107 protein-coding genes, 1 tRNA gene and 4 pseudogenes (2 of these 112 only partly in view) are annotated in these 114,680 nt (G+C 63.0%); 60 read left to right on the top strand and 52 right to left on the bottom strand.

Going from position 1 to position 114,680, the window contains the following annotated elements; genetic code table 11:
* The 4 genes from AN936_RS14845 to AN936_RS14830 form a co-directional block, all read left to right on the top strand.
* Nucleotides 1-9, top strand: partial view of a GNAT family N-acetyltransferase gene (locus tag AN936_RS14845; RefSeq protein WP_054588776.1) — the end only. 522 nt of this gene lie to the left of the window's left edge; only the last 9 of its 531 coding nucleotides appear in the window; its start codon lies beyond the left edge, outside the window; it ends in the stop codon at nt 7-9.
* Nucleotides 10-13: 4 nt separating this feature from the next.
* On the top strand, nt 14-1,090 hold the full coding sequence (gene aroC, locus AN936_RS14840; protein WP_054590320.1) for a chorismate synthase: 1,077 nt from the start codon (nt 14-16) through the stop codon (nt 1,088-1,090).
* A gap of 4 nt (nt 1,091-1,094) precedes the next feature.
* Complete coding sequence (locus tag AN936_RS14835; protein ID WP_420496845.1) at nt 1,095-2,876, top strand: SLC13 family permease; 1,782 nt, start codon at nt 1,095-1,097, stop codon at nt 2,874-2,876.
* A 94-nt stretch (nt 2,877-2,970) separates the two neighbouring features.
* Complete coding sequence (locus tag AN936_RS14830; protein WP_054588774.1) at nt 2,971-4,311, top strand: dicarboxylate/amino acid:cation symporter; 1,341 nt, start codon at nt 2,971-2,973, stop codon at nt 4,309-4,311.
* Nucleotides 4,312-4,333: 22 nt separating this feature from the next.
* Here AN936_RS14830 and AN936_RS14825 read toward each other — a convergent pair whose 3' ends face one another.
* Entirely contained in the window at nt 4,334-5,203 is an 870-nt protein-coding gene (locus AN936_RS14825; RefSeq protein ID WP_234715585.1) for a hypothetical protein, read from the bottom strand.
* Between the two features lie 169 nt (nt 5,204-5,372).
* Between AN936_RS14825 and AN936_RS14820 the strand changes: the two genes are divergently transcribed.
* Both AN936_RS14820 and AN936_RS14815 read left to right on the top strand, forming a co-directional pair.
* Complete coding sequence (locus AN936_RS14820; protein ID WP_054588772.1) at nt 5,373-6,764, top strand: cytochrome P450; 1,392 nt, start codon at nt 5,373-5,375, stop codon at nt 6,762-6,764.
* A 37-nt stretch (nt 6,765-6,801) separates the two neighbouring features.
* The gene (locus AN936_RS14815; RefSeq protein WP_234715584.1) at nt 6,802-7,518 is read left to right on the top strand and encodes an extensin family protein; all 717 of its coding nucleotides are present in this window, start codon (nt 6,802-6,804) and stop codon (nt 7,516-7,518) included.
* 7 nt (nt 7,519-7,525) lie between these two features.
* Here AN936_RS14815 and AN936_RS14810 read toward each other — a convergent pair whose 3' ends face one another.
* From AN936_RS14810 to AN936_RS14765, 10 genes are all read right to left on the bottom strand, one after another.
* On the bottom strand, nt 7,526-7,882 hold the full coding sequence (locus AN936_RS14810; RefSeq protein WP_173585663.1) for a HesB/IscA family protein: 357 nt from the start codon (nt 7,880-7,882) through the stop codon (nt 7,526-7,528).
* A complete protein-coding gene (locus AN936_RS14805; protein WP_054588769.1) occupies nt 7,882-8,352 on the bottom strand; it encodes an SUF system Fe-S cluster assembly protein in 471 nt (156 codons plus the stop codon). Before AN936_RS14805 ends, AN936_RS14810 begins: the two co-directional genes overlap by 1 nt.
* A complete protein-coding gene (locus AN936_RS14800; protein ID WP_335337279.1) occupies nt 8,349-9,494 on the bottom strand; it encodes a cysteine desulfurase in 1,146 nt (381 codons plus the stop codon). The genes AN936_RS14805 and AN936_RS14800 overlap by 4 nt, the downstream gene beginning before the upstream one ends.
* Nucleotides 9,495-9,607: 113 nt before the next feature.
* Nucleotides 9,608-10,333: a SufD family Fe-S cluster assembly protein gene (locus AN936_RS14795; RefSeq protein ID WP_054588768.1), complete on the bottom strand. Its 726-nt coding sequence runs from the start codon at nt 10,331-10,333 to the stop codon at nt 9,608-9,610.
* 205 nt (nt 10,334-10,538) lie between these two features.
* Nucleotides 10,539-11,282 (bottom strand): Fe-S cluster assembly ATPase SufC, encoded by a 744-nt coding sequence (gene sufC, locus AN936_RS14790; protein WP_054588767.1) that lies wholly within the window; start codon nt 11,280-11,282, stop codon nt 10,539-10,541.
* 5 nt (nt 11,283-11,287) lie between these two features.
* Nucleotides 11,288-11,848 (bottom strand): hypothetical protein, encoded by a 561-nt coding sequence (locus AN936_RS24745; RefSeq protein WP_149037679.1) that lies wholly within the window; start codon nt 11,846-11,848, stop codon nt 11,288-11,290.
* Complete coding sequence (gene sufB / locus AN936_RS14780) at nt 11,845-13,332, bottom strand: Fe-S cluster assembly protein SufB (protein ID WP_054588765.1); 1,488 nt, start codon at nt 13,330-13,332, stop codon at nt 11,845-11,847. The genes AN936_RS24745 and sufB overlap by 4 nt, the downstream gene beginning before the upstream one ends.
* A complete protein-coding gene (locus tag AN936_RS14775) occupies nt 13,329-13,838 on the bottom strand; it encodes an SUF system Fe-S cluster assembly regulator (protein WP_054588764.1) in 510 nt (169 codons plus the stop codon). The genes sufB and AN936_RS14775 overlap by 4 nt, the downstream gene beginning before the upstream one ends.
* A 283-nt stretch (nt 13,839-14,121) precedes the next feature.
* Nucleotides 14,122-15,009 carry an AraC family transcriptional regulator gene (locus AN936_RS14770; RefSeq protein WP_054588763.1) on the bottom strand — a complete coding sequence of 296 codons (888 nt, stop codon included), beginning with the start codon at nt 15,007-15,009 and terminating at the stop codon, nt 14,122-14,124.
* A gap of 100 nt (nt 15,010-15,109) precedes the next feature.
* Nucleotides 15,110-16,930 carry a DUF885 domain-containing protein gene (locus AN936_RS14765; RefSeq protein ID WP_054588762.1) on the bottom strand — a complete coding sequence of 607 codons (1,821 nt, stop codon included), beginning with the start codon at nt 16,928-16,930 and terminating at the stop codon, nt 15,110-15,112.
* Between the two features lie 80 nt (nt 16,931-17,010).
* Between AN936_RS14765 and AN936_RS14760 the strand changes: the two genes are divergently transcribed.
* The 3 genes from AN936_RS14760 (at nt 17,011) to AN936_RS14750 (ending at nt 21,947) form a co-directional block, all read left to right on the top strand.
* Nucleotides 17,011-18,081: a quinone-dependent dihydroorotate dehydrogenase gene (locus tag AN936_RS14760; protein ID WP_054588761.1), complete on the top strand. Its 1,071-nt coding sequence runs from the start codon at nt 17,011-17,013 to the stop codon at nt 18,079-18,081.
* A 176-nt stretch (nt 18,082-18,257) separates the two neighbouring features.
* A complete protein-coding gene (gene ggt / locus AN936_RS14755) occupies nt 18,258-19,949 on the top strand; it encodes a gamma-glutamyltransferase (RefSeq protein ID WP_054588760.1) in 1,692 nt (563 codons plus the stop codon).
* 168 nt (nt 19,950-20,117) lie between these two features.
* The gene (locus AN936_RS14750; RefSeq protein WP_054588759.1) at nt 20,118-21,947 is read left to right on the top strand and encodes an AMP-dependent synthetase/ligase; all 1,830 of its coding nucleotides are present in this window, start codon (nt 20,118-20,120) and stop codon (nt 21,945-21,947) included.
* 180 nt (nt 21,948-22,127) lie between these two features.
* Here AN936_RS14750 and AN936_RS14745 read toward each other — a convergent pair whose 3' ends face one another.
* The 8 genes from AN936_RS14745 to AN936_RS14710 all read right to left on the bottom strand — a co-directional run bounded on the left by AN936_RS14745 (nt 22,128) and on the right by AN936_RS14710 (nt 26,811).
* Complete coding sequence (locus AN936_RS14745; RefSeq protein ID WP_149037678.1) at nt 22,128-22,577, bottom strand: hypothetical protein; 450 nt, start codon at nt 22,575-22,577, stop codon at nt 22,128-22,130.
* Nucleotides 22,578-22,643: 66 nt separating this feature from the next.
* Nucleotides 22,644-23,372 (bottom strand): hydroxyacylglutathione hydrolase, encoded by a 729-nt coding sequence (gene gloB, locus AN936_RS14740; RefSeq protein ID WP_054588757.1) that lies wholly within the window; start codon nt 23,370-23,372, stop codon nt 22,644-22,646.
* Nucleotides 23,373-23,455: 83 nt separating this feature from the next.
* Nucleotides 23,456-23,863 (bottom strand): VOC family protein, encoded by a 408-nt coding sequence (locus AN936_RS14735; protein ID WP_054588756.1) that lies wholly within the window; start codon nt 23,861-23,863, stop codon nt 23,456-23,458.
* A gap of 6 nt (nt 23,864-23,869) precedes the next feature.
* The gene (locus tag AN936_RS14730) at nt 23,870-24,307 is read right to left on the bottom strand and encodes a VOC family protein (RefSeq protein WP_054588755.1); all 438 of its coding nucleotides are present in this window, start codon (nt 24,305-24,307) and stop codon (nt 23,870-23,872) included.
* A gap of 9 nt (nt 24,308-24,316) precedes the next feature.
* On the bottom strand, nt 24,317-24,754 hold the full coding sequence (locus AN936_RS14725) for an acyl-CoA thioesterase (RefSeq protein ID WP_054588754.1): 438 nt from the start codon (nt 24,752-24,754) through the stop codon (nt 24,317-24,319).
* Between the two features lie 67 nt (nt 24,755-24,821).
* A complete protein-coding gene (locus AN936_RS14720) occupies nt 24,822-25,577 on the bottom strand; it encodes an alpha/beta fold hydrolase (RefSeq protein ID WP_054588753.1) in 756 nt (251 codons plus the stop codon).
* 4 nt (nt 25,578-25,581) lie between these two features.
* Nucleotides 25,582-25,836: a DUF6356 family protein gene (locus AN936_RS14715; RefSeq protein ID WP_054588752.1), complete on the bottom strand. Its 255-nt coding sequence runs from the start codon at nt 25,834-25,836 to the stop codon at nt 25,582-25,584.
* Between the two features lie 39 nt (nt 25,837-25,875).
* A complete protein-coding gene (locus tag AN936_RS14710) occupies nt 25,876-26,811 on the bottom strand; it encodes a complex I NDUFA9 subunit family protein (protein WP_054590318.1) in 936 nt (311 codons plus the stop codon).
* A gap of 200 nt (nt 26,812-27,011) precedes the next feature.
* On the opposite strand from AN936_RS14710, the gene AN936_RS14705 reads away from it, so the two are divergent.
* Both AN936_RS14705 and AN936_RS14700 read left to right on the top strand, forming a co-directional pair.
* Nucleotides 27,012-27,098, top strand: a tRNA-Leu gene (locus tag AN936_RS14705).
* A gap of 173 nt (nt 27,099-27,271) precedes the next feature.
* Complete coding sequence (locus AN936_RS14700; RefSeq protein WP_054588751.1) at nt 27,272-28,507, top strand: tyrosine-type recombinase/integrase; 1,236 nt, start codon at nt 27,272-27,274, stop codon at nt 28,505-28,507.
* On the opposite strand, the gene AN936_RS14695 is transcribed toward AN936_RS14700, so the two are convergent.
* Complete coding sequence (locus AN936_RS14695; RefSeq protein ID WP_054588750.1) at nt 28,504-28,704, bottom strand: helix-turn-helix domain-containing protein; 201 nt, start codon at nt 28,702-28,704, stop codon at nt 28,504-28,506. The genes AN936_RS14700 and AN936_RS14695 overlap by 4 nt on opposite strands.
* A 223-nt stretch (nt 28,705-28,927) precedes the next feature.
* Between AN936_RS14695 and AN936_RS14690 the strand changes: the two genes are divergently transcribed.
* The 15 genes from AN936_RS14690 (at nt 28,928) to AN936_RS25535 (ending at nt 46,025) form a co-directional block, all read left to right on the top strand.
* Entirely contained in the window at nt 28,928-29,845 is a 918-nt protein-coding gene (locus tag AN936_RS14690) for a DUF7146 domain-containing protein (protein WP_054588749.1), read from the top strand.
* A 31-nt stretch (nt 29,846-29,876) separates the two neighbouring features.
* Nucleotides 29,877-31,898 (top strand): ParB/RepB/Spo0J family partition protein, encoded by a 2,022-nt coding sequence (locus AN936_RS14685; RefSeq protein ID WP_054588748.1) that lies wholly within the window; start codon nt 29,877-29,879, stop codon nt 31,896-31,898.
* 139 nt (nt 31,899-32,037) lie between these two features.
* On the top strand, nt 32,038-34,305 hold the full coding sequence (locus AN936_RS14680; protein ID WP_054588747.1) for a strawberry notch-like NTP hydrolase domain-containing protein: 2,268 nt from the start codon (nt 32,038-32,040) through the stop codon (nt 34,303-34,305).
* Nucleotides 34,306-34,395: 90 nt separating this feature from the next.
* Nucleotides 34,396-35,628 (top strand): site-specific integrase, encoded by a 1,233-nt coding sequence (locus AN936_RS14675; RefSeq protein ID WP_015449381.1) that lies wholly within the window; start codon nt 34,396-34,398, stop codon nt 35,626-35,628.
* Entirely contained in the window at nt 35,625-36,980 is a 1,356-nt protein-coding gene (locus tag AN936_RS14670; protein ID WP_009823940.1) for a tyrosine-type recombinase/integrase, read from the top strand. The genes AN936_RS14675 and AN936_RS14670 overlap by 4 nt, the downstream gene beginning before the upstream one ends.
* Nucleotides 36,977-37,981 carry a site-specific integrase gene (locus tag AN936_RS14665; RefSeq protein WP_009823939.1) on the top strand — a complete coding sequence of 335 codons (1,005 nt, stop codon included), beginning with the start codon at nt 36,977-36,979 and terminating at the stop codon, nt 37,979-37,981. Before AN936_RS14670 ends, AN936_RS14665 begins: the two co-directional genes overlap by 4 nt.
* A 156-nt stretch (nt 37,982-38,137) precedes the next feature.
* On the top strand, nt 38,138-40,165 hold the full coding sequence (locus AN936_RS14660) for a strawberry notch C-terminal domain-containing protein (RefSeq protein WP_335337314.1): 2,028 nt from the start codon (nt 38,138-38,140) through the stop codon (nt 40,163-40,165).
* Between the two features lie 313 nt (nt 40,166-40,478).
* Entirely contained in the window at nt 40,479-40,961 is a 483-nt protein-coding gene (locus AN936_RS14655) for a hypothetical protein (protein WP_054588746.1), read from the top strand.
* Nucleotides 40,954-41,997 carry a hypothetical protein gene (locus AN936_RS14650; RefSeq protein ID WP_054588745.1) on the top strand — a complete coding sequence of 348 codons (1,044 nt, stop codon included), beginning with the start codon at nt 40,954-40,956 and terminating at the stop codon, nt 41,995-41,997. The genes AN936_RS14655 and AN936_RS14650 overlap by 8 nt, the downstream gene beginning before the upstream one ends.
* A gap of 50 nt (nt 41,998-42,047) precedes the next feature.
* Nucleotides 42,048-42,272: a zinc finger domain-containing protein gene (locus AN936_RS25920; protein WP_420496811.1), complete on the top strand. Its 225-nt coding sequence runs from the start codon at nt 42,048-42,050 to the stop codon at nt 42,270-42,272.
* Nucleotides 42,273-42,305: 33 nt separating this feature from the next.
* Nucleotides 42,306-42,941 carry a hypothetical protein gene (locus AN936_RS14645; RefSeq protein ID WP_054588744.1) on the top strand — a complete coding sequence of 212 codons (636 nt, stop codon included), beginning with the start codon at nt 42,306-42,308 and terminating at the stop codon, nt 42,939-42,941.
* Nucleotides 42,942-43,157: 216 nt separating this feature from the next.
* The gene (locus tag AN936_RS14640) at nt 43,158-44,351 is read left to right on the top strand and encodes a hypothetical protein (RefSeq protein ID WP_054588743.1); all 1,194 of its coding nucleotides are present in this window, start codon (nt 43,158-43,160) and stop codon (nt 44,349-44,351) included.
* Between the two features lie 56 nt (nt 44,352-44,407).
* The gene (locus tag AN936_RS25540) at nt 44,408-44,797 is read left to right on the top strand and encodes a hypothetical protein (protein WP_234715582.1); all 390 of its coding nucleotides are present in this window, start codon (nt 44,408-44,410) and stop codon (nt 44,795-44,797) included.
* 187 nt (nt 44,798-44,984) lie between these two features.
* On the top strand, nt 44,985-45,248 hold the full coding sequence (locus AN936_RS14630) for a hypothetical protein (RefSeq protein ID WP_058804208.1): 264 nt from the start codon (nt 44,985-44,987) through the stop codon (nt 45,246-45,248).
* Nucleotides 45,249-45,323: 75 nt separating this feature from the next.
* Nucleotides 45,324-46,025 (top strand): hypothetical protein, encoded by a 702-nt coding sequence (locus AN936_RS25535; protein WP_234715581.1) that lies wholly within the window; start codon nt 45,324-45,326, stop codon nt 46,023-46,025.
* A 33-nt stretch (nt 46,026-46,058) separates the two neighbouring features.
* Here AN936_RS25535 and AN936_RS14620 read toward each other — a convergent pair whose 3' ends face one another.
* Nucleotides 46,059-46,250, bottom strand: a complete 192-nt coding sequence (locus AN936_RS14620) for a hypothetical protein (protein WP_054588741.1) — start codon at nt 46,248-46,250, stop codon at nt 46,059-46,061.
* Between the two features lie 292 nt (nt 46,251-46,542).
* Here AN936_RS14620 and AN936_RS14615 point away from each other — a divergent pair, with 292 nt between their 5' ends.
* The 5 genes from AN936_RS14615 to AN936_RS24240 all read left to right on the top strand — a co-directional run bounded on the left by AN936_RS14615 (nt 46,543) and on the right by AN936_RS24240 (nt 50,265).
* Nucleotides 46,543-47,187: a hypothetical protein gene (locus AN936_RS14615; RefSeq protein ID WP_054588740.1), complete on the top strand. Its 645-nt coding sequence runs from the start codon at nt 46,543-46,545 to the stop codon at nt 47,185-47,187.
* Nucleotides 47,188-47,198: 11 nt separating this feature from the next.
* Complete coding sequence (locus AN936_RS14610) at nt 47,199-47,660, top strand: hypothetical protein (protein WP_054588739.1); 462 nt, start codon at nt 47,199-47,201, stop codon at nt 47,658-47,660.
* 74 nt (nt 47,661-47,734) lie between these two features.
* Nucleotides 47,735-48,211, top strand: a complete 477-nt coding sequence (locus AN936_RS14605) for a hypothetical protein (RefSeq protein ID WP_054588738.1) — start codon at nt 47,735-47,737, stop codon at nt 48,209-48,211.
* Between the two features lie 110 nt (nt 48,212-48,321).
* Complete coding sequence (locus AN936_RS14600) at nt 48,322-50,007, top strand: sensor histidine kinase (protein WP_054588737.1); 1,686 nt, start codon at nt 48,322-48,324, stop codon at nt 50,005-50,007.
* A 69-nt stretch (nt 50,008-50,076) separates the two neighbouring features.
* Complete coding sequence (locus AN936_RS24240; protein WP_082665232.1) at nt 50,077-50,265, top strand: hypothetical protein; 189 nt, start codon at nt 50,077-50,079, stop codon at nt 50,263-50,265.
* Between the two features lie 460 nt (nt 50,266-50,725).
* On the opposite strand, the gene AN936_RS14595 is transcribed toward AN936_RS24240, so the two are convergent.
* Entirely contained in the window at nt 50,726-51,763 is a 1,038-nt protein-coding gene (locus AN936_RS14595; protein WP_234715580.1) for a LacI family DNA-binding transcriptional regulator, read from the bottom strand.
* Nucleotides 51,764-51,902: 139 nt separating this feature from the next.
* On the opposite strand from AN936_RS14595, the gene AN936_RS14590 reads away from it, so the two are divergent.
* From AN936_RS14590 to AN936_RS14535, 12 genes are all read left to right on the top strand, one after another.
* On the top strand, nt 51,903-54,392 hold the full coding sequence (locus AN936_RS14590; protein WP_082665233.1) for a TonB-dependent receptor: 2,490 nt from the start codon (nt 51,903-51,905) through the stop codon (nt 54,390-54,392).
* Between the two features lie 10 nt (nt 54,393-54,402).
* The gene (locus AN936_RS14585) at nt 54,403-55,770 is read left to right on the top strand and encodes an alpha/beta fold hydrolase (protein ID WP_149037677.1); all 1,368 of its coding nucleotides are present in this window, start codon (nt 54,403-54,405) and stop codon (nt 55,768-55,770) included.
* The gene (locus AN936_RS14580) at nt 55,767-57,095 is read left to right on the top strand and encodes a glycoside hydrolase family 1 protein (RefSeq protein ID WP_234715579.1); all 1,329 of its coding nucleotides are present in this window, start codon (nt 55,767-55,769) and stop codon (nt 57,093-57,095) included. The genes AN936_RS14585 and AN936_RS14580 overlap by 4 nt, the downstream gene beginning before the upstream one ends.
* Nucleotides 57,092-58,309, top strand: a complete 1,218-nt coding sequence (locus tag AN936_RS14575; protein WP_201022964.1) for a glycoside hydrolase family 1 protein — start codon at nt 57,092-57,094, stop codon at nt 58,307-58,309. Before AN936_RS14580 ends, AN936_RS14575 begins: the two co-directional genes overlap by 4 nt.
* The gene (locus AN936_RS14570; protein WP_054588735.1) at nt 58,306-59,274 is read left to right on the top strand and encodes an alpha/beta hydrolase; all 969 of its coding nucleotides are present in this window, start codon (nt 58,306-58,308) and stop codon (nt 59,272-59,274) included. Before AN936_RS14575 ends, AN936_RS14570 begins: the two co-directional genes overlap by 4 nt.
* A complete protein-coding gene (locus AN936_RS14565) occupies nt 59,271-60,302 on the top strand; it encodes an alpha/beta hydrolase (RefSeq protein ID WP_054588734.1) in 1,032 nt (343 codons plus the stop codon). The genes AN936_RS14570 and AN936_RS14565 overlap by 4 nt, the downstream gene beginning before the upstream one ends.
* Nucleotides 60,302-61,519, top strand: a complete 1,218-nt coding sequence (locus tag AN936_RS14560) for an MFS transporter (RefSeq protein ID WP_234715578.1) — start codon at nt 60,302-60,304, stop codon at nt 61,517-61,519. Before AN936_RS14565 ends, AN936_RS14560 begins: the two co-directional genes overlap by 1 nt.
* Nucleotides 61,516-63,054, top strand: a complete 1,539-nt coding sequence (treA, locus tag AN936_RS14555; RefSeq protein ID WP_054588732.1) for an alpha,alpha-trehalase TreA — start codon at nt 61,516-61,518, stop codon at nt 63,052-63,054. The genes AN936_RS14560 and treA overlap by 4 nt, the downstream gene beginning before the upstream one ends.
* Complete coding sequence (locus AN936_RS14550) at nt 63,047-64,417, top strand: hypothetical protein (protein WP_054588731.1); 1,371 nt, start codon at nt 63,047-63,049, stop codon at nt 64,415-64,417. Before treA ends, AN936_RS14550 begins: the two co-directional genes overlap by 8 nt.
* 14 nt (nt 64,418-64,431) lie before the next feature.
* A complete protein-coding gene (locus tag AN936_RS14545; RefSeq protein ID WP_054588730.1) occupies nt 64,432-66,657 on the top strand; it encodes a glycoside hydrolase family 3 N-terminal domain-containing protein in 2,226 nt (741 codons plus the stop codon).
* Between the two features lie 53 nt (nt 66,658-66,710).
* Nucleotides 66,711-68,780 carry a beta-galactosidase gene (locus AN936_RS14540; RefSeq protein ID WP_158500100.1) on the top strand — a complete coding sequence of 690 codons (2,070 nt, stop codon included), beginning with the start codon at nt 66,711-66,713 and terminating at the stop codon, nt 68,778-68,780.
* A 425-nt stretch (nt 68,781-69,205) separates the two neighbouring features.
* Nucleotides 69,206-70,192, top strand: a complete 987-nt coding sequence (locus AN936_RS14535; protein WP_054590310.1) for an MDR family oxidoreductase — start codon at nt 69,206-69,208, stop codon at nt 70,190-70,192.
* A 64-nt stretch (nt 70,193-70,256) separates the two neighbouring features.
* On the opposite strand, the gene AN936_RS14530 is transcribed toward AN936_RS14535, so the two are convergent.
* A complete protein-coding gene (locus AN936_RS14530; RefSeq protein WP_054588729.1) occupies nt 70,257-70,832 on the bottom strand; it encodes an SDR family NAD(P)-dependent oxidoreductase in 576 nt (191 codons plus the stop codon).
* On the opposite strand from AN936_RS14530, the gene AN936_RS25100 reads away from it, so the two are divergent.
* Entirely contained in the window at nt 70,831-70,992 is a 162-nt protein-coding gene (locus AN936_RS25100; protein ID WP_158500099.1) for a hypothetical protein, read from the top strand. The genes AN936_RS14530 and AN936_RS25100 overlap by 2 nt on opposite strands.
* 828 nt (nt 70,993-71,820) lie before the next feature.
* On the opposite strand, the gene AN936_RS14525 is transcribed toward AN936_RS25100, so the two are convergent.
* Complete coding sequence (locus AN936_RS14525) at nt 71,821-72,936, bottom strand: Fic family protein (RefSeq protein ID WP_054588728.1); 1,116 nt, start codon at nt 72,934-72,936, stop codon at nt 71,821-71,823.
* Nucleotides 72,937-73,102: 166 nt separating this feature from the next.
* Between AN936_RS14525 and AN936_RS14520 the strand changes: the two genes are divergently transcribed.
* Entirely contained in the window at nt 73,103-75,136 is a 2,034-nt protein-coding gene (locus tag AN936_RS14520; protein WP_201782919.1) for a hypothetical protein, read from the top strand.
* Here AN936_RS14520 and AN936_RS14515 read toward each other — a convergent pair.
* Nucleotides 75,103-76,317 carry an IS256-like element ISSpma2 family transposase gene (locus tag AN936_RS14515; protein WP_006954973.1) on the bottom strand — a complete coding sequence of 405 codons (1,215 nt, stop codon included), beginning with the start codon at nt 76,315-76,317 and terminating at the stop codon, nt 75,103-75,105. The genes AN936_RS14520 and AN936_RS14515 overlap by 34 nt on opposite strands.
* 473 nt (nt 76,318-76,790) lie before the next feature.
* Here AN936_RS14515 and AN936_RS14510 point away from each other — a divergent pair, with 473 nt between their 5' ends.
* Complete coding sequence (locus AN936_RS14510; RefSeq protein ID WP_054588727.1) at nt 76,791-79,835, top strand: HsdM family class I SAM-dependent methyltransferase; 3,045 nt, start codon at nt 76,791-76,793, stop codon at nt 79,833-79,835.
* A gap of 1 nt (nt 79,836) precedes the next feature.
* Nucleotides 79,837-80,538, top strand: coding sequence for a hypothetical protein (locus tag AN936_RS14505; protein WP_054588726.1), 702 nt, complete (start codon nt 79,837-79,839; stop codon nt 80,536-80,538).
* A gap of 86 nt (nt 80,539-80,624) precedes the next feature.
* On the opposite strand, the gene AN936_RS14500 is transcribed toward AN936_RS14505, so the two are convergent.
* The 5 genes from AN936_RS14500 to AN936_RS24735 all read right to left on the bottom strand — a co-directional run bounded on the left by AN936_RS14500 (nt 80,625) and on the right by AN936_RS24735 (nt 85,496).
* Nucleotides 80,625-81,653 carry a dCTP deaminase domain-containing protein gene (locus tag AN936_RS14500; protein ID WP_149037675.1) on the bottom strand — a complete coding sequence of 343 codons (1,029 nt, stop codon included), beginning with the start codon at nt 81,651-81,653 and terminating at the stop codon, nt 80,625-80,627.
* Nucleotides 81,583-82,635, bottom strand: a complete 1,053-nt coding sequence (locus AN936_RS14495; protein ID WP_054588724.1) for an adenylosuccinate synthetase — start codon at nt 82,633-82,635, stop codon at nt 81,583-81,585. The genes AN936_RS14500 and AN936_RS14495 overlap by 71 nt, the downstream gene beginning before the upstream one ends.
* 3 nt (nt 82,636-82,638) lie before the next feature.
* Complete coding sequence (locus tag AN936_RS14490) at nt 82,639-83,172, bottom strand: hypothetical protein (RefSeq protein ID WP_054588723.1); 534 nt, start codon at nt 83,170-83,172, stop codon at nt 82,639-82,641.
* Nucleotides 83,169-84,641 carry a ribonuclease H-like domain-containing protein gene (locus AN936_RS24235; protein ID WP_082665054.1) on the bottom strand — a complete coding sequence of 491 codons (1,473 nt, stop codon included), beginning with the start codon at nt 84,639-84,641 and terminating at the stop codon, nt 83,169-83,171. The genes AN936_RS14490 and AN936_RS24235 overlap by 4 nt, the downstream gene beginning before the upstream one ends.
* Nucleotides 84,642-84,767: 126 nt before the next feature.
* Nucleotides 84,768-85,496 carry a hypothetical protein gene (locus AN936_RS24735; protein WP_149037674.1) on the bottom strand — a complete coding sequence of 243 codons (729 nt, stop codon included), beginning with the start codon at nt 85,494-85,496 and terminating at the stop codon, nt 84,768-84,770.
* A 277-nt stretch (nt 85,497-85,773) separates the two neighbouring features.
* Between AN936_RS24735 and AN936_RS14470 the strand changes: the two genes are divergently transcribed.
* From AN936_RS14470 to istB, 4 genes are all read left to right on the top strand, one after another.
* Nucleotides 85,774-86,004 (top strand): hypothetical protein, encoded by a 231-nt coding sequence (locus AN936_RS14470; RefSeq protein WP_054588719.1) that lies wholly within the window; start codon nt 85,774-85,776, stop codon nt 86,002-86,004.
* Nucleotides 86,005-86,013: 9 nt separating this feature from the next.
* A complete protein-coding gene (locus AN936_RS14465; RefSeq protein ID WP_054588718.1) occupies nt 86,014-87,132 on the top strand; it encodes an ATP-binding protein in 1,119 nt (372 codons plus the stop codon).
* Between the two features lie 112 nt (nt 87,133-87,244).
* Nucleotides 87,245-88,759, top strand: coding sequence for an IS21 family transposase (istA, locus tag AN936_RS14460; RefSeq protein WP_021238707.1), 1,515 nt, complete (start codon nt 87,245-87,247; stop codon nt 88,757-88,759).
* Nucleotides 88,746-89,474, top strand: a complete 729-nt coding sequence (gene istB / locus AN936_RS14455) for an IS21-like element helper ATPase IstB (RefSeq protein WP_031304487.1) — start codon at nt 88,746-88,748, stop codon at nt 89,472-89,474. Before istA ends, istB begins: the two co-directional genes overlap by 14 nt.
* Before the next feature lie 96 nt (nt 89,475-89,570).
* On the opposite strand, the gene AN936_RS14450 is transcribed toward istB, so the two are convergent.
* The 3 genes from AN936_RS14450 to AN936_RS14440 form a co-directional block, all read right to left on the bottom strand.
* On the bottom strand, nt 89,571-90,011 hold the full coding sequence (locus tag AN936_RS14450; protein WP_054588717.1) for a nucleotidyl transferase AbiEii/AbiGii toxin family protein: 441 nt from the start codon (nt 90,009-90,011) through the stop codon (nt 89,571-89,573).
* 4 nt (nt 90,012-90,015) lie between these two features.
* On the bottom strand, nt 90,016-90,291 hold the full coding sequence (locus tag AN936_RS14445; protein ID WP_223181289.1) for a hypothetical protein: 276 nt from the start codon (nt 90,289-90,291) through the stop codon (nt 90,016-90,018).
* A 192-nt stretch (nt 90,292-90,483) separates the two neighbouring features.
* Nucleotides 90,484-91,014, bottom strand: coding sequence for a hypothetical protein (locus AN936_RS14440; RefSeq protein ID WP_052208289.1), 531 nt, complete (start codon nt 91,012-91,014; stop codon nt 90,484-90,486).
* Between the two features lie 94 nt (nt 91,015-91,108).
* Here AN936_RS14440 and AN936_RS14435 point away from each other — a divergent pair, with 94 nt between their 5' ends.
* Nucleotides 91,109-91,360 carry an AbrB/MazE/SpoVT family DNA-binding domain-containing protein gene (locus tag AN936_RS14435; RefSeq protein WP_039575504.1) on the top strand — a complete coding sequence of 84 codons (252 nt, stop codon included), beginning with the start codon at nt 91,109-91,111 and terminating at the stop codon, nt 91,358-91,360.
* Nucleotides 91,357-91,767 carry a type II toxin-antitoxin system VapC family toxin gene (locus AN936_RS14430; protein ID WP_054588716.1) on the top strand — a complete coding sequence of 137 codons (411 nt, stop codon included), beginning with the start codon at nt 91,357-91,359 and terminating at the stop codon, nt 91,765-91,767. Before AN936_RS14435 ends, AN936_RS14430 begins: the two co-directional genes overlap by 4 nt.
* A 35-nt stretch (nt 91,768-91,802) precedes the next feature.
* On the opposite strand, the gene AN936_RS14425 is transcribed toward AN936_RS14430, so the two are convergent.
* The 17 genes from AN936_RS14425 to AN936_RS14350 form a co-directional block, all read right to left on the bottom strand.
* The gene (locus tag AN936_RS14425; protein WP_082665250.1) at nt 91,803-92,681 is read right to left on the bottom strand and encodes a conjugal transfer protein TraF; all 879 of its coding nucleotides are present in this window, start codon (nt 92,679-92,681) and stop codon (nt 91,803-91,805) included.
* Nucleotides 92,678-93,277 carry a S26 family signal peptidase gene (locus AN936_RS14420; RefSeq protein ID WP_054588715.1) on the bottom strand — a complete coding sequence of 200 codons (600 nt, stop codon included), beginning with the start codon at nt 93,275-93,277 and terminating at the stop codon, nt 92,678-92,680. Before AN936_RS14420 ends, AN936_RS14425 begins: the two co-directional genes overlap by 4 nt.
* A complete protein-coding gene (locus AN936_RS14415; protein ID WP_054588714.1) occupies nt 93,249-94,142 on the bottom strand; it encodes a type-F conjugative transfer system pilin assembly protein TrbC in 894 nt (297 codons plus the stop codon). Before AN936_RS14415 ends, AN936_RS14420 begins: the two co-directional genes overlap by 29 nt.
* Nucleotides 94,114-95,223 (bottom strand): conjugal transfer protein TraN, encoded by a 1,110-nt coding sequence (gene traN, locus AN936_RS14410; protein WP_039575491.1) that lies wholly within the window; start codon nt 95,221-95,223, stop codon nt 94,114-94,116. The genes AN936_RS14415 and traN overlap by 29 nt, the downstream gene beginning before the upstream one ends.
* Complete coding sequence (locus tag AN936_RS14405; RefSeq protein ID WP_321164285.1) at nt 95,220-97,166, bottom strand: hypothetical protein; 1,947 nt, start codon at nt 97,164-97,166, stop codon at nt 95,220-95,222. Before AN936_RS14405 ends, traN begins: the two co-directional genes overlap by 4 nt.
* 327 nt (nt 97,167-97,493) lie before the next feature.
* Complete coding sequence (locus AN936_RS14400) at nt 97,494-98,447, bottom strand: TraU family protein (protein ID WP_039581037.1); 954 nt, start codon at nt 98,445-98,447, stop codon at nt 97,494-97,496.
* 660 nt (nt 98,448-99,107) lie between these two features.
* Nucleotides 99,108-99,734, bottom strand: coding sequence for a hypothetical protein (locus tag AN936_RS14395; RefSeq protein WP_054590308.1), 627 nt, complete (start codon nt 99,732-99,734; stop codon nt 99,108-99,110).
* A 46-nt stretch (nt 99,735-99,780) separates the two neighbouring features.
* A complete protein-coding gene (locus AN936_RS24730; RefSeq protein WP_054724994.1) occupies nt 99,781-100,023 on the bottom strand; it encodes a hypothetical protein in 243 nt (80 codons plus the stop codon).
* Nucleotides 100,020-100,352, bottom strand: coding sequence for a hypothetical protein (locus AN936_RS14390; protein ID WP_054588712.1), 333 nt, complete (start codon nt 100,350-100,352; stop codon nt 100,020-100,022). The genes AN936_RS24730 and AN936_RS14390 overlap by 4 nt, the downstream gene beginning before the upstream one ends.
* Nucleotides 100,349-102,877 (bottom strand): TraC family protein, encoded by a 2,529-nt coding sequence (locus AN936_RS14385; protein ID WP_054588711.1) that lies wholly within the window; start codon nt 102,875-102,877, stop codon nt 100,349-100,351. The genes AN936_RS14390 and AN936_RS14385 overlap by 4 nt, the downstream gene beginning before the upstream one ends.
* Nucleotides 102,874-103,482: a TraV family lipoprotein gene (locus AN936_RS14380; protein ID WP_054588710.1), complete on the bottom strand. Its 609-nt coding sequence runs from the start codon at nt 103,480-103,482 to the stop codon at nt 102,874-102,876. The genes AN936_RS14385 and AN936_RS14380 overlap by 4 nt, the downstream gene beginning before the upstream one ends.
* A 29-nt stretch (nt 103,483-103,511) precedes the next feature.
* Nucleotides 103,512-104,804: a TraB/VirB10 family protein gene (locus AN936_RS14375; protein ID WP_054588709.1), complete on the bottom strand. Its 1,293-nt coding sequence runs from the start codon at nt 104,802-104,804 to the stop codon at nt 103,512-103,514.
* A complete protein-coding gene (locus tag AN936_RS14370; protein ID WP_054588708.1) occupies nt 104,801-105,565 on the bottom strand; it encodes a type-F conjugative transfer system secretin TraK in 765 nt (254 codons plus the stop codon). Before AN936_RS14370 ends, AN936_RS14375 begins: the two co-directional genes overlap by 4 nt.
* Entirely contained in the window at nt 105,549-106,190 is a 642-nt protein-coding gene (locus tag AN936_RS14365) for a TraE/TraK family type IV conjugative transfer system protein (protein WP_054588707.1), read from the bottom strand. Before AN936_RS14365 ends, AN936_RS14370 begins: the two co-directional genes overlap by 17 nt.
* An 8-nt stretch (nt 106,191-106,198) precedes the next feature.
* Entirely contained in the window at nt 106,199-106,465 is a 267-nt protein-coding gene (locus AN936_RS14360; protein ID WP_054588706.1) for a type IV conjugative transfer system protein TraL, read from the bottom strand.
* A gap of 137 nt (nt 106,466-106,602) precedes the next feature.
* Nucleotides 106,603-106,917 (bottom strand): hypothetical protein, encoded by a 315-nt coding sequence (locus AN936_RS14355; RefSeq protein ID WP_054588705.1) that lies wholly within the window; start codon nt 106,915-106,917, stop codon nt 106,603-106,605.
* A gap of 184 nt (nt 106,918-107,101) precedes the next feature.
* Nucleotides 107,102-107,938, bottom strand: coding sequence for a DsbC family protein (locus AN936_RS14350; RefSeq protein WP_082665251.1), 837 nt, complete (start codon nt 107,936-107,938; stop codon nt 107,102-107,104).
* 364 nt (nt 107,939-108,302) lie between these two features.
* Here AN936_RS14350 and AN936_RS24230 point away from each other — a divergent pair, with 364 nt between their 5' ends.
* Nucleotides 108,303-108,779, top strand: coding sequence for a helix-turn-helix domain-containing protein (locus AN936_RS24230; RefSeq protein WP_081997358.1), 477 nt, complete (start codon nt 108,303-108,305; stop codon nt 108,777-108,779).
* Between the two features lie 197 nt (nt 108,780-108,976).
* Here the strand turns inward: AN936_RS24230 and AN936_RS14345 are convergent.
* A pseudogene (locus tag AN936_RS14345) lies at nt 108,977-109,325 on the bottom strand (integrase core domain-containing protein); the annotation flags it as partial.
* 6 nt (nt 109,326-109,331) lie between these two features.
* Between AN936_RS14345 and AN936_RS14340 the strand changes: the two are divergent.
* The 6 genes and pseudogenes from AN936_RS14340 to AN936_RS14310 all read left to right on the top strand — a co-directional run.
* Nucleotides 109,332-109,682 (top strand): annotated as a pseudogene (locus AN936_RS14340) (IS481 family transposase); the annotation flags it as partial.
* Between the two features lie 51 nt (nt 109,683-109,733).
* A protein-coding gene (locus AN936_RS14330) for an IS3 family transposase (RefSeq protein ID WP_095385752.1) occupies nt 109,734-110,881 on the top strand; the annotation gives its coding sequence in 2 pieces (ribosomal slippage) (nt 109,734-109,992 and nt 109,992-110,881; 1,149 coding nt in all).
* 188 nt (nt 110,882-111,069) lie between these two features.
* On the top strand, nt 111,070-111,411 hold the full coding sequence (gene tnpA, locus AN936_RS14325; protein WP_039581028.1) for an IS66-like element accessory protein TnpA: 342 nt from the start codon (nt 111,070-111,072) through the stop codon (nt 111,409-111,411).
* Nucleotides 111,408-111,761, top strand: coding sequence for an IS66 family insertion sequence element accessory protein TnpB (gene tnpB / locus AN936_RS14320; RefSeq protein WP_054588704.1), 354 nt, complete (start codon nt 111,408-111,410; stop codon nt 111,759-111,761). Before tnpA ends, tnpB begins: the two co-directional genes overlap by 4 nt.
* A 70-nt stretch (nt 111,762-111,831) precedes the next feature.
* A pseudogene (tnpC, locus tag AN936_RS14315) lies at nt 111,832-113,414 on the top strand (IS66 family transposase).
* 99 nt (nt 113,415-113,513) lie between these two features.
* A pseudogene (locus AN936_RS14310) lies at nt 113,514-113,906 on the top strand (integrase core domain-containing protein); the annotation flags it as partial.
* 246 nt (nt 113,907-114,152) lie between these two features.
* On the opposite strand, the gene AN936_RS14305 reads toward AN936_RS14310, so the two are convergent.
* Nucleotides 114,153-114,680: the 3' portion of a TonB-dependent receptor gene (locus tag AN936_RS14305; RefSeq protein WP_054588702.1), read on the bottom strand. Its footprint extends 2,409 nt past the window's final position; 528 of the gene's 2,937 nt are visible here — the last part of the coding sequence; the start codon falls outside the window, past its right edge; its stop codon occupies nt 114,153-114,155.

The following is a 114,680-nucleotide window of genomic DNA, read 5'->3' as shown; positions in this document are numbered from 1 at the left end:
ATGGGGTAAGGCGATGAGTTTCAACAGCTTCGGACGCGTTCTTCGCTTCACGACTTGGGGGGAAAGCCACGGCCCCGCGCTCGGCGCCGTTGTCGATGGCTGTCCGCCGCGCCTGTCGCTGTCCGAAGCCGACATCCAGCCTTTTCTCGACAAGCGCCGTCCCGGCCAGTCGCGCCACACGACGCAGCGACAGGAACCCGATCAGGTGCGCATCCTGTCGGGGGTGTTCGAGGGCAAGACGACGGGCACGCCGATCAGCCTGATGATCGAGAATGTCGACCAGCGGTCGAAGGATTATGGCGAGATCGCGCAGGCCTATCGCCCCGGCCACGCCGACTACGCCTATGACGCCAAATACGGTATCCGCGACTATCGCGGCGGCGGCCGGTCGAGCGCGCGCGAAACCGCGGCGCGCGTTGCCGCAGGCGGCGTCGCGCGGCTGGTGATCCCCGAGGTCCAGATCCACGCGTGGGTCGCCGAAATCGGCGGCGACGCAATCGACCCCACGAACTTCGACCTCGAAGAGATTGACCGCAATCCCTTTTTCTGCCCCGACCCCGCTGCGGCGCAGCGCTGGGAAGGGCTGATGGATGCCGCGCGCAAGTCGGGCAGTTCGCTGGGCGCGGTGATCGAATGCGCGGCGAGCGGCGTCCCCGCCGGGTGGGGCGCGCCTATCTATGCCAAGCTCGACAGCGACCTTGCCGCCGCGATGATAGGAATCAATGCCGTCAAAGGCGTCGAGATCGGCGCGGGTTTCACGGCCGCCCGGCTGCGCGGCGAGGAAAATGCCGACCCGATGCGCCCCGCGACCGACGGCAGCAACCGTCCCGATTTCCTGTCGAACAATGCCGGCGGCATTGCGGGCGGCATCTCGACCGGCCAGCCCGTCGTCGTCCGCGTCGCGTTCAAGCCGACGAGTTCGATCCTGACCCCCGTGCCGACGATCAACAAGGCGGGCGAGGCGACCGACATCGTCACCAAGGGACGTCACGATCCATGCGTCGGCATCCGCGGCGCGCCGGTCGTCGAAGCCATGATGGCGCTGGTCCTCGCCGATCACAAATTGCTGCACCGGGCGCAGAACGGCTGACATGATCGAGGCGATCCGGACGTTTGTCGAGACCAATCAGGCCGTCCTGTCGCTGATCATTCTTGCGGGCATGTTCGTCGGCTTTCTGCTCGAGCGGCTGCCGGCGACGGTGATCGCGATCCTCGGTGCCTGCACCTATCTCGCGCTCGGCATCCTTGATGCCGATGCCATGTATTCGGTCTTCTCCAATTCGGCGCCGATCGTTATCGGCGCGATGTTCGTGCTGTCGGGAGCGCTGATCCGCACCGGGGTGATCCAGCGCGTCGCCGACGCGATCATGGCGCGCGCCGAAAAACACCCGCGCTTGGCCATCATCGAGGTGCTCGTCGGTGCGCTCATCGCCTCGGCGTTCCTCAACAACACCCCGGTCGTCGTTGTGTTGGTCCCGATCATGATGAAGCTCGCAGAAGTGACCGGAGTCAGCGCGAAAAAGTTGCTGATGCCGCTGTCGATCGCCGCGGTGCTCGGCGGCACGCTGACCTTGATCGGTACGTCGACCAATCTTGTCGTCGACGGGATCGTCCGCGATGCCGGGATGGAGCGTTTCGGGATTTTTGAGATTACGCCCATCGGCCTCGTCACCGCCGCATCGGGGATGATCGGCCTCGCGCTGATGTGGTGGTTGCTCCCGTCCGACAAGCCCGTGAAAGGGCCGGCCGGATCTAGCGAGGCGCATCAATATCTGACCGAACTGGTGCTGGGTGAAGACGATGATCTGGTGGGGATGACGGTCGATGCATTTCGTGAACTACCGCGGTCGGGCCGCATTGTCGGCGTCCGGCGTGGCTCGACCGCCGTGCACGGCGCCGAACTCGAGCATTGGAGGCTTGCCGCAGGTGATCGCCTGATTCTCCGCGTCGATGGCGCGACCCTGATGACCTGGCGCGAGCAACGACGCTTCGACCTCGGCATCGGGAGCGGCGAACCCGGCGAGGGCGATATGGTCGTCGAAACGATGGTTGCGTCGAACCATCCCTCGATCGGACAGCGGCTGATCGACATCCCATTCCTGCAGAAAATCCGTGCGCGAATCATCGGGCTCGACCGGCCGGCACATGAACCTGGCCCCGACTTGGCCAGTGTGCGTATCCGCCCTGCCGACCGGCTGCTTGTTGCAGGAGGACCGAGCGAGGTCGAGGCATTGCGCGACAACCCGAACCTGATCGGTGCTGATCTTGCCAAAGTCCGGGCCTTTCGCCGTAGCAAGGCGTGGATCGCGATCCTGTGCATGATTTCGGTGGTGGCGTTGGCCGCGCTCGACATACTGCCGATTGGCGTGGCGGCGATCATCGCGATCGGCGTGATCCTTGTGACCCGCTGCATCGACAGCGATGAAGCATGGGGCACGATCGATGGCGACGTGCTGATTCTGATCTTCGCGATGCTCGCGGTGGGGCTGGCGCTCGAAAACAGTGGCGCGGTCGCGATGATGGTGGGCTGGGTCGAACCGATGCTGGCGGGGCAGCCGGGCTGGGTTCTGGTCTTCGGCATCTATTTCTTTGCGCTGATCCTCTCCGAATTGCTCAGCAACAATGCCGTTGCGGCGCTGATGACTCCCGTAACACTGGCGATCGCGGCCGAACTCGGCGTCGATCCGCGCCCGCTCGTCATAGCGCTCATGATCGGCGCGTCGGCCTGTTTCGCGACCCCCATCGGCTATCAGACCAACACCATCGTCTATGCGGCCGGCGACTATCGCTTCGTCGATTTCGTCAAGATCGGGGTGCCGCTCAACATCATCACCGGCGTTTCGACCTGCCTCGCGATCAGCTTCTTCCTGATGTGACGCCTCGCCGCCGGTACGCTGCATTGCCCCGCGGCCATCGCCCTGTTACCCCCACCGCATAGATCCGGCCAGGCCGGAACAGGGAGCATTTTTCATGGCAAAACGCCTGACCTTATTCATCCTCGTCGGCATGGTGCTCGGCATTATCGCCGGCGCGATCGGGCATGCCCAGATCGGCGCCGACAAGGAAGCGGCGACGCAGATCGCCGGCTATTTCAAGATATTGCCCGACGTGTTTCTCCATCTGATCAAGATGATCATTGCGCCGCTGGTGCTGGCGACGATTGTCGCCGGCATCGCGAACATGGGCGATAGCGCGGCGCTCGGCCGCATCGGGCTCAAGTCGCTGCTCTGGTTCATCGGCGCCAGCTTCATGTCGATCACCCTCGGGCTGCTGCTCGTCAATCTGCTCCAGCCCGGCGTCGGGCTCGACCTGACGCCGACCGCGGAGATCGGCGAGGTGAAGACGTCGGCGCTCAACCTGCGCGATTTCATCCTCCACATCTTTCCCGAATCGATCTTCGGGGCGATGGCTTCGAACAATATCCTGCAGATCCTCGTCTTTTCGATCTTTGCCGGGGTGGGCCTGTCGGCGCTCGGGGATCGCGGCGCGCCGCTGCTCCGGGGTGTCGACGTGCTCGCCGAACTGATGCTGCAGGTCACCAACTATGTGATGCTGTTCGCGCCCTTCGCGGTGTTCGGCGCGCTTGCCGGCGTGATCACCGTCAACGGGCTCGGCATCCTGCTCGACTTCCTGCGGCTCATCCTCGAATTCTACCTCGGCCTGACCTTGCTCTGGATGATCCTGTTCGGGGTCGGAGCGCTTTTCCTTGGCAGGCGCATTCTGACGCTGGCGCGCTATATCGTCGAACCGCTGTTGCTCGCCTTCTCGACCGCGTCGTCGGAAGCGGCTCTGCCCAAGCTGTTCGAGCAGCTCGACCGTTTCGGCATTCCGCGCCGCGTTTCGGGTTTCGTGCTGCCGCTCGGCTACAGCTTCAACCTCGACGGCTCGATGATGTATATGAGCTTTGCGACGCTGTTCATCGCGCAGGCCTATGGCATCGACCTGTCGATCGGCACGCAGATCCTGATCCTGCTGACGCTCATGATCACGTCAAAGGGGATTGCGGGTGTCCCGCGCGCCAGCCTTGTCGTCATCACCGCGACGCTGACCCAGTTCGGCCTGCCGGTCGAAGGCGTCGCGCTGATCCTCGGCATCGACCAGTTCCTCGACATGGGCCGCTCGGCGACCAATGTCGTCGGCAATGCCGTGGCAACGTCGGTCATCGCCAAGTGGGAAGGGATGCTCGAAGTCCCGGAGCCGGCCGACAAGGAATATCCGCACGCGCCAGCCCACACGTCGCATCACGGCGCGCGCGGGCTGACGCTTCAGGAGGATATGGTGAGCGACAGCAGCAAGCCTCCGGCCGGCTGACTGTCGCTGACCCTAGCTGCCGTTATTGCGGACGGGTGCGGTTGACCCGGTCGCCCGGGCCGCGCGCGGGCGGGTCGGCGCGCGGTTGCGGCGCGGGGCGTGCGGCCGGGGCCGGACGCTGCGCCGGTGCGGGTCTTGCCTGCGCGGGCGGACGCGGTGCCGTCGCCGCACCGCCGGGCTGGCCGCCCGGACGTCCCGGCCGGACGCCATCGCCATTGCCGCGGCCCGGCCACGACGGGCGCACGCCATCGGGTCGGCCGGGCCTGCCCGGACGCCCGGGAGTCGCATCGACCGAACCCGGCGGACGAGGCCTCACGCCGTCGGGACGTCCCGGCCGTACCGGATTGGTCGTCGTCGGCGGACCGCCGGGGTTGCCCGCGCCAGGACGGCCGGGCCGCGTGCCGTGATGGCCATCGTTGTCGCGATCGCCCGGCGTCCAGCCGCCGGGGCGTCCCGGCCGGCCCGGACGGCCATCGCCATGGCCGGGGCGGCCCGGTCCATTCCAGTGGCCGTTGCCGGGACGGCCGCCATGATGGCGCCACCAGGCGCGGCGGCCGCCCCAATAGTTGAGGTACTGGCCGCGCAGCGGATAACGGTGGCGGTAGCTATCGTACATCCACGTGCCGTATCCGGGATAATAATAATCGTCGTACCAGCCGCCGCCGAAGCCGATGTTGACGAAGCCGCTGCCATAGTCCGAGCTGTCGTAGCAGTCGTAGCCATAGCCGTCGTCATAGGCATAGGGGTCGTAGTCGTAATAGCTGTCCGCACAGAGGTTTCCGGCGGAAGCATAGCTCGTCCCGACGTCGCCATAATAGCAGCCGCCAAGCGTGGTGGTCGCGAGCGCGCCGAGCACGATGGAGAGGGGACGCCTCAGGCTCTTGATCATCATCTTGTCCTTCAAGGGCCCAACGAACGGGCCCGCGATATTGGACACCCGATTGCACGAGTCGAGTTGAATTTGCGGTGAATGGAGTCGTATCGCCGATCAAGCGTTACTTGCATAGATGTAAGTAGTCCGATAGGCTCGCCCGGATAGACGGATACGAGGATATGACGCGATGAACGCTCCGGCGAAGATCAACTGGCCCGAGGCGCGTTTCGGCCCCGAAACGCAGCACTGGCTGCCGCGCAATCCCGATGCCGCGCTCGATCATATCCCGGGCGAGGACGGGATGCCGGTCATCGGCAACACGCTCGACCAGCTTCGCGACTATCCTGCTTTCACCCGCCGCATGGTCGCCACCTATGGCCGGGTCTATCGCAACAACAGCTTCGGCGGGCGCAGCGTTGCGCTGCACGGCCCCGAGGCGAACGAACTCGTCATGTTCGACCGCGACAAGATTTTCTCGTCCGAACAGGGATGGGGGCCGGTGCTCAACCTGCTTTTCCCGCGCGGACTGATGCTGATGGATTTCGAAAAGCACCGCGCCGACCGCAAGCTGCTGTCGGTCGCCTTCAAGCCCGAACCGATGCGCCATTATGCCGACTCGCTGAACGAAGGCATCGCCCGGCGAGTCGCGAGCTGGAGCGGCAAGAGCTTCAAATTCTATCCGGCAATCAAGGAGTTGACGCTCGACCTCGCCGCGACCAGCTTCCTCGGCATCCCCTGGGGCCCTGAGGCGGACAAGGTCAACAAGGCGTTCGTCGACATGGTGCAGGCATCGATCGGCATCGTCCGCGTGCCCTTGCCCTTCACCGCCATGGGACGCGGCGCAAAGGGGCGGGCCTATCTCGTCGATTATTTCGGCCGCATGGTGCCCGAACGGCGCGAAGGCAGCGGCGAGGACATGTTCAGCCAGATATGCCGCACGAAGGACGACAATGGCGACTATATGAGCGTCGAGGCGATCGTCGATCATATGAACTTCCTGATGATGGCGGCGCACGACACGATCACCAGCTCGGTCACCTCGCTCGTCTACATGCTCGGCAAACATCCCGAATGGCAGGACCGGCTCCGCGAGGAGATGCTCGCGGTGGCGCCGGCGGGCGAGGGCGTCGGACACAACAGCCTCGGCGAGCTCGAAATGACCGAATGGGCGTTCAAGGAAGCGCTGCGGCTCGTGCCCCCGGTGCCCAGCTTCCCGCGTCGCGCGCTCAAGGATTTCGAATATGGCGGCTATCGCATCCCCGCCGGAACCTCGGTCGGGGTCAGCCCGGCTTTCACCCATATGATGGAAGAGCATTGGCCCGAGCCCGAAAAGTTCGATCCGATGCGCTTTTCGCCCGAGGTCGCGCGCGAGCGGCATAAATATGCGTGGGTGCCGTTCGGCGGCGGCGCGCATATGTGCCTCGGGCTGCACTTTGCCTATATGCAGGCGAAAATCTTCTTCCACCATGTCGTCACGACGCATCGCATCGTGCTTCCGGACGGTTATGCCCCCGAATGGCAGGTGCTGCCGATCCCGCGGCCCAAAGATGGTCTGACGGTCACCTTCACACCGCTCTGAGCTTGCCCGGCCGGTCTTCAGGCGCCATCTGAGGCGCGTGACGAGTCTCCGCCCCTATCTCATCTGGTTCGCCGTCGCGGTGCTGCTGGCGCTCGGGGCGATCCGCGCGATGCAGTGGGTGCGCGACCATCCCGAACATGTTCCGACCGCGCGTTTCGAGCTGTCGCATCCGCAGGGCTGGGCGACGCACGCCAAGCTTGTCGGCCTGACGGGCGACGACAGTGCCTGCTTTGCCGCTTTCGACCGCGCGAAGGCCGGGTACCTGCGGCGTCCGGAGGTCGGTGGCGGCGTGTGCCGGGCGAGCCAGCGGATGATCCTGACCGGAAACCGCTTTGCGCCGACGATGCGCCCGGCGGGCGCCGCGCCCGGCTGCGCCGTGACCGCCGCGATGATCCTGTGGGACCGCGACGTCGTTCAGCCGCTGGCGCGGAAATATTTCGGGCAAAAGGTCGCCGAGCTCGAAAATCTCGGCAGCTACAATTGCCGGAAGATCGCCGGGCGGCAGGCGCAGAGCGAGCATTCGACCGCTAATGCGATCGATATTTCGGCCTTCATCCTCGCCGACGGCACGCGCATTTCGCTGATCAACGATTGGGACGAAGGCGACAAGCGCGGCGAGTTCCTGCACGCGGTGCGCGACGGATCGTGCGGCCTGTTCAGCACCGTCCTGTCGCCCGACCATAATGCCGCACACGCCAATCACTTCCACTTCGACATGGCAAAGCGGACGGCAGGCTGGACGATCTGCCGCTAGGGCCGCTTCAAACGGTAAAGCTCTCGCCGCAGCCGCACGCACCCTTGGCGTTCGGATTCTCGAACACGAAACCGGCGGCGAAATCGTCCTCGACCCAGTCCATCGTGCTACCGATGAGGTAGAGCACCGACGCGCCGTCGATGTAAAATACCCCGCCGGGGGTTTCGATCTTCTCGTCGAACTTCTGTTCCTCGGTGACATAGTCGACCGAATAGGCGAGCCCCGAACAGCCGCGGCGCGGCGTCGACAGGCGGACGCCGATCGCGCCTTCGGGCGCCGACGCCATCAGCTTGGCGATGCGTTCTTCGGCGTTCGCGGTCAGCGTGACCGCTGCCGGGCGGGCGCGGGTTTTTACGTCGGTCATCACAGCATCCCCAGTTCGAGGCGCGCTTCGTCGCTCATATTCTCGGGGCTCCACGGCGGATCCCAGACGAGATTGACCTCGGCATCGCCGACACCGGGCACCGCACCGACACGCAGTTCGACTTCGGCGGGCATCGATTCCGCGACGGGGCAATGCGGCGTGGTCAGTGTCATGGTGACCATGACATGGCCTTCATCGATCTCGACATTATAGATGAGGCCGAGGTCATAAATGTTCACCGGGATTTCCGGGTCGTAAATATCCTTCAGCGCATTGACCACGGCCTCATACAGGTCACCGCCGACCGCGCCGGGCGCAACCTCTGCGGGTTTCGCCGCGAGAAAGCCTTCCAGATAGTCGCGCTTGCGTTCCAGCTTTTCGGGCGCCGTCTCGACGTCCTCGACGCGCGCCTTGGGCGGCGCTTCGACGCTCGCGACTTCTTCTACCTTGATCATGCGATCCTCGCTCATCCGAAAATCCTCTCGACGCGGGCGAGGCCGTCGATCAGCGCCGCCACATCGTCGTCATTGTTGTACACACCGAAGCTCGCGCGCGCGGTCGCGGGTACCCCCAGATGCTCCATCAGCGGCTGCGCGCAATGGTGCCCGGCGCGGATCGCGACCCCGCTTTCGTCCAAGATAGTGCCGATGTCGTGCGGATGAACCCCCGCCATCGAAAAGCTGACGATTCCGGCACTGTCTTCAGGGCCATAGAGCGTGATGCTGTTCTTGCGGGCAAGGGCTTCGCGTAACCTGTTGACCAGAGCGACCTCGTGCGCGTGGATCGTGTCGATACCGATCGCTTCGACATAATCGACCGCCGCCGCCAGCCCGATCGCTTCGATAATCGCGGGCGTACCGGCCTCGAAACGCGTCGGGGCGGGGGCGTAGGTTGTCTTGGCGAAGGTCACGCGGTCGATCATCGACCCGCCGCCCTGCCAGGGCGGGAGCATTTCGAGCTTGTCGCTCCACAGCACGCCGATGCCGGTCGGGCCGTAGAGCTTGTGGCCCGAGAAGGCGTAATAGTCGCAGCCCAATGCCGCGACGTCGACGGACAGGCGCGGCACGGCCTGGCAGCCGTCGATCAGCAGCTCGGCGCCGACGCGGTGCGCCAGCTCGGCGGCGCGCGCGACGTCGAGCGGGCTGCCGAGCACGTTCGAGACGTGGGCGAAAGCGACCATCGTGTGTTCGGGGGTCAGCAGCTTTTCGGCGGCGGCCAAGTCGATGCAGCCGTCGGCGGTCAGCGGGCAGACGTCGACCTGCCAGCCTGCAAGCTGCCACGGCACGATGTTGCTGTGATGTTCGAGCATCGACAGCAGCACGCGGCCTTTGCGCGGGTGCGAATAAGCGACAAGGTTGATCGCCTCGGTCGCGCCGCGCACGAAGGCGATCTGCTCTTCCTTCGCGCCGATGAAGCCCGCGATCCGCCGCCGCGCCGCCTCATAGGCGAGCGTCATGTCGGCCGAGCGCGCATAGACGCCGCGGTGGACGGTCGCATAGTCGCGGCCCATCGCGTTCACCGTTGCGTCGATCACCGCCTGCGGCTTCTGCGCCGTCGCGGCGGTGTCGAGATAGTGCCAGCCTGGCGTGAGGCCGGGGAAGTCCTCTCTCAAGCCCCTCCCCTTCAGGGGAGGGGTTGGGGTGGGGTGTTGCGAGGTGGCGTAAGGCCGCAAGACCCCACCCCCGTCCCCTCCCCTGAAGGGGAGGGGTGATGAAGTATTGATACTCACACCAGTTCTCCCAACTTCGCGAGTGCGAGCGCCTGCAAATGCTCCTCATCCTCGGCGCCGTCGAAGACGCCCGCGACGAAGGCTTGCAGCAATATCTTCTTCGCCTCGGCCGGCGGCAGGCCGCGCGACTGGAGATAATAGAGGCTCATCGCGTCGAGTTCGCCGATCGCGCAGCCGTGCGCGCATTTGACGTCGTCGGCGAAGATTTCGAGCTCGGGCTTGGCGTTGGCGGTCGCGCTGCGACCCAGCAGCATTGCCTTCACATCCTGCTCGCTGTCGGTCTGCTGCGCATCGCGTGCGACCGCGACCTTGCCGAGATAGGTGCCGGTGGCGGTGCCGCCGAGCACCGAGCGTATCATCTGCCGCGACGTCGCGCCGGGTTCGGCGTGGGTCACGGTGGTGACGATCTCGAGATTCTGCTCGCCGCCGCCGATCTGCGCCGCGCCGAGGGTGAAGTCGGCGCCTTCGTGGAGCGTCACCGCGAGTTCGATGCGGCCATAGGCACCGCCGATGTTGAGGATGTGCAGCGACGCGGTCGCGCCCTTACCAAGGGTGAGCGCGATCTGGCGAATGTCGCCTTCGTCCTGAACGATCGCACGCGCGAAACTGCCGCCGGCGGGCACCATGATGTTCTCCGGCGCGGGCAGCGGCCATGCCGCGGCCACCGCGTCGATGTCGCTATAGCGCCACGCTTCGTCACGCCGGGTGGGGAGAGCGATCATGACCCCTCTCCCCTTGGGGGAGAGGGTTGCGCAGACTTGCGAGCTTGCTCGCTAGTCGAAGCTGGGTGAGGGGTATGCGATCGCCATGCGATCGCGCGAGCCAAAGGCTCGCCCACCCTCATCCAACTGCGCCTAGACGCCTTCGGCGCCAAGGCTGCGTATCCTTCTCCCCTCAAGGGAGAAGGGATCAAGGCGTGCCCGCTCATCACGCCGCGATCTCCGCATAGCCTTCGCGTTCGAGTTCGAGCGCCAGCTCGGGGCCGCCCGATTTGACGATGCGGCCGGCGGCGAGGACGTGGACGAAATCGGGCTGCACATAGTCGAGCAGGCGCTGGTAATGGGTGATCAGCAGTACCGCCTTGTCGGGGCGGCGCATGATCGCGTTGATCCCGTCGCCGACGACGCGCAACGCGTCGATGTCGAGGCCGCTATCGGTCTCGTCGAGGATCGCGAGCTTGGGATCGAGGATGCCCATCTGGACCATCTCGTTGCGCTTCTTCTCGCCGCCCGAAAAGCCGACGTTCACCGGGCGTTTGAGCATGTCCATGTCGAGCTTGAGCAGCCCCGCCTTCTCGCGCGCGAGCTTCAGGAAGTCGCCGCCCGACAGCGGCTCTTCGCCGCGCGCCTTGCGCTGGGCGTTGAGGCTCTCGCGCAGGAACTGGACGTTCGACACGCCGGGGATTTCGACCGGATATTGGAAGCCGAGGAACAGGCCCGCCGCGGCGCGCTCGTGCGGGTCCATGTCGAGCAGGTCCGCCCCGTCGAAGGTCGCCGAACCGTCGGTGACCTCATAGCCGGGGCGCCCGCCGAGGACGTAGGAGAGCGTCGACTTGCCCGCGCCATTGGGGCCCATGATCGCATGGATTTCGCCCGCATTGATGGCGAGCGACAGGCCCTTCAGGATCGGCTTGTCGGCGACAGTGGCGTGGAGGCTAGTGATGTTGAGCAACGACTTTAGTCCTTTTTGCCAAAAAACGCGGAGAAGAATCCACGCGACTTTTCCGGCTGTACGATTGCAGAGATGGATTCAGGCGGTCTCGGTTCTTCGCGCTCAAACGCCGGCGCGTCAGACGCTTCTGCCAAAAGTTGATCGGCGAAACCTAGGCTTCCATGTGTCTCGAATTGGTTTTCGAAGCCGTAGCCTCCAAAAGATTTTATCATCGCGGCGGCAAGGTAAAGGCCCGCCCGAATCTGGTCGGCGTCAGCCCGGAAAGTAAGGGTCAAAAATCGATCGCCATTTACAATAGAAAAGTTTGGCGCAGCGCATTCAGCAATGTAGCCGAACAGGGATTCTGAATCGTCAGCATCTTGAGCTTCTTCGGTATCGGCTTCCAGAATAACTTTGCGGCCCTCAAATATGACTGGCAGGCCGTCGCGAAAATTCTCAACGGCAAATGGCGTAGATGGTGCATCAACTAGCCTCAGCGGATAGCCCAATTTTCCCAACGCCGTTTGAACCGCTTCACCTGTCGGCCAGCTATTTCGTTGAACCGCAATGAAATAGTCGAAGCTCACCCCACGCTCCCCTCAAGGCTGATCCCCAGAAGCTTCTGCGCCTCGACCGCAAATTCCATCGGCAGTTGCTGCAGCACTTCCTTGGCGAAGCCGTTGACGATCAGCGCCACCGCTTCTTCCTGTCCCAGCCCGCGCTGCATCGCGTAAAAGAGCTGGTCGTCGCTGATCTTGCTCGTCGTCGCTTCATGCTCGACGGTCGCGGTCGGGTTGCGGACCTCGATGTAGGGCACGGTGTGGGCACCGCACTGGTCCCCGAGAAGCAGGCTGTCGCACTGGGTGAAGTTGCGCACGCCCTCGGCATTCGGCGCGACGCGGACGATGCCGCGATAGGTGTTGTTCGACTTGCCCGCGCTGATCCCCTTCGAAACGATGGTCGAGCGCGTGCGCTTGCCATTGTGGATCATCTTGGTGCCGGTGTCGGCCTGCTGGAAATTGTTCGTCACCGCGACCGAATAAAATTCGCCGACGCTGTCGTCGCCGTTGAGCACGCAGCTCGGATATTTCCACGTGATCGCCGAGCCGGTTTCGACCTGCGTCCACGACACTTTGCTGCGCTTGCCCTGGCAGAGCGCGCGCTTGGTCACGAAATTATAGATGCCGCCGAGGCCCTCGGCATTGCCGGGGTACCAGTTCTGGACGGTCGAATATTTGATCTCGGCATCGTCCAATGCGACCAGTTCGACCACCGCGGCGTGGAGCTGGTTCTCGTCGCGCATCGGCGCGGTGCAGCCTTCGAGGTAGGAGACGTACGCGCCCTTGTCGGCGACGATCAAAGTCCGCTCGAACTGCCCCGTATTCTCGGCATTGATGCGGAAATAGGTGCTGAGCTCCATCGGGCAGCGCACGCCCTCGGGCACGTAAACAAACGTCCCGTCGGAGAAGACCGCGCAATTGAGCGTCGCGAAATAATTGTCGTGCATCGGCACGACCTTGCCGAGCCACTTCTTCACCAGCTCGGGATATTCGCGGATCGCTTCGGAGATCGACAGGAAGATCACGCCCGCGCGCTTCAGTTCCTCGCGGAAGGTCGTCGCGACGCTGACGCTGTCGAACACCGCGTCGACCGCGACCTTGCGCGCGCCCTCGACGCCCGCGAGCACCTTCTGCTCCTCGATCGGGATGCCGAGCTTTTTATAGACCTCGAGGATTTCGGGGTCGACCTCGTCGAGCGACGACAGCTTAGGCTTCGCCTTCGGCGCCGCATAATAATAGGCGTCCTGATAGTCGATCGGCGGGACGTTGAGCTTCGCCCAGTCGGGCGTCTCCATCGTCTGCCAGTGGCGGAACGCCTTCAGCCGCCAGTCGAGCATCCATTCCGGCTCGTTCTTCTTCGCCGAAATAAAGCGGACCGTATCCTCGGTCAGCCCCTTGGGCGCAAAGTCGGTCTCGATGGCCGAGGACCAGCCATGCTCATAATCGGCGACTTTGGCGGCGGCGTCGTGCGCGGCCTGATCCTTGAGGGGGGTATCGGTGCTGTCGGTCATAGAAGAATTCCGTTCGCCTCGAGCGAAGTCGAGAGGCCCGTCGTGGGTGCGCTGCCGAGGAGTGTCTCGACTTCGCTCGACACGAACGGGTTTGATTTGCGGGGTGTTACGCTCAGGCTTGCGAGGCTGATCTGCGCCAGTGCGCCGCGGACGGCGCCGTTCACGACGCCCCAGTGCGGCTGCACCTTGCAACTGCCCTCGAGCGAGCAGTCGTGCCGCCCTTCGGACACGCAGGACGTGAGCGCGATCGGTCCCTCGACCGCTTCGATGATATCGGCGACGCTGATCGCCGCCGCGGGCCGCGCGAGGCGCACCCCGCCGCCGCTGCCGCGCGAGGCCACGAGCAGCCCGGCGCGGGCCAGCCCGCTCACCAGCTTCTGCGCCGTGGGTCCGGGAATCCCCGTCTGCTCGGCGAGCATGCCGGCGTGAATCGGCACCGACCCGCACTGGCGGGCGGCGGCGCTCATCAGCACCACGGCATAATCGGCAAGGTTCGACAGGCGCATTTTTGCGAACGATTCTTAACTGGAGTAAATTACTCCACTTATATAGGCCAGCCTTTTGTGCGGCGCAACCAAGGGGCGCTATATGCCGCCCAAGAAAAAAGGCACCCACCCGGCCGGGAGCCGAATGAGTGCCAAGATGAAGGTCTCGTCCTCGCGAGGAGGATGAGCTCTTCTGGGTCGCAAGGCTGAATTATGCCCGCGGGCCGATTCGCGATTGTACGAAAACGCCAAAACGACGGCGGGCGCGATTTTCGTGGTTAACGGCGCGGTGCGGGGTGCGGCGTCAGGTTTCGGAGACCAGCGGGCTGACCTTGCCGGCCAGTTCCTTGCGGCCGCGCGTCGTCGCTTCGGTATAGCGCGAGGGCTTGCCGAGCTGGCCCGGGGTGGCGCCGGCAAAGCGCTTGATCTCGCGGATCAGGTGCGACTGGTCGTAAAAGGCGTCGCCGAGCGCCGCGGCGTCGAGCCCTTCGCCGCGCGCCAGCGCCGACGCCGCGCGGACGGCGCGATATTTGCGCGCCAGCATGCGCGGCGACAGGCCGTAATAATGTTTGGTCATCCGCTCGACCGAGCGGATCGACATGCCGGTCGCATCGACCAGCTCGGGCACCTGCGGCGACGCGCTCTCGGTCAGCCAGCGGTCGACGGTGCGGATGAACCACATCGGCGCGGGCTCGTTGCGTTTCAGGATTTCGCGGACGAAATTATTGCCGATCACCAGTTGCTCGGCAGTGTCGGCGGCATTTTCGAGTGCGGCGGCGACCTCGCCGATCCAGTCGCCGAACAGGTCGGCGGCGTCAATCGCGCGGTCGGTCAGCTTTTCGGCGTCGTCGCCCATCAGCGCGGCCCAGCCGGCGGGGAGCATGCCGAAGCCGAACATGCGCGTCGGGCAATTGCTGATCGCGCGCACCCGGCCGCTCGTCGGGCCGACGATATTGGCATTGCAGACCTGCGCCCGGTGGCCGTCGGCGAAGACATATTCGCCGTCGGCGGCGGTCACGAACCGGAATTGCGGGCGGTCGGCGCGCTCATATTCGTCGAAGCGCGGCATGTTGACGCGCGCGGCGTAAAAGCTCGACACCATATCCGCCAGATCGGGATCGGGCGGGAAATAATGCAGTTCGAACGGCGCTTCGCCGTCCACGCCGCCTGGCGAGGAAATATCATCCGACATGACGAGACCGACCCCATCGGCGACTTTTTGCCGCCTGTTTATGCCGGATATAATTTTCCTTTCGCTGCGGCGCGTCAAGCCGCAATTTATTTAAAGTCGGCTAGCCCTTCTGCGTCGCAATCCATGCGTCGACGCGGCGCTCCAATATGTCGAGCGGCACCGGGCCCGATTCGAGCACGACGTCGTGAAAGGCGCGGATGTCGAAGCGGCCGCCGAGCGCCGCCTGCGCACGGCCGCGGAGTTCCATGATCTTGAGCTTGCCGATCAGATAGGCGGTCGCCTGTCCCGGATAGACGATATAGCGTTCGATCGCCTTTTCGATGTCGCCTTGCGGGTTCGGCGTATTGTCCTTGAGATACTGGATCGCCTGCTCGCGGCTCCAGCGCTTGTCGTGGATGCCGGTGTCGACGACGAGCCGGCACGCGCGCCACAGCTCCATCCCCAGCCGGCCGAAATCGCTGTAGGGATCGGTATAGAAGCCCATGTCCTTGGCAAGCTCTTCCGAATAGAGGCCCCAGCCCTCGGTATAGGCGGTGAAGCCGCCGAAGCGGCGGAAGGGCGGCAGGCCGGTGAGTTCGGTCTGCACCGCGCGCTGGAGGTGATGGCCGGGCACCCCCTCATGATAGGCGAGCGCCTCGAGCTCGGTCTTCGACATGTCGCGCAGGTCATAGAGATTCACATAATAGGTGCCCGGGCGCGACCCGTCGGGCGAGGGCGACTGGTAGAAAGCCTTGCCGGCCGATTTTTCGCGGAACGCCTCGACCGCCTTCACCTGCAACGGCGCCTTGGGCAGCATGTTGAAGAAGGCCGGCAGCCGCGCCTCCATCGCCTTCACCTTCGCATCGACCTCGGCCAGATAGGCTTCGCGGGTGGTGTAATAATATTGCGGGCTGTCGCGCAGATGTGCGAAAAATTGTGGCAAGCTGCCCTTGAAGCCCACTTGCGCCATGATTTTCTTCATTTCGCCGTGGATGCGCGCGACTTCGGACAGGCCGAGGTCGTGGATTTGCGCGGCGGTCATGTCGGTCGTCGTGTAGTTCGCCAGCAGCGCGGCATAATAGGCGCCGCCGTCCGGCATCCGCCATACGCCGTCCTCGGTCGGCGCGCTTGCCTGCTGGCGCTGCATTTCGGCGCGCAGCCGTTCATAGGCGGGGCCAGCGCTTTCGCGCCACGCCGCCCCGGCTGCGGCGACGAGGCGTGTCTTTTCCGCCGCGGCAATGTCCAGCTTGCCGACCTTGGCGGCGAGGTCCTCGACCACCGCATTGTCGGGTTTGAGCAGATTGCCGATGTCCGAAATCACATAGGCGTAGACCCATTTGGGTGGCTGCAGACCCTTGGCGGCGCGCTCCGCAGACTGCGCGGTCAGCGAATCGAGCACCGGGCCGAGGCCGCGGATCCGTTCGACATAGGCCTCGGCCTCGGCGACGTTCGACACGCGGTGGATGTTGATCAGAAAGGCGGGCAGGCGGCTCTGCGCGCCGTTCATCTGGTCGAAGAGATAGCCATGGTCGCGAAAGGCGAACAGGCGGTCGGCACGTTCGGCCTGCGCATTGAACAGTTCGAACGACAGCGCGTCGTCGGCCGAGAGCCGGGCCGGGTCGAAACTGCCGCGCATCGCCTCCGCCGTTGCCTGCTGCAGCTTGTGCGTCGCGACCTCGCTTTCGTCGCTCGGGTCGTCCCATTTGCCATAGTCGGCGTCGCGGATGCCGCGATAGGCCTTGCTCTGGGGCGACAGCGACAGCTGCGCCGCGTCATATTTGTCAAAGAATCCGGCAAGCCCCGCGCCGGCGGGTGGACCCGCGGGAACGGGCGCGGTGGGCGTGGCTGCGACCGGATCGGCGGTGACCGATGCGCACCCCGCGAGCGCGAGGACGAGCAAGCCGCTGGACAGCCTGGCGGCAAGGCGAAGGTGCGACACCATTTTTCTCCCCGGTTTCCGGTACTTCATTCTGACCCGCCGAAGGGCTTGCCATAGCGACCGACCGGGCGCAATGGCGGGCCATGTCGCTCTTCGCTTCCGCCGCCGATACCGCCTATGCGCTCGTCCGTCCGCTGGTGCACGCCACCGATGGCGAGGCGGCGCATAATCTGACCCTGAACGCGCTCCAGCCGCTGCCGCGTGCGCGCCATGCGCTGACCAGTGCGGCGCTGGCGACCGAGCTCGCCGGTTTGCACTTCCCGAACCCGGTCGGTCTTGCGCCGGGGTTCGACAAGGATGCGCGCGTTGCGCACGCGATGCCGCATTTCGGTTTCGGCTTCGTCGAGGTCGGCACGCTGACCCCGCTGCCGCAGGAGGGCAACCCGCGCCCGCGCCTGTTCCGCCTCGTCGAGGACGGCGCGGTGATCAACCGCATGGGCTTCAACAATGGCGGTCAGGAAAAGGCGGCCGAACGGATCGCCTGCCTGCGCCGGTTCGGGTTGCCGGTGCCGCTCGGCATCAACATTGGCGCCAACAAGGACAGCGTGGACCGCATCGCCGACTATGCGAAGGGCACGGCGGCGATGGCGCCGCTGGCCGACTATCTGACGGTCAATATCAGCTCGCCGAACACGCCGGGCCTCCGCGCCTTGCAGGATCGCGGCGCGCTCGAGGCTTTGCTCGACGGCGTCGCCGCGGCGCAGCCGGCGGATGGCGCGAAGCCCGTGTTTCTCAAGGTCGCGCCCGATCTTGAACCCGCCGACATCGACGACATCGTCGCCGTCGCCTTCGACAAGGGGCTGGCCGCGGTGATCGTGTCGAACACGACGATCGAGCGGCCGGCGCTCGCCTCGCGCCATGCGGGCGAGGCGGGCGGGCTGTCGGGGGCGCCGCTGGCAGGCCTTGCGCTCCAGCGGGTCCGCGATTTCCGGAGCGCCAGCGGCGGCAAGTTGCCGCTCGTCGCGGCGGGCGGCATTGCTTCGGCCGAACAGGCGTGGGAACGGATTCGTGCGGGGGCCAGCCTGATCCAGATCTATTCGGCGATGGTCTATGAAGGACCGGGGCTCGCGGGGCGCATCGCGCGCGGGCTCGAAACGCTGGCGGCGCGCGATGGCTTTACGCGGGTCGCCGATGCGGTGGGGGTAGGAGAATAGATCCTCCCTGTCGCGTAGCGATGGGGAGGGGGACCGCCCGATGGGTGGTGGAGGGGCTCCGACGTTGCGCCATTGCCCCTCCGTCAGCGCTTTGCGCTGCCACCTCCCCATGGCTTAGCCACAGGGAGGATCGGTTGGGGTTGCGCTGTCTGCACCCCCGCGCCAATGTCGCGCGCATGATCAAACGACTCCTTGCCGTCATCAGCCTTTTTATCGTTTCGCTTCCCTCGCTCGCCGCGGCGCAGGGCGTTACCTCGTCCGCCGATCCGCGCGCGACCGAGGCCGGACGGGCGATCCTGCAGCAGGGCGGCACGGCGGCCGATGCGGCGGTCGCGATGGTCGCGGTGCTGACGCTCGTCGAACCGCAGTCGAGCGGCATCGGCGGCGGCGGCTTCCTCGTCTATCACGATGCCAAATCGGACGGCATCGCCACGATCGACGGACGCGAGACTGCGCCGGCGTCGGCGAAGCCGGGACGTTTTCTCGGCCCCGACGGCAAGCCGCGCGGTTACGCAGACGTTATCCCCGGCGGCCTTTCGGTCGGGGTTCCCGGCAATATCCGCCTGATGGAAATGGCGCATAAAAAATGGGGCAAGCTCGAATGGAAGGCGCTGTTCCAGCCCGCGATCAAGCTGGCCGAGGACGGCTATGAAGTTACCCCGGCGCTCTACAACTGGCTCGACCGCTATCAGGCGCTGTGGAAGAATTTTCCTGCCGCGCGCGCGATCTATTATGTCGATGGCAAGCCGGTGCCGGTCGGGACGCGGCTGAAGAACCCGGCCTATGCGGCGCTGCTGCGCGATATCGCGGCGCGCGGTCCCGATGCCTTCTACACCGGCGCCAACGCGCGCGCGATCAGCGATACGGTCGCGAAATCGGTGCGCAATCCGGCGGTGCTGACTGCGCACGATCTCGCCGCCTATCGGGCGAAGGAGCGTCCCGCCGTCTGCACCACCTATCGCGTCTACAAGGTCTGCGGCATGGGCCCGCCGTCTTCGGGCGCGACGACCGTCTTCGGCATCCTCGGCATGATCGAGGGCTGGGACATGAAGGCGATGGGCAAGGACAATCCGATGAGCTGGCACCTCATCGCCGAAGCGATGCAGCTCGCCTATGCCGACCGCGCCAAATATCTCGGAGACGGCGATTTCGTCGACGTCCCGGTCAAGGGACTGCTCGACAAGGCCTATCTCACCGAGCGCCGCCAGCTCATCTCGCCCTATGGCGCGGCCGGCCATTATGAGGCGGGGACGCCGCCGGGCGCGCCGCCACGCACGCCGTCGGGTCCGGTCGCCGAGAACGGCACGACGCATTTCGTCGCGGTCGACCGCGCGGGCAATGTCGCATCGATGACCTCGACCGTCGAAAGCATCTTTGGCAGCCATCTCAATGTGAACGGCTATTTCCTCAACAACGAGCTGACCGACTTCGATCACAGCCCGGTGCAGGACGGCGCCCCGGCCGCCAACCGCGTCGAGGCGGGCAAACGTCCGCTGTCGTCGATGTCGCCGACGATCGTCTATGGCCCCGACGGCAAGGTGATCCTTGCGGTTGGCTCGGCGGGCGGCAAGCGGATCATCATGCATGTCACCAAGACGCTGATCGGCGTTCTCGACTGGGGGCTTTCGGCCGAGGAAGCGATCGCACTGCCGAACCTGTTCTTCGGTGAAAAGGGCGTGCTGATCGAGGACGATGCGGCAGGGCAGGCGATCGCGGCGAAGATGCAGCCCTTCGGCTACAGCTTCACCCCGACCGACCTTGGATCGAAGCTAAATGCCGCCCAGCGCGTTGGGGAAGTGTGGCACGGCGCCGCCGACCCGCGCGGTCCCGGCACCTCGTCGGTCGATGGCGCGCCGCCGCAGGGATGACATCCTTACCTGTCGTCATCCCGGCGAAGGCCGGGATCTCACCATCGCGTTACTTCCCCAGGGCGAGATCCCGGCCTTCGCCGGGATGACGAACTGGGCTTCAATCGCCGCACGATTGACCCTAAGATCGAGAAAAATAAAACGAACTGCCGTGGGAGAATATCGGGCATGAAGCTGGAAAACCCCCATCTCGACCATTTTCCGAGTCTGGTCGCGATGTTCTTCGACCGCGCCGAAAAGGGCGGCGACGATCCGTTCCTGTGGCACAAGGCCGATCGCGCCTGGCAGCCGCTGAGCTGGCGGCAGGTCGCATGCCAAGTGGCGGCGCTCGCGCATAATCTGCGCGAACTCGGCCTCAAGGAAGGCGACCGGGTGGTGCTGGTGAGCGAGAATCGGCCCGAATGGTGCGTCGCCGACCTTGGCATCATGGCCGCAGGCTGCATCACCGTTCCGACCTATACGACCAACACCGAACGCGACCATCAGCATATCCTCGACAACAGCGGCGCTAAGGCGGTGATCGTGTCGACCGCGAAGCTGGCGCGCGTGTTGATGCCCGCGGTGATGCGGTCCGAAGCGCATATCGTGATCAGCATGGAAAGCCTGCGCGTCGGCCAGCAGGGCGAGGTTTCGGTCCACGACTGGGCGCCGCTGGTCGAGGGCGGCGAGACTTATGTCGAGGAGACCAAGGCGCGCGGGCTCGGCGTCAAGCGCGAGGATATAGCGTGTATCATCTATACCAGCGGCACCGGCGGTGCGCCGCGCGGGGTGATGCAGCATCATGGCGCGATCCTGCACAATGCCGCGGGTGCGGCGGAGGTGCTCGTCAATGATTTCGGGATCGGCGACGAGGAGGTCTTCCTGTCCTTCCTGCCGCTCAGCCACGCCTACGAACATTCGGGCGGCCAATTTCTGCCGATCATGGTCGGGGCGCAAATCTATTATAGCGAGGGGCTCGAAAAGCTCGTCTCGAACATCGAGGAAACGCGCCCGACGATCATGGTCGTGGTGCCGCGGCTGTTCGAGGTGATCCGCGCGCGGATGATCAAGGCGGTCGAAAAACAGGGCAAGCTGGCGAACTGGATGCTGAACCAGGCGCTGCGCGTCGGCGAGAAAGATTATGAGCGGCGCATGGGCCTGCTCGACCGGCCGGTCGACCTGCTGCTCGACCGGCTGTTCCGGCCCAAGATCGGCAAGCGCTTCGGCGGCCGGATGAAGGCGCTGGTGTCGGGCGGTGCGCCGCTCAACCCCGAAATCGGGGTCTTCTTCCACTCGATCGGGCTGACCTTGCTGCAAGGCTATGGGCAGACCGAGGCGGGGCCGGTGATCAGCTGCAACCGCCCGAGCGCGGGGATCAAGATGGACACCGTCGGCCCGCCGCTAATGAACACCGAGGTAAAGATCGCCGACGACGGCGAGATCCTCGTCCGCGGCGAACTCGTCATGAAGGGCTATTGGCGCAATCCGGCGGAGACCGAGCGCGTGCTCGTCCCAGATCCGGCGGAGCTGGACAAAGGCGCCTGGCTGCACACCGGCGATATCGGCCATATCGACGACAAGGGCCGCATCGTCATCACCGACCGCAAGAAGGACCTGATCGTCAACGACAAGGGCGACAATGTCTCGCCGCAGCGGGTCGAGGGCATGCTGACGCTCCAGCCCGAAATCCTGCAGGCGATGGTCTATGGCGACAAGCGCCCGCACCTTGTCGGCATTCTCGTTCCCGATCCCGAATGGGCGGCCGAATGGGCCGAGGCCGAGGGGCTGCCCAAGGATCTGAAGCTGCTCCGCGAGCATGAGAAGTTCCGCGCCGTGATCCGCGCCGCGGTCGACCGCGTCAACGGCCAGCTCTCGGTGATCGAGAAAGTGCGCAAGTTCGACTTTGCCGACGAGGCCTTCACGATCGAGAATGAGCAGATGACGCCGTCGATGAAGATCCGGCGCCATGTGCTGAAGCAGGTCTACGAAGACAAGATCGCGGCCTTGTACAAGGCATAGCCCTTATCCGTTCGTGTCGAGCGAAGTCGAGACACCCATCGGTCTTGCGCCTAGCCCGAAGGGCATCTCGACTTCGCTCGATGCGAGCGGGATATGGTACGCAATCTTCAAATAGCAGGCGGGGGTGCGACCCGAAGAGCTCGGCGCAAACCGGGCCCCGCCTGCGACCGAACCGTCGGTTCAGCCTTCGTCCCCCGCCGGTTTGCGATAGGGGACAAATTCTCCAAGCACGCAGGTCGGACCGCGAATGCCGCTCGATCGGTCGACCAGGTGAAAGAAATCGCCGCTGCAGGTCGATGATCCGAACTGGCGAATGACCATGATATCGCTGTCGCGCGCGAGCCCGGGGCAACTGCCCTTCAGGTCGTTGCGATAGACGAGGTTGCCGTTCGCCCGGTACAACAGGATATTGTCGGACACCCGGATCGTGTCGGTGGTGCGAAAGCTCGGCAGGCATTTTTCGGGTTTGCCCGGAACCTTGCCGGCAAGCTGCTTGTCCAGCGTTTCGGCCTGTTTCGGCGTCAGCGCCGCGGCACCGGGCTCGGCGCCGCCCGCAGGCGCGCAGCCCGCGATCAGCGGTGCGGCCAATATCGCCAGTGCGATGCCGTGAACCGGATTGAGCTTCGCCATCATGTTGCTCCTGCCTTCGCTATGACGCCCCGAAAGTGAACGCTCCCTGAAGCTCCGCGCGCCGTCCTAGGCGGCGTCCTTCAACGCCCGGATGCGGCCGAGTTCCTGCGCGCTGGCGGCACGGAGGAACGGATTGGTCGCGCGTTCCTCGCCGATGCTCGTCGGCACCGTCGCCTCGCCGGCACCGCGCGCCGCCTCGACCGCCGCGAGCCGCGCCGCGAGTTCCGCATTGTCGGGCTCGACGGTGACCGCGAAGCGCGCGTTCGACAGCGTATATTCGTGCGCGCAATAGACGCGCGTCGCGTCGTCGAGCGCGCCGAGCCGCTGCATATTGCCGAACATCTGCTTGGCCGTCCCCTCGAAGAGCCGGCCACAACCCATGGCGAACATCGTGTCGCCGACGAAGATCGCGCGATCGTCCGCGAAATGATAGGCGATGTGCCCCGCCGTATGCGCGGGGACGTCCCATACCTCGGCGCTGTGGTTGCCGAGCCGGACCGTGTCGCCGCCCTTCACCTGCACGTCGAGCGTCGGGATGCGTTCATATTCGGCGGCCGGGCCGGTGATCGTGCAACCGGTGGCTTCCTTGATCGCGGCATTGCCGCCGGTGTGATCGGGATGCCAGTGGGTGTTCCAGATGTCGGTGATCGTCCAGCCGCGCTCGGCCGCCGCAGCCAGCACCGGATCGGCGACCGCGGGGTCGACGACCATCGTCGCGCCGCTGCCGGGCTCGTGGACCAGCCAGACATAATTGTCGCTGAGGACCAGAATGCGGACGATGTCGAGTGCAGTCATGATCGTCTCCTTTCGCTTACGGCCTCGTTCGCTTCCAAGACGGAGCAGAAGGCCGTCAGCCTTGATAGGTGCAGGTTGCCGCCTCAGGTGGCGATGGCGTCATATCCCGCGGCATTGAATTCGATCAGGCAAAATCCGTGCCCGAACGGATCGGCGAACGTCGCCTGCCGGCCATAGGGCAGGTCGATCGTCTCGCCTTCCTGCGTCGCGCCGGCGTCAAGCGCCCGGGCGATGGCGCTATCGAGGTTATCGACCGTGAAATCTAGATGCACGGGCGACCAGTGCCGGTGATAACGCCGGAAATCGCCGCCGGCGGGGCCGATTGCGGTCCCGGCGGGCTTGGCGATCAGATAGATTGGCGCGTCGCACCCGGTCAGTTCGACGATATCGCTGCCGAGGCGGCGGCCGACCGTCAGGCCGAGTGCGGCGGTATAAAATCGCTCGCCGGCGATCACGTCGGGCACGTCGATGTTGATCAACAGGCCCGGCATGGCGGCTTACCAGCTCCCCGTGTTGGGCATCGATGCCCAGGGCTCCTGCGGCGGCAGATGGCCATCCTGCAGCAGTTCGACCGAAATGCCGTCGGGCGAGCGGACAAACGCCATATGCCCGTCGCGCGGCGGGCGGTTGATCGTCACGCCGGCGTCCATCAGCCGCTGGCAGGTGTCGTAGATATTGTCGACGCGATAGGCGAGATGCCCGAAATTGCGCCCGCCCGTATATTCCTCGGCCGCGCTGCCGTCGGCGGGCGGCCAGTTATAGGTCAACTCGACCTCGGCAACGCCCGCCTGACCCGGCGGCGCGAGGAAGATCAGCGTGAAGCGGCCCTGTTCGCTGTCGAAACGGCGCACTTCCTCTAGCCCGACGAGGTTGAAGAAGGCGATGGTGGCATCGGGATCCGACACGCGGATCATCGTATGGAGATATTTCGTCATGCGCCTAACTTAGGCGCGAAGGCTGCGTCCTTCAAACGCTTCGAACAAGTTTACGAATGCATCGGGCACGGGCGCGGTCGCGCCGCGCGCCTCCTCGACATGGACGCTGACCTCGAGCCCCGACGCACGCAGGTCGTCGCGGCCCGCACCGTGCAGTTCGAAGAGAAAGGTCATCGAGCTGCGGCCGACGCGCGAGCAGCGGACGCAAATGTCGATCTCCTCGTCGAGCAGGATCGGCGCCTTGTAATCGACCTCGGCGCGCGCAACGTGGAATTCGGGGCTTTCGAGCGCGCTCCAGCGCTCGTAGACGCCGGCCGCGCGCCAATATTCGGTGATCCCGATATCGAAATATTCGAGGTAACGGCTGTTGAACACGACCGCCTGCGCGTCGATCTCGGCATAGCGGACGCGCTTGGTGACGCTGAATTTAAAGTCGCTGCGGGCCATCGTAATCCTCTAGTTGGTCGCGAGCCGCGCGACGGTGTCTAATTTGTCGCGATACGCGCGAAGGTGCCTAATTTGTCGCGATACGCGCGACGGTGTCGATCAGCAGCGCGATATCGGTATCGCGCGATAGCCGGTGGTCGCCGCCCTTGACGAGCGTCACCTGCACATCCTCGCTGGCGAGCGCGGCGGACAGCCGGACACTGATATCCGGCGGAACGTCGCCGTCCTCCTCGCCGTGAAGCAGGCGCACGGGGCAGGCGAGGGGAATGTCGCCGTCGAGGAGGTGGTTCGCCTCGCCCGACTGCCAGAAGGCACGCGTCGTCACATAGGGCTGGTCGCTGTACGGCGTCTCCTCGCGCAGTTCGCCCTCGGCAAGAATGATCGCTTTCTCTTCGGGGGTGAAGCCCCAATCGGTGAAATCGGGCGCTGCGGCGATGCCGACCAGTCCCGCGACCCGCGCCGGCCCGTCGCGCTGCACCAGCGCGAGCGCGGTGAGCAGCATCAGCCACCCGCCCATCGACGATCCGACGAGGACCACCGCTCCCTCGGCCTTCGCGTCGATCAGGTCGAGTACATCGCCGCGCCAGTCGAGCAGTGTCTGTTCGCCGAACAGCCCGTCCGACAGCCCGCAGCCGGCGTAATCGAGAAGCAGGCAGGCCTGCCCTTCGGCCGCTGCCCAATCGAACAGCGCGGTCGCCTTGCCTCCCGCCATGTCGGACATATAGCCGGGCAGGAACACGATCGTCGGACCGGTACCCGCCACAAAGCGATAGGCGAGCCGCGGCCGCGCCGCGCGGTCGAGATAATCGGGGGCGTCGGACACGCGGTCAGATGACCCAATCGACCGTGTTCATCTGCATCGCGGCCTGCCCCTTGGCGGCGCGCTGTTCGACCATGATCTTGTTGAGACGGCGGATCGTGTCGCTGCCGGTGGTGATGCACCAGCCGGGAACCACGGCGTGGACCAGCGCGCAGGCGCCGCCCCAGATCATTGTCAGGCCAAAGCGCGATGCGACGCCGAAATGTTCGGCATAGCTTTCATCGACGGCCTTGGGGTGATCGACGAACAGGCGCTTGAACATGAAGGGCTCCCTTTCGGCGTCCGGACGACCGGCGGCGTTTTACGACGCCGCCTGCGCGAAGCGGCCATGGCGGCGATACTGGACCAACCAGCCCTCGGTCACATCGGCGAGCGCGGTCGGGGTGACGCCAAGCTGCGCCAGGCCGCTCGCACCCGCTGCGACGATATTGTCGGTCTGGAGCATCAGCCACTGATCCTTGGTGATCGGCGCGCCGGGCGCCCAGCCCAGCCCGCTGGCAAGCGCCGATGCAACCGCGTCGGGGATGTCGACGAACAGCGGCTTGCGTCCCGTCGCGTCGGCGACCCGCCGTTGCAATGCGGCCATCGTAAGCACCTCGGGCCCGCCGAGTTCGAAGGTCTTGCCCGCCGCGCCCGGGGCGAGCGCCGCGACGACGGCATCGGCGGCGTCGCCGACATAGACCGGCTGGAATTTCGCCTTCGGCGCGATCACCGGAATGACCGGCGACAGGCGCATCATCATCGCGAACCGGTTGATGAAGTGGTCTTCGCGGCCGAAGAGAATGGACGGGCGCAGGATGGCCGCTTGGGGAAAGGCGGCGCGGACTGCGGCCTCGCCGTCGCCCTTGCTGCGGCCATAGGCGGAGGCGCTACCGCTGTCGGCGCCGATCGCCGAGATATGGACCAGCGTCGGAACCCCGGCCGCCTTCGCCGCCGTCGCAACATGGCCGGCGCCATCCGCCTGCACCGCCGCCATATCGTCGAAGCTGCCGGCGAGGTTGATCACCGCATCGCTTCCGGCAACGGCGCGCGCGACGCTGGCGGCATCGCGGACGTCGGCGGCAACGAACTGCGTCTGGCCGAGACCGCCGAGCGGCTTCAGGAAGACCGCCTTGCGCGGTTCGCGTTCGGCGATGCGCACGCGCGCGCCGCGCGACAGCAGGCGTTGCACGACATAGCGGCCGAGGAAGCCGCCGCCGCCCAGCACCGTGATCAATTGCCCGTCGAGCTTTTGCATCATGTCCGCCTGTATCCGATTCTGTGGTGGCGCACGGGGGCGCCCGATGGCTCCCCATGCCGCGAAGCGTCTGCCGGGGCAAGGGGCGAGGCGGCCGATGGCAACGCGAAACCGCGCCCTTGCGATAAAATATGCGGCTCCGGCCGCAGCGCGGTTGACAAGCCGACCGCCCCCCCGCTAAGCGCCCGCTCCTACCCCGTGCCCAGATGGCGGAATTGGTAGACGCACCAGCTTCAGGTGCTGGCGATCGCAAGGTCGTGGAGGTTCGAGTCCTCTTCTGGGCACCATCTGTTCTCCTCGGAATGTCCGAGGACGTCCAGTAAGCGGCTGGTTTCTCACCGCTTTTTCGATGAGACTCGCTGAGTGGAATCCAGGCTGATCCAGCCGGAACCATCAGCGTACCATCAGCTTTGATGGTGTTTTTGATGGTTTCGGTCAGCCTATCGAAGGTGAAACCATCATGTCGCTTACCCACATCCAGATTTCGAACGCTAAGCCCAAGGAAAAAGCCTATAAAATGGCTGACGCCGACGCCCTGTACCTCGTGGTCAGGCCGAGCGGCGCAAAAGTCTGGCGAATGAACTATCGCTATCTCGAACGGCAAAAGACGCTGTATTTCGGGTCGTGGCCCGATGTCGGCATCGCGTCCGCTCGGGAACTTCGCGACGAGGCGCGCAAGAAGCTTGTCGCCGGGCTTGATCCCGCAGCGGAGAAGAAGGTCGCGCGGATCACCCAGAAGATCGCGCAGGACAATACGTTCAAGGCGATCGCCGAGGAATGGCTGGTGAAAATCGAACGAGAAGAGCGCGCGCCAGTCACGCTTCGGAAGGTGCGATGGCTCCTCGACATCGCCGAACCGATGATCGGCAGTCGCCCGATATCGAAACTCACCGCGCAGGAAATCCTGGCCGTTCTCCGTAAAGTCGAGGCGAACGGCCGATATGAAAGCGCGCGGCGCATGCGGAGCGTGATTAGCCGAGTGTTCCGCTACGCCATTGCGACCGCAAGGGCCGACCGCGATCTGGCGGCCGATCTCCGTGGTGCGCTGATCACTCCGAAGGTGAAGCACCACGCCGCCATCACGGCCCCGAAGGAAGTCGGCGCGCTGCTCCGCGCGATCGATGGCTACGCTGGTCACGAGCTCACCGCGGTCGCGCTTCGATTGACGCCGCATCTTTTCGTCAGACCGGGCGAACTGCGCCAGGCAGAATGGGCGGAGATTGATTCCCATGATGCCGTCTGGTCGATCCCGGCAGAGAAGATGAAAATGCGCCGCTCGCTTTGCGTCCCCCTGTCACGGCAAGTTCTTGCGATGCTCGAAGAGCTCCACGCCCTTACCGGCCATGGGAGATACCTCTTTCCGTCCTTTCGGACGCCCCGCCGTTGCATGTCGGAGAATACTGTCAGCGCCGCGCTTCGGCGGCTGGGCTACAGCCGTGAGGAGATGACGGCTCATGGATTCCGCGCGACGGCCGCCACTCTCCTCAATCAGATGGGAATGTGGCACCCGGATGCGATCGAAAGGCAACTGGCACATCTCGATGCCAATGCGACGCGCCGGGTCTACACCCGCGGCGAATATTGGGACGAACGTGTTCGCATGATGCAGCATTGGTCCGATTATCTCGACGAGCTGCGCGATGGGGCGCAAATTCTGCGCCCCGCCTTCGGCAAGAGTGCGACCTCGACCGCCTAGCGGCCGATCAGGGCCTTGAGGCTCGTATAGAGGACCAGCGTGGACCGGCCGACTTTGACGACCTCAAGGTCGCCGGACACGATCAACTCGTAGATTCTTGACCGACTGAGCCCTGTCAGTTCGACTGCGGTCGGAATCCGCACGGTCAATGGCTCCATGAAGACGATTTCGGACCGTGACAAATCGAGATCCTGCATTTTCCTTGTCCTCGGGATGGATCAATGTCGCGAGCGCGGTTCCAACGCAGCATTCGCCATCGCAAGCGTGCCGGTTGCTACGCCACCTCACAATAATCAGGGCAGGATCGTGCCGTTGAGCGGTGTCGCCGCGCCGCGTGACTTCGTCACCAGGTGGCCGCGAAAAGCACGGCAGGAGAGAGGGGGAGCTTGAGCGAAGTCTGATCTGATTGCGAGAATTCCAATGTCTGTTGCCCTTTCGACTCTCCATGATTCCGAATTGGAGGCTGCCGGGGCCGCACTGGTCAGGGGCCTTGGCGGTTTCTGGCAGGGGTCGACTGGAATGTGTCGCTGCCCAGCCCACGATGACCGAACGCCGAGCCTATCGGTTCGCGTTGGCGACACCCGACTCTTGTTCAAATGCTTTGCCGGCTGCGACACGCGCGACGTGCTGCGCGCCATTCGGCGGCTCGATCCGAATGCCTTGGGCGCAAAGGGCAATGGAATCGCCAAGCAGTTCAAGCTCGACCGATGGCTGCAAAAGCGCGCCTTCGATCTTTGGAGGGTCGGACGGCCGATAAATTGGACTATCGCCGAGACCTACCTACGCAATCGGTCGATTCACATCGCGCTCGACTCTTTGCGCTTCTGCGACCGAACTCCGCTCGGCAAGGGCAAGGCGGCACGGTTTCGCCCGGCGATGCTCGCCGCCGTTACCGACGATTCCGGTCTGCTCGCCGTCCAGAGGACCTTTCTCGATGCCCGCGGGCGGCGTGCACGCGACCTTCGCCATCCTCGACGCCTGCTAGGCAACCCCTGCGCCGGTGCTGTTCGGCTCGCTTCCGCCACCGAGACGCTTGGGATTGCCGAAGGTGTCGAGACAGCGGTTTCGGCGATGATTCTGCTCGGCATCCCGGTCTGGGCGACGCTCGGCAATGAACGCCTCCCCCATGTTGCCATCCCGAAATCCGTGAACCGCCTCATCCTGCTCCCCGACAATGACAATGCGGGACGCTTGGCCGTGCCGCTTGCAACCGAGGCCTATACGGCACCCGGGCGGCAGATCGGCACGATCTGGCCGTGGCACGGGCGGAACGACTGGAACGATGTCCTACGGGAAGGAGGGAAGGGGGTGGGGGACTGGCGGCGCCGAGTGGCCTGATGGTCGGGCCTCCGCCGCCAGGAGACGGACTATGACATATCCGATCGTATACGCGCTTGCGCGTAACTGCGTCGCTTCCCCGCTGAATGTCCGAACGGAAAGCGACTCCGACGCCGACGCCGAACTGGAAGCGATGATCGGCCAAGCCGGCTTCGTGCTCCAGAACCTGATTGGCACCGCAATAAAACGCAAGAAGGACAGCTACAGCATTTTCGGCGGCGGCCGGCGTCTCGCGCGGGTTCATGCCCTGATCGAAAAGGGCCAGCTTCCCGAAGACTTCTGCGTGCCGGTTATGGTGATGCCGGACGCGAAAAACGCCATCGAGCTCAGCCTCGCTGAAAACCAGAAGCTGCCGATGACCGCCGCCGATGAATGCACGGCCTTCAAGAATATGATCGAGAAGGAAGGCAAAACCCCCGCGCAGGTTGCCGCGCGGTTCGGCAAGACCGAGCGTTTCGTGCTCGGGCGCGTTCGTCTCGCCGATCTTCACGAGACGATCTTCGAGGCGCTCCGCAAGGGCGACATCACGCTCGAGGTCGCCAAGGCCTATGGCAGCACGTCCGACACCGTTCGTCAGGCCCGTGTGTTCGAGCAGTATCAGGACAGCTATTACGGGGACGACGTCTACACCATCCGGCGCGAGCTCGCCTCCGGCAGCTATCGCGGCGGTGACCCCAAGGCGCTGCTTGTCGGCCGCGAAGCTTATCTCGAAGCGGGCGGACGGATCGACTCCGACCTCTTCTCCGACAGCGCGTCCGAAAACTGGATCGACGGTGACATACTCGACCGGCTGACGGATGAAAAACTCGCGGTCGAAGCCGAGGCTATCCGCGAACGTGAGGGTTTTGGCGAAATCCGTGCGCTGCCGACGACGCGCGTCTCCTACATCGAGCTTGACGGTCTGAGCCCGGTTCGCGGAGAGATTCCGCCACCCACGGCAGAGGATGAAGCGCGCTGCGCCGAGATCGAGGCCGAAATGACCATCATCGGCGAAGCCGCGAACGAAAGCGACGACGGCATCACCGATGATGACGAACAGCGTTATCGCGATCTGGAATCCGAACTCCGTGAAATCCAGAATCGTCCGCCGGTGTTGTCCGATGACCAGAAGGCCTCGGCGCTCGCCTTCGTCGTCCTCGGTGAGGATGGCCAGCCCCGGGTTCATCATCAGGTCTACCGAACCCCCGAAGCGATGAGCGAAACCGATGACTCGGACGATGACCGCGACGATGCGGCTCCTGGCGGAGCATCAGGCAAACCCGCGATCAGCCAGCGGCTTGCTGACGAACTCGCAACGATGAAGGCGGAACTGCTCCGCGTCCATGTCGCCAGCGACCCGCGGTTCGCGCTCGATCTCGGGACGTTCGTGATGGTCGATGCCGCGCAGCGGCGTTACGGGGCGAGCGATCTCGCGAGCGAACTGAGGGCCGATGCGGCGCCGTCGCGCGTCATCGGGTTCGAGAGCGGCACGACGGCGGCCGAGGAATGGGCTAAGCTCGAAGCCGGACTCGATCGGAGCTGGATCGACCCCGATGCCGGTGTCACTGGCCGCTACGATGCCTTCTGTGCGCTTGGTGAGGAAGCACGCGCGGCATGGCTGGGTTGGGCGATCGCCCGTACGATCCACGCCGTGCCCGCCAAGACGACCGGCAGCGATTTCGTCGACCATCTCGGCTGCAAGCTCGGGATCGATGTCGCCGCCTGGTGGCGACCGACCGCGAAGAATTACTTCAAGCGGCTCACCAAGACGACGATCCTCGACCTGTTCGCGGAAATTGGCGGCAGCGAACTCGGCCAACGCTATGGCGCGTCAAAGAAGGATCTCCTTGCATCCTCGGCCGAACAGCTCTTCGCGGGCAACATCATCGTGGAAGCCGACGTCAAGGAAAAGGCGCTCGCCTGGCTTCCCGACGCGATGCGCTTCGAGCATCCCGTCGCTGCGCTGGCGAACGACGATGCCGACCTGGAGCCTGCTGATGCCGCCGAAATAACGTTCGACGACGAAGCGGTCGGTGATGGCGACGAGGACGAACCGATCGCCGACGCGGCCTGACCCGGCAAAGCCGACCTCGATTGGGGCCGTGACCACGCGTCGCGGCCCCTTTTTCATGCCGCCTTCCACCCTGGAGGAGAGGGGGGAGGGCTGTGTGCGGCGGGGGCAGGTGCCCCGGAGCCCGTTCAGGAGATCTTCCATGACCCTTCCGCTTCTCAATCTCGCCGAGACCCCTGATTCCAGCGCCCGGGAAAAGGCCGAGCGTCTTCACGGCGTAGCGCGGGCTCTGCAATCCCGGCTCGCCGACCCGCATTCGGTCACCCGTTCGCTGCTCAAAGGGCTCATGTCGGAGGCGTTCGGCGGATCCGATGCCGACGGACACTGGTCGATGCGCGACGCCTATGATGCGCTCGAAGCGGCGCAGGCTTCGAACATGTTGTCGCTCGGTGAAGACCAGAACCCGGACTGCCCGCCCGAAGATGCCTTCGCAGCCATTCTTGCATTCGAGAAGGCGCTACCAACGCAGACCTATCGCAGCGAGCATCAAGTCGAGATGCAACAGTTCAGCACGCCAGACGCGCTGGGCTGGCTAGCGACACGTGCAGCGGCGATTACGGCCGACGACCATGTGCTCGAACCGTCGGCGGGCATCGGCATGCTCGCCGCCCGCGCGATCGCCACGGGCGCCTCCGTAACGCTCAACGAACGCGATGCCTGCCGCGCCGCACTGCTCGCTCTCGTGACGAACAGCGACGTCACCACACACGATGCCGAATTCATTCACGACCGGCTGCCGCCGGATGTCCGTCCGACCGTCGTCCTGATCAATCCGCCCTTCAGCCGTAGCGAAGGCCGCGGCGAGGATCGCCATGCCGGCGCTCGCCACCTTCGCTCCGCGCTCCTCCGTCTTGCCGACGGCGGACGCTGCGTTGCGATTATGTCGCCGGGATTCGCGCACGACGGCAGCGGTGCCCGCGGCTATGTCTCGGTCGCCGAGATCGGACGTCCGCGCGTTGAGATCACCATTCTCGGCCGCCCGTACGTCAAGCATGGCACCGGCATCGCCGTTCGGCTGATCGTCTTCGACAAGGGCTGGATCGGCGAGACCGAACGCCACACCGTCGACTCGATCGAGGCGGCGCTGCCCATCGTGCTCGCGCTCCCGCCGCGATTGGGATCGTCCGATGAGCCGCCCCCGGCCACCCCGGCGGTGATCCCGTTCCGTCCGGCGCTCAAATCCGGATCGGCATCGCTCTTTTCCGGGCTCGCGAGCCCCAAGGTCATCGCGCCGTCGCGGATCGCCGCGAAGGACGATCGCGCCGAGCCGCTTGCTTACTCGGTTCGCGACGCGCCGCTTCCGGTCGGCGATCCGGTCGGCATCTACGCTCCCTGGCGGCTTGCGCGCATCGATATACCGGGCGCGACGCCGCATCCGGACAATCTCGTGGAATCGCTTGCCATGGCGTCGGTGCTGCCGCCGATCCCGCGATATCGGCCGCTCTTCCAGAAGCGGGCAAGCAGCGCGCTGTCCGACGCCCAACTCGAAGCGATCATCTATGCTGGCGATGCCTTCTCGCGCGACCTGCCGGGCCGATTCGTGCCCAACGAGGCGGGCGACCAACTCCGCGAGGATGCCGACGGGCACGCCTATCGCATGGGTTTCTTCATCGGCGACGGCACCGGCGTCGGCAAGGGCCGCGAGGGCGCCGCTATCATCCGCGACCAGTGGAACTGCGGCAACCGCCGCGCCGTCTGGATATCGAAGGGCGCGACGCTCCTTGAAGACGCGCGCCGCGACTGGACCGCGCTCGGCGGCCTTCCGATCGACATCCAGCCGCTCGATGCCTTTCCGCTTGGGCAGTCGATCGGCATGGCGAGCGGCATCCTCTTCCTCACCTATGCGACGCTCCGCTCGCAGCGTCACGATCAATGCTCACGTCTCCAGCAGATCCTCCAATGGGCGGAAGGCACTTTCGAGGGCGTGATCCTGTTCGACGAATCCCATTCGATGGGCAATGCGGCGGGCACCAAAGACGAATATCGCCAGGCCAAGGGGTCTGAACAGGGATTGGCCGGAGTGCGCCTGCAGAACGCACTGCCGCGCGCCCGGGTGGTCTATGAATCGGCCACCGGCGCCACCAAGCCCGAGAATCTGAGTTATGCCTCGCGGCTCGGGCTTTGGGGGCCCGACACGGCCTTCGTGAACCGCGACGCTTTTCTCGCTGCGATGACCGACGGCGGTATCGCGGCGATGGAAATCGTCGCCCGCGACCTCAAGTCCATGGGTCTCTACACGGCGCGTGCGCTCAGTTTCGCCGGCGTAGAATATGACCCGCTCGAGCATCGGCTGACGCCCGACCAGATAGAGATCTACGATGCCTATGCCGACGCCTGGGCCGTCTTATGGCGAGCTGCGCATAAGATGGCTTATCGCGAGGAAGCGGTAATGCGGAGGAGCGCGGCGTAACCGGCGAATTCCCATGATAGTGTGCGCAGTTGCTGCGCATTATATTGGTTGCGAACCTCGGCGGTCCCTGGACCAGCTGAGGAGGCAATCATGTTGAAGTTGCATGACGAGTTGATCACCGAACTCTCGAATTCGCTCACCACACAGAATTACAATCCCGTGGTCGTGGCGAACCACCGTCTCTACGCCCGCGCGTTTCTCGATTATCTGGCCGAGTGCGATATACAGGTCGAGACTGTGACGCCGCAGCAGGTCGATCAGTATTTTGGCTATGCGGTTCAGGATTTTGAGATCCAGTACGGTCGGCCTCCCAGTGCGCGTTGGCACATGTTGCCCCGCACCGCGATCGCCAAGCTCCTCCGGCTTGCTCAAGGCAATTGGCCCCCGGACGCAGAAATGATCGGTCCCGATGACGAGCATCGACATGAAATTTGCCGCGAATACGAGGCATGGCTGCGCGAGGAGCGCGGTTTGGCAAGCGCGTCCATTGCGGCGCTGATGTGGGAGGCGCGAAACTTCCTGCGATGGCAGTTCGACCGGGCCGGTGCCGCCAGCCTCGAAACGTTGAGCATCGTGGACATCGATCTCTACATGGACATGCGCGCGCCTGGTTTACGGCGCAAATCATTGGCCGATGTCGCTGAGCGTCTCCGTTCGGTGGTTCGCCATCTGCATCGGACGGGTTGCATCCCGACCGATCTGACGCCACACATCATCGGCCCCATGCTCTATGCCTACGAAGATGTGCCGTCGACGCTGGAAAGGAGCCAAATCGCCGCGGTTCTGGCGACAACGCAGGAGGACAGATCGCCACGCGGACTACGCGATTATGCGATACTTCAGCTGCTTGCCACGTATGGGCTGCGCGAAGGTGAGATATGCCGCCTTCGGCTCGATGACGTGGACTGGCGCGCAGAATCCCTCCGGATCTGCCACACCAAGACCAACGCGTACTCGTACATGCCGCTAATGGTGACTGTTGGTGAAGCGCTGCTGGATTATCTGCGCCTTGGGCGGCCCCAGGTTGAAGTGCGGGAAATCTTCGTCCGATCCTGCGCACCCTATATCGCAATGACGAACCTGTACGGCATGATCCGCGGTCGGTTGGCCGCCGCAGGCGTAGTGCCAGCAGGAAAGCGGGGGCCGCATGTCTTCCGCCACGCACGTGCGGTCGAAATGCTGCGGGCATCGGTCCCGCAAAAGATCATCGGCGACGTGCTCGGGCATCGATCCACCGAATCCACCAATACTTATCTCAAACTGGCAACAGATGATCTCCGAGCCGTGGCACTCGAGGTGCCTGGAATGGAGGTGCTGTCATGAGCGCCTGGCACGATCCCGATCGCACCGTCGTCGACGCCTTCCTGGTAAAATCGCAGTTCCGGCCGGGAAGCGTACCGACATATCGCTGGTTCCTTTGCACCTTCGAAGATGTTGCCCGCCGGCATCCGGCGGTGGACCGGCAGATGCTCGACGCCTGGCTGAAGGAGATGCAAAAACGTTGGCGATTGTCGACGCTGCTCAATCAGGTCTGCATTGTCGACCGCTTCCTCGACCACCTCGTCGAAATCGGGCTGATCGCCGACAACCCTGTTGCTGCACTTCGCCGTCGGTACAACGTCAAGCAAAGCAAGCCGATCTGGCGGGCCTTGGCTTCCCCGAATCCCGACGAATCCTTGGCCGCGTTACGACGGCCTGCGCCCTTCGGCAGCGTGCTGGGTGACTTCATGCAAGACCATGTCATGCTGATGCGCAGCCGGGGATATCAATATGAAGCGCAGGCTCACTGGCTGCTGCGGTTCGATCGGTTCCTTCAGGCCCGTCCCGACCTCGCGGAGCAACCACTTGAGGCAATGATTGCGAGCTGGGCGGCTGCCAAGCCGACCCGCAACCACGCGGCTGAATGCCAGAAGCTGGCGCGCATCCTGACCAAGGCGCGGTTCCGCCTCGATCCGACTATCCCGCCAAAGCGCTTCAATCCCCGGCCAGAGCGGGAAGTAGCGCGGGAGCATCGGCAACCGCATATCTTCAGCCCGGCTGACGTTCGGCGTATGCTCGATACCGCACGGACTTATCCGTCGCCGGACGCTCCGCTGCGGCCGTTGACCCTCTACACCATGATCATGCTGGCCTATTGTGCCGGGCTACGGCGAAGCGAGCTGGCATGGCTCGATCTTGGTGACGTGGACCTGCAATCAAGCACGATCACGATCCGGGAAACGAAGTTCTACAAGACCAGGATCTTGCCTCTATCCGACAGTGTCGCGGTCGAACTGCGCGCGTACATCGATGCGAGGCGGCGCGCTGGCGGCCCACAGAACCCGAAATCAGGGCTGTTCTGGCATGCCCACTTAAATGACCGCTACAGGCCCGAGGCGGTTACGACAATGATTACCAACGTCATGCGCCGTGCTGGGCTCAAGCCCGCTTCGGGCCGGACCGGGCCGCGGGTCCATGACCTTCGTCACTCGATGGTGGTGAACCGCATCCTCCAGTGGTACCGGTCCGGCATTAACCCTCAGGAAAAACTGCACTTCCTCTCGACCTACATGGGGCACCGGGATCTCCACTCCACGCTGGTCTACATCACCGTCACGCAGGATCTGTTGCAGGAAGCCAGTGAACGGTTCCGCGCGCTCGGCGCCCCGTGCCTTGTCACGGAGGCGCGGCCATGAGGAAAGGCAATCCATTGCCCGCGTTGTTGCGGGCGTTCTTCCAGGAGTGGCTGGCCGAGCAGCGCAGCGCGTCAATCCACACGATCCGCTCTTATCGCGACACCTGGCGGCTGCTGCTTCGGTTCGTCGCGGAGCGAAAAGGCTGCGGGGTCGCGCGGCTGACGCTCACCGACGTCTCGGCCGGCGAGGTGCGCGCGTTCCTTCATCATACCGAGCATGGCCGCAAGACCACGATCGGCACGCGGAACTGCCGACTGGCCGCCATCCGCAGCTTCTTCAGCTTCGTGGCGGACAAGAATCCGGAATACATCGCGCAGTGCTCAGAGGTCCTGGCTGTTCCGTTGAAGCGGGAGCCCACCTCCGCGCCGTGCTACCTCGAGCCCGAGGAGGTCGAGGCCATCCTCGCCCAGCCCAACCGATCGACACTCGAAGGGCTGCGCGACCATGTACTGCTCTCGTTCCTCTATAACAGTGGCGCGCGAATCCAAGAGGCGCTTGACCTCTGTCCCGAAGCAATCCGGTTCGATGCACCGAACTTCGTGCGTCTTTACGGCAAGGGGCGCAAGGAACGCATCTGCCCGCTCTGGCCAGAAACCGTGGCATTGCTCAGGAAGCTACTGGAGCGACAGCCGCGTGCGCCCGATGAGCGGATCTTCGTCAATCGATACGGTGAACCGCTAGGGGCGTCAGGGGTGCGGTTCAAGCTCAACGCCTACGTGGAACAAGCCGCGAAATCGACGCTGACCCTCCAGTCAAAACACGTTACGCCTCACAGCTTCCGGCACGCGACCGCCGTCCACCTCGTTGCCGCCGGAGTCGATATCACCGTCATCCGCAGTTGGCTCGGGCACGTCAGTCTCGATACGACCAATCACTATGCTCAGGCCAATCTGGAGACCAAACGAAAGGCGCTGGAACAGGTTGGCGCCCCGGCGGCGAGCAACGTGCCACCTTCGTGGAAGCGAGATGCCAATCTGATGGGATGGCTCGACACCCTATAGAATAATGTGAAGGACGTGGCGAAATGTTCCGCAGCTTTGCAGGACTACGCCGCGTTCCTCCGCATTACCGCTTCCTCGCGATAAGCGATCGTTCACCAGAACCTCGACGAGGTGCTGAAGGCGTCGAACATTGTCGACCGCATGTCGGGCGAGACGATGAATGCCATGGCCAAGGGATCGGCGCTCAGCCGGTTCGAGAGCGCCAAGCAGCGCTTCTTCTCCCAAGTGCTGATCGCGATGAAAATGCCGACCGTCGTTCGTTCGATCGAGGAGGAGCTGGCAGCAGGCCATGTCGCCGTCGTGCAATTGACCAGCACGGCCGAGGCGATCCTCGAGCGCCGCCTTGCGGGCCTTTCGCCGGACGAACGCGCCAACCTCGCGATCGACGTCTCGCCGCTCGATACGCTGATCGATTATCTGAAGACAGCCTTCCCGACGCGTCAGATGCGCGCCTTTCGCTCATCCGACGGAGCATTGCGCTCCGAGCCGATGCACGATGGCGACGGCAATGCTGTCCTCTGCCAGGAAGCGGTCGAGGCGCGCGATAATCTGGTCGAAAGCCTCTGTTCGATGCCGCCGGTCCCGGCCGCGCTCGACTTCCTTATCGCGCATTTCGGAACCGACGCGGTCGCAGAAGTCACTGGCCGCAGCCGTCGCGTTGTCATTGACGGGCAAGGCCGACAGAAGCTCGAGCGCCGCAGCGCCAGTTCCAATATCGCCGAGACCGACGCCTTCATGTCAGGACGCAAGCCGATCCTCGTCTTCTCGGAAGCGGGCGGCACCGGGCGCTCCTATCACGCCGACCTGGATTGTCCGACCGCGAACAAGCGGCGCATCCATTTCCTGCTCGAACCGGGCTGGCGCGCCGACATCGCGATCCAGGGTCTCGGCCGCACGCATCGGACGTACCAGTGGAAGCCGCCGGTGTTCCGGCCGGTCACGACTACCTGCAAGGGCGAACGCCGCTTCATCAGCACCATCGCGCGCCGTCTCGATACCCTCGGCGCGCTCGCGCGCGGCCAGCGTCAGACCGGCGGCCAGAATCTATTCGACCCCGCGGATAATCTCGAAAGCAGCTATGCTCGCGAAGCGCTGACCCAATGGTATCATCTGCTCCATGCCGGCAAGCTCGCGAGCATCGGTCTCGAGAAGTTCCAGATTATCACGGGCCTGAAGCTCGTCGACGAGAATGGAACCCTGCTCGACAAGCTGCCGCCGATCCAGCGCTGGCTGAACCGCATCCTCGCGCTACGCATCGCGACCCAGGATGCCATTTTCGAGGAATATATGGGGCTCATCCAGGCCCGCGTCGACGCCGCTCGCGAGGCCGGCACGCTTGATCTTGGCGTCGAGGCGATCCGCGCCGAGCGTATCGTCGAGCTCTCGCAGCAGGTGCTGAGGGAGGATCCGGTATCCGGCGCCGAGACCCGGCTGCTCCGCCTCGAGCTTCACCTCAAACCGCGCGTCACGGGGTGGGCGCGCCTTGACAAGATCTGGGGCGGTTCCGCGGATGGCCGGTCTCTGCGGAACAGCCGTTCCGGGCGCGTCGCCCTTTGCGTTCCGTCCTGGTCGATCACCGACGACGACGGGAGGCCCGTCAAGATGATGGAGCTTGTCCGCCCGACAGGTTCGAACCGCATCCAGCTTGCCGGGCTCGCGCACACGCACTGGGAGGAGATCGACCGCAAGAGCTTCCAGAGCTTCTGGGAAGCCGAAGTGACCGAGGCGCTCGACAAGGTCGATATCGAGACGATCAGTGTCGCAACGGGTCTCCTGCTCCCCGTCTGGAACAAACTGCCGCAGGACGACGTTCGTGTCTGGCGGATCGACGACGCGGCGGGGACGTCGATCCTCGGCCGCATCGTCATGCCCGGGGCGATCGAGAAGCTGCAATCGGCTTTCGGCCTCACTTCCTCGATCATGCTCACGCCTGGCGAACTGATCGAGGCTGCCCGGCATGGCGACGGCGCCTTGATCCCTGGGCTGCACGGCGCACGTCTCGTGTCGGCGATGGTGAACGACAGCCGCCGGATCGAGATCCGGGACTTCCGGCCTCAGGACCGCGAATGGCTGAAAGCGCGCGGCGCGTTCAGCGAGGTGATTGCATACAAGACCCGGCTCTTCCTCCCGGCGGGAAAGGCCGATGAAATCCTGAGCACCATCATCGCCGAGCCGCCACAGTGAAATCGAACCTCTCATAGGGAGAGGGTCATGTCGCGGGCCTATGGGCAGGTCGACCGGCAGTTCGTCGACGGTTTCGACACCGCGATGCCCGTGCTGGAAGCCGGGCGAGCATGCCGCCCGCGACCTTGCCGACCGATTGCACCATATTCGAGCTTCTCGACGAGGGGGGACTTGCTGAACTTGGCTCGTCAAACGCGGAACCTACGCGCCTCCATGCTCGCCCCGCGAAAGCAATTCTCCGGAGGAGGGAAGGGGGTGGAGCGGGGAGTGGCGGCGGAATTGTCTGCCGACCACCAAGAAGATGGAGGTTCCCATGGCAGACCGGGCATCCGCCATGATCCGGATCGGCGGCACGATTTCTCGCAATCTGATACCCGCGCTTCTCGAAGCTATCGAATGCGATGGCGGGAAAGCCGATTGGGAAGGGAATTCGATCGAGTTTTCCCATATTGCCGACGGGCATATCCTGGAGGTTTGTGCCTATGAACTGATCGGCGGTCAGTTCGAATGTGTCGAAGCCTTCTGCTGCAATCACGGCATCGCCTTCGTTCGGCGCTCGGACGCGTGTTCCGGCGCATTCGGACCCGAGCGCGCGGTTCATACGGGCGATCGGGCGCCCCGACACTACGAGGTAAATGACGCTGACCAGATCGTCCTCAATCAACGAGAGCTGAACGACCTTGGTTCGATCGCTGCGGCGAACGCCTGGTTTCAAGCGGGCGATTTCGCTCTGCCGCCCTTGTCCATCGGAACCCGCGAAAGCCCGTCCTTGTGCCGGGAGAATGGCGATGGCTGAACATTATCTCGAGGCAAGCTTCAGCTTCGCCTGCACAGATGCCGAGCTGGCGCTGCTCAAGGAGATATTCGGGGCGGCCAGCGACATGATGAGCGGTATCGTCGCACCGGCGCCAAGCCCGAAAATCCTCGAACTCTTTCCTCCTGAAGACGAAGATGATCTGTGGAGCGGCCTTGGCACGATATTCTGCGATGCGTATTTTCCCGATTTCGGTGCCCGTTTCGAGGCGGGAACTGCGTCGATCGACGGGGTCGGTCAGATCGCGCATATCTATGGCACGCCAACCTTCCAGCCCGACCCGGTCGCAACGGTCATCCATCGGTGCTGCGCCGAATCCCTTCTTCGCGCCGCTATCGGTTTCGAATGGTCGGAAAGCTGCTCCAAACCTCGCGAGGGCGAGTTTGGCGGCGGCTGGTGCGCCATCTTCGCGGATCGCATCGAGATGCATTCGACAAGCGAGGCCTTGTCGGCGGCGCTCGGGCAGTCCGCGCCGAGCGACCCGCCTCACCTGGAACGTGATGCCTGGACCGAGTATCCAGCCCACCCGCTCGCGGATTGGAAATACCAGATCGCGAACGACGACACACGCCTTGGCTATCGGGACTGGATTGCGGCGCGCGTGCTTGGCGAGCCGCACGATACTGCCGGGGACACCGACGCGACCTCGCCTGTCCCGGAGGCGCCCGGACTCTACCTGCATCTCTATCACGGCCGCAAGGATCCCGACGAAAATCTTGAAGACTGGGGGAGCGAAGGACCGGTGATCGGCCCGCTCGCCTATGTGCACACGACCTATATGTGCGACGTCAAGTTCGCGGCGGCTCCCGATGTCATGGACCGATTCTTCCCGGCGGTCATGGCCGAATGGTGCGCACGCGGATTGTCCAACGTCGCGGGTCCGCTCTGTGATTGGCGCCTGACCATCTTCGACGACTATGTCGAATATGACGGCATCTACTATGGCGACTGGACCGTGTTCGCCGCCACGCCCAGTGAGGTCGATGAGCGGTTCGCCAAGGTGGCGAAGGCGGCGTGATGGCGCACATCGTCAAAGGCTAGGCCCTCTGCCAGAAACCGGGCTGCACAATGTCCCGGCACCGCGATCCCATTCTCGAGGTTGTCTGCCCCAACTGCCACGCCGCGGTAGGTGTCGGCTGCCGCCGGCCGAGTGGGCATAGCGGGCCATTCGTCGAATTTCACACCTCGCGCGACATCCTCGCTGACCGCGAGGGCAAGTATGGACCGTGCCCGCTCGGGCTCTGCGGTCTCGGCTGCGTTTCGCCTCAACTGGGCCTGCCGCTGTTCGATTGAACCGCGGCGCCGCCAATCGGAGAGGTTTCCGCAATGCCCGAAATCATCCCCATCACCGTCTATCAGTTCGACGAACTGGACGAGCGCGCTAAGGACAAGGCGCGCGACTGGTATCGTCAGGGCGCCTTCGACCATGACTGGTACGACTTCGTCTTCAGCGACTTCGAGGCGATCTGCGACATCCTCGGTATCACGCTTCGCACCAACCCGGTTTCCCATGTCGGAGGCACAAAGCGCGAAGAGCCGCAGATATTCTTCACGGGCTTTGCCAGCCAGGGAGACGGCGCCAGCTTTGCCGGCAGCTACGCCTATCGGCCCAGATCATCGAAAGCCATCCGGGTCTACGCGCCGCAGGATGCCAGGCTTCACCAGATCGCCGATGCGCTTCGCTACATCCAGCGCCAGCATTTCTACCGGCTCAGCGCCGATATTCGCCACCGCGGTCGCTATTACCATGAATATTGCATGGACATCGCGGTCGAGCGCGAAGGGATCGCCTTCGGTTCCCCCGCGGAAGAAACCATCATCGAAGCACTGCGCGACCTTGCCCGCTGGCTCTATCGGCGCCTCGAAAGCGAATTCGAGTATCTGACGTCCGAGCAGGCCGTAGATGAGGCGATAACCGCCAACGGATACACCTTCGTGGAGAATGGCAAGCCGTTCGGCTGACCACGTCTTTCCTTGCCTCGCTGATGGGCGTCGATGGCAAGACGGTCACGTTCTGCACCGCCTGAGGGCTGCTCAAGGCGAACCGGCGCGGTACCGACCAAACGAGCGCGCACCACGCCATCTGACTGCCGGTCGGGAGGGAAGGGGGTGGGAACGGGGCGAGCCGGTCAGTGATTTCGGTCCGGCTCGACGTTCCACTCTTGCCGGAGATTTCCCATGACCAATCTTGTCCCCGCTGCCGACCGTCCGGTCGGCGGCGCCTATCGCGTCGATATCTCCCGCGGCCGCAACATCGGCCGCGTTTCGTCCGAATGGTTCTCGCGTCCCGACGACGAGCGCTTCCTCTCGCTGACCGATCTCTATGATGTCGTTCGCGCCCGCGCCGACCGGGCAACCACGCGCGTCGTCGACAGCAAGGCGATCCGTGTCGAGGCGCGGAGCGATAGCCCCGAGCGACTCTCGCTGATGGTCCCCGACGAAGAGCGGCCCGTTGCGCCGACGAACTGGGCATTCGGACAGCTTTGCAGCCTCGTCGGCGCGCCCGCGTCCTATCTTCGCGAGCTTCCGGCTGCGCTTGCCGGCATCAATCTTCAGCACGGCCTCGTCGCGCACCGCGGCGAGCAGGTGAAACTGCTGCAGACCGACGACGGGCGGACCGAACTTCGCGCCGCGACCGGGCCCGAATATGGCCGTATCTGGGATTATGAGCTCGTGGAAGCGGTGATGAAGATCGCCGGCGACGGCATCGGGCAAACGCGGTGGAAGGTCCCCGGCGTGCTCGACTGGTCGAGCATGCACTATAATCCTTATGTCGACGTCACACGCGACACGACGACGCTTTATGCCTCCGACCGCGACGTCTTCATCTTCCTGGTCGATGACACGCACCCGATCGAGGCGGGCAAGCTACCCAATGGCGATCCCGATCTCTATTTCCGCGGCTTCTACTGCTGGAACTCCGAGGTCGGCGCGAAGACGCTCGGCATGGCGACCTTCTATCTGCGCGCCGTGTGCATGAACCGCAACCTCTGGGGCGTCGAGAATTTCGAGGAGGTGAAGATCCGCCACTCGAAATTCGCAGCCAACCGCTTCGCCCATGAAGCAGCGCCCGCGCTCGAGCATTTCGCGGACTCTTCGCCGATGCCATTCCTGAGCGGCATCAAGACCGCGCGCGAGCGCATCGTCGCCCGCAAGGATGAGGACCGCGAGACGTTCCTGCGCAAACGCGGCTTCTCGAAGGCCGAAACCGCAAAGATCGTCGCGACGGTGCTCAATGAAGAGGGCCGCCCGCCTGAGACGATCTATGATTTCGTGCAGGGCATCACGGCCTTTGCGCGCACCAGGACCAACCAGGACAGCCGGCTCGAAGTCGAGGGCAAGGCCCGCAAGCTTCTCGAAACCGCCCACTGACGTCCGAAGCCGCCGGTTCGTTCGATCCGGCGGCTTCCTTCCCATGGAGACCCGCCATGACCGATGCGCGCTACCGCTTGCTCGATACGATGCAGGACCTCATGTCCAACTATCTCCTCGACGAATGCCCCAACGATGTGACGTGGGAAGATTTTGACCCTGACATCGATGGGCTGCGTTCGAGCGTCGCGGACCTCATCGACAGGCATTGCCGAGGCGCGGTCTCAACCGCCGTCGTCGCTACCTACCTTGTCGATGTCGCATTTTTCAGCGGCGACGATTGCTTTGCGAGCGCAGTCTATACGATCGATGCTTCGACACCCGAGGGGGCGGAGCACCACGCGCTGTCGATGTCGCTCGACTGCATTTACAACGACCCGCGCATTCCGGACCTCTCGCGCGCCGCGACCGCGAGGCCGATGGACGATCCCGACGCGCCGATATGATTGTCGATCGGTCCCCACGATGGCGCGAACGGCGCTGTCGCTGGCTACCGAATGCGACGAATATCGGCCCAGGCTCCCTTTCCGTGGACGTCATCGACACGCGCCGACAGGCCTCATCCTTCGTGAAGGTCATCACTTCGCGAGATCAATGCCGGACGCCCGGCATGTCCCTTCTTGCTTTGGGAGCATGACCATTGCCGAAACGGTTCCGACGATGTTGAATCCATTCCAGCGAATTTGCGCCGTCGCATACGGTGAAGGCGACTTTGCCCACATCGAAAGCATCGAGGAGACCCACGATTTGGGCGATCCGCTCTTTGCCTTTCTCATGGCTGAGCTAGCATCGAGCGAGGGCTGTGATTGCCGGAAAGAAGCGCTGCGCCGCCTAGAAATGGCTGCAGCTGATATTCGCTGCGTTATCGACGCGATCGATCAAACGATTGTCATTTGATCGATCCAGCATGCCCAAGCGCCGTAGTTCGCCGAGTGCCGGCGCAGGCTCACATCAGCCGAACAGGATTATATCATGTCTGACATTGGCATCCGCGCCTTGGCGCAACTGCTCGCTCGTGCCCGTGCCGCCATCGAAACGCCGGCCGACCTCGATGACGCTGCCCGCGCCGCGGTGATCGAGGATATCGCTGCGTTCGAGGATTGCCTTGCGCGGGGATTGATTCCGTGGGGCTTCGACATCCACATCGGTTCAATCGATCATAAGCATGGCACCAACCATTATGCCGCGCTGACTCAGAAAGCCTTGATGGCGGAAGTCGCCGAATATTGCCGCGAGTGGTGGTCCGATATCGAAGATGGGCGCGATCCGGCGACGCTCGACGATCAAACGATCGCGGACATCTATTTCGATGATCATCCGAGCGAGAATCTCAAGACTGACCGCGTCCATATCGATCCGCTACTCGCCGACATGCAGACACTGGGCCCCGAAACCGGGCACTATTGCGTCATTGCCACGGCGCATCTGTCGACTGCGACGGCAGCCATGCTTGATGAATGGTGCGCGGCGGCAACCTCCGACCGGCCGATCAATGTTGCGAGTACCATATACGGATGGTTCGTTCCGGCGCGCGAGGTGGATGAGCCGGCGCAGGCCAAGCTACCGGCCGATCTTCTTGCCGCGATGAGATTTGCTCGTGCACATGGCTTCGACCATATCCTGTTCGACTGCGACGCTGGCAGCGTCGAGGCATTGCCGAAGCATGACTGGTGAAGCCGGTCCTTGGTATGTTTGGCGTAATTCCCATTAAGCCTGCGACCGCGCATCGAGCATTTCCAGCCGATCGGCGGCAAGCTCCGCGACATTGGCCTGGATCACATGGCCGCGATTGCGCAGGATTTCGCCGAGATCCCTGACCATCGTGATCAGATCGCCGGTCGCAAGCGGGCCATCGAGCGCGCGCAATAGATGGCGTTCTTCCTCGTCCAGTTCGCGCATCGTCATTCTCCGCGGGACGCAATTTTGGGCAGGCACGTAATCTAGCACATTCGGACGATCGTCGGCTGCGCAAATTCTCCTCTCGGCGATGAATTGCAGCGCCACGACGTGCACTGCACGAACCCGAGCCCGAGGGGCGCCCGCTCGCTTGCCTCCCGCTCGCCATCGATCGACAGATGTGGAACATCGCGGCTGCGGGCACTTGGGGTGCCTTCAATATCCCTGCGAAATGGGAGGAGAGAGGGAAGGACAGGGGCGGGCGCAATAGGCGTCCGGAGAAGGAACCTGTCCCATGTCATACGATATCGCGTTCCGCTTCCAGCAGGCGCTCGATCCTTCGGCACTCTCGACGCTGCCGGCCTGTCTCCACGCGCTGATCGCGGCGATCAAGGATTGCCGAAATGCCGGCAATCCCGACGAAACCGATCCCGCAGTACTGTTGCTCGCGCGGCATCTCGGTGCCGTTGCGGGCGCCACGGGCGGCGGCGACACCGCGCTTCGGCGCGCCTGCTTGGACCGCATCGCCGACATGCGCGGCAAATCCGCACTCGTGGTGCTGGCGCATAGGGGTGTCAGCTACGACGAGCAGGCAAAGAAGCTCTTCCATAGCGACGGCCGAAAGGCCCTGAAGCGGCTTGCCGAGGCCCTTTGCATGGAGGACGGCACCTATGATCTTCGATCGATCAAGGGCGGTATTGCCGTCAGCGGCGAGATCATCCTTCATACCGAGGAAATCTATGTCCAGCTCCGGCTTGGCATCGGATCCGGCCGTGAAGTGATGTTCCGCCGCGTCGCCGGGCGGAAGGATTATTGCGGCGACCGCAACCACTGGGCCGCGGTCGGCGAACTGCTCGAGCCTGACCGCCTCGCCGCGCGCATCCGGCGCGAACTGCACCTCGCCGAACCCGGAACGCCGCCGATGCGGCTGGTCGCTTGAGGAGAACGTCGATGAAAGTCATTGTCTCGCGTTCCCGCATCGCGGGGGCGCTGCCCCATTATGTCTATCGCGCGCTGGTTCCGGCCGAGGGTGTTGCGGTGGAGCGTATCGCGAGCGCCGGCACCGTTCACGCGCCCGGGGTCGCCGGTCGTATTGCTTGCATTCGGATCGCTCCGCTCATTGCGCCCGAGCGCTACCTCGCGATGCGCCCTGTCGAGCGGACGGCGCTTGCCTCGCGCGTCGGGGCAGTCGGACGCCGGATCGAGTGGCTGATCATTCGCACCTTCTTCCGGGAGATGACCGCGGACTCGTTACCGATCGTCTTCCAGCTCGATCCTGATCCGGGCGACGCCTGCGTCTGGGCCGACCTCGACGACCTAACCGGCATCTTTGATGCCGTCGAACCTGGGTTCGCAAGCCTCTCAGCTATCGACCTCGGTCTGCGTCAGCGCGACAGCCTCCGGGCTGCCTGATTGCCGTCATCGACGAGCCGCCCAAGGCGCCTGCCCTGGGCATAGTTACTTCACCCCAGCAGAAAGGGCCTGCGATGACGGTCATCGGACATAATGACATCCGGAAAGTCGAGAACTTCGACAGATATGAGATTCTCGCGCACCCGCTTCCCCATCGTGATAACCGCATTTTCTATCCGGCGGAACCCGATGGTTTTGGCGCCGTCACCTATGCCTCGCACGATGTGATGATTGCGAGGCCGACCGGGATCGGTAGCAAGGGCCGGCTCGCCATACTGATGCACCATGGCGGCGGTCGCCACGCTCTCGAATTCTACGAAAGCACCTTGCCCATCGCCTCGGCGCTGCTCGCGCTTCCGGAACGCGAGCAATATGCGCTCGCCTATACGATCTTCGAGCAAGCGGACGAATGCTCCGCCGGAGCGCGTGCCGCCGAGGCGCAACGATGGGCTGAGGCCTATGCTGAGGGCCGCATCCGGAAACGGCGTCGCGGGCGCGCGCGGCAAATCTATGTCGAAACCGCGGCCGAGAAGGCACTTCGCTCCGCCTGAAGCCTGAGCCGCCCGCACTCAATCGCTCGCGACCGATCGTCATCGGCCGGGAGGAAAGGAGGCGGGGACGTGCGGCGGCAATGAGGCTGCCGCGCAACCGGAGTATTCCCATGACGCTTCCCGCTCAAATCCGCCCTTCCGTCGGCGAGCAGCTTATCACTAAGGTGTCGCGCCTCTTCAACGGGACGATCACCGACGTTCTCAACGAGCTGTTCCAGAATGCCCGCCGTGCCGGTGCGCAGCGAATCGCCGTCGATCTCGGCGAGCATGAAGGCAATCCAGCCCTCTTTATTGCAGACGACGGCACCGGCATCGATGATCCCGCCGCCTTCGTGACGCTGGGCCGCTCTGACTGGAGCGACCAGATCGCACGGCGGGAAGACCCTGCCGGAATGGGTGTGTTCAGCCTCGCCGGCAAGCGCGTTACTGTGCGATCCTTCTCGAGAGCCGCCAATGCCGGATGGACGGTCACGTTTCCCAAGGACGGTTGGCAGGGCGAAAATCCCCTAACGGTCGAAGCCTACGAGGTCCGCAAAGGCACACAGCTCGTCATTGCCATGCCCGCCGAATGGTTGCCCAATCTCCAATCGCGGGTCGAAGCAGCGGCGAAGCATTTCCCGTTGCCCGTCGAATTTCAGGGCGCAGTCTTGCCGCGCGAGGATTTCCTCAAGGGCGCCTGCCGGATCGAAGAGTGGCATGGCTGCCGGATCGGAATCTTCAGCGATTCCTATGACATCGCGAGCGATCCGCGCATCAATTTTCATGGCATCAAGGTTCCCTGCCGCATGCCCGCCATCGGGGAAATCGACGCACGGCGGAAATGGACGGTCCGGATCGACATCGTCGACGCGCCCTCGCTCCAGCTCGTTTTGCCCGCGCGCAAGGAGATGGTCGAGAATGCCGCACTCGCCGATCTGCGGGTTGAAGTGCAGGCGGCCATTTTCCGGACCATCGCGCTCAAAGGCCAACATCGCCTGTCGTTCAAGGACTGGAAGCGCGCTACCGAGCTCGGCGTTGGCCTTCCCGAAGCCAGCCCGTGGCTCTGTGCATGGCGCCCGCGAACCGCGGACGGCAATGCCTACGTCGAGGACGAGCGCGTCGAAGCTGTCCCAATGATCCTGATCCCCAGGCACGAGGCCGATATCGAACAATGCGCGGCGAAGGTGTTGACCGAGGAGAAGCTCGGCTTCCGACCTGTCTTCGCTGAAGACAAATTTGCCGGCTATCGATGGTATGATGTGCTTCCGCGCGTCCCCCGCCTGTCCTTTGCGGTCGAACGGGAGGGCGAACTGTTCCACTATGCCGACGACGACCAGATGCTCGATCATGTTGAATCGGGCTGGGTGACTGCGATCACCCTTAATGTTCCGATAGTTCGCTGCGCCGGGCTCGATGAACCCGCCGCCACGCTTCGCCTTCCCGTCGATATGCTCGTCTGCGCGAACGCGAGCAGCCATATCGGCGAAGCACATGTTTTTGTCCGGGAGGGCGCAATCGTCACGCCGCAGGCGCTCGCGCAGCTGATCGAGGATGCGGTCTTCACTTATGACGAGGATTGCGATAGCGACAGCTGGGGCAGGCAGCATGACGATTTCATCCGCGATGCGCGTAACCTGGCGAACAAGCTCCTCCTCGGAAAGGACGAGGCGCTTCTGGAACAGATCCGATCGGCCTTCCGCGACGATGTCCAATGGCTGATCCCCGAGGGTCGAACACTCACCCTCAAGGCCGATGTCGCCAAGGTTCTAATCGATCTGGCAGTCGCTGATCCTGAAACCGAGCCCACCGCTGCATAGCATTCGGACCATGACAGGCTGGCGACCTTGCGTCCGCTTCTACCCTTACCCCCACAGCCGGAGTGATCCATGACCGCCCTGTCACCCCTTCGGACGCGGCTCGCCTCGTTCGACCACGCCTATGCCGTTGCGATTCAGCTCCGCGGCGCGACCGGTCGTGGTCAATTCATCGTGTGCACCGGCAAGCCGATTCAGCCATTTCGTGTCTCTCCGACATTGCCGCCGCTAGGTGAACATCTGCTGGTCTGGGTAGCCTGAAGCCGACATTCCCTGGGCACACATTTGGTGTAGGTGCCATTTATGTCGGGTCAACGACGTCACAAGAGGCATGTCGGTCCGTCAGATTCCTAAGCCAAGCGTCGAGACGTCGAGCTTCGATGGAATTTGGTCGGGAATGCGCCTTATTCTGTTGAAAAACTATCCACACGGCTTTGGGCGCCTCGACACAAGTAAAAATATTAGCACATTTCTAATTGCTACATAACTTTGGATCGCCAATTGGGTTCTTATTATATGTTTATTACGGAAGAGGCATGGATGAGGTGCGTCGTCCGAGTTTTTCAACAGAATACGCCTAATCGCGGTCATTCGAGAAATCAGCGGGCCTGCCCATAAGCTGTCGTTCGTTTACCCCCGCGAGGATGGCAGCTACGCGCCTGATGCCGGTCGTTTATCCGATTTGGACCATCGCTTTAAAGCTGCCATGACGACCGGCCAGCTAGGTCTGCCGAGTGACAAGTTGAGTTGGTAGCATTGCGGATCGGGGCCTGCTACCGTCCAGCGCTTGCATCAGTTTCTCCACCAGTAACGCGCCTGCGACTCCGGTCTGCTGGGCGATGGTCGTGATCGACGGAGTAAAATGCGCCGCGGGCGGAATGTCGTTGTAGCCGACGAGCGAATAGTCGCGCGGGGTCAAATGCCCCTCTTTGCTGAAAGCGCCGATAACCGCCATCGCTGCGGTATCGGAAAAGGCGAAGACTGCGTCGGGGCGGACGGTACAGGTTTTCAGATAGGCGTTGGCCTGGTCGTGAATCGCGGAAAAAGCCATGGACTCGATCGACAGAACATCGATCTCGACATCCGAATTTTCGCGGGCTGCTTCCTGCAGCCCTTCAAAGCGCAGGCGGATTTCCTCGTGCTGGCGGCTTCCGACGAACAGCCAGCGGCGGCGATCATGCAAAAGGAAGCGTTCACCGGCCAGGCGTCCTCCAAGGCTGTTATCGCTTCCGACCGCGCAGTAGGCGCTCGCTTCATTGACCGCTCCCCAGACCACCATGGGAATATCCTTGCGGGCGACCTTTTGCAGCAGCGCGTCGCGCGCGCCTTGGCCGAGCACGATGAAGCCGTCGGCACCGCGCGACTGGTAAAGATCGACAAAGCCGTCGATCGTGTCCAGCCCCGACGGCGATAGCAGCAGGTCGAGATCGCGGACCGACAGGGCCTCGGAAATCCCGGCGAGCAACTCGAAAATGAAAGGGTCGCCGATCGCGCCTTGCCGATGCGATCCGAAGTCGAGCACGACCGCGATCGCATTGGCGCGTTCGCGCCGCAATTTCTGGGCATGACGGTTGAGCGCATATCCTTGCTCGCGTGCGACCGCCAGCACACGCTCGCGTGTATCCGCGCTGACCAGCGGGCTTCCGCTCAACACCCGTGACACCGTCGGCTTTGAAACTTTTGCAATGCGCGCGACGTCGTCCATCGTCGGCCGGGTTGTGCGCGGCATCGTGGTCGTATCGCTGCTTTTTTGCGCCATTCTGCGTTCATATGGCAGCTGCAGGCCCTGCGCAATCGCCAATAGTCGCCATTATGAAACTTTGTATTGAAATGCATTTCATAAAAACCTATCAAATTGCGCGAACGGGCGATATGGTCCGTCATGGGGAGGATGATCGATGGCAATCTCGCGCAAATTTTTGACGTCGCTTTGCTGGGGCGTGGCACCGTTGGCACTCGCTGCCAATCCGTCGTCGGCCGCAGCGCAGGATGCGCCGCAAGCTGACTCGGCGGGCGGCGGGCTTGAAGAGATCATTGTTACCGCTCGCCGCTTCGAGGAGCGCGCGCAGCAGGTGCCGATCGCGATCACCGCGTTCAGTCAGGACGGCTTGCGCGAGAAGGGGGTCAACACCGGCACCGACCTTCAGAACTATACGCCGTCACTGTCGGTGCTCGGTGATGTCGCTCGCAACCAGGAAACCTATTCGATCCGCGGCATGGGGGGCAATGGGGGACCGGGGACCGGGAGCGGCCCGGGTGTCGTCGGCTATTTCGCCGAAGTGCCGACGAGCGTCAGCGGACCGGGCAGCTTCTACGATCTTGCTTCGCTGCAGGTGCTGAAGGGACCGCAGGGGACGTTGTTCGGCCGCAACACGACGGGCGGCGCGGTGCTGCTCGAACCAGCGCGCCCGAAGATGGGCGTGGTCGAAGGCTATGCTGATTTGACGCTTGGCAATTATAATCGCCGCAGCGGGCAGGGCGCGCTCAACATTCCGCTGGTCGATGACGTGCTGGCGATTCGCGTCGCCGGGCAGTTCGACAAGCGCGATGGCTATGTCCGCGATGCCGTCACGGGTTTCGACTATCTCAACCGCAACAACTACAGCCTGCGCTTCGGGCTGCAGTTCAACCCGACCGACACGATCCGCAGCTATACTGCGGTCAGCTATGTCGATGTGAAGGAGCATGGCGGCGGCAGCATCCTGCTCGCGGTCAATCCGGCACGTCCCTACGCGGCCCTGCTGCAGCCCTACCTGCTGGCGCAGCAGGCGCGAGGTGTGCGCGAGACGGCGCTCAGCGTCCCGACCCGCGAAGTCGCGAAGGCTTTTCTTGCGCTCAACAATACGGAGTTCGATCTTTCGGACACGCTCACACTGAAGAATATCTTCAGCTATGCCCGCACCCGCTCGACGAGCGCGACCGATCGCGATTCGACGCCGTTGCCGATCGCCGATCTGCTCGGCGCCTACCCCGGCAGCTATAACAACAATCTCCGCACGATTACCGAAGAGCTCCAACTGCGTTACGACGATGGCACCTTGCGCATCCAGGCCGGCGGCTTTTTCCTCGACCAGAAGACACCGTCGCCGCTGACCTTCCAGACCGTCAACCCGATGCAGCAACTCGGCCTGCTCGGCGGCGGACCGCTGATCCTGCCGCCCGCGCTGCAGGCCGCGCTCGGCTTGCCGACGCCGCTCGCGCCGGCGCTCAGCCTGCAACCCACCGCGCATGTCGACGGGCGGAGCAAGGCGGTCTATGCGCAGATGCAATATAAGCTGACCCCCGATCTTACCGCCACGGCCGGCTTTCGCTGGACTTGGGATCGTTTCGGCGGCGACATCCAAGCCTATCAGGATCCGCAAAGCTATCAGATATTCAACCAGCTTGCCACGCTCGGGGTGATCACTCCGGCGCAAGCGGCGCAGGTGGTCGGCCTGAATGCCAATCTTTGCGTATACGACGCGTTCAAGGCGGTGGCGGCGGGCGGCTTCCCGACGCTCTATTATCCGAACTGCACAACACCGACGTTCAAGGGCAAGAGCGACGGGCCGACCTGGCAGCTCGGTCTCGACTGGCAGGCAAACCCCGATACATTGCTTTATGCCGTGTCGCGGCGCGGCTACAAGTCGGGTGCCAGCAACCCGATCGTATCGCTGTTCCTCGGCGAGGAGCATCCGCTGTTCGCGGTCCGCCCCGAGCAGGTGACCGATCTCGAACTCGGCGTGAAGAAGGATTGGAACCTCGGCGGCGACGCGCGGGCGCGCACGAACATATCCGCCTTCTATACCTGGTACAACGACATCCAGGTGATCCAGCGCGCATCGATCGCGGGCTCCGACATATTGACCAACGCCAAGAAGGCGCGGGTCATGGGGCTCGAGTTCGAAGGACAGCTCGTGCCGGTGCGCGGTCTGACATTCAGCGCGGTCTATTCCTACAATTCGGCAAAATATCTCGAATATGACTCGATCGCGATCCCGGCGATCCCACAGGCGTTGACCGCGGCGCAGCCGAGCCGCGACCTGTCGGGTACCCCCTTCTCCTTCGTGCCGAAGCACAAGTTCAGTCTCAACGGACGGATCGACCTGCCGTCGGTCGAGGGCGTGGGCGAAATGGCGTTCAACGCCAACTGGACCTACCAGTCGAGCCAGCGGGTGACCCCGGAGGCACAGCCTTTCGACACGATCGCGGGCTATGGCCTCGTCAACCTGCGCTTCGAGTGGAACAACATGTTCGGTGCGCCCATCGACGCCGCGATCTATGGCACCAACATCTTCGACAAGGAATATCGCGTCACCGCGAACCCGGGCTATAATAATTCGGGTTTCATCAACTCGATCTACGGAGAGCCGGCGCAATATGGCGTGCAGCTTCGCTATCGTTTCTGAGCGCACGGCGATGACGCGATCTGCTTTCCCCTTCTTCCTAGCGCTGGCGATCGGCCTTTCGGGGCCGGCGCAGGCTGGGCAGGCAGTCGCCTCCGCCTCTGCGCCGGGCGTCTTCGTTCCCGACGCCGCGCAGGCGGCGCTTGTCGCCAAGGCGCGCCGCGCGGGGGCGACCGACATCACGACGCGTCCGGCTCCGGACGGCGGGATGATTGTGAACGGCAAGCTCGACGGGCGTATCTTCGTGCTCGCCATTCCGGCGAACTGGAACCGCGAGGTCGTGCTGATCGGGCAGGGGTATGCGACACCCGATTCGACCCCGAAGGTGCCCGAAGATCCGACCGCGCCGTCCGAAAGCGGCGGCGTCCTGCGGCATATTTATGGCGAGGGCCTCGCGGTCGGCGTCGCGGCGTTCGACAAATCGGGAATTGCGACCGAAAGCGGCGCCAAGAACGCGATGCGGTTACACGCGCTGACAACGCGGCTCGGTGCGAAGCGGCATTATGCCGTCGGCGGATCGATGGGCGGCAGCATCGTTCTGGCGCTGATAGAGCTCTATCCGAAGGCGTTCGCGGGCGCGGTATCGATGTGCGGCGTGACCGAGGGCTGGCGGCCGCTCGTCCAGCAACTCGCCGACACGCGCGGCGCTTATGATCTTCTGACCGAAGGAACGCCCTATGCGCTTCCCGGTGCGCATGATCTGACGCGTTCGGGATTGCCGACTGAGCCGCCTGCGGGCGACCCGAACTCCGGGGATGCCTTTCGCGCGCAGCAGAAGATGCGCATCCTGATGCCGATCTTCGCGCTGTTCCAGGCGGCCAAGGCGAGGCCTGACGGGCGCGAGGCGCGGATCATTCGGCAGGTCGCGGCAGTGGGCGGCTTCGCGCCCGACCCGGCGGCGATCGGCGCGCCCGTTTATGCGGCGGTTCTCGGTATGGACGATATCGTCGCGACGATGGGCGGTTTGCCGATCGGCAACGGCTCAAAGACCTATGCGCCCCCGGAAATGAGCGCGGAGGAGACAGCCGATTTCAATCGGCGCATGCAGCGTTACAACGCCGCTCCGCACGCCATTGCCTATGCGCGGCAATGGCACGAACCAACCGGAAAATTTCGCGTTCCGCTGGTCACCGTGCACCAGACGATCGACTCGCTGGTACCCTTTTCCCAGTCGGAAGGATTGGGGCGGATCGTCGCTGCGGCAGGTAATGGCGCACGAATAGCGCAATATGCCGTGCCGCCTACGAAGATGCCGCTGCCCGGGGGCTTCGACGGCTATACCCACTGTGGCTTTTCACCCAAGCAGAACGCCGATGCCTTCGATGCGATGCGCGCATGGGTACGCACCGGCCGCCGTCCGGGACCGGAGGCGGTAAAGTGACCGAAGACCGGCTCGCACTCGATCGTCGGCACATGCTTGGCCTGGGCGCTGCTGCTATCGCGACGGTGGCGAGCGGCCGAGTGAGCGCGGCGTCGAAACCCGCGAAGCCATTCCTGTGGGGAGCTGCGACTGCCGGACATCAGGTTGAGGGCAACAATGTCAATGCCGACATCTGGCTGCTCGAACAAGTCGATCCGACGGTGTTTGCCGAACCGTCGGGCGACGCGTGCGACAGCCTGCACCGTTGGCGCGAGGACGTCGCGATCGTGAAGGCGCTGGGGCTCAACGCATATCGCTTCTCCGTCGAATGGTCGCGGATCGAGCCCGCACCGGGACAGTTCAGCCAGGCCTATCTCGATCATTACGCGCGCATCGTCGATCGTTGCCGCGAACAGGGCCTCGCGCCGGTCGTCACCTTCAACCATTTCACCACGCCACGCTGGTTCGCGGCGGCGGGAGGGTGGGAGAATAGCGATGCACCCGATTTGTTCGCTCGCTATTGCGACAAGGTCGCGCGTGCGATGGCGGCGGGGATGAGCCACGCATTGACCTTCAACGAACCCAATCTGGCGCTGGGCGGGCGCTGGTCGGCGAGCCCGCCGCCGCCTGCCTTCATGGATCGCATCGCCGCCTGCGTCGCGGCGGCGGCGAAGGCGAGCGGTTCCGACCGTTTCTCGTTACTCAACACGGGCGATCCGGCGCCGATGATCCCGGGCGTCACTGCCGCGCATGTCAAGGGCCGCGAAGCGATCCGCGCGGCGCGCGGCGACCTTCCGATCGGATTGAGCCTTGCCATTCCCGACAATGTCGCGGTCGTGGAAAACAGTGCGATCGAGCGCAAGCGCGCAGACGTCTACGGTCCCTTCTTCGCGGTGATGGACAAGGATGACTTCGTCGGCGTGCAGACTTATGGCCGTGCCTATGTCGGGGCCGAACGCGACGTCGAAATCCCCGCCGACGTACCGCGCCGGCCGGGCGGCGGCGAATGGTATCCTGCAGCGGTCGGCAATGTCGTGCGCTACGCGCATGAGGCGACCGGCTTGCCGGTAATGGTGACCGAAAACGGCATCGACGCCGCCGACGACGCGGAGCGCGAGCGCTTCATCCCGGAAGCGATCGCCTCGGTCGAGGCGGCGCGCAAGGATGGGGTGCCGGTGCTTGGCTATATTCACTGGTCGCTACTCGACAATTTCGAGTGGTTCTCGGGATACGGCCCGAAATTCGGTCTCGTGGCCGTCGATCGTCAGACCTTCAAACGCACGGTCAAGCCCAGTGCGAAGCGGCTCGGCGCGATCGCGCGCGCTGGCGGAACCGGCGCCCGTTGAGAGCCGCTGCGTCTTTTCTGTGGGGCACCGCGACGGCAGGGCATCAGGTCGAGGGCAGCAATGTCGCCGCTGACATTTGGCTGCTCGAGCAAGTGCGCGAAACCCGCTTCGCCGTGCCGTCGGGGGATGCGTGCGACAGCTTGAACCGCTGGCAGGAGGACATTGCGATCGTGAAGGCGCTGGGGCTCAACGCCTATCGCTTTTCGGTCGAATGGTCGCGGATCGAGCCCGCGCGTGGTCAGTTCAGCCGCGCCTGGCTCGACCATTATGCGCGCGTCGCCGCGGCTTGCTGCGATGCCGGACTTGCCCCCGTCGTGACGCTCAGCCATTTCACGTCGCCGCGCTGGTTCGCGGCGGCGGGGGGCTGGAGCGACGCGGAGGCGCCTTCACGGTTCGCACATTTCGCCGACATGGTCGGGCGCCGGCTCGCGGGACTGGCTCGGCACGTGGTGACGTTCAACGAACCCAATCTGCCGTTGATGGGGCGCTGGGCGCCGACGCCGCTTGCCGATCCGGTGCGCGAAGGACTGGACGCTATGCTCGCGGCGGCGGCGCGCACGACCGGGTCGGAACGGTTCGACGTCTGGGTCTACTCGCGCGGCGACGACGCCGACCTCGAACGGCTGCTTGCCGGACACCGTAACGCCCGCGCGGCATGGAAAGCGAACGATCCCGCCGCGCTTGTCGGATTGAGCCTCGCGCTGCCCGACGCGCAGGGTGACGATAACGCGATTGCTGCCTATCGCCGCCATGCCGAGGACCCTTTCCTCGCTGCGGCGCGCGAGGATGATTTCATCGGCGTCCAGACCTATGGGCGGCTGCGCTTCGGACGCGATGCGGTCCTGTCGCCGCCCGCCGGTGCAGAGCTTACCCAGAGCGGAGACGAATTTTATCCGCAGGCCCTCGGTGCCAGCGTCCGTCATGCGCACGCCCGGACCGGGCGGCCCGTGTTCGTGACCGAAAACGGGATCGCCGCCGCCGATGACGCGCAGCGCTGCCGCTATCTGCCCGCTGCCATCGACGCGCTCGATGCGGCGCGAAAGGAAGGCGTGCCCGTGCTCGGCTATATCCACTGGTCGCTGCTTGACAATTTCGAATGGCGGCGCGGGTACGCCCAGCATTTCGGGCTGGTCGCCGTCGATCGCGGAAATTTTCGCCGCACGCCGAAACCGAGCGCGCGTCTCTATGCCGATCTGGTGAGGGCAAGATCATGATACGACCCTGGCTGACGCTTCTTCTGGGTCTGGCGCTGGCGCCCGCCGCGTCGGCGCAACTCGTCAAGGCGCCGTGGCCATCCTTCCTGTCCGCCGAGGCGCGCGCGGGGCTGGAGGCGAACGACGCACGACCGCCAGAACCCGCGACGATCGAGGGGCGCCGCGCCCGCGCCGATGCGATCCAGCAGGAGATCGGCGCGCCGCGGCTCGCGCGCTACGGCGTGACCATGAAGGACGACGTGATCGCGGGTGTCCCCGTGCGTTTTTTCACGCCGGCGAAGGGCGCTGCCAAGGATCCGGTTCTCCTCAACTTGCACGGCGGCGGATTCCTCGTCGATGCGGGGTCCATCAGCGAGAATGCAGCGGTGGCGGCGCTCACCGGCTATCGCGTGGTCGCGGTGCGCTATCGTCTCGCGCCCGAAAACGGCTTTCCCGCCGGGGTCGAGGATGCGGTCGCCGTTTATCGCGCGTTATTGAAGGAGCATGATCCGAAAGCGATAGGCGTTTACGGCACATCGGCGGGCGCGATCCTGTCGGCCGAACTCGTCGCGCGATTGCGCGCCGACAAGCTGCCGCAGCCCGCCGCGCTCGGCTTTTTCTCGGGCGCTGCCGATCTGTCGGCGGTCGGCGACAGCGCGGGGCTATTCGCCGACGCGTCCGGCGTCGATGCGCTCGCGCGCCTCTATGCAGGAGAGCGGACGACGCATGATCCGCTCGTCTCGCCGCAACGCGGGGACCTCGCCGGCTGGCCGGCGACGCTCTGCCTCGCGAGCACGCGCGATTTCCTCCTCAGCGGCACCGCCGACTTCTGCCGCGCGCTCGACGGGGCGGGCTCGCCCGCGAAGCTCATCGTGTTCGACGGACTACCGCACGCCTTCTGGGCTTATATCGACGCGCCCGAAACCGATGCGGCCTTCGCCGTGATGGCGCGGTTTTTCATCGCAAGTCTGGGAGCGGAAAAATGAGAAAGATACTGATCCTCGCCGCGCTTCTGGCGGCTTCACCCGCTGCGTCGCAGACTTCGGTTCCGGCGTTCAATCTCCCGGCGTCGAACCAGCTCAGCGAGGAGGCGCGGCAGGTCCTCGAACGCATGAAGCAGGCTACGGCGCCCGCCGAGATCGTCGGCGACGTCGCTCGGCAGCGCGCCTTCTATGGTCGCTACAATGATGACAGGCTCGCCGAGATGCGTCGCCATTTCCGTACCCGCGAATGGCGTACGACAATGAACGGCGTCACAGTCGATGTCGTCGAGCCGGCGAGCGGCGTGGCGGGGAGCCAAAAAGGCCGCGTTCTCATCAATGTTCACGGCGGAGCGTTCATGTGGGGATCGGGCAGCGGGGCGCTGGTCGAGGCGATCCCGATCGCCGCGACGATGGGGATCAGGGTGGTGACGGTTGATTATCGTCTGTCGCCCGAACATCGTTACCCCGCCGCTTCCGAAGACGTGACCGCCGTCTACAAGGCGTTGCTGGGGCAATATCCGGCCGCCAACATCGGCATCTACGGCTGTTCGGCGGGCGGGGTCATCACGGCGCAGGCGACGGCGTGGATTCGCCGTGAAAAACTGTCGCGCCCGGGGGCCATAGGCACCTTCTGCGGGACCGGCGCGCCCTATTCGGGCGACAGTCCTTACCTGGCGGGTCCGATCACCGGCGGCGCGGTGCTCGCGGCGCCGGCGCTCCCCGACGTCCTGCCGCTCCCCTATATGCAGGACGCGGCGCCCGGCGATGCCACCGCCTATCCGCTGGTGTCCGACGCGGAGGTGAAGGCGATGCCGCCGACGCTGCTGCTCGCGGGCGGTCGCGATTTCGCCGCGAGCGCGCTGACGCTCGCGCATCGTCGTCTTGCGGCGGCGGGCGTGGAAAGCGAGCTCCATCTGTTCGACGGGCTACCGCACGCCTTCTTCGTCTGGCCGGATATGCCTGAGTCCACCGAGGCCTACGGGCTCATCGCCTCCTTCTTCGATCGGCATCTGGGACGGCGCGCGCGCTGATGCGAACACGCACAATCATAACCCTCGCTCTGACCTATGCGCTGCTCGGCTTGATGATGAACAGCGTCGGCATCGTCATTCTCCAGTCGATCGCCCATTTCGGCGCGACCAAGCTGATGGGGTCGACGCTCGAGGCGTGCAAGGACCTGTCAGTCGTCGCCGCCTCTCTCCTTCTTGTCGCTGCGGTGCCGGCATTCGGTTATCGCTGGTCGCTGGTCGCTGTGCTCGTGCTGATGGCGACCGCCTGCCTGCTGGCGTCGTTCGCGACGAATTTCATTGCGATGCAGGCGCTATTCGTGCTCACTGGCCTGTCGTTCGGAATTACCAAGATTGCAACCTATTCAACCATCGGGCTGATAGCGCGCAATCCCGCCGACCATGCAAGCATCACCGGACTCGTCGAAGGGGTGTTCATGGGTGGCGTCCTCGCTGGCGCGTGGATTTTCGGCTGGTTCATCGACGCGGGCGATTGGCTGCGCGTCTATTGGCTGCTTGCCGCGCTGTGCGTCGTGACGTCGTGCGCCTGGCTCGGCATCCGGCTCGATGAAGCTCCTGTGCCGGTCGCGAAGCGGAGTGCCTCTGTTGCAGCGGGATGGAAAGACATGCTTGCCCTCGCGGTCTTGCCCGCCACCGTCGCCGTGCTCGCTACGCTGTTTCTTTATGTCCTGATCGAACAGGGTGTGGGAACCTGGCTTCCAACCTTCAACCGCGAAATCCTTCATCTGCCCGCGACGACCAGCGTCCAGATGTCGAGCATCTTCGTCGCAGCGCTCGCGCTCGGGCGCTTGCTTTCGGGGCTCGTACTGCGCCGCGTCGCATGGCTGCCGGTGCTTCTCGCCTGCCTCGCCGCGCTCGCGCTGCTGGTCGTCGCTGCGCTGCCATTGGCTGAAGGCGTGCGACCGCGCGCCGATACGGGATGGGCGAATGCACCATTCGCCGCCTATCTTTTCCCGCTGATCGGCCTGTTTCTCGCGCCTATCTATCCGACGGTCTGTTCGGTCGCGCTCAGTGCGCTGCCGCAACACAGGCACGCCGCAATGATCGGGCTGATTGTCATCTTCTCGGCCCTCGGCGGCACGATTGGCTCGTTCGTCGTCGGATTGCTGTTCCAGTCGCTCCCGGGTGCGGCGGCCTTCTATTTTCTGCTGGTACCCATAGCGCTCGTGGCGCTTGCGCTATCGCTTGTGCGTCGCCGGATCGCGGGGGTTACGGCATGATGGTTACAGACACACCCGCCCAATTGTTCGGTCCGCTGTTCGCTGCGGTGCAGGAGACGGGGCTTTTTCCAGATTCCAAGACATTCGCCGATGCGCGTCCGCTGCGCGCGCCCGCGGCGATCCTTGCCGACTGGCAAAGACAGCGACCGGGAACGAGCGAAGGCCTCCGGCACTTCGTGTTCGCCAACTTCGATATTCCGCAAGATTTGCCGACGCCTTCACCCGATGGTCTTGAGCTTGCAGCGCATATCTCGGCGCTTTGGCCGCTCCTGACCCGCGAGTCCGCCAATCCCGCGCCCGGATCTTCGGAACTATGGCTGCCTCACAGCTACGTCGTTCCCGGCGGCCGTTTTCGCGAGCTGTATTACTGGGACAGCTATTTCACGATGCTCGGCTTGGCACGATCGGGCCGTTACGATCTTATCGAGAATATGATCGGCGATTTCGGCAGCCTGCTCGACCGGATCGGCCATATTCCGAACGGTACGCGCAGCTATTACACGACCCGGTCGCACCCGCCCTTTTTTCACCTCATGGCTGCACTATCGCGCGATGATAGCGTCGAAGGCCGCCGTCGTCGATTGGACTGGATGCGCAAGGAACATCGCTTCTGGATGGCGGGCGCCGAGGATCTCGCGCCGGGAGGCGAAGGGCGACGTGTCGTGAGGCTGGACGACGGGGCGCTGCTCAATCGATATTGGGATGACAGCGACAGGCCACGCGACGAAAGCTGGCGCGAGGATGTTGCGCTTGCGGACGAAGCTCCTGCGCGCAATCGGGGTGAGCTTTGGCGCGACATTCGCGCCGCGGCGGAGAGTGGATGGGACTTCAGTTCGCGCTGGTTTGCCGACCCGCGCGCGCTCACGAGCATTCGCACCACCCGGCTAGTTCCAGTCGATCTCAACGCCCTGCTTTTCGGTCTTGAGCAGGCTATTTCGAAAGCCGCATCCGGTCTTGGCGAGAATGACCTGTCGTATGATTTTGCTGCGCGCGCCGAGCGTCGCGGACGGGCGGTCGCGGCGCATTTATGGAATCCACTAGGCGGTCATTATGCGGACTTCGATCTCGACAGCGGCCGCGTGTCGGATCGATTGACCGCTGCCGCCGCCTTTCCGCTCTTTGCCGGTATTGCATCCGCCGCGCAGGGACGCAGCACGGCCGTCGCGCTCGAACGATTGCTCCGCCCGGGCGGATTGATGACGACGTTAAGTGAAAACGGACAGCAATGGGATGCTCCCAATGGCTGGGCCCCGCTGCAATGGATCGCGATTATCGGTCTGCGCCGCTATGACGAAATGACGCTCGCCGACGAGATCGCAGAGCGCTGGCTCGCGATGGTCCGAGCCCATTATGAGGCGAGCGGCCAGCTTCTCGAAAAATATGACGTCGTCGCCTGCGCTGCAGGATCGGGCGGCGAATATGCGACCGAGACGGGTTTTGGATGGACCAACGGCGTGACGATCGAACTGCTTGCAACGCGCCGAGGTGGCGCATCCGATATAGAGGCGATAACGACAGGAGGCGTGAATGGATAGCAAGAGTAGAGGCGGATATTTTGCCCGGCTGATTCCGGTGCTTCTCGTGCTGGCCACTCCGGCCGCGCTATCCGCCGAGGAGCTTCAGCCCGCGGCTCTCACCACCGCGCAATCGGTCCTGGCGGCGGACGCTCGCAAGCTTGGCGCAACGGATATCGCTACCTTTGCTGCACCCGATGGCGGCTTCATCCTTGCGGGCAAGCTGGCGGGCGACCAGTTCTCGGTGGCTATTCCCGCGAAGTGGAATCGCGAGGCGCTTCTCTATGTCCACGGCTATTCCACTCCGGGAACGCCCGTCGCGGTCGCGGTCGACCCGCTCGCCAAGGGAACGGGCGCGAGCGGCGTGCTGCTCGAAGCCTATCGCGACGGATATGCTGCCGGCCACAGCGCCTATGACAAGCCCGGAATGGGGGTTCAGACCGCCACCGAAAACACGCTGCGCCTGCGGGACTTTCTCGCGAAACTCGGCGCGAAACGATTTCTGGTCGCGGGCACGTCGATGGGCGGCAACATCACCCTGTCGCTGATCGAACAATATCCGAAAGCCTTTGCCGGTGCACTGTCGTCCTGCGGGGTCACCGACGGATGGGAAAGCCTGTTCGGCCAGCTCATCGACATGCGCGCCGCCTATAATCTGCTCACCGAAGGCACGCCCTATGCGCTGCCCGGTGAGCAGGACCTGACCCGTTCGGCCTTGCCGATGGACCCGCCTGCGGGTGAGGCGGCAACCAGCGAGGCGTTTCGCTGGGGCCGGATCGGCCAGATCGCGATGCCCGTGCTGGCGCTCGCGCAGGCAGCGCAGGCCAATCCGGCGGGGCGCGAGGCGCGCATCATGAAGCAGGTGGCCTCGATCGGCGGGTTCGAGCCTGAACCGGCGTCGATCGCCTTTCCGCTGGTCACCGCGACGCTCGGCATGGATGACCTCAACCAGACGCTCGGCGGCAATATCTATGGCAATATGGGCAAGGTCTATGCGAGCCCCGAAATGACGCCGGAGGAAGCCTCGGCCTTCAACGCAAAGGTCCAGCGCATTGTCGCGGACCCGCGCGCGGTCGCCAATGCGCGCCACTGGCATCAGGCAACAGGGCGCTTTCGCGTCCCGTTGGTGACGATCCACAATCGCATCGACTCGCTCGTCCCTTATGCACAATCGGAAGCACTGGGCCGTATCGTCAAGGCCGCGGGCAATGAAAAGCGGCTCGTCCAATATACGGTGCCGGGCACGAAGGCGCCGCTGCCGGTCGGCGGAGTCGAAGGCTACACACATTGCGGCTTCAGTCCCGAGCAGTCGGCCGCGGCTTGGGAAGCGCTGCGAGGCTGGGTCGAGACCGGCACGCGTCCTGCCGTAGATGCCGTAAAATAGCTCGGGGGCGTAATATGCAGGGCTGCGTCAGCCGCCGCGATTTCCTGCAGGCGAGCGCGATCGCGGGAGCCATCCTGTCGAGCGCCGGTGCGCGCGCCGCACCGCGCATCGCAGCGGCCGACGTGGACGCGCTGCTGGCCCGCATGACCCTCGACGAAAAGCTTGGCCAGCTCGCTCAGGCGCGCGGCGAGCGGAACGACACGGGCCCCTTCGTGCCAGCTGGAAGCGAAGCCGATGTCCGTGCCGGCCGGGTCGGCTCGTTTCTGAGCGTCTATGGCGCCGAAACGACCCGGCGCCTCCAGCGGATCGCGGTCGAAGAAACCCGTCTCGGCATTCCGCTGCTCTTTGCCGACGATGTGATCCACGGATTCCGCACCATCTTTCCAGTGCCGATCGGCGAAGCGGCGAGCTTCGACCTGGCGGCGGCCGAAGCGGCGGCGCGGATCGCGGCGATCGAGGCGACCGCCAACGGCCTCCACTGGACCTATGCTCCCATGGTCGACATGGCGCGCGATCCGCGATGGGGCCGCGTCGTCGAAGGCGCGGGCGAGGATGTCGAGCTCGCTTGCCGCTTTGCCGAGGCGCGTGTGCGGGGATTCCAGGGACGGAGTCTGTCGGACCCCGATGCGATGCTGGCGACGGCCAAGCATTTCGTCGCATATGGCGATGCCGAAGGCGGGCGCGACTATGATGTCGCCGATGTATCCGACCGAAGGCTCGCCGAATATTATTATCCTCCCTTCCGGGATGCGATCGCGGCCGGCGCCGCGAGTGTCATGGTCGCGTTCAACGAGGTCAACGGCGTACCGATGCACGCCAATCGCGATCTCCTGACGGGCGTACTGCGCGGCGACTGGCATTTCGACGGCCTGATCGTCAGCGATTACACGGGCGTCCGCGAACTCGTGGCGCACGGCGTCGCAGCGAACGACGAGGCGGCCGGAATCCTCGCGCTGGAGGCGGGCATCGATGTCGACATGGTGAGCGGCATCTATGTCAATACGTTGCCGGGCGCGGCGCGGCGCGGGAAGGTCGATGTCGCACGTATCGACGCGGCGGTGCGCCGCATCCTGTCGGCCAAGGCGGTGCTGGGATTGTTCGACGACCCCTATCGCAACTGCAACCCGGCGCGGGCCAAACGCCAGACGCTTCGCCCCGCGCATCGTGCTGCCGCGCGCGATCTGGCGCGCAAGAGCATGGTGCTGTTGCAGAACGAGGGCAATATCCTGCCTCTATCGAAAGCGCTGCGGTCGGTGGCGGTCATCGGACCGCTCGCCGACGATCGTCGCTCGATGCTCGGAAGCTGGGCCCCCACGGGCGTCGCCGGCGATGCGATCACGCCGCTCGAAGGCGTGAAGGCGGCGCTCGGCCCGAGGGTGAAAATCTTCGGCGCTGCGGGCGGCGATGCGGCGCTGGACGCCGCGCGCGGCGCCGACGCCGTCGTCCTGTGCATCGGCGAGCATTGGGACGAGAGCGGCGAAGCGCGCAGCCGGGTCGCGCTCGACCTCGCGCCCGACCAACAGGCGATGGCCGACACGATCCTTGCGCTGGAAAAGCCTGTCGCGGTCGTGATCTTCGCCGGCCGACCGCTCACCATCAACACCCTCGCACACCGCGCACCCGCGATATTATGGGCCTGGTATCCGGGCGTCGAAGCGGGGCACGCGCTCGCCGACATCCTGTTCGGCGACGTCAGTCCCTCGGGTCGTCTACCGATGAGCTTCCCGCGGGCCGTGGGTCAGATCCCCATCCATTATGACCGACGCAGCACGGGGCGACCGGCTAGCGAAAGCGAACGGAACAGCGCCAAATATGTGGATGCGCCGTGGACTCCGCTTTATCCGTTCGGACATGGTCTCGGCTATTCGCCGGTGCGCTATGCGGGGTTGGAGTTGTCGAGCGAGCGGTTGGCTTCGGATGGCGTGCTGCAGGTAGGCTTTTCCGTTCATAATGCGGGCGCGCATGCGGTCGAGGAGGTCGTCCAGCTCTATCTGCGCGACGATGTCGCCAGCACGACGCGACCATTGAAGGCGCTCAAGCGTTTCGCTCGCGTCGCGCTCGCGCCCGGCGAAACAAAGCCGGTCCGTTTCACGCTCGGCGCGCGCGATTTCGCGTTGCTCGACCACGATCTCCGGCCGGTAGTCGAACCGGGAAGTTTCACGCTTTACGTCGGTGGCAGTTCGGCAACCGAACTCGAAGCACATTTTACGATCGAAGGCGAAGGGAATCGGGCAATATGAGGCTATTGTCGAAGCCATTTCCGCCGCGCGCGGGCGGATTTCTTGCGCTGGTTATGATTGTGCTTCTGACCTTTCCGGCCACGCAGCCTCTTCATGCGAAGACACTGTCCACGACGGCCCCCACGCTGGCACCCTTCGAAGCCGCGCCGCTCTCGATCGGCGTTTCCTGGTACCCCGAACAATGGCCGGAAAGCCAATGGGAAGCGGACCTCGCATTGATGCGGCGGGCGGGCGTTTCGGTCGTGCGGCTCGGCGAGTTCGCCTGGGCGCGGCTCGAACCGCGCGATGGCGAATTCGATTTCGGCTGGATCGATCGCGCGGTGGCGCTTGCCGGGCGCCATGGCATTCGCGTCGTGCTCGGCACACCGACCGCCGCGCCGCCGGTCTGGCTGACCGAGGCGCATCCCGACGTGCTTCGGGTCAACGAGGACGGTAGCGTCGAGGGGCACGGCGAACGCCGCCAGTTCTCTTTCGCCAGCGCGACCTATCGCCGTTATACGGTGCGCATAGCGGGAGAGATGGCGCGGCGTTACGGGCGCAACCCTGACGTGGTGGGTTGGCAGATCGACAATGAGATTGGCGTACCTTCGTTCGATCGCGAGGCGAAGGCACGGTGGGCGAGGTGGCTCACTGCGCGCTATGGTACGGTCGAGGAACTCAATCGGCGCTGGACGACCGATTACTGGAGCCAGCGATACCAGCGCTTCGATCAAGTGCCGCTGAAGTCGAAAGGACCGCAGAACCCGGCACTGCTGCTCGACTTCAAACGGTTCGCCAGTTTCCTCTGGGCGGAATATGTCGACGAGCAGGCGGCCGCGATCCGCACCCACGCGGACAGGCGGCAGTTCGTTACCACCAACTCGACCGCATGGAACAATAATTTCGACCAGTATCTTGTTCATCGCGGCCTCGATCTCGCCGCATGGGATGATTATGTTCCGAACGGCCGTCCTGACTGGACCGCGAATGCCCTGCATCATGACGTCGTTCGTGGGTACAGGCAGCGCAATTTCTGGATCATGGAAACCCAGCCCGGCCGCGTTGACTGGGGGGCGCTCAATCGATCGCTCGACCCCGGCCAGACGCGCGAACTGGCGTGGCAGGCGGTCGGCCGTGGCGCCGATGCGATCCTCTACTGGCAGTGGCGCAGCGCATTGAACGGGCAGGAGCAATATCATGGTACGCTTGTCGGTCCCGACGGGCAGCCGATGCCGGTCTTCGATGAAATTGCGCGGACGGCACGCGAAATGGCGGCGATGTCACGGTGGTTGAAAGATACGCAGCCCGAGAAAGCCGAGGTCGCTCTGCTCTACTCGCAGGAAAGCCGTTGGGCGATCGAGGCGGAGCGGCACAGTCGCGACTATGATCCCGTCGCAACGATCACGGACTGGTATCGCCCGTTCGCCGACGATGGCTATCGAGTGGACGTACTTCCGCCCGACGCGGATCTTGCAGGCTATCGCCTGGTCGTGGCGCCGAATCTCAATATCTTGTCGGGCGACACCGCGGAACGGCTGAAGGCTTATGTCGAGCGGGGAGGCCATCTGGTCCTCGGTCCCCGATCGGGAATGAAGGACGGCGACAACGCACTGTGGCCGATGCGCCAGCCCGGACCGCTGGGGACCTCGCTTGGCGGACGTGTCGGTTATTATTATCCGCTGGACGGCCCAGTTGCAATGTCGGCGATATTTGGCGACACCACTGCGCATATATGGGGCGAGGTGCTCGAACCCGTCGCCGACGACACTAAGGTGCTGGGGCGTTTCGGCAGCGATCAGGGTTGGCTTTCGGGGCAGCCCGCCCTCCTGCGACGAAAGGTTGGACGAGGCAGCATCGCCTACCTTGGCGCCATTCTCGATCAGCAGGGGCAGGGCCGCTTTACCCGTTGGATGATCACGGAGGCCGCCGTGCCGCGTCCCTTGATGACGCCGGTCGACGGTGTCGAGTTCATGACGCGCGCGCGCGGTGCCGAACGCTTCATCATCGCCGTCAACCACGGTGAAACGGCAAAGCGAATATCTCTGCCCGCTGGAGCTGGTTGGCTACATTCCGATGATGTGCAGGGTGATATGCTGCGGCCCCATGGTGTCGCACTGGCCCATGTTAAGCATGGCACAAGATAGGTCGTAATGGTGTCGGTGTCACGCTGTGGGGCCCATCCCCTCATTGTATGTCGCCGGCCGCTGCGTTCGCGGTTCAGATGATGGCCTAAGCGGATCTCGGAAAGCGGGCGTCGGACGGATCTGCGGCGACAAGGCGCCTGGAACTTGCTCGTAACAGGCCTTCCGAACGCGGCCCAAAAGCTGCCGGTTGGGATCTTCTCTTACTCTTCCGGTCTCACCCCGACGCGTCCGACGTTTGGCTGCGGCAAAACTGGTAGCCTGGCGCCGGCGCGAATATCGCTGCCATGGCGAAAAGGGATAAGTGTGTGGCCGGGGAGGGCATTCCATTCGTTGCTCAGATGGCGATGAACGAGCGTGCGATCGGGTTCGAACCTTGAATTCCACGGCCGGGGTGACCGGCGTCACCCTTACGAGAAGGAATGTTCGTGACCAAAGCGATATTGATCGAGCGCGAAAATGATAAGCATGTCGCCGCGTTGCGTGAGATCGACGACGGGCTTTTGTCCGTTGGCAACGTCGTCGTCGATGTGGAATATTCGACGATGAACTATAAGGACGGACTGTTGATCACCGGCGAGCGGTCGCTCGTGACCAAATTCCCGATGATCCCCGGCATCGATTTTGCGGGAGTTGTCGCTGATAGCGAGGACCCGCGATGGCAGCAGGGTGACCGGGTTGTCGCCAACGGGTTCGGTCTTGGCGAGCGCCATCTTGGCGGGCTTGCTCAGCGGGTACGGGTGGAAGGCGACTGGCTGGTTCGTCTGCCCGACAATGTTTCGCCGTTCCAAGCCGCCGCCATCGGCACAGCGGGATATACGGCAATGCTTTGCGTGCTCCGCCTGGAAAGGCTGGGGGTTCTTCCCGACGATGGCGATATTCTGGTCACCGGGGCGAGCGGCGGCGTCGGCGGCGTGGCGGTCGCGCTGCTCAGCAAGCTCGGCTATCGGGTCGTCGCCGCAACGGGCCGGATGAGCGAGGCGGATTATCTGAAATCGCTCGGCGCCGCGGAAATCCTCGACCGGGCCGAACTGGCGGCACCCGGCGAACCCATGCAGCGGCAGCGCTGGGCGGGCGCCATCGATACGGCGGGCAGTCATACGCTGGTCAATGTCATCGCAGGCATTCGTTATGGCGGCGTGGTCGCTGCCACGGGGCTTGCGCATGGGATCGACTTTCCCGCGACGATGTTTCCATTCATTCTGCGCGACATCACCTTGTCGGGCGTCGACAGCGTCATGCAGCCGATGGCGGCGCGCGAAGAGGCGTGGGCGCGCCTCGCGACCGATCTCGACGTAGCGAAGCTGGAGGCGATGGTCGAGGAGATCGGGCTGTCCGATGTGATCGAGCGCGCGCCGCGTATCCTGGCCGGGGAAATTCGCGGCCGAACTGTTGTCGACGTCAATCGCGACTGAAGACCGACTGGCTGATGATGATGGTCGACGGCCGGTCCCGCAATGCGGAGCCGGCCGCCGAATCTTATTGGGCCGTCATGCCGCCATCGACGACCATTTCCGAGCCGGTCATGAAAGCGGCGTCGTCCGAAGCGAGAAAGGCAACCGCGGCGGCGACATCGGCATCGCGTCCGAAGCGGCCGAGCGGGTGCAGTCCGCCTACCGCGACGCGGGCGTCGCTCTCGACGACACCGAGCCGATCGGAGAATCCCGCCACCAGTTCGCTGCCCATCACCGTGTCAATGACGCCGGGGTGGACCGAATTGACGCGGATGCCTTGGCTGGCGAGTTCAATGGCGACCCCCTTGGTGAACAGGCGAACGGCGCCCTTGGACGCATTGTAGCAGCTGGTGTTCGGCGAACCGATCAGCCCGGCGACCGAAGACAGGTTTATGATCGAACCACCGGCGGCCCAAAGGCTGGCCCGTTCCGCGAGAAGAGGGGCCGCATAGCGACAGCCGAGGAATACCCCTTCGACATTGACGGTATGGATGCGCCGCCAATCGTCGAGGGTGGTATCCGCGAGCGATTTCATCAGGAAGAGGCCGGCGTTGTTGACCAATATGTCCAGGCCGCCGAAGCGGTCCTGTGCAAGGGACATGGCGCTTGCCCAATCCGCTTCGCTGACCCGCTCGGGCAAGATCATGCGCCGCATCCTGCGCAAGATCGCCGAAAATGATTTCGGATCGCTCGGCGACACCTCGACCCTCGCCGACCCCAGCCTCGTTGACGGACTGATCGAGGGGCGCAAGAACCGGTAAAAATGCCGCAGCCTCCCGCCAGCATTGGACGGGCCCGATTCGGGCCGTCTCCGCAGAAGGGCTGGGCAGGCCCCCTGCGCCGCAGAGTAGCGGTGAAGATCGGGACATGAATGGAACTGCAATGGCGCGCGTGGGAACTTTCACACGCGCAGACAGTCGCAAACTCAAGAAGTCACCGAACCCGTCAGCGGCGCCGGCGATCATTTGCTCCGGTCCAGTGCCCACGTCATCAGCCAGCTCCGCCGGCATGCTCGACTATCCTGTCGATTTGTCCCTTTATTGCGGCTCGTGGATCGGCTTTCTGCTCACCCTTCGCGCTCGCTGCAAACCTCGAACTTCCGGCTCTGATGCATGAGCCATGGCCCTAAATGCGGACGGTCTATGCCGCCAATTCGGGCATCGGGTAGGGCTCGGCAGTTATAGCCGCTATTTCGAGCTTGCTTCCGAAAGTTACCGGTCCGCTATACGGCCAATGACGGACACTATAGGATGGCTGGCCCACTTCGTAGCCGGGCTCACGGTTCGATCGATGAGGGTGCCGTCGATTTCCAAAGGAAAAATGGTGGACGCACTTTTTTTAGGGCTCGAACCTAGGACCCGCTGATTAAGAGTCATTGGTTCTTCTAAAATATTGATCTTGTGTCTTTTTATTCTTTCCGTTTTCGTTGGGGCCTCCCACACGTAAACGGCAAACAGGCCAAAGGTTTTTAGGTCGTCGGCCCCGTTATTTCTCACACGGTCAGGGCCTGAAATGATAGGGATAGATTGTCCGTATGTCGCAGATTTATTGGCCACATATGGCCAAATGCCTGTGCGGTAAATCGTTCTTCAGATGACCTCAGCCAAGAACTTGAGGTGATAGCGAGCATGGCGATGCTCACCCGTTCGGTAAAGCGCTCCGAGCTCGACCAGCTTTGTTAGATCGCGCGTAGCCGTCGCAGGAGCGGCGCCGGTGATCGTTTGATAGTTGCGAGCACTCAATCCACCTGTGAAGCCATCAGGGCCTTCCGCGAATATGCGTAGGATAGCTTTCTCCTGTCGTTCGTTGATTTGCCCTTGGATGCTGTCGAACAGGCGTGTCTTTCCGATCAAAAAGCGAACCTCGAGCAGGGTGCGTTCCTGCGCTTCCAGCACGATCGCTCCGAACCAGTTCAACCAGTCGTCGATCCCGAGATCGCGGCTCCCTCTATGAAGAGCGGCGTAATAGTCTTTGCGATGCCGATGGATGGTTTTGGCCAGAGCGGTCAGTGTGGGCGCGTTCAGGGCTTGCGCGAGAGCCTTTTCCGCGATCGCTCTCCCGATACGTCCATTGCCGTCCTCAAAGGGGTGGATGCTTTCGAACCAGAGATGAGCAATGCCAGCGCGCAAGACGGGGCCGAGCGGCTTCCTCCCGTCCGGTGCGCTATCGTTGAACCAGGCAATGAAGGCTTTCATCTCCCCCGCGACCTCAGATGAGGGCGGTGCTTCGAAGTGGACGCGCGGCGCATGGAGAGGGCCCGAAACGATCTGCATCGCATCCTCATGCGTTCGATAACGCCCGACGTCGACGATATCGCGCCTGCCGTTCATCAGCATTGCGTGCCAGTTGAACAGAAGCTCGTCGTTCAAGGGCATTGCGTAGCGTTGAAACAGGTCCGCCATGAGCTCGGCGGCGCCCGCCTCGGCATTGCCGACGCGCCGTTTTTCAGCAGTCAGGCCCAAGTGGCGGGCGAGGGACGACTGCACGCTTGCGCGATCCAGAATCTCACCCTCGATCGCTGAGCTCTCGATCGTTTCCTGAGAGATGAGGTCCAGCGTTAAACCCTGCCGCGCTTCCTGATCGACGTGATGTAGTGCGCCGATGACAACGCCGGCTCCCTTTAGGAAACTGGCCTCCACATCCTGGAGGAGGGAAGGGGAATAACGGAATGACGGCCAGTCTGCTTGTTGCCAATTCCACTGCATGATCGATACCGAGCCCTTCTATCGATCACGATAGCGGTATTTTATGATCGATAGAAGCACCTTCTATCGATCATCCGCACTCGGCCCATTGAGCTTCCGAAATCATTTTGTTCCTGTAAGGAGCCCAACCCCACGCCGTAACTGATTACAGGATCGCATCCATTTCATGATTCCCAAGAGCCGTCGCAAGCGAATTTCCAAAGCACCAGTGCTCCCGGCCCAACCAAATAAGAAACGCGGTCCCAAGCCGCGCGCTATCGTGGAGTTTCCCGAGCCGAACTCGACCATGTGGGGCGATCGGGACATATTCCACGAGGCGCTGGCGCTGCATATGGAGCGGCACGGCGACACCGCGTGGCATCTGCATAAAGCGATTATTGGACCAAAGGACCGTATCGACCGGAAGACCATCGTGCATTGGGTCGCTGGCACAAAGGTACCGCGATCCGTTACAAGCCTGGAAATTCTGAGCCGCATCGAGACGCGCTATCGCCTTCCGGCCGGTTACTTCGCCGCCAAGCTTCCGCATACCGGGCGAGCGGGGAGCGGGCATACCAAACTCGGCGAGATGAGTGTGGCGGAACGCCGCCGGATGGCCTGGCATCTGCCCAATGATTTTGACAGGCGCCCCCTTCGCGAGCGCCGCGAGATTTTGGACTGGGTACGGAAGGTCATTATTTCCGGCGCCACCGACTATCGTCGCTATCAGGCCATGGCCATGCGGCAACGTTATGCGCTTCGCTTCCCGGATCTGAACAACATTCGGCCGCAGGTCCCGGTTGAGCCTGCCGAAGAGTTCGACCTCGGCGAACTGGATGACATCGAACTCGAACTCGTGTCGACATCGCGCGATGCCCCGCGAGCGTTGGCGGAGGAAGTCGCACATCTCATTCAATTCAAGACGGCGACGCTTACCGAGATCGGTTATCAGCGCAACGGCGTCTGGAATGAGCAGACCGCGCTTCAAAAAGTCGATCATCTTGGACTGCTATTCGGCGCGCTCGCCGCGTCGCCCGACGGGGCAGTCGCTGGTTTGGGCGTGCCACTCGCCAAGCTCAGCGTCGCTCTGCTGGTTTTTCCTGCCGTCTGGGACTGGTACGTAAGATGGCGAGAGCGGCGGCGCGGCTTCTTTACTATCTGGGAAGTCAACATGGTGCAGCTTGGGTTGGCGATGACCCGCGCGGACACCGGCTGGCTCCGGCAGCGACCGGATCTGGCGCATAGGCTGCGCCAGATCCCCGGGTTGGTGTCGGAAGCGGACATCCAAGCTGCGCAATCGGATTGGGACGGGGTTTGCGAGGCCTTCTACTCTCACGGCATGGTCCGAGCGAAAGAGATTCAGCGTGTCGCAAAGGTCCATCGCGATACGTTCGAACCGATTATGGTCGAGCTGGAGGCGGATAGCCCCATCGGCGAGTATCGGCGGATCGCGGAGGAGATTGTACGGTTGATGCCGTCTGCGGGGCGCTATCCTCGTCCGGCAGCCGAAGCCATGCGTTCGTTGCTCTTGATCCGGCTCGGGCTGCATTTGGGCATCCGACAACGAAACATGCGGGAACTGCTCCTTTGTCCGCGTGGCGGGACTCCGAGGTCGGAGCGCCAGCTTGAAGCGCAGAGGTGCGGCGAACTGCGCTGGAGCACCAAGGAGAAGGGGTGGGAGGTGCTCATCCCCGCTGCGGCCTTCAAGAACGCGAATTCCTCTTTCTTCGCGAAGCGGCCGTATCGGCTGCTGCTGCCGGACGTTGGAGATCTCTATCGCTTTATTGATAGATATATCCGGATACATCGCCCGGTTCTGCTCAACGGTGCTCCGGATCCCGGCAACTTCTTTGTGAAGACGGTAAAATCCACCAGCCGAGAAGCCGCATACAGCCAGTCTGCATTCTATGAAGCATGGCGGCTGACCATTCAGCGCTATGGGATTTTCAACCCCTATACCAAGCGTGGAGCGATTGAGGGATTGTTGCCGCATGGGCCTCATAATGTGCGCGATGTTCTTGCCACGCATATCCTCAAAGAAACCGGATCGTACGAGCAGGCGGGCTATGCAATTCAAGATACCGCAGATGTGGTCGCCCAGCATTACGGGCGGTTTCTGCCGGAGAACAAAATTGCGGGTCGCGTCCGTCAAGGTGGTGTAATTTCGGCTGTGGCCGTGGGCCATCGTCAGGCGGCTTTGGCGGTGATGTGTAGGGGCTGATTTTCCTCCTCGATCATGGGTTGGTTGAGTTCGGCCATGCCTTCGATCTGCATGTATCGGTGCTGGAGCTGCCACTCGTCGTTCTGCTCCATCAGCACAGCCCCGACGAGGCGGATGATGCTGTCTTCGTTCGGGAAGATTCCGACGACGTCGGCGCGGCGCTTGACCTCCTTGTTGAGCCGCTCGAGCGGATTGGTTGAGTGTAACTTCGTGCGGTGCTGGGTGGGGAAGCCGGTGTAGGCGAGCACGTCGGTTTCGGCCTCGTCCATGCAGGCGCCGAGCTTGGGCCAACGGGTGCGCAACTGGTCGGCGACCTGTCGCCAGACCTGCGTTGCGCTTTTCTGATCGGGCTGCAGGAAGACCTGGCGGATCGCGGCGGCGACGACAGTGTTCTGGCCCTTGGGCACATAGGACAGGGCATTGCGCATGAAGTGCACCCGGCAGCGCTGCCAGGTGGCGCCCATGACGCGGGTGATCGCGCCCTTGAGGCCCTCGTGAGCATCGGAGATGACCAGCTTCACGCCGGTAAGACCGCGCCGAACAAGGTCCTTCAGGAAGTCGGACCAGAAGACCTCCGCTTCCGAGGGGCCGATATGCAGGCCGACGATCTCGCGCCGGCCCTCGGTGTTGACGGCCATGGCGATTATTGCGGCAACGCTGATGATCCGCCCGCCTTCGCGTACCTTGAGATAGGTGGCATCGAGCCAGAGATACGGCCATTCGCCGGTGAGCGGGCGTTTCAGAAAGGCATGGACGCGCTCGTCAATGTCCTTGCAAAGCTTGGAGACGGTGGACTTGGAGATGCCGGTCATGCCCATGGCCTGGACGAGTTCATCGACCCGCCGGGTGCTGACCCCGCCGATCCACGCTTCCTGGATCACCGCAACCAGCGCTTTCTCGACCATCTTGCGGGGCTCAAGGAAGCCCGGAAAATAGGACCCAGCACGCAGCTTGGGGATTTTCAGGTTCAGCGTGCCTACCCGGGTATCCAGCGAACGGTCGCGATAGCCGTTGCGCCAGGTCGCGCGCTCGCTGCTGCGTTCGTGGCGACCCGCGCCGATCAGGCCATCAACGTCGGCCTCCATGATCAGCTGCAGCACGTTCTCGGCGATGGTGCGCAAAAAATCCGGTTGGCCGCCCTTTGCAGCCAGCTCTTCGATCAGTAATCTGTCCTCGGTCATCGGGAACTCCTCTTCGTCACGGTTGAAGTGTGCAAACTCCACCATAACGATGAACCCGGTGGCCACCAGCGACGCCGCATTCCGGGGTGGGGCATGCCCCACCCCGGAATACACCATCGCCTACACCGGAAATTACACCACGAGCGCGGACGCTAACAAATTGCGCTGGCAGCGAAAGTGATCAACCAAGTCTGGGCTGTGGCTTGAGAACAGCAGGGGAGGCGATGGCGGCGGCGTCCGATTTGCGCCCGAAGTCGGTCGTTCGATCATCGATTTGGATGCGCTTCAAAGCAGTCATTCTGCCGATGCGCGAGCCGGTTTTAGATCATTGCGGTTGCATGAAGAGTCCGCTCGCGATAACTGATTACGAGCGGCAGGGCGTCGCCGCAATTTTCAGGGGGCACCATGAGCGACGGTAGCGGCAAAACCGTGCTTCATTCCCGATTCCGCCCCAATCTACTGCGCTGAACCAAATGATCCCGTTCAAGGATATCATAGCGGAGCACGGGGGGGACCCAGCCTGCTTCCTCAACTTTGATGATGAGGGTGACCAAGTTCACCTCTTGCCTTACGCCACGCTGTCAGCAGCACGATCAACAGGGAAGACCGATCCAATTTCGGCACTGATGGGCGTGTACGAGTGGCAGAGCGGGCCATTGTTTATGCTTGTCGATGGCGACGCGGTGACGGGTGACCCGGAGGGATTGGCGCGTCTCCGGCGCTTGGTCGCCATGCGCGGCGACGCCCCGTACATCGCGGTGCTCCAGATGGGAAGGCTCAGCTTTCACAGCGTCGGCCTGGACAACGAATCCTTCGACGCAACGCGGGCAATTTCCGAAGAGCTGGACGACCTTGGCATGGTCATCCCATTCATCGCTAATACACGGCCGAATGCGTCGTCGCGTCAGGTCTGGATCAGCGACGTAATTTTGAACCTTTTGACGGCAGCGCTTGATGCCCTCGTGGCTCTGAAAATCGACGACGGGGACGCTATTTCGCTAGTGGGGCGAGCGCTATTTACGCGCTTCTTGGCTGATCGCGGGCTGTTGCCCGGCACTGTTAGCCAAGCTTGCGATGGCGGAATCAACCACCTTTTCGACAGCGCTGCAAGCGCGGCAAAGGTGTCGGTCTGGCTTGATGAAACGTTCAACGGGGATTTCCTGCCGCTGTCGGATGCCAGTATCCACTCCATTCCGGAAGCGGCGTTCCAGACCGTTGGAAACATCATGCGGCGGGCCCCGGACGGGCAATTGCCGATCGAATGGGCGGAGGATTGGGCAAGGCTCGACTTTGCACACATCCCCGTGGGGGTTCTGAGTCAAGCTTATGAGCGCTACTTGGGCCGGCACCAGAAGGACAAGCAGCGTAAGGAGGGCAGCTACTATACCCCAAGGCACATCGCCGATCTTATGGTTCATGCGACGTTCGCGACCTTGCGGCGCGAAGGCGTAGCGCACACGGCGAAAATATTGGACCCGGCGGCGGGGGCGGGAGTTTTTTTGATCACCGCGTTTCGGCAAATCGTAAAAGAGCGTTGGCAGCATGATGGCAAACGGCCCGATACGAAGGCTCTCCGCCAGATTCTCTACGATCAAATCCGCGGATTTGATATCAATGACTCCGCGCTGCGCTTCGCGGCACTTGGTCTTTATTTAATTTCGATCGAACTCGATGCTGCACCCAAGCCTGTCGAGAAGCTCAAGTTCAGCCGCGATCTTCGTCAGACCGTCATTTTTGAACTCGGTCAGAGCGACGAGGCAGCAGATGGCAGCCTCGGAAGTTTGGGCGACCAAGTAGGCCCCGAGCACGCTGGCCAATATGATCTGGTGATCGGGAACCCGCCCTGGTCTTCCGCAACAGGTCTCGCCGACTGGCCATCGGTCATCAAGCGAACAGCTCAGATCGCCCGCGAACGATTGAACGACCGGATCGCGGCGCCGCTTCCCAACGAAGCGCTTGATTTGCCATTTGTCTGGCGCGCCATGGAATGGGCGAAACCGGACGGACAGATCGCCTTCGCCTTGCATGGTCGCCTGCTATTCCAACGTGGCGAAGGCATGGACAAGGCGCTTGCGGCGCTCTGCCGGGCTATCGATATTACCGGTGTGGTGAACGGCGCAGAGGTTCGCCAATCGCAGGTTTGGCCCAAAGTGGCTGCGCCATTTTGTTTGTTCTTCGCTCGCAATCGGTGCTCCGCCGCGGGCGCCGCTTTTCGGTACGTCAGCCCCCATCTAGAAGGCCCACTTACTGCCAGCGGAGGGTGGAGGATCGACCCGACCAATACCGAAACCATCGCAATCGACGAGCTAAGACAAAGACCCGAGCTACTGAAAATCCTGTTTCGGGGCACGCGGCTCGACCTCGACATCTTCGAGCGATTGTCCGCGACGCAATTTTCGACATTTGGAGAATATTGGCAGGGTCTGCATGGCGGTACTGTCAACCAACCGAACTGCGCCGGAAAAGGCTTCGGAAATCTCTTTGAAGGTAGCAGGCCCAATCCCCTTGAAGACCATCTGCCCGGCTATTCCGCGGAGAAAATGCTCGACTTGCCTTTACTGGATCACGAGGCGTTTCGCGGCGTGCTCTTGGACACGTCGAGCTTCCGACTGTTTCGTGATCTGGGCATGCCGCGTCTCGATCAGCGGCGCTCGCTGAGCCTTTATACTGGGCCGATGCTGCTAGTGAAAAAATCCCCCGACGCCAGAGACGGGCGGATCAAGACAGCCGTTTCGCTAGAAGACCTGACATTCAACCAAAGCTATTACGGCTACACCGCGCATCGGCAGGAATCGGCCGCCGATCTGGTCAAATATCTTTGCCTGATCATCAGTAGTAAAATCGCGCTCTGGCACGCCTTGATCACAAGCGGGGGCTTCGGTGTTGAACGCGACCCGGTCGAGAAATTTGTTATCCAAGAAGCTCCGTTGCTGCCTTTCGAGACGCTAACGGCAGAGAATCGCGCATGCGCTACCGCGCTTTTTGCTGAGCTCGCAGACGCCGAAACACCCGAGGTTTGGCAGAAAGTCGACGAGTGGGTGGGGTCACTGTTCAATCTCACACCCGATGACATTCAGGTGATCTCCGATACACTCGCCTTTGCGCTCCCCTTCGGCAAAAACCGAATCGCAGCTCGGGCGCCCGTTGGCGCACTTGCTCGAGCAGCTTTCTCCGAGCGGTTGGAAGCTGAGCTAGCTCCTTGGGGTGAGAATTTCGGTCGCCAGTTTACTATCACGGCTGTGGAGGCGCCGCCTTTGTCGCCTTGGCAATTTATCGCGGTTGCAGCCGGCGCAGGGGAGAGAAAGGCGTCGGCCGATCGGCCGCTTATGGAAGCGATGCGGCATATGGCAGACACGATGTCCGCAAGCGAACTCCTGTATTGGGATGAGCAATTGGATTGCCTCTTCGTAGGCCGGCTTAATCAGGCGCGCTATTGGTCGGTTAGCCAAGCGCGTCTCGTTGCGCGGCGCATTATTTGGGATAATGTCGATTTTCTGTCGGGCAGGCGCACTACATAATATGGCGGTCAAGCAGGCGCGCCCCAACCATATAGCGGAGCTAACCAGCGGTGTGCGTTTGCCTCTGGTTCAGATCGACGATCGTCATTTGAAGATCATCCTCGAGACGATCTCGCTGGCATGGCATGAGCTTCTCGCCAATGGAGCTCCGGCTTTGCTTAGCGGAGACGAGGCTGAGGTCAACGCCCTCCTCGAGCCACGACTCAATCATTTCTGCCAAACACAGAAGCTTTGGAAGGATCTGGTCCACTCAGTGCACCGGGGCCGGGAGTCGATGAGCTATAACGGCGCCAAAATCGAAGGGCGACCCGATCTGTCGCTCGTATTCACCGTCGGCAACCGCAATTTCCCATTCTTAGTCGAGTGCAAGATCATCGACCATCCGAACGCAAAGCGTGTTAGCCTATACTGCAAAGAGGGCATCGCGCGCTTTGTTGCCGGGGAATATGCTTGGGCGCACCGATCGGCGATCATGCTAGCCTATGTCCGCGATGGCTCGAGCGTGACGAGTAGGCTCGCACCCCATCTCATCAAATGCGCGCGCGCGCGTTCAGACACAATGCAGACGCTTTCCCACCCCGTAGCAAGGCCCGATCTCCACCCGACTGCCCAGCAGTCGTCGCATCGACGGGATTTCAGATATGTGGGGGATAGTTATAGCTGCGAGCCAGGGCCGATAAGTCTGTTTCATCTCTGGCTATAGACGATCGGCGTTTGCTCGCCGCGCCAATGGGCGCCAAGCGCAAACTCCGAACATCAATTCAATCGACGCCCGCTAGAACTCAGCGATCAGCAGTCGGGTGTGGGCGGTTTGTTCGTAACCTTCGCGGTCTTTAAGCATCGTTCAAGACGTTGTAGCCGGGCCTCTAGCTCCTTGCGCTGAGCAACGTCTGTGTTCACAGCGGTCCATGCATTGTTGAGGACGGTCAAGCTTGCGTAGAGACCGCCAAACACGGTCAGCGCAATGCTTATGAAGCCCGTAATTCCGAGCGTATTCACCCATCTGGTGTTTCTCTTTAATTGTTTGTTAGTTTTGGAAATAAATCCAGAAATCGAGCTCATGATAGGATTGCCCGAGTTGGCTTTTTGTAGGTAGGCCTCCGCCTCGATCCATCTTTTGTTCTTCGGAAAGACTTTGAAGTTCGGGAGCTCTTTGCGATAGCCCTCGCGATCCGATGACTGGCCAAACGAGGTTTTGGTGAATTCAATCCAGACGATTTTCTCGCCCTGTTTGATGGTAAGCGGCTGACTCGTCAGATTGTGCAGGGGGATAAGCAGGCGTCCCCGAAAACCCGGGTCGACGATCGGGCCTGTGCCGAGCAGGAGACCGCGATGAACCAGCTTGATATGAAGGTTAAAGCGCATCGCGATATATTGCGGTAGGCGAAACTCCACGTCGGTCTCGACAAACGTGATCGAGTTCGCCTCGAGAACGATTCCGCTCTCGCCGACATTTGCCACCGGTAAGACCTTCTTCTTTTTCTTGTCATCCCAAGAATATACATTGCCCCCTACGCCGATCTCGTAGGTGGCTCCCTTCAACAGCTTCTCATCAAAAGGCCGAATAAGACCGGTAACACGCGCATAATTGTTGATCTGTTCTGCCGTCAGTAGCGCCGGGTCCAAGTCATCAAAAGGATCCGTGAATTCCCACCAATCCGCTCGATCATCGAAGTCTTTCTTCGTCGTTGCCGGGTCCAAAGAGCGGGCATCGGCTGGCTGGGCTTTCGGCACGGCGGGAACAGGCTTAGGCCCGAAGAGCAGATAGCAGGCCCAGCTTGACAAAGCTGTCCACACCCGTGCCAACCCAATCGACATGTCGGTTCAGCCCCCGCTCGACAAAGTGAATGAATTCCTGCGCTGCACCTGTAAGCGCGCCGTCGTGGCAGCGCCAATCGACATGATCGAGGTGATTGAGGACGATCCTCGTCGGCATGTTCACCGCGATCGCTTGCTTCGCGATATCGAATTCAAAGCGGCCGACTCTTCGTAATTTCTTGGTAACACTCGTAAATTCGCTGAGATCGATGTGCGCTCCGCTTTCACGCGTTACCGTCTCCCAATCGGTCTCGGTTTCCAACGGCCCCGAGTTTCCCGATACCCGAATGGGCCAGCATCGCAGCACAAGTGTTACATCGTCGACATCAGTGGGCGCCAGGCCGGCTTCCGATAGGAAGCCCGCTGCACTGGTGTCGCGGCTCGTCACATTGGGCCAATGCGGGGAATGGAGCGGAGAGAGCCCAAAGCCCTGCGTTCCTTCGATGATGACCCGGCGACCTTCGTCCAGAGCTTGGCGCAAGAGGTCAATCGTGGATTTGACATAGGGTTTAAGTCGATCGTCATTCTTAGCGAAGGCAGCGGCCGGGCCCGCATCTGGCGCGCCCCGCTGAATGGCCGCGACGACCGCAGCACCGGTACCAGTCGCGGTTGAGCCGATGGACTGGTTGATTTTGGAGTTCACCTCATGGTCGATATGTCCAGATGTAATGACGCGCGCTTGCGGACTAATGGCAACATCCTCCGGGGCAAGGCCCAGCGATGCGATTTCTTCAAGTAGCAGGTCGGGATCAAGATAAGATCCCGCGGGGAGCACGATCAGGCGAACTCCGTCGACCGCTGCAACGGGGAGCTGTCGCAATACCCAGCGCCGCCCGCTTCGGTCATAACCGGTATGACCGGAATTGGGGCCGCCGACCCTCACCACCACAGCTTCGCCGCGTTCCTGCCGCGCTAGCGCTAGCGCTACCTTGCCTTTGCCTTCGGATCCATATTGGCCACCGACGACGATGCTAACGGGCATGATTCAAACCTTTTTCATGACGAAATTGATAAACTCTTCCAGCTTGGAGAGATCGTTCGTACTATTATCGAAGACCATGTCGGCATTCAGGTTCAGCTCTTTGACCTCAAGCTCGACCTCGTCTGCATCAGCCTCTTCGAAAGAGACATCCTTTTCGCGCGCGTCGAAGCGCATTTTGCGCACGTCGGCGGATGCGACTAGGTGGATATGTAGCATATCCGATCCAAATTGCGTCCTGAAAAAAGATATGTCCTCATGCCATCGGGCGCCGTCGATCACGAAATCCACCGAGGGGTCGGGTATGAGATCGAGGGTCTCTTGGCACAGCGCCCACTGCCCGATTTCGCGATGCAGCTGCATCCCCATGTCTTGGTACCAGCTTCGGGGCGGCTTTTCCCCAAATGAGCCGTCCCAGCGCGTCCGAATTGCCTGACTTATGCGTGCATATTGGAACCCTTGGCTGCGAAGCAATTTCGCCGCGGTTGTCTTCCCTGCGGCCACTTCACCGCTAATCACGATCACGCGGGCTTGGCTCATATCTTTGGTACTAGCATCGGTTCTTCGCCTTCTCCGCCGAGCGCTTCGGTGCGGCCAGCCAGATGGAAAAACCCTACAAGAGAACAGGTAATCGCATCAAGTTCGTCATGCGTGAGCTTGTCGTTTTTGAACCGTCCGGTGACGCCAAATTCCGACAGTCCTAGCTTCAACCATTCCTCACCCGCACCCTTGCGTGGGATCCCCATGATATCTTGGGCAGCACCAGGATAGCATTCGATCACCTGCAAGCCCTGATTGCGCAGGGCGGCCGCCAGCCTGATTCCGCGCTCGGTAAGCTTTTGCATACTCGGCAACAGGCAGGGATAGACGTTGATGCCCCTCCGTTTGAGTATCCGCTCGCTGACTCGCAAAATTCCAGCCTCATTTCGGGCGGGGTCGTCGTCTGTCACCTTAGTCCTGCCCACCGGCAAGCAGAGCGGTGAGTCGATCGAAACCAGATCCGGTTCAGACGCCAAGACGGCATCGATAATCGCAGAGTCGTCGCCTAATGTAGTTGTCTCGGCTTCGCATCCGCGCATGCGGCAAAAGCCGGAAAGCCGTTCTGCCGACCCGGTGAGATCGAGGCCGACCACGGTTGCGGTCTCAGCAGGCGTGCCTCCGAACAAGTCCATAAAGTGAACGACGCTGCGAAGATCTGTTGGAGGCGGGGGCAGGACTGCATCGGCATTTGCGAAACCTGATCGTTTCAATCGCGCGAGGCATAAGCCTCGCAACTGATCTGGCCGTAAGAATAGGTCGCTAGTCGTCCGCGCTCGAACTACGTGATCGAGAATTAGCTGCATCGCTTGGATGTCCGCACGATTATATTCGATAAGTTGCCGCAAAGCGATCCGATCGCCGCGCATGTAGCGGTGCCAGAGAATAACCGCGCCTGCCCCGTCGACGTCCTCAACACCGGCGCGGCAATCGATACCCAGAATCCGTTCTATCTCTTTCTGGCCTCCCGATAGCCCCATAGACCGGCAACTATATCGAAGATCGACATGATGCGCGGGCCACCGGATCTCTCCGATCAGATCTTCCAAAAATGCGAGGTCGAATCCCGAGCCGTTGAATGTGACCAAACTGTGAGCGTTTGCGAGCGCATTAAGAAATGGCTGAGGATCCTCTCCCGCAAGAACGACCTCATATTTGCCGCCGATGGCGAAGCCGATGAGCGTTACATAGTCATAATAGCGGCTCAGCCCAGTAGTTTCGATATCGAGAAACAGCACTTCGTTAGGATGAACGAAGAGCGGCGTCAGATCGGCACTAGATTTGGGCCGTTGATGAGCAGGTTTCGCAGCCACCCTCGATTCCTGATCGGTAATGGCCAATCTGCTATTCTCCGCAGTCGGAGAGAAAAGGTCGAGCAGCATCAGCAGATTACCCTCGTCCAGATCAGTTTTGAGGTCAGGAATGGCTTGATGATCATCCTGACAAAAACCCTTGGCTCCAACGGAAGGCAAAAACTATCTCACTCAAATTTGTCCGACGCGGCTCGGCCGAGCTGCATAAGTTGAGGGAGACTCCACTATGTTACGCCACTTAGGCTCGATCGGACAGATGGGAAATCGGAGGGCGCCGAGCCAATTTTAGGACGAGGCGGACGAGCCAGCTCTTTTGTGCAGGCGAACTTTGTGATCGCGCCAGGTCGCGCAGAAGGCGCGCGCCCGTTCCACCAAAAGCTTTGTGGGATTGACGAGAAAGAACGTTCGGCAGCTGTAGGCGTTGGCACGGATGGCGAGACTGTTCTCGCCGAGCTTGCCAAGCCAATGATCGACTTCAAGATCATGGCCACCCTTGAACCGGCTATTATGATGGTAGATCAGCGCGGATCGGCCTGCCGCGAGGGTAAGCGCTTCTGTGATAGGCAGGCTCTTCCCGAAGCGAGGCTTGCTACGACGTGCTGGCTGGTCGTCGGTTAGGCCATTGTCTGGATCGGCAAAGACAAGCTCGCAGTTCTGCATTTGTTGGTTCACACGGGCGAACCAGTCTGCGCGTGCATCTGACCGGAGTCGAGAATGAAGCTTTTGGTGATCTAGCAATTCGCTAGAATACATGGCCTCCAATCCGCACCTGCGCTCGATCGCCGCAACATTTCGACCCGACTCCACGATACTGCCAAGATGATCAAACAGCGTGGGGTCGAGATGGCGCCAATGTGACGCGTTTTTCAGATACGCGATGTGCTTCCCATCATCATTGTGGCCCTCATCTGGGTACAAATACCAAGCAACGCCAAGCTTCAAGCCTGGCGACAACGCGCGAAGGAGGGCGAGCTTTACATAGTCGCCGGCGTCGCCAACATATCTGTTCTGCAATTGCTGATCTCACCGTTCTGACGCTGCACCGTTTCCATAACTATTAAAAATGCTCGGGTCATCCTCTCATTGCCGCTGTGGAGCGTTCCGCCTTGTGCCTTTCTATGGGCCATCCATTGGGGAGTGTGTCATAAGATTGCGATCCATATTGAGGAAATTTGCACCAATTTTTCCGCAAATTATGTAAGGCAGCGCATCATATTTTCCACAGTATTAGACGAATATGATATTTTCGCGTAGGCATAATGCGAATCATGCATGCTTCAGAAGGTTAAAAATGGCGGATACTGACAAGAAGAGGGGCAAGTTTCGGGAGCTGGCAGAGAATCGCACGGACAAGGCTCTCGAAGCGATCGAGCGGATCGGCAATCTCTCGAATACGCAGCTCTACGCTTGGGACGAAGCCGAGGTGAAGAGGATCCTGAAGGCATTGCGGGACGAGGTCGGGAAGGTCGAGGCGCGGTTCCAAGGACCGAATGCCCGTCGGAGAGCCCGGTTCAAACTCTAAGGAGAGAGCATGAGCGCCGATAGTCAGGTTTCAGCCATTCGCGTCGATGACCAAGACTTTCTGGTCACCAGCACGATCGAACGCTGTCCCAAGGTCATGATGGTCCGCGAGCTGTTCAAAAACGCTCTTGAAGCGGCCGCTGATGCGCCTGAGGACGGAAAGGTAGAATTCCTTGTCAGCGACGTTCAAGGCACCCCCAAGCTCACGATCTGGAACAACGGTCCTGGGATGGATGAGGAAGAGCTTGCACGGATGACCAATCTCGCGGCGTCCATCCGCAAAGAAAAGGGTCTCGACAAGAATTTCGGAATGGGCGCCAAGGTCGCGTCGCTCCCGTCCAACAAGCGGGGCCTGCGCTACCGCTCCTGCAAGGACGGCCGTGTTCACGAGACCATCCTGTGCGAACGTGAAGGCGTCTACGGTCGCCTACGCCGTTTCGACACCGACGGAAACGACATCGGCGATGTCGTCGAGGTGACGGGGCTGATCGCCAGTGAAGGCGAGCGCTCGCTCGATGCCGACTGGACCGAGGTCACGCTCCTTGGCAACCGGATGGAGCAAAACACTGTCGAGGATCCCTATGACGGCGATCCACTGCAGAAGCGCTTCTGGCTCGCGAACTATCTTTATCACCGCTTTTATACGTTGCCGGGCAACGTTGAAGTTCGGCACATGGAGGGTACACATGCGCGCAAGACTGGGTCGCGGCGGTTCCGGCCGATCTCCGAACGGCGCGAAGAAGGCACCTTCGCCCGCCACGAGACCGCCGAACTGCCGAATGGCATCAAAATCCATTATATCTACGACGAACCGTTCAACGACACCTCGCACAATCGCTCGGTCAGCGGCTCGATCACCTCCGATGTCAGCACCTGCGCGGTTGTCTTTCACGGCGAGATGTACGGGGTCCTGTCGGGTCGTTATTGGACGATCGAGGCGCCCACGTTCGGAATTCCGTTCGGAGCGAAGCACATCTCGGTTCATATCGAACTCCCCGACGATTTCGCTGTGCGTCCGGAAGGATATCGTCAGTTCCTGCGGTATATTGAGGGCGAGCAGGAGCAGGTCGAGGCCAGCGACTTTGCTGTGCAGGTATTGGAGCACCGGCCCGAATGGCTGGTTGACTGAGGATCAGCGTGCAATAGGCACCCCCTTCGTGGGGTGATCGGCGTGCAAAAAGGACCCCTTCATCCCGGGGATTTAGTCGGCCGACTGGTTTTGATCAGTTGGCGAGAACGGGATGTTGATCGTGGAGACAGTGGTTCGGATTCGGCGTGAGCATGCAGCGGGTAAGGCGATCAAGGCGATCGCTCGTGACCTTCGTTTGTCGCGGAAGGTCGTCCGCAAAGCGATCCGGTCGCCGGAGGCGGCGTTCAACTATCAGCGCAAAGTCCAGCCGCTGCCGCGGATCGGTCCTTATCAGGATCGTCTCGATGCGCTGCTTGAGGAGAACGAAGGTCGCGGCCGCCGCGATCGGCTACGGATGACGCGTATCCATGACCTGCTGGTGCGCGAGGGGTTCGATGGATCCTATGATGCGGTGCGCCGCTATGCGGCGCGCTGGCGTGCTGCGCGGCGGAAGGATGCTGGCGAAGGCGCACCGGCGTTCATCCCGATGACCTTCCAGCCGGGTGAGGCCTACCAGTTCGACTGGAGCCACGAGGATGTGGAGATCGCCGGCAAGCCGATGCGGGTGAAGGTGGCGCATATGCGTCTCTGCGACTCGCGCGCACCCTATGTCCGGGCCTATCCGCGCGAGGGCCAGGAGATGCTGTTCGATGCCCATGCCCGGGCGTTCGCGTTCTTCGGCGGTGTGCCGCGACGCGGTATCTACGATAATATGAAGACGGCGGTGACGGCCGTGTTCACCGGCAAGGAGCGTGTGTTCAACCGCCGCTTCCTGATCATGACCGATCATTACATGGTCGAGCCGACCGCCTGCTCGCCGGCGGCGGGATGGGAGAAGGGCCAGGTCGAGCAGCAGGTCCAGACGATCCGAGGCCGCTTCTTCCAGCCGCGACTCCGGTTCGCCAGCCTGGCCGAGCTCAACGGGTGGCTGGAGGCCGAGTGCCGGCGCTGGGCCGAGCATCATGCCCATCCCGAACGCGGGGATATTACCGTCGCCGAGGCGCTGGATATGGAGCGACCGGCCCTGCAGCCGATCCTGGCACCGTTCGACGGCTTCCATGAGAGCGAGCATGCCGTCACCGGCACCTGCCTCATCAGCTTCGATCGCAACCGCTACTCGGTCATGTCGACGGCCGCACGCCGGACCGTTCAGGTGCGCTCCTATGCCGATCGCATCGTCATACGCTGCGGCGATGCGATCGTCGGGGAGCATGAGCGCCACTTCGGTCGGAACCGCACGATATACGATCCCTGGCATTATCTGCCGGTCCTCGCGCACAAGCCCGGCGCGCTGCGTAACGGCGCACCGTTCCAGGACTGGGATCTGCCGCCCGCCCTGCACCGATTACGGCGAAGGCTCGGCACCGGGGACGAGGCCGATCGCAGGTTCGTGCGGGTCCTCTCGGCGGTGCTCACCGATGGCCTGGAGCCGGTAGAGGCTGCCGTGCGCGAAGCGTTGGCGAACGGAACGGCCAGCGACGAGCTGATCCTCAACATCCTCTCCCGGCGCCGCGAGCCGGCGACACCCCACAGCATCGTCACTTCGGAAGACCGGATGCTGCAGCATCCTCCGCTCGCCGACTGTGCCCGCTATGATCTGCTGCGAGGCTATGATGCAGCGGCATGATATGATCGACACGATGCGCGGCCTCGGACTCAAGGGCATGGCGGCGGCGTTCGACGAGGCGGTCACCACCGGCCTCCAGCGCAAGCGCACCACCATGGAGATACTGACCGACCTGCTCCGTGCTGAGGCGACCCACCGGGATGCAGCCTCCATCCGCTATCGGATGACGGCTGCGAGGCTGCCCGTGGTGAAGGACCTGGAGCGGTTCAGCTTCGAGGGCACACCGATCAATGAGGAGATGATCCGCTCCCTTCACGATGGCTCCTTCCTCCCGCCTCGCCGCAATATCGTGCTGGTCGGCGGCACGGGGACAGGCAAGACCCACCTCGCCATCGCGATCACCGCCAATGTCGTGCGAAGGGGCGCTCGCGCCCGCTACTTCAACACCGTCGATCTGGTGACACGCCTCGAAGAGGAGACCCGGATCGGCAAAGGCGGGACCCTGGCGGCGCAGCTGTCGCGGCTCGACCTGATCGTGCTCGACGAGCTCGGTTATCTGCCGTTCGCCCGCTCGGGAGGGCAGTTGCTGTTCCACCTCATCAGCAAGCTTTATGAGCGGACCAGCGTCATCATCACCACGAACCTCGCCTTCGGCGAATGGCCGACCGTGTTCGGCGATCCCAAGATGACCACGGCGCTGCTCGACCGCGTCACCCACCACTGCGATATCGTCGAGACGGGCAACGACAGCTGGCGCTTCAAAAACCGCAGCTGACAGCCACCTTCGGCGCCTTCAAAAATCTATCTTGCGCTGCGCGCGCCTCCGGTCGGGCTACGCCCGCCCTCCGCCGCACGCAGCGCAAGGCCATCTTCAACAAACCAGCATCATATTATCCGAAAAGGGGGTCCCTCTTCGACGCCGATCGGGGGTCCCTTTTGAACGCCGTTTGACATGACCTTGAACGTCGTGCGCTCGTGTTGGATCTGGAATGATGCTGTCGCAGCAGATGAAATCAATTTCGCCCAGATCGTGATAAGCAAGCTTCAGCATATCGGTGCCTGCCTGATAGCTGTCAGGAGCGTGATCGAGTTTGATGCCTTGCGTTTCCGGATTGAGAAATGGGAGGATTTGTGGATCGTCCAGAAACAGGTCGATGTCGTGACTTTCACGATGATCGATCTGCAGCATCAGTGCGGTTCCGCCGCCGAAGCTCCACTGAGGCGCGAAGCCGTTCGCCTTCCTGAAATGGTCAAGAATATCTACGGCGAGATTGAAAAGGACCGGCCATTCGCTCGGCCGCTTTGCAGACACGGCGTCAGGCCGCCAGCGGTAGCGTGTAGCCCGAAAGTTCGGAGATTTTATCGGCGACTTGGCTCGCTTGACTTGCGTCTACGCCCATCGCTGCCATGAACTGTTCCTGGACGTTCAGCGGCACTTCGGAGAAGAAAGCGAAAACCGGCGCGTTGCAGTCAATCGCGCTCTTCAAGTCGACGATCATGGCAGCAAGCTGATGTGCGGAAACGGCCGCCCCATAAGGGGCGTTCACCGTCGTCAGCACTTGAGTTACAGCGTTTGCCATCATTCCACTCATAACACGATCCTGTTTGGATCGTTGTTTTCATATAGTCGCGAGCGGTTATCAAAACAAGAATCTCGCTCAGGTCGCGTCCTACGCCCGACGCGAGGCAATAATGACAAGACCAGATTCAGCTTATGAAGCATGCATCATGGCTTTGATGTTTCAAGCAGATTCCGCGCCAGAGCTAAGAAAGTTCCGTCCGGCTTATCGCGACGGGCCCCCAACGATTCCAGTGAATTTCGAGAGTGCGCGGACGCCTACCGCTGGGCGAACGCCCGTCAGCATCTTCGCGGCGAGATAGAGGTTGCGCGCTAAATTGGGCGCATGATCGGTCCCGACGGCGATTGGAATGATCCGGTTCGTATCGTTCATCGGACGCACCCATGCGACCGGATGCCCGATCCAGGGCAAGCCGAGCCGGCCCGATCGCAGCATCGCTTCCTGCGCGGAAATGGCGCGGACCTGCCAGCCATATCGCCTTCCCAGACTTCCGAGCTTGGTCCAGAGATCGGCGCAGGGAACGCAGCCGGGCGCGGTGCTCATCTCGACGACGAAGGCCGAACTGCGTCCGCGCAGTTCCTCGGTAAAGTCCGGCGGGAAAGCGCGCGTCACCGGAACGCGCGAGAGCCAGTGGTTCATCGCCGCAGTTGTTCCGACCGGATGGATCGCGGCGCGCGCTGCATCCTCGCGGCTGACAGTCTGCGCCATGCCGGGCGAAATGACTAGGATGCTCATGCTCAGCGCGCTTGCACATCGCGCCAACATACTGAACTCGCCTTGCAGGTAAGGGGATTTGCTCTTACCTTGTGCTATTGAAAGGACTCGCCACATGAACGCTGTTACCATTACCGCGAAAGGGCAGGTCACGCTGCGGAAGGAATTGCTCAGGCATCTCGGCGTCCATCCAGGCGACAAGATCAGCTTTGACAAACTCCCCGGCGGTGAAATCAAGATTCGGGCCATCAGGCCTTCCGGAAAGATTGAGGATTTCTTCGGGTCACTCAAGCGGGAAGGCCAGCGGCCCATCTCGATCGAGGAGATGAATGAGGCCATTGAAAAGGGCTGGGCCGGACAGCTGTGAAAATTACTGCCGACACCAATATCCTCGTCCGATCCGCAACGCTGGACGATCCCGTTCAAAGCCCCTTGGCAAAAAAGCTCCTGAAGGAAGCAGAACTTGTTGCTGTGACGCTTCCGGCCTTGTGCGAGTTCTGCTGGGTGCTCAGAAAAGTGTATCGCTATGAGGCGGCAAGGGTCGCTGCATCGGTCAGATTGCTTATCGACGCCGGCAATGTCGCAGCGGACCGACAGGCTGTTGAAGCGGGGCTTGCAATACTGGAGCAAGGTGGAGACTTCGCTGATGGGGTCATCGCCCACGATGGCCAATGGCTGGGAGGCGAGACCTTCGTGAGCTTCGATCGAGGCGCTGTTGGCCTTCTGGCAAAGCATGGGCAATCTGCGATGAACCCCGATCAATCGAAAGCTTGATCCAACTGCGCTGCGCTGCTCGGCAATAGACGCTGTCATCGACGCGGCTCCAAGCCCGCACCGACGAGGTCGCCGCCCAACACACGGGGATCGGTCGCGGAAACCGGCCCATTGCCGAGTGCGTCGAAGAAACCATCTTCCTCGCCCGCGCCGGTCAGGAACTGTTCGGGCCGAATGTCGCCGAGCATCAGCCGCACGGCCTGGTATGTGGTCTGCGCGAGATTGGGATAGGATTCGACACCCGACGCGATCACCATCCTTGCCGAGCTGTCGCGGCGGATCACCATCGTCGTCGGTGTCACCTCGACGCCGAAGCGCTGTCCGAGCTCCGGTCGGCGCTCGAGATCCATCTGTGTGACCTGCCAGCCCGTCTCCTCGCGGAACCGTTCGAGGATCGGCCATTGCACCCGGCAATAGCCACAGGAATTCCGCGAGAACATGACGAGCGCGAACTGGCTTGCGTGGGCGCGGAGATACCGGCGGCGAACCGCTTCCTTCTCGGCACCCATCGCCGCGCGCGCGTCGCCGACGATCGGGTTGGCGGACTTGGCATTGAGTTCGGGGTTCTGAAGCAAGGCGATCTGAGTCACGCCTGCGAACGCACGTGCCTTGCGCCGCGCGAAGTCCTGCAGCCGCCAGAAGTCCGCGACCGCGTCGACGGTGAGCACGGTCGCTGCATAGTCGCGTTGCTGCTCGATCAGCTTGCGGATTTTGGGCGGCGTCCATGTCGCCAGTTCCGCCATCGGCGGTATCGCCGGCTTCATCAGCGCGTCGGGCTCGGCATCCGCATCTTCGACCGGCGGCGGTGCCTGATACCACCAATAGCCCTGCTTCGGTTCGCGGGTGGGTGAGGTCGGCTGCGCGGCGGCGGGGAAGGCCGTGATGAGCGCCGCGAGGAGGGCAGGGCGGATCACAGCAGCTTCTCCATGCGGGTGAGGCGCGCGATCGGCACCGGTCCGTAATAGCGGCTGTCGAACCCGCTCGGGTGCAGCGAGCCGACATAGATCAATCCCGGCGGGATCAGCCCGTGATCGGGCCGCCAATAGTCGAGCCGCTGGCCATTTCGCCCGTAGGGCTTGGTCACGCCGAGCAGGACGCCGTCGCAATAATACCACCCGTCCATGGCGTGGGGCTCCATCGTCGACGGTTTCTCGATCAGCGATATGCGCTCGCCGGGCATGCAAAGCGCGCGCTTGGTCACCTTGACCGGTTCGGGGCCGGCCAGCGGATGGGAGAGCATGAACAGGACGAAATCGCCCTTCTCGATCGGCCCCGGCGCCGCGCGCACCGCCCAGGCGTCGATCGACGGCGACATCACGAGAATGGCTTGCTGCATCGCCCAGCACGTCAGAAGCCCGAGTGGCACAACGATCGCCGTCGCCTTCCAGAGCCGGTCGGGGCGCGCGGGCTCGCCGAGCCCCGGACTGCCGAGCGCAACGGCTGCGCGCCGCGGCAGTCCCTTCAAACCGATCGCCAGATGCTTACCGGCCTTCCAGGCGAGACTGAGCATCGCGCACCTCCTCTTTTCCGCCGAGGCGGGCAATTTCTTCGAGCAAACCGGAAAGGGCGGCATCGCCGTAAGCGATATGGCTCCCGCGCGGACTTTCCTCCTCGCGCTCGCAATAGGGGAGCACCGGATCGCCCGGGATCATGGCGAGCGCGGGCACGCGGGTGACGCCGTGCTGGCGAAAGACCAGCGGGTCGACGATCACCTGCACGTCGCGCATCACGCATGCCGGTCCCTCGCAGCCGGGATCGAGGCGGAGAATCTCGGCGGTGAGCTTCGCCATCGGCGCGACCTTGGCCATCCCGCCCGGCATGCCGCGAAACGCGAGGACACCGCGTGCCTTCTCGAGCTGCGCTGCATAGGTGCGCAGCGTTGACGACGGCATCGACGAGGAGACGAACAGCACAGGCACCCAGCCTTTCGCCGCCGGCGCCGGACCGGCATCGGCGACGGCCTTGATCTCGGGCGCTTCGAGCCCGAGTGCCTGGCCGAGCCGCTTCGCCATCGCCTCGCGCTCTGCGGCGAAGCGGTCTTTGCCGGTCTCAAGCGCATCGCGGGCGCGGGCTTCCATCGCTGGCGACTTGGCACGGTCGCGCATCGCCTCGAAGGCGCGCCGGCGTTCGACCTCGCTCGGCTTCGGCAGGTCAGATGGGCCGTTTTGCTGTTGGGCTTTGCGGCGCGACACCGCGCCCTTCAGCCGGTCCATCGCCGCTTCGCCCTCGCGTTCTACCTTCTCGCGCGCCGACGGGTTGTCGTCGATGCCCGGCGATATTTGCGCTGCGGCAAGGCCGGCGATGCCGGCTACGTCGGCGAGCGCCACCGCGAGTACGGCGCGGCGCCTAGCGGCCGATGGCCTGCATATAGGCATCGATACGATCCTTCATGTCTGACTGGATGTCGGCCTGCGCGCGGGCCTGAACTTCCGAATAATATTCGGAGAGGTCCATTCGGCTGAAGTCGAGCGCTTGGAACTCTTCGGGCGTGAACCCGCGGCAGTTCGGCGTCTTCACCGGTCCCCAGCCATCCGCGAACGACTTCAGCTGCGGGCGGCCCTGTTCCTGGATGATGCGGCCGAGCTTGGTATTGAAGCAGCAATGGCTGCGCGACTTCTGGACGCAGATGCCGAGGATCTTCGACGAGCAATAGGAGCCGACCTCGACGCACATGCCCGAGCCGCGTAGCATGCCCGTCTCCATGTCCTGCTGGTCGCAGGAGGAGAGGAGGAACTCGATCATGACGTTGACCGCGAGGCTGATCGCGATCGAGGTCGGATCGATGCCGACAATGATCGCATTGGCGCCCGCGCTCGCCGCCTGGCTTGCCGTCGCGCCCGCCTGGAAGGCGGCATAGGCGGCTTGGGCTCCGGTGAACACGCCCTTGGCGATCGCGATCTTCGTCTGCGTCGACGCGATCGACGAGCCCATTCCGTCCTTGACGATCTTACCCTTGTCCTTGCAGCAGTTGGAAAAGGTTGTCTTGAGGCCCGCTGGGCGGCAGCGCAGCGCGCGGCCGCCGAATATCTCGATGTTCCCGAGACAATTGCCGTCGGTGTCGACTTCGCCGTCGGCGGGCGCGCCCGGATCGTCGACGACGGGTTCATCCTCGATCGGGTTTGCCGCGGTATCGATGCAGGCGTTCGGCGAGCAACTCGGCACGCCGCCGCTCGCCAGCGTCTCGCACGCATATTGCGAACCAAGCGGGCAGGACGACGCGCCGCCGGGCTCGGGCGCGCACGATGCCCGTTCGATCGGGCACTGCCAGCTACCACCTTGCATCCCGACGCAGCTAGCGGTCTCGCCCGCGTCGTCGGCGTCACCATTGCCATTGAGGTCGACCGCGCAAATCTGCTGCGCCTGCGCTGCCGACGCGTAAACGGCGAGCGCGAAGGCGACGATGCCGAACAGGATCAGCGCGAGGCGCGACGGCCAGAAGAGAAAGCGGCCCATCATCGCGCTGTCGCCGTGCAGGCGAGATCGGCGCCAGCGAGCCTGACCGTTTGCATCATGACCACCGCCTCGGGAAAGGTATCAAGGCAGCCGCAGGGCGTGACGATGGTCTCGCCGGGACCGGCGGGACAGACATTGCCCGGTGAGCAGGCGTGATAGAAGGTGTCGAAGCCGGTCGGGCTGGTCTGCTGCGCGCCGACGACGCCCGCAGGCGCCGCGTCGGTATTGGCTTTCGCAGAGCGCGTCTTGCAGACCGCCTCGCAAGCTGGAACCGAGCCGCGATCGGGAAGCGCGAAGGCGCGCGTAGACGCGGCGCTGCCGCCGTCGGCCGTCCGAACGCGGTCGGCGAGCAGCGTCTCGGTCGAACGATCGATGATATAGGCGCCGCGCGACAGGTCGGGTTCGGGCATCGCGCCGGTGTCGATCGCGCATTTATAGGTCCGCTGGCGCAGGAAAAAGTCGCGGGTAAGGGTAGCGGTGCAACTGCCCGTGCCGAACTGGCGCGACCGCGGGAGGGGGCGAAGGCCGGTGCCGACGCCGTTCAGAAACGTCTGGACGCCATCGACGCTCTCGCTGTCGAGGCGGCACTTTTGATTGGCGCCAATATCTTCGCACTGGTCGACGAGCCGGTCGCTCGGTTCGCATGCGTCCGAAACGCGAATCTCGACGTCGACCAGTCCCCATTCGGTCGTGAGAGGCGCACCGCCGCCGCCGCCGCGCACGCGTGCCGACACCGTCGTCGGCCCCGCCCGCAGGTCGGTGGTAAAATCATAGGAGGTGTAATTGCGCGCCGCGCCGCCATCGGTGCGGCAGTCGCCTGAAGGCAATCCTGTCGTCAGCCACGGACGCGGCCCCGCGGAGCCGACGACGCGGCCGTTGATGCGGCCCTGGACCCAGTCGTCGGCGCCCATCTCGACGATCCGCGCCGACAGGAGCTTCGCGGGGTCGCTGACTTCGAAGCGCGCGGTGAAGATCGGCGGCGCGCTACTGCAATTGCCATCTCCGATGATGCGAAAGCGTCGGCAGCCTTCGCCGCAGCCCTGAACCGAATAGATGACGCCCGTCGCGGAGACGATATCCTCATACGCGAGCGGCCGCAGTGTGACGTCGCGTTCGATCGTGCAGGCGCGGACCTGTTCGGCCTTGCCGATGCCGGCGGGCGATCCCTTGAGGCTCTGGAACAGCGAGCTTCCGGCTGCGGTCGCCGCGGCGTCGCCGAGGATCGAAGTCGGACGGCCGCGATAGGCTGTTTGCGGAAGGTCCGGCAAAGCCGTGCAGGCGGTTGATTGCGCTCCGACATACTGGATCAGCGGGCCGTTGATGCGCGCCTCGGCCACGCCGACGCGGGGATCGTGGCTCGTGAGTGCGCCGATCGCGCCGCCGCCGAGATCCTTGAGCACCGACGGCAGATTGTCCATCACGAGATTCGCGCCGCAGCTGTTGTTGACGCAGTAACAGCCCGCGAGTTCGGCCATTTCGGCGGCGGCGAGCCCCAGGTCGCCCGAGACATCGACGTTCCAACGATGATAGTTGCACGCGTTCCAGCTTCCGGGCTGGCAAGCGATGACGCCGTTGGCGCAGATGCCCGAGACGGGCACGGGCAAGGTGGACACGCGGTCGAAGCTGCCGTCGAGATCGGTGTCGCGGGCGATGCGGACGGTGTTGATGTCGCCCGTGCCGTCAGGCTGGATCAGGATTTCGAGGAGGCTCGATGTTTTCTGGCAGGCGAGACTCGGCGTAAAGCTCTGGCTGCGATCGACCGTCGCGATCGGCTGTCCGCTGAGGCCGGGGGTGAGGTAATTCTCCTGGATCGCCTTGCTGGTCGAGGACTTCGCGCGAGAAGCTTCCGCGGCTGCGCGCGCGCGGTCCTCGACTGACTGCGCCAGTGTGCTGGCGGAAGCCATTGCCGCCATCGGCAGCAACAGGAGAGAAACCGAGCGCTTCACGAACGATCACCGTCCACAGTGCGCGATCCATGCGCGAGCCGAAACAGGTCTCCCGCCCGGAAGTCATCGGATCCGGGCGAGAGGTGCCGATAGACGGCCTGGCCGTCGAACACCGTGAGCACCGCTTTTACCCGAGGACACGGCGGGATCAGGGCCGGTCTCGCTTGTGGCGATGGCAATTTACCCGTATCGTCTGCAGGTGGAGCGGCGCCCGAGAGGGGGCAGGGCGCCGCTCCCGCCTCGCGCGCCTGCCGGCAGCCACCGGGGCTGTGGCGGGCAGACCGGGCCGATTCCGGGCTGCGCACGAGACGATCGGGAAGTGCCGGGTCAGGGCGTCGAAATGCCGGCACAGCAGATCGCTTTCTCGAAGAGCATGAACTGGGCGTTGTCCTTGCCCGGCGCGTGTTTGCCGGAGGTCCAGAGCGCGCCGGGACGGCCGATGTTGACGCACTTGCCGCCCTTCACCGGCTCCATGAGCTGGAGTTTGTATCGGCTCTTGGTCCAGATCGGCTGCGGCTTGAACGAGCAGCCGTCCGCCGAATGGATGGTCAGCGCGCCGAGCCGGCCCATCATGAACGTGCCGCGCGCTGCCAGCCCCGCCCAGGCTTCGACGCGGTCGCCCATGTGAATGTCGCCGGCGACAGGATAGGTGCTTCCCCAACTGCCCATGCACCAGAAGAGCGGGTCGATGACCTTGCCCGCTGCCGCCGCGGCGCTGTCGGACATGCAGGCAAGGCCGGCCGCGGGATTGCCGAACAGGATGCCTTCGGGCTGGATGATCGCTCCCAGCGTCCCCGACTGCCAGGTCGGCATCACCTCGGTCATCAGCGCGACGTCGAAACCGTCATCCTCGAGGCACGGAAGATCGCTGAACATGTCGAGCATCTTCCAGACCGGCGCGACATAATAGTGCATCTGCGCGAACAACTTCGTCGTGTTCGTGCCGTCCGAAATCGACGACTGGCTGCCCTGGAGCTTGCCGCCGGTCGCCATGATGTCCGTGCCGAGCGCCATCATGCAGCCGGGTTCGGTCACCACGTCGATCATCCGGTTCGGAGTCCAGAAACTGACCTTGACACCGAACCAGAAGGTTGCACCTTTGCGGCACGCACACAGCGGTTTCGACGCCGATTGTGCGTCGAGCGCCTTGTCGAGCTTGTCGTAGCTGCCGGCGCGCACGCCGCCGATGGTGATGGGGAAGATGCAGTTCCAACGCACCTTGGTGATCGGGTTGAAGATCGTGTCGCTCGGACATTTGGATGCTTGCGCTGGAGCGGGGATGAAAGCGAGAACTGCGCCGAGCCCGACAGGTACCGCCCAGCGAAAGGACCGGCGCGTCTTCTTCGGCTCGACTTGGCGCCTGGCGCCGCTGCTCCCCGATGCGGAAGTCGCGCGCAAGTGTCGGCAAGCTGGCATGACTTCTCCGTTCCGCCAGGTAGGGCGCTGAAAAGGTTGGATGAGGCTTCGGCGCTCTGTATGGGCGATTGGCCTGCCCGAAGCGGAGATGGACCCGCCGACATGCTCGTCGCAACCAGATGGGAAAGGATATGCCGCGGATGGGCACATTGTTGCCGCTATCAGCGGTGCGGGGCCGGCTTCCGTGACGCTGAGGTTGGATTTGCCGATCAGATGTCTGCTCGCGGTCCCGTCGCGTCCTTGCGGACCAGACCATGGCGAAGGGAAGGCACCAAAGCTCGCTTCTTGCGAAGCGAGTTCCTCCAGGCATCAACGAAGTCGACGATCGGGCCAAATGGGACCCTGCGGAATCTTGCGAACTTCATCGAAGTAAAAAAAGACGCCCGTCCAGCCGGAGCCAGGCGGGCGTCAAGATGAAGAACTCTGTCTTCGTTTCCGATTAGAGCTCCCCTGGGTCGCGGCGTCCGAATAGGCGGATGACCGGATTTGCGATTGGATGAAGGCGCCAAAAAAGAGCTGGCGAAATTACGGCGTGCTCGCCGAGCGTAGGATTTGGCTCGCGGGAGCCGGGCCTTTTCGTTCAAGCGCGAACTCGCTGACCTCGAGCTTTTGTCCGACCTGCGCGACTATGACCGGCGCAACGCGAAGATCGAGCCGCTCCTTCACGCGCTCTTCGAGAATGAACAGCGGGCGCGCAACCTTCTCTCCGAGTGCGATCGGGTCGGTCACCTCCGGGCCGCCTCCGGCGAGCAATATCCAGTCGCTCGCCCGCGCGTGGCCAAGCGCCCAGTTCAGGTCGCGCGAATGAACCACGATCAGGCGCTGCGGCATCGACACATAGGTGAGGGGGTTGAAGGTGTAGCCTTTGGGATAGAGCAGTTTGCCGTCGTCCAACCGGACCTCAAAATCGAGCGTGTGGAACGGCACGACGCTTCGTTTCCTGTTCGCGCGCGCAACGCCGAGGGCGGCTGACTGCATTGCGCTCCACTTCTCACGCGGACCGAAACGACCCGCGATGCTTTTCGGCTGCTGCGCAACGCGCGCCTCGATTTCAGAAAGGGCATCGGGTTCAGCGATCGCCCAGGTGCGCCCGATCGCCGCGGTCTGTCCACGCGCCGTGGCGGCGATGACGAATGCCCCAAACACGAGCATCAACGAGGTGCCAAACTGCCAGGCGGCCACTCGAATGCTACCGCGATCATGTTCCACGACGATATCTCCTCCATCTTTCTCGCGGATCGGAGCTGCCAACACCGATGATCGCACCGACAAGTGAAACCAACGAGAGAAGGCTCAGCACGACGATGAGCGATCGCGGCGAGTTCGCGATTGGGCCGGGCGCGGCGAAGAGGATGAGGGCTTGCGCCTGGCCGAGCATCAGGCCACCGACGGCCAACCTGACCGCGATGGGCGAAGGAGCGTGGGAGAGGAGGCCGTTCATCGTGTCCGCCGATGACCGCGCCACCGGAGCATCAGACCGCTCGTCACGGACGAGAGCCAGATCAGGACCAGCCCGCTTGCGAAGCAAGCGATTCCGACCGTCACCGACGCCTGCGTAAACAGCGACGTCGGCTGGTCAACCAGCAGTCCGGCGATGAGAACGAGGCCAGCCATCATGACGGATTCGATCATGACGAGCCGGAACCGCCAACCCAGTGCCTGCCGCTCGGCCACTGCCGCAACGGCCGCGTCGAACAGCGCCCGATCGGCGGGCAACATGGCGTCGAGCTGCATCGCTAGCTCGTCGGGATGGAGCGAAGGCCGCTTCATGCCGCTGGCTCCGATGCTCGCGGCAAGTCGCGGCTATCGCCCAATATCTCGCGGGGATCGACGTCGGCGAGCTCGCACACAGCCTCGAGCGGCGATCGCCCGGCCCGGATCAGTGCTTCGAACGCCGCGACTTCGCCGGGCGCGCTGGTGTTGATCCAGTAGCTGAAGGGATCGACGACAAGCCGCGCGACCCCGAGCCCGAGCGGAGAGTCGATGAAGACCTCGCTATAGTTCGGCTTGTTGTTGCGGACCGATTTCAGGAGGTCGAGGACGAACCCGGAATAGTCAAGAATTTTGCTCTCGACAGCACGATCATAGGTGGAGCCTTGCAGGAGGAACCGCGTTGCCGCATTCTCGAGGATGACTTGGCCTGTGCCGCCGAACAGCGTGAGGTCGTTCATAGACTGGAGGACGATGCCGAAGCTGCCCTGATATTTGCGGGCACGGCGGTAGCCTTGTGCGAAGGCTTCAGCCAGCCGCGACAGATCCTGACCATCGCTTTTCGTCATGAACTGCGCTGCTTCGTCACAAAGCACGAAGCGGGGCCGGTCGCGCGCCGAGAGGTAGAGCTCCTGCGTCACCGCATTTACCACCACCATGACGATGACGTTGAACAGGTCAGGCATGGCTTTCAGCCGCTCGAGCTCGAGGACGACGAACTCGTCGGCGGAGATGTCGAAGGTCGACGGCCCGTTGAAGAAGTGCCCGTAAGCGCCATCCGAGCCGAAATCCCTGAGATTGAACGCGAGCTCGCGCGCGACCGGCTTCAGATGCTCGACACGGTCGAGATCGGCTGCGGCAAATTGCGGATAGGCACCGAGCCAGGCGCGGACCGAGTCGATGCCTTCATCGGCATAGCCCCCATCGATCGTCCACTGGACGGCCGACTTGATGAGATTCCATTCTGAGGTCGAAACGCCTTTGCGCGTCGCCGCGTTCCCCATCTCGGCAACGATCGCGACCGCCATCGCGATCGCCGAATGCTTGTCCTCGCCGTCTAGCGCGAGCCCGAGGTCGAACGGGTTCAGAACCAGCCGTTCCTCGCCGACGTCGATATAACGACCCGAGCAGAGGGTGCAGAGCTTGCGGTAGGATCCGCCAATGTCGATGATGCGGATGAGGGCGTTCTGGGCATAATATTGCCGGCAGAGATCGTTGAGGAGGAAACTCTTGCCCGCGCCGCTTTCGGCCGCGACCACAAAATTATAATTGTTGATGCGCGGATCGAAGAGGTCGAGTGTGACGAGCTGACCCTTGCGGCCCACATAGAGCAGGGCAGGGCGGCCGCCTCCGCGAAAGTCGGTCTGGATCGGCGCCATCAGCGCTGCCGCCTTCACCGGCATCCGGAAATCGCGCTCGAGCATCTTGATCGTTCGGCGCTCGGGATAAAGGCCGAACGGCAGGCTCGCGGTCAGCAAGATCGGATTGAGGTAGGATTCTTCCTGCACCATCCAGGGCAGCGGTTCACTTTCCCAGAGGCGCTTGGCGCGCGCGGCCATCTCGCGGGCGTGATGGGAATCGCGGCCGAACACCCAGACGGTCGGCATGACCGAGACGAAACGGCTGTTGCCGGCCTCGTCGAGCACCCAGCCGATTTCCTCGATCTGTTTGCCGACCTCGACCGCAAAGCTGCCCGCCGCTTTCTGCGCCGACAATATCTGGGCGCGCTTGTGAATTTCGAACTGCGAATGGTCGAAGAGGATGTTGAGGCAATAGAGGAAGGGGCCGCCAATCTGGTCGCTGTCCTCGGCGCTCCCGCGCATCCCGCCCATCAGCCGGTTCATGTGTTCCGCGGTAACCCGCCTCGCCGGCGCTTTCGGCGTCAGGCAGCGTGCGACCTGGCCCCCGAGGAACACTTCGGGTCCGTCGAAAGCGAGATCGGGGCCGGCATCGACGATCTGCTTGCGGATCGGCGGGGCGGGGTGCCCGGCTGCACCGCTGGCGAATACGCCAGGAGCGTCCTCGAAGACGCCGTTGAAGATACGGCGATAGAAGGAGATCATTTCGTGCGGCTCGACGCGGCGAATGCCGAGCTTGGCAAGCTGCTCTTCGATCTGGCGGCGCAGGTCGCTGTGCATGGGGGCGCGCGTTTTGACAGCGAGGAAGGTCCGGAAATCACGCACCGGAATGCCGTGGAGCGCGCCAAGCCCGTTCCGGCCTTCGTTTAGATAAGCGTGCGTCCGGCGCGCCGATGCCTGGATCAGCGGATCTGGCCGGGTCTTGAGGTCGAGATAGGCGTCGAGCGCTGGCGCAATCAGCGGGTCGGCGAAGCTGATAAGCTGGACGACGCTGTTCTCGGGAAACTGGACGTTGAACAGGCCGAGCAGCGCCTGGTGAACATGCGCGAACATATAGGCGGTAGGGGTCAACTCCCAAGCATAGCCCCAGCCATCATCGATGCAGAGAAAGGCTTCCTCTTCCTCGACCCAGGCGACGAGCGGGAGGAAATCCGAATAGCGGTCGCGCGCAACGGCGCGGTGCAGGTCGGAGAAGGTAAGACCACCGCCGGTTCCGGGCGCCTTCATGGCCGCGGCTCCGCGCGCGCGGGCACAACCGGCGGCGTCAGTTCGCTTCCGGGCACCTCGCGGATCTGCTCGAGCACCGGCACGCGCGCCGCGGCTGAGACCGGCGGCACGAGATAGCCGCCGACGACCCAGGAGGGGGGCTCAAGCACCGAATAGACGAAACGCGGCATATAGAGCCGGTCGGGCCGGTTCCGATCGGCATAGGGCAGGATCAGTGTTCGCACCGCCTGCGCCGGCCGCAGCATCGGCGCCTCGGGCGCCTCGATCAGCCCCTGAAGCTCCCGGTAGACGCTGTCGCGGTAATCACCATAGGCATCAGCATCGCTGCGTCCTCGGCGCGCGGTGCCGCGCTGGTTCGCCTTGAGCAATATCTTGTCGCGTGTCACCGCCGGGTCCGAACGCGAAGCCCGGCCCTCCGCCGCATCCTCATAGGCTTTCTCGGGATGGATGCACTGGCCGTGATCGTCGTTCTTGCAGCTGAACTTTTCGCTGTACGGCGACATCGCTGAGCCGAGCGTTGCGCACCCTGAGAGTGGCAAGACGCCGGCAAGCAAGAGTGCGGCTGAGCAGAGGCGCGCGCGGCGCCGGTTTGACATATCGGTCATCGATATTCCTCCGAGGATGGGCGGGGGCATCAGAACTTGCTCCCGGCGGTCGGCTTGATCTCGAGCGTGACGCCTTCCTGGATGACGACGACGACGTCCTTGGCGGCGCCCACTTCGACGATAGGTCCCGCCTGCCGCGCGAGATCGAGATAGAAGTCGGTGAGCTTGTCGGACGACTTCGAGAGGCCGCCTGCGATCCCCACCTTGGCGGCGTCGCCGACATCGAGCGTCCGCACCGAACCCAAGGCCGATGTCGACACGTCACCGACCGTGTTCTCGACCGTCTGGCTGATCCCGCTGATCGTGCCGGCGATGAAGGCGCGCGCGAGACTCGCGCCGGCGCGCGTTACCACCTTGCCCGACAGCCCCTTCTTGCCGTCGGTGTCGACGAAGAAACCCTTGATCGGCTGGTCGACCACCGAGCGTTCGTCGAAATCGACGCAGGACAGCGATACGAGCTGGACCTCGACCCGCTCCTTGGCGAGGCTGCCCGTCGCGTTGCCGATGACGAAGCAGCCCGAGAGATTGGCCTTGACGTCATTCGGCAGCACGGCGGGCGCCTGGACGCGCGCAATCAGCGGCTCGGGGTTCGAGGTAGCATCGCGGCTCGCGAGCGCGTCGATCCCGGTCAGCAGCCGCGCCTTCATGAAACCAGGTGGCAAATAGATCGTCCGGGTCTTTTTTTTAGCGCCAGACGGCGCGCCCTTGCCATCGGCCGCGGCAATCGTGCCGGGGGCGGTCACCGCGGCGCCGATCGCGCCGACGGCCTTTTCAACTGGGGGCGCAGGAGGAGCAGGGGGCGCCGCGGGTGGTGAAGGAGGTGGCGGGATCTCGCCCGTCGCGATTTCGGCATCGCCGGGCGCGGGTGGATAATCCGGTATCGCGCCCGGCAGAGCCGGGGGAAGCCCGGGGTCGCCGTCGGGAGGTGCGCCTGGCTTGCTGCCGGGCACGACCTTGCCCTCCTCGATCGCGGTGACGCGGTCGCCGAGCAAGGTCTGGCCATCGAGAATCTTCTGGAGGTCGCCCCGCAGCTTGGTCTCGAGGCTGTCGCCGCGCAGGCCGGCGCCCATGTCGAGCTTGGTCACCGCTGGCGCCTCGGGCGCCTTCTCATCTCCGCCTGTACTCGCCGCGTAGAGACCGGTACCGAGCATCGCGACGACGCCCGCGACACTCAACTGCTTGGCGCGCAGCTTCTGTTTCGAGCCCAGCGTCGCCCAGCGCTCCTTGAATGCGAGAAGAGCGGGGCCGCGAGTGGCCTCGGGCGGAAGCGGTTTGCCGACCTCGCCGAGATCGAGCGGCTCTTGTTCGGGCGTGTCGTTCATTCGCCGTCTCCCCGGCGGATAACGATCAGCCGCGCGCTTTCGCCCGCCTTGAGGCTCAGTCGGTCGAGCGTGACTGCGAAGATGTCGATGCCAAGCGCGCGGTCGAGGAACTGCTGTTCCTCGAGCACGACATCGCTGTCGCTACCGAGGCGATACTCGGAGACGGAAAGGCCGGAGCCTTCGATCGCGAGACGCCGGCGCTCGACGAGCTGCGCCGAGGGGAGGCCGGCAATCGTGATCGTTCCCGACCGCGGCGCGACCTCGGTGAAGCTTGCCGGCACGCGGTCCTGAAGCATCGCGAGCGTGATCGACACTGCCCTCTCTTCCTCGACTAGCGGCCCGAGCAGCTCCTCATTGGCCCGTGCGCGCTGCGGCCGTCCGGGAGCAAGCGTGACCGTTTGCGCGGGAATTTCCGTAGGCTCGGCATAGAGCGGATAGATGGCCCCGTTGCAGCTGATGAAGAACTCAGAGGGTGTCGTCACATAGCTGCGCGTCACCATACCCATATCGTCGACTTCCTTGACGAGAAACTTGATCCAGGCGTCGGAGCCCGCGCGCTCGACCGCGATCGCCTTCTCGGCCGAGAATTTTACATCCTCGATCTCGCCGCCGACGCAGACGATATGATTGACGTCGCGGTTTGAGAGGCGGATCGTGCTCATCTGGTCGGGAAGGACGGTGATGGCTTGCGCTGATGCGGGCGCGGGCAACAGCAGCGCGGCAACGGGCAGCGCCGCCGCGAGCCTAGCGAGGCTGGACATCGAATTTCTCCTCGGTGAGCGAAATGACCCAGAAGCGTCCGTTCTCGACGGCGTAGCGGACGCGAAGTTCGCCGCGGAACTTGCGGATGACACCGCCGATCACGCGGACCTTCTCGATCGGGACCAGGATGTCACGCTCGGTCCACTGGACCGGCTGATCGGGGCGGATGTAGGTCGCGATCGACAGCGTCGGATTGCCCGCGAGCTCGTCCAATATGCCGTTCAGGCTGTCGCGCATGCTGTCGTACGCCGATGGATGGACGATCGAGAGCAGTTCCTGGAACTGCCGGTCGGCCGAGTAGGCCGAATAGGTCCCGGCGAGCGCGACGATATTGCGCGTCATCGTGCGGATATAGGCGGCCGATGGCTTCGAGCCGGTCACATAGAGATCGCCGCCCGAACCGAACGGCACGACCACCGTGCGCTCTTTCTGGTCCGAGCTGTAAATGACCGTGCCAAGCACCGCGGTAATGCCGAACAGCCCGACGATCGCGAACTTGAGCAGCCGGTTCTCTTCGAAGAGGTTCGATGAGCCCTGAATGTACCGATGGATCCCGAAGCTGGCGGGTTTACCGAGCAGCGGGTCGACCGGCGCGCTTCGGGGTTTGCGATGACGCGAGAACATCTGCGGCCTCACTCGTAAAATCGGGTTTGGGTCGGACCCGGATAATGGCGAAAGCGAAGCATCCCCCAGCGCCATGCGAGATGGGCGAGGAAACCGCGCGGCTGCGCGCGCTTCCATGGCAGGAAAAGGAGAAGGGCCGCGATGAACGCCCAACCGACCAGTCCGCCGACGATGACGGCGACGAAGATGGTGGTGACCACCAACACGAACTCGTCCGATCCGAACCACAGGATCTGAACCGGCTTGTGCAGATATTGGGGCAAGCGTTCGTCCATCGACCCTTCTCCTCCTGCTACGGTCCTCACCAGCGAAGCAAATCGAAAGCGAAGACGAGGGTCCGGGAGCACTTCCTCCCGGTGACCGGAACGTGGGCGAGCGTGGAACCCGAATGCTTGCCCACGTTCCGATGCCGTCAGATCACCATGCCGAAGGTTTGAAGGATGCTGTCCGCCTTAATGAGGCAGACGGCAGCGACGATCGTCGGGATGCCGATCATGATATTGCTGAACAGTCGCGACACGCCGAACAGGAAGGCGGCGACGCCCCCGACGAAGCCGAGCGGGCCTTTGACACCCTGGTTCACGACAATGTCGTAGATGTCGTAGCCGAGATCCCCCGCCACGGGCGCGGTAAAGGCGTGGGCGCTTGCCGCGAGGAGCGACAGAAGCAGGACCGGTACGCCGACATCGGCGGCCGAAAGTACGGTTCTGGTAAGTTTTTTGACCATGAATGATTGCTTTCTTGGGCATTGGGCCGCCCTGAACTCTGCCTGCCGGCATCGATGGTGATCGTTGTCGGCCGACGGCGGTGCTGGACGGCCCGAAGGGGCGTCGCCGCCGGCATTCCGGTGCGTTGGGACCGAGAGCGATGATGCTCTCTGCGTCCGAGCAGCCGCCATGAAGAGATGGAATTCAGCGAGAGACACGGTTGGTCTTCGCCGAGGATAGAAAGGCCTCGATCTCGGCCTGCTGAAATCCGGAGATGAGCTTGCCGCCCGCGATCAAGGTCGGCGTCCCGCTGACACCAGCGGCGCTGACCACTTTGGCGTGAGCTTCGACCTTTCCGCGGCCTTCAGCGCAGGTTCGCAGCGCTGTCGGCGCGGCACCCGAATAGATGGCTTTAAAGGCTACCGCCTTATCGACTGAGCACAGGATGTGCTCGGACTTTGCCGCGGCTTCCGGATGAATGCCGCTCACGAAGAATATGAGACGCCGGACCGGTTTTCCCTCGGCGGCCTTCGCTGCCCAATATCGATTAAGCGCGCGACAATAGGGGCAGTCGGGATCGGTAAATTCGATCACCGTCGGCGCATCCTTGGGGCCGATTTCAAGCGCCTGTGAGGAGTCTATCGATTTCAGACGGTTGGAGATGCCGGCTTCCTGCGCGAGGGCTGTCAGATTGACGCCGTTCTTGTCGAAGATCGACGCGAACAAGAGATGCTCGCTCTCGGGCGCATAATAGACGATCCGGCCGCCAGCACTCGCTTGATAGATCGCGCCTTTCACCGGCGCCGGTTCGAAATCATCGAACTGGAGATTTGTGAAGGTTTGCTTGAGTTGCTGCTCCGCCTCCGCTGCGGCTTTTGCCAGCAACACCTTCTCCGTCTTCTCTTGTGCACAAACGACCGGCGAGGCGAGAAGTGCGGCCGCCGCCAGTAAGACGGCAGGTTTCTTGAAGGGGCCGTTCGCCGATAATGACGATAACCGGAATCGAGGCGCAGCACGATCGTTCGCGGAATCGCATGACATGAGTCCTCCCTGGCGCGACGGCGCCCGTTCGATGTGGGTTGCGTGAACGTCCGATGAGGCAGCCAGTGATAAGTCAGCCGGTCGGAACGGAGGGATAGATGGACGCGCTGTGAGCCAGCGGCAATCGTGAGGGCAGGCGCGTTCCCCAAGGCGGCACGATTGTGCCGCAGCCGAGCATCGTGATTCCAACTTTCATATTGGAATCAATGAATTGAAGGGAATTGCGTCAGGCGCGACACAGACTGAAATCCTTGAAGATGAACGAAGCTAATAGACTGAAAGCATCTCTACTTGCTGTGTCGCTCAGCGATAGCCAGCCTCGCATGGAGCGCTAGCGCACCACATACTATTCGGACGGAAGCTCATGTCGGACACCAGGACATGCGAGAAGGGCGGCGTCGCTTCGCTGGATCAGCTCAAGGAGTTCTCTGGGCGGCGCATCGAAAGCGAGCGTCTTCGCCGTCGCTTGAGTCAGGAGCATCTTGCCCGCAGAGTTGGATTGAGCGTTCGTTGGCTACGAGAGATCGAGAGCGGTAACCCGGCCGTGGCGCTCGATGACCATTTACGTTGCGCAGCGGCGCTCCGTCTCGCGCCCGCGTTCGTCCTTCTTCCCTTGTTGGACCCTGACTACAGCCAAGCTTCGTCGATCGATCCAGCGCCATTCGAATGGGCCGACATCGAATATCTGATCTGGACTCATATCGGCAGACGAGCAGGATGGGCTGCACACCGCGGCGAATTTGAACGCGCCCAGGAACCTCTGCGCGCCGAGGTTCGAGTCCCTGCTGAAAATCAGTCAAGAACAGCACAATCTTTACCTGCTACTCAGGATAGGAGCTAAAATTGCTACTTCTGAAAATTTGTCAAGTGAACCAGGGACAAGGATTTGCGTACCCGAGTTGCATTGCGATCAGAACGACGAAGTTCGGGGCAAACCGACATCCCAGGATCGTCCAGAACTTGCCAAGATACTCGATGGCTTCTGAGCTGCTACCCGTTTCTGGACCGCCCTGCTGGCAGCCTTCCAGCGTGCTGACATCAGGGCGGGCCATGTGCCGCTGATGCCAACATGAGCGATATCGGTGATTTGTTCTCGATCGCGCTGTGCGGTCGTACCTCGTTGTAGTCCCTACGCCAAGCCTCGCATTTTCGCACCGCGTCATCCAGGCTCATGAACCAGTGGGCGTTAAGGCATTCCTTGCCGTTGAAGCTCTCGATGAACGCGTTGTCGGTGGGCTTGCCAGGCCGCGAGAAGTCGAGCGTCACGCCCTTCATGTAGGCCCACAGATCGAGCTCGCGGGAGATAAAATTCGCTGCCATTGTCAGCCCTGATCGAGGCGGGATAACCCACTTGCGCGCAGCCCCGTTCCAGCACCTCGAACACATCCGGTGTCCGGTGCAGGCGCGATTGCCGCTCGACGACGTGTTCATCGCGCTGAAGGACGTGATCCCACACCTGACACGCTCGTCGCTGCACCGTTGCCTGCAACGCCACGGGATCAGTCGGTTGCCCAAAGCCGATCGGGAGAAGCCGAAGAAGTTCAAGAAATATGAGATTGGCTACTTCCACGTCGATATCGCGGAACTGCGCTATGAAGGCGGAAGAGGCTTCCTCTATGTCGAAGTGGACCGCACCTCGAAGCTGGTGTTCGCCCGCATCTATCGCCGGGCGACCAAGCTTGCCGCGGCAGCGTTCCTGCGCGTGCTTATCAAGACGGTGCCATACAGGATCCGTGGCCTGCTGCCGGTTTGGTGGACACCGAGATAGGGTGTTTCCACCTATCGGAGGTCCACAATGCAAAGAAGGAAGTTCAGCCGCGAGTTCAAGCTTGAGGCGGTGAGGATGGTCCGCGAACGCGGGGTGACGATCGCGCAGGCGTCGCGCGATCTGGATGTGCATGCGAACGTGCTGCGTAAATGGGTCCGGGAGCTTGCCGCCGATCCGGGTCATGCCTTTCCCGGTCACGGTCAGATGAAGCCGGAGCAGATGGAGATCGATCGCCTGCGGCGCGAGCTGGCCAAGTTGAAGGCGGAGCGCGACATCCTAAAAAAAGCCGCCGCCTACTTCGCGAGGGACTCGATATGAAGTTCCAGTTCATCGCGAAGCACCGAGGGATCTGGCCGGTGGCATGGATGTGCGGGGCGCTCGGTGTCTCGCGAAGCGGCTTCCATGCCTGGCTGATCCGCCCGCCGTCGCAGCGTGCCCGCGACGACGAGGTGATCGGTGCGAAGGTCCGTGCCAGCCATGTAGGAAGTTATCGCACTTATGGCGCGCGCCGTGTCTGGCACGACCTGCTGGCCGATGGGGTGTCCTGCGGCCTGCACCGGATCGAACGGCTCATGCGGGCGCAGGGTCTGCGAGCGAGGCCGCGGCGACGCGGGCTTCCCAAGGATCACGGCGATCGTTCGGTCATCGCCGGCAACGTGCTCGATCGCCAGTTCACGGCAGACAGGCCGAACCAGAAGTGGGTGGCCGACTTCACCTATATCTGGACGGCCGAGGGATGGCTCTATGTTGCTGCGGTGATCGACCTGTTCTCGCGCCGGGTGGTCGGATGGTCGATGACTCCCAACATGACAGCCCAGCTCGTCACCGATGCGCTGATCATGGCGATCTGGCGGCGCGGCAAGCCCGATGCTCTCCTGCATCACTCGGATCAGGGCAGCCAGTATACCAGCGAGCAGTTCCAGCGGCTCATGGCCGACAATGGGGTCACCTGCTCAATGAGCCGGTCCGGCAATGTATGGGATAATGCCGCCATGGAGAGCTTCTTCTCCTCGCTCAAGACCGAGCGGATCGGGAAGAAGATCTACCGCACGAGGGCGCAGGCGAAGGCCGACGTGTTCGATTATATCGAATGCTTCTACAACCCGACCCGGCGTCACTCGACCTTGGGTTACCTCAGTCCTATCGACTTCGAACGTGAAGCTGGGGTAGCCTGAATGAACTTATCTCGGTGTCCACCAAACCGGCAGCAGGCCACCGTAAGCGCTAATTTACCCCCACATTTTCGAATGTTCTGAGATCGTTATGTTGCGCGCCTTCTGTATCGGGAGCGTAACTAGCGATGGGCGATGTAACGACGTTCGAAAGTAGCTTCGAAAGCAACGGGAACGGTCGTGCTCGCCCGATGGAGGTGATCCCGGCGGGTCGCGAGCGTCGGCAGTGGACGCCGGAAGCGAAGGCCCGGATCATCGCCGAGAGTATGGCGCCGCGGGCGAACGTCGCGGATATCGCGCGCCGGAACGATATCCTGCCGCAGCAGCTCTACGCCTGGCGCCGGGAAGCGCGCGAACGGATGGAATCGGACGACGCGCCGGCCTTCGTTCCGGCAATGGTCGAGGAGCCGAAGGCGCAGGGCAGCGGCGCCGAGATCCGCATCAACATCAAGGGCATGACGATCCGCATTCCCGACGGCGTGACTGCCGACCATATCGAGCGGGTGCTGCTCGCGGTGCAGGTGTCGACATGATCATCCCGCCGGGACCACTCAAAGTGCTGGTGGCGGTGAAGCCGGTCGACTTCCGCAAGGGAATGGTGGGCCTGGCGTCGCTCGTGCAGCACGAGCTGAACCGCGACCCCTTCTCCGGAATCATGTTCGTGTTCCGCCGCAAGCGCGCCGATCGGATCAAGCTGCTGCTATGGGACGGGACCGGCCTGGTGCTGGTGACGAAGCGGCTCGAGACGGGCACGTTCCGCTGGCCGCGCTTCGGCGACGGGGTGATGAGCCTTACCGCGGCGCAGGCTTCGGCGCTGATCGAAGGGCTCGACTGGGCGCGTGTTCATGCCCCGCGTGTGGCGCGTCCGGTGATGGCGTTATAGGCCGTGAAAATGACTCGTCTTGCCGCACAAAACGGGCAGAAAACCGCGAAATAATGTATCCATCCGCACCATGAGCGAGGGGGTGGAAGAGCTGCCCGACGACGTCGAGGCACTAAAGGCGATGATCATCGCCGAACGGCTCCGCTCCGCCCGGCTCCAGCACCTTCTTGATGTCCTCAATCGCATGCACTTCGGCAAGCGGTCGGAGAAGATCGACAGCGGCCAGCTCGCGCTGGCGCTCGAAGATCGCGACGTATCGATGGCCGAAGCCGAACTGCTGGTCGAACAGGGCGAGGAAGCCACCGGCATCGCGCCGCCGCGGCGCAAGCGTGCGGCGGACGAACCCGCGCCTCGCTGCCGGCGCATCTTCCGCGTCACGAGATCGAGATCGCGCCGGAGGCCGGCTGCTGCGCGGGCTGCGGCGGTGCGCTGCACCGGATCGGCGAGGATCGGTCCGAACGACTCGACATCATCCCCGCCCAATATCGCGTCATCGTGACGGTGCGGCCGAGGATGGTGTGCCGATCGTGCGGCGATAGCGTCGCGCAGGCGAAGGCTCCCGCGCATGTGGTGCCGGGCGGCCTGCCGAGGGAAGCGCTGCTCGCCGATATCCTCGTCAAGAAATACGCTGATCACCTTCCGCTCTACCGGCAGGCGCAGATGTTGGCGCGCCAGGGCGTGACGATCGATCGCGCGACGCTCGCGGGCTGGGTCGGCCGCGCGGCGGGCTATCTGAAGCCGATCGTCGACCGGCAGAAGGCGGAGCTTCTGAAGAGCGATCGCCTGTTCGTCGACGAGACCACCGCGATGGTGCTGGCGCCGAGCAGCGGCAAGACGAAGACGGGCTACCTGTGGGCGATGGTCCGCGACGACCGCCCGCATGGCGGGGTCGATCCACCCGCGATCGTTTACAGCTACATGCCGGGCCGGGGCGGCATGTGGGCGGCGAAGCTCCTCGGCGAGTATCACGGCATCCTGCAGGTCGATGGCTATGAAGCCTATGGCCAGTTCGGCAAGGCGGGACGTCCCGGCGGACCCTCGGTGCTGGCCTATTGCTGGGCGCATGTTCGCCGCGGCTTCTTCGACGCCGGCGGCAAGGGCGATGGCGCGCCGATCGCCACCGAAGCGCTGCACCGGATCGGGCTGCTCTACAACATCGAGCGCGAGATCCACGGTCGCACGCCCGAGGAGCGCCTTGCCGTCCGCTAGGCGCGGTCCAGCCCGATCGTCGACGAGCTGCATGACTGGCTCGACGCCAAGCGCCGGCGCATGTTCAGCGGCTCGCCGACCCTCAAGGCGATCAACTATGCACTGAGCCACTGGGCCGGGCTCGTCCGGTTCCTCGACGATGGCCGGATCGACATCGACAACAACCCGGTGGAGCGGTCGATGCGGCCGATCGCACTCCAACGGAAAAATGCGTTGTTCGCGGGCCACGAACTGGGCGCCGAGAACTGGGCGGCGATCGCGTCGCTGATCGAGACCTGCAAGCTGGGTGCGATCAACCCCGCCGCCTACCTGGCCGACGTCCTTGCCCGCATCGTCACCCGCGGCGACGGCGAGCCCATCGATGACCTGCTACCTGGGAACTGGGTCGATACAAAGGCCGCCGAAATGACGTTCGAAACGAGTGCCACCGCCAACGCCGCCTGAGCAAAGCACGATCGAAATTAGATACAACGAAATTAGGCGCCAGCTTCTAATCGAAGCCCGCGCCCGTCCGCCCCGCGTGGGGGAAAATTATCACTTACCAGGATCCACACCATCCTGACAGATAACGGCGTACAGTTCGTGCAGCGGGACCAAGGCGGGCCACTGGGATGGATCGGCCATATCTTCGGCCGTGTCTGCGAGCAGAACGGCATCGAGCATCGCCTCACCAAGCCCTATCACCCATGGACCAACGGCCAGGCCGAACGGATGGTGCGCACCATCAAGGAGGCCACCGTCAAATCCTTCCATTACACGTCGATCAATGAACTGCGCCGCCATGTCCGCGACTGGCTCGTCGCTTACAACTTCGCCAAGCAGTTGAAGGCTCTGCGCTTCAAGACAACCTACGAGGCCATCGAAGAGCTCCGGAAATCCAAGCCAGATATCTTCAATATGAAACCACTCCATCACATGCTGGGACTAAACACCTAACAGTCCACGCGGACCACTCGGTGGGGGCCGGTCAGATTCGAGGGGCAGGAGCCAATGTGCCTCCCATATCGCTCGCGCGAGACGCAAGTTTCCGCAGTGCGCACGCCGGACGTATCTCACACCCATTCCTCGCCCAAGACTGCAATTGGCGCATGAAATCGGCGTCGGAGGGCCTGCTACTGGCCCTCCGACGCCGCGATTTTCATGCGGTATAATTTTTCCCGATCGATTGGGACAGCTAAAGCATTAGAATTTTGCGCCGATCGCGACACCATAACGCCGCGGATCAAGCGTGTAGATATTTGTAAAATTACCGGAAGATGCATCGGTGACATAAAGTCCGGTAACTGAGTTGCTATCGAAGATATTCTGAACGAACCCCCGGACAAACCAGCGCTCGTCGGCACCATTCAACTGCAAAACTGCATTAGCCTGTACGAAAGGTTGGATGCGATTAATTCTGCCGTTGAAGATATTGCCATATTGCTTTCCGGTCATGGAAATGTCGACGCGGGGGACGAGTGTCATACCATTCCCGACCTCTGCCGTGTACTGCACGCCCATCGAGACCTTGACATTCGGCGCTTGCGGCAATGTGTTGCCCTTGATGTTAACCTCGACGCCAGGACTCAATACCTGGATCCCGCTGTTCGCAGGGATAGCGCTCGCGAGGACACCGCAAATGCCGAACGCGCCGCTGGAGGCGATATTGCCGTCCGAAGGAAATTCCTGCGGTGCGCGAAGGCCGAGAGCCGCATTTACGCCCGCAACGAA

It is taken from the genome of Sphingopyxis macrogoltabida (assembly GCF_001307295.1).
Lineage (GTDB): Bacteria > Pseudomonadota > Alphaproteobacteria > Sphingomonadales > Sphingomonadaceae > Sphingopyxis > Sphingopyxis macrogoltabida_B.
The sequence above is the reverse complement of the archived record's forward strand: the minus strand, read 5'-3'. Positions and strand labels throughout refer to the sequence as shown.

Bases quoted from the DNA above. Each gene is read 5' to 3' on its own strand.
- aroC (WP_054590320.1), top strand. From the start codon at position 14: ATGAGTTTCAACAGCTTCGGACGCGTTCTTCGCTTCACGACTTGGGGG.
- AN936_RS14830 (WP_054588774.1), top strand. From the start codon at position 2,971: ATGGCAAAACGCCTGACCTTATTCATCCTCGTCGGCATGGTGCTCGGC.
- AN936_RS14825 (WP_234715585.1), bottom strand. From the start codon at position 5,203: ATGATGATCAAGAGCCTGAGGCGTCCCCTCTCCATCGTGCTCGGCGCG.
- AN936_RS14820 (WP_054588772.1), top strand. From the start codon at position 5,373: ATGAACGCTCCGGCGAAGATCAACTGGCCCGAGGCGCGTTTCGGCCCC.
- AN936_RS14810 (WP_173585663.1), bottom strand. From the start codon at position 7,882: ATGACCGACGTAAAAACCCGCGCCCGCCCGGCAGCGGTCACGCTGACC.
- AN936_RS14805 (WP_054588769.1), bottom strand. From the start codon at position 8,352: ATGAGCGAGGATCGCATGATCAAGGTAGAAGAAGTCGCGAGCGTCGAA.
- AN936_RS14795 (WP_054588768.1), bottom strand. From the start codon at position 10,333: ATGATCGCTCTCCCCACCCGGCGTGACGAAGCGTGGCGCTATAGCGAC.
- sufB (WP_054588765.1), bottom strand. From the start codon at position 13,332: ATGACCGACAGCACCGATACCCCCCTCAAGGATCAGGCCGCGCACGAC.
- AN936_RS14775 (WP_054588764.1), bottom strand. From the start codon at position 13,838: ATGCGCCTGTCGAACCTTGCCGATTATGCCGTGGTGCTGATGAGCGCC.
- AN936_RS14770 (WP_054588763.1), bottom strand. From the start codon at position 15,009: ATGTCGGATGATATTTCCTCGCCAGGCGGCGTGGACGGCGAAGCGCCG.
- AN936_RS14765 (WP_054588762.1), bottom strand. From the start codon at position 16,930: ATGGTGTCGCACCTTCGCCTTGCCGCCAGGCTGTCCAGCGGCTTGCTC.
- AN936_RS14760 (WP_054588761.1), top strand. From the start codon at position 17,011: ATGTCGCTCTTCGCTTCCGCCGCCGATACCGCCTATGCGCTCGTCCGT.
- ggt (WP_054588760.1), top strand. From the start codon at position 18,258: ATGATCAAACGACTCCTTGCCGTCATCAGCCTTTTTATCGTTTCGCTT.
- AN936_RS14750 (WP_054588759.1), top strand. From the start codon at position 20,118: ATGAAGCTGGAAAACCCCCATCTCGACCATTTTCCGAGTCTGGTCGCG.
- AN936_RS14745 (WP_149037678.1), bottom strand. From the start codon at position 22,577: ATGGCGAAGCTCAATCCGGTTCACGGCATCGCACTGGCGATATTGGCC.
- gloB (WP_054588757.1), bottom strand. From the start codon at position 23,372: ATGACTGCACTCGACATCGTCCGCATTCTGGTCCTCAGCGACAATTAT.
- AN936_RS14735 (WP_054588756.1), bottom strand. From the start codon at position 23,863: ATGCCGGGCCTGTTGATCAACATCGACGTGCCCGACGTGATCGCCGGC.
- AN936_RS14730 (WP_054588755.1), bottom strand. From the start codon at position 24,307: ATGACGAAATATCTCCATACGATGATCCGCGTGTCGGATCCCGATGCC.
- AN936_RS14725 (WP_054588754.1), bottom strand. From the start codon at position 24,754: ATGGCCCGCAGCGACTTTAAATTCAGCGTCACCAAGCGCGTCCGCTAT.
- AN936_RS14715 (WP_054588752.1), bottom strand. From the start codon at position 25,836: ATGTTCAAGCGCCTGTTCGTCGATCACCCCAAGGCCGTCGATGAAAGC.
- AN936_RS14710 (WP_054590318.1), bottom strand. From the start codon at position 26,811: ATGCAAAAGCTCGACGGGCAATTGATCACGGTGCTGGGCGGCGGCGGC.
- AN936_RS14700 (WP_054588751.1), top strand. From the start codon at position 27,272: ATGTCGCTTACCCACATCCAGATTTCGAACGCTAAGCCCAAGGAAAAA.
- AN936_RS14695 (WP_054588750.1), bottom strand. From the start codon at position 28,704: ATGCAGGATCTCGATTTGTCACGGTCCGAAATCGTCTTCATGGAGCCA.
- AN936_RS14690 (WP_054588749.1), top strand. From the start codon at position 28,928: ATGTCTGTTGCCCTTTCGACTCTCCATGATTCCGAATTGGAGGCTGCC.
- AN936_RS14685 (WP_054588748.1), top strand. From the start codon at position 29,877: ATGACATATCCGATCGTATACGCGCTTGCGCGTAACTGCGTCGCTTCC.
- AN936_RS14680 (WP_054588747.1), top strand. From the start codon at position 32,038: ATGACCCTTCCGCTTCTCAATCTCGCCGAGACCCCTGATTCCAGCGCC.
- AN936_RS14675 (WP_015449381.1), top strand. From the start codon at position 34,396: ATGTTGAAGTTGCATGACGAGTTGATCACCGAACTCTCGAATTCGCTC.
- AN936_RS14670 (WP_009823940.1), top strand. From the start codon at position 35,625: ATGAGCGCCTGGCACGATCCCGATCGCACCGTCGTCGACGCCTTCCTG.
- AN936_RS14665 (WP_009823939.1), top strand. From the start codon at position 36,977: ATGAGGAAAGGCAATCCATTGCCCGCGTTGTTGCGGGCGTTCTTCCAG.
- AN936_RS14660 (WP_335337314.1), top strand. From the start codon at position 38,138: ATGAATGCCATGGCCAAGGGATCGGCGCTCAGCCGGTTCGAGAGCGCC.
- AN936_RS14655 (WP_054588746.1), top strand. From the start codon at position 40,479: ATGGCAGACCGGGCATCCGCCATGATCCGGATCGGCGGCACGATTTCT.
- AN936_RS14650 (WP_054588745.1), top strand. From the start codon at position 40,954: ATGGCTGAACATTATCTCGAGGCAAGCTTCAGCTTCGCCTGCACAGAT.
- AN936_RS25920 (WP_420496811.1), top strand. From the start codon at position 42,048: ATGTCCCGGCACCGCGATCCCATTCTCGAGGTTGTCTGCCCCAACTGC.
- AN936_RS14645 (WP_054588744.1), top strand. From the start codon at position 42,306: ATGCCCGAAATCATCCCCATCACCGTCTATCAGTTCGACGAACTGGAC.
- AN936_RS14640 (WP_054588743.1), top strand. From the start codon at position 43,158: ATGACCAATCTTGTCCCCGCTGCCGACCGTCCGGTCGGCGGCGCCTAT.
- AN936_RS25540 (WP_234715582.1), top strand. From the start codon at position 44,408: ATGACCGATGCGCGCTACCGCTTGCTCGATACGATGCAGGACCTCATG.
- AN936_RS14630 (WP_058804208.1), top strand. From the start codon at position 44,985: ATGACCATTGCCGAAACGGTTCCGACGATGTTGAATCCATTCCAGCGA.
- AN936_RS25535 (WP_234715581.1), top strand. From the start codon at position 45,324: ATGTCTGACATTGGCATCCGCGCCTTGGCGCAACTGCTCGCTCGTGCC.
- AN936_RS14620 (WP_054588741.1), bottom strand. From the start codon at position 46,250: ATGCGCGAACTGGACGAGGAAGAACGCCATCTATTGCGCGCGCTCGAT.
- AN936_RS14615 (WP_054588740.1), top strand. From the start codon at position 46,543: ATGTCATACGATATCGCGTTCCGCTTCCAGCAGGCGCTCGATCCTTCG.
- AN936_RS14610 (WP_054588739.1), top strand. From the start codon at position 47,199: ATGAAAGTCATTGTCTCGCGTTCCCGCATCGCGGGGGCGCTGCCCCAT.
- AN936_RS14605 (WP_054588738.1), top strand. From the start codon at position 47,735: ATGACGGTCATCGGACATAATGACATCCGGAAAGTCGAGAACTTCGAC.
- AN936_RS14600 (WP_054588737.1), top strand. From the start codon at position 48,322: ATGACGCTTCCCGCTCAAATCCGCCCTTCCGTCGGCGAGCAGCTTATC.
- AN936_RS24240 (WP_082665232.1), top strand. From the start codon at position 50,077: ATGACCGCCCTGTCACCCCTTCGGACGCGGCTCGCCTCGTTCGACCAC.
- AN936_RS14595 (WP_234715580.1), bottom strand. From the start codon at position 51,763: ATGGCGCAAAAAAGCAGCGATACGACCACGATGCCGCGCACAACCCGG.
- AN936_RS14590 (WP_082665233.1), top strand. From the start codon at position 51,903: ATGGCAATCTCGCGCAAATTTTTGACGTCGCTTTGCTGGGGCGTGGCA.
- AN936_RS14585 (WP_149037677.1), top strand. From the start codon at position 54,403: ATGACGCGATCTGCTTTCCCCTTCTTCCTAGCGCTGGCGATCGGCCTT.
- AN936_RS14570 (WP_054588735.1), top strand. From the start codon at position 58,306: ATGATACGACCCTGGCTGACGCTTCTTCTGGGTCTGGCGCTGGCGCCC.
- AN936_RS14565 (WP_054588734.1), top strand. From the start codon at position 59,271: ATGAGAAAGATACTGATCCTCGCCGCGCTTCTGGCGGCTTCACCCGCT.
- AN936_RS14560 (WP_234715578.1), top strand. From the start codon at position 60,302: ATGCGAACACGCACAATCATAACCCTCGCTCTGACCTATGCGCTGCTC.
- treA (WP_054588732.1), top strand. From the start codon at position 61,516: ATGATGGTTACAGACACACCCGCCCAATTGTTCGGTCCGCTGTTCGCT.
- AN936_RS14550 (WP_054588731.1), top strand. From the start codon at position 63,047: ATGGATAGCAAGAGTAGAGGCGGATATTTTGCCCGGCTGATTCCGGTG.
- AN936_RS14545 (WP_054588730.1), top strand. From the start codon at position 64,432: ATGCAGGGCTGCGTCAGCCGCCGCGATTTCCTGCAGGCGAGCGCGATC.
- AN936_RS14540 (WP_158500100.1), top strand. From the start codon at position 66,711: ATGATTGTGCTTCTGACCTTTCCGGCCACGCAGCCTCTTCATGCGAAG.
- AN936_RS25100 (WP_158500099.1), top strand. From the start codon at position 70,831: ATGGCGCTTGCCCAATCCGCTTCGCTGACCCGCTCGGGCAAGATCATG.
- AN936_RS14530 (WP_054588729.1), bottom strand. From the start codon at position 70,832: ATGTCCCTTGCACAGGACCGCTTCGGCGGCCTGGACATATTGGTCAAC.
- AN936_RS14525 (WP_054588728.1), bottom strand. From the start codon at position 72,936: ATGCAGTGGAATTGGCAACAAGCAGACTGGCCGTCATTCCGTTATTCC.
- AN936_RS14520 (WP_201782919.1), top strand. From the start codon at position 73,103: ATGATTCCCAAGAGCCGTCGCAAGCGAATTTCCAAAGCACCAGTGCTC.
- AN936_RS14515 (WP_006954973.1), bottom strand. From the start codon at position 76,317: ATGACCGAGGACAGATTACTGATCGAAGAGCTGGCTGCAAAGGGCGGC.
- AN936_RS14510 (WP_054588727.1), top strand. From the start codon at position 76,791: ATGATCCCGTTCAAGGATATCATAGCGGAGCACGGGGGGGACCCAGCC.
- AN936_RS14505 (WP_054588726.1), top strand. From the start codon at position 79,837: ATGGCGGTCAAGCAGGCGCGCCCCAACCATATAGCGGAGCTAACCAGC.
- AN936_RS14500 (WP_149037675.1), bottom strand. From the start codon at position 81,653: ATGTCGATTGGGTTGGCACGGGTGTGGACAGCTTTGTCAAGCTGGGCC.
- AN936_RS14495 (WP_054588724.1), bottom strand. From the start codon at position 82,635: ATGCCCGTTAGCATCGTCGTCGGTGGCCAATATGGATCCGAAGGCAAA.
- AN936_RS14490 (WP_054588723.1), bottom strand. From the start codon at position 83,172: ATGAGCCAAGCCCGCGTGATCGTGATTAGCGGTGAAGTGGCCGCAGGG.
- AN936_RS14470 (WP_054588719.1), top strand. From the start codon at position 85,774: ATGGCGGATACTGACAAGAAGAGGGGCAAGTTTCGGGAGCTGGCAGAG.
- AN936_RS14465 (WP_054588718.1), top strand. From the start codon at position 86,014: ATGAGCGCCGATAGTCAGGTTTCAGCCATTCGCGTCGATGACCAAGAC.
- istA (WP_021238707.1), top strand. From the start codon at position 87,245: ATGTTGATCGTGGAGACAGTGGTTCGGATTCGGCGTGAGCATGCAGCG.
- istB (WP_031304487.1), top strand. From the start codon at position 88,746: ATGCAGCGGCATGATATGATCGACACGATGCGCGGCCTCGGACTCAAG.
- AN936_RS14445 (WP_223181289.1), bottom strand. From the start codon at position 90,291: ATGAGTGGAATGATGGCAAACGCTGTAACTCAAGTGCTGACGACGGTG.
- AN936_RS14440 (WP_052208289.1), bottom strand. From the start codon at position 91,014: ATGAGCATCCTAGTCATTTCGCCCGGCATGGCGCAGACTGTCAGCCGC.
- AN936_RS14435 (WP_039575504.1), top strand. From the start codon at position 91,109: ATGAACGCTGTTACCATTACCGCGAAAGGGCAGGTCACGCTGCGGAAG.
- AN936_RS14420 (WP_054588715.1), bottom strand. From the start codon at position 93,277: ATGCTCAGTCTCGCCTGGAAGGCCGGTAAGCATCTGGCGATCGGTTTG.
- AN936_RS14415 (WP_054588714.1), bottom strand. From the start codon at position 94,142: ATGCCTATATGCAGGCCATCGGCCGCTAGGCGCCGCGCCGTACTCGCG.
- traN (WP_039575491.1), bottom strand. From the start codon at position 95,223: ATGATGGGCCGCTTTCTCTTCTGGCCGTCGCGCCTCGCGCTGATCCTG.
- AN936_RS14395 (WP_054590308.1), bottom strand. From the start codon at position 99,734: ATGCTCGTGTTTGGGGCATTCGTCATCGCCGCCACGGCGCGTGGACAG.
- AN936_RS24730 (WP_054724994.1), bottom strand. From the start codon at position 100,023: ATGAACGGCCTCCTCTCCCACGCTCCTTCGCCCATCGCGGTCAGGTTG.
- AN936_RS14390 (WP_054588712.1), bottom strand. From the start codon at position 100,352: ATGAAGCGGCCTTCGCTCCATCCCGACGAGCTAGCGATGCAGCTCGAC.
- AN936_RS14385 (WP_054588711.1), bottom strand. From the start codon at position 102,877: ATGAAGGCGCCCGGAACCGGCGGTGGTCTTACCTTCTCCGACCTGCAC.
- AN936_RS14380 (WP_054588710.1), bottom strand. From the start codon at position 103,482: ATGACCGATATGTCAAACCGGCGCCGCGCGCGCCTCTGCTCAGCCGCA.
- AN936_RS14375 (WP_054588709.1), bottom strand. From the start codon at position 104,804: ATGAACGACACGCCCGAACAAGAGCCGCTCGATCTCGGCGAGGTCGGC.
- AN936_RS14370 (WP_054588708.1), bottom strand. From the start codon at position 105,565: ATGTCCAGCCTCGCTAGGCTCGCGGCGGCGCTGCCCGTTGCCGCGCTG.
- AN936_RS14365 (WP_054588707.1), bottom strand. From the start codon at position 106,190: ATGTTCTCGCGTCATCGCAAACCCCGAAGCGCGCCGGTCGACCCGCTG.
- AN936_RS14360 (WP_054588706.1), bottom strand. From the start codon at position 106,465: ATGGACGAACGCTTGCCCCAATATCTGCACAAGCCGGTTCAGATCCTG.
- AN936_RS14355 (WP_054588705.1), bottom strand. From the start codon at position 106,917: ATGGTCAAAAAACTTACCAGAACCGTACTTTCGGCCGCCGATGTCGGC.
- AN936_RS14350 (WP_082665251.1), bottom strand. From the start codon at position 107,938: ATGTCATGCGATTCCGCGAACGATCGTGCTGCGCCTCGATTCCGGTTA.
- AN936_RS24230 (WP_081997358.1), top strand. From the start codon at position 108,303: ATGTCGGACACCAGGACATGCGAGAAGGGCGGCGTCGCTTCGCTGGAT.
- tnpA (WP_039581028.1), top strand. From the start codon at position 111,070: ATGGAGGTGATCCCGGCGGGTCGCGAGCGTCGGCAGTGGACGCCGGAA.
- tnpB (WP_054588704.1), top strand. From the start codon at position 111,408: ATGATCATCCCGCCGGGACCACTCAAAGTGCTGGTGGCGGTGAAGCCG.